This window comes from Streptomyces sp. NPDC003379 (assembly GCF_053589195.1).
On record NZ_JBSFRK010000002.1, the window covers coordinates 1 to 114,052 of the forward strand.

At 71.5% G+C, this 114,052-nt stretch carries 95 protein-coding genes, 4 tRNA genes and 4 pseudogenes (1 of these 103 cut by a window edge); 58 read left to right on the forward strand and 45 right to left on the reverse strand.

Features of this window, described 5'->3' with window-relative positions; genetic code table 11:
* The first annotated feature begins 108 nt into the window (after window positions 1-108).
* A complete protein-coding gene (locus ACWDVB_RS02510; RefSeq protein WP_451520009.1) occupies window positions 109-2,379 on the forward strand; it encodes a heavy metal translocating P-type ATPase in 2,271 nt (756 codons plus the stop codon).
* Window positions 2,380-2,787: 408 nt separating this feature from the next.
* Here ACWDVB_RS02510 and ACWDVB_RS02515 read toward each other — a convergent pair whose 3' ends face one another.
* From ACWDVB_RS02515 to ACWDVB_RS02535, 5 genes are all read right to left on the reverse strand, one after another.
* The gene (locus tag ACWDVB_RS02515; RefSeq protein WP_451515712.1) at window positions 2,788-4,077 is read right to left on the reverse strand and encodes a citrate synthase; all 1,290 of its coding nucleotides are present in this window, start codon (window positions 4,075-4,077) and stop codon (window positions 2,788-2,790) included.
* Window positions 4,078-4,210: 133 nt separating this feature from the next.
* Complete coding sequence (recD2, locus tag ACWDVB_RS02520; protein ID WP_451515723.1) at window positions 4,211-6,496, reverse strand: SF1B family DNA helicase RecD2; 2,286 nt, start codon at window positions 6,494-6,496, stop codon at window positions 4,211-4,213.
* 290 nt (window positions 6,497-6,786) lie between these two features.
* The gene (locus ACWDVB_RS02525) at window positions 6,787-7,623 is read right to left on the reverse strand and encodes a sugar phosphate isomerase/epimerase family protein (protein ID WP_451515711.1); all 837 of its coding nucleotides are present in this window, start codon (window positions 7,621-7,623) and stop codon (window positions 6,787-6,789) included.
* An 8-nt stretch (window positions 7,624-7,631) separates the two neighbouring features.
* Window positions 7,632-8,810 (reverse strand): dihydrodipicolinate synthase family protein, encoded by a 1,179-nt coding sequence (locus tag ACWDVB_RS02530; RefSeq protein ID WP_451515710.1) that lies wholly within the window; start codon window positions 8,808-8,810, stop codon window positions 7,632-7,634.
* The gene (locus tag ACWDVB_RS02535; protein WP_451515709.1) at window positions 8,807-9,958 is read right to left on the reverse strand and encodes a Gfo/Idh/MocA family protein; all 1,152 of its coding nucleotides are present in this window, start codon (window positions 9,956-9,958) and stop codon (window positions 8,807-8,809) included. The genes ACWDVB_RS02530 and ACWDVB_RS02535 overlap by 4 nt, the downstream gene beginning before the upstream one ends.
* Before the next feature lie 121 nt (window positions 9,959-10,079).
* On the opposite strand from ACWDVB_RS02535, the gene ACWDVB_RS02540 reads away from it, so the two are divergent.
* On the forward strand, window positions 10,080-11,123 hold the full coding sequence (locus ACWDVB_RS02540; protein ID WP_451515708.1) for a LacI family DNA-binding transcriptional regulator: 1,044 nt from the start codon (window positions 10,080-10,082) through the stop codon (window positions 11,121-11,123).
* 45 nt (window positions 11,124-11,168) lie between these two features.
* On the opposite strand, the pseudogene ACWDVB_RS02545 reads toward ACWDVB_RS02540, so the two are convergent.
* Window positions 11,169-11,405: pseudogene (locus tag ACWDVB_RS02545) on the reverse strand (PLP-dependent aminotransferase family protein); the annotation flags it as partial.
* A gap of 121 nt (window positions 11,406-11,526) precedes the next feature.
* Here ACWDVB_RS02545 and ACWDVB_RS02550 point away from each other — a divergent pair.
* Together ACWDVB_RS02550 and ACWDVB_RS02555 are read left to right on the forward strand one after the other, a co-directional pair.
* Window positions 11,527-12,099, forward strand: coding sequence for a Uma2 family endonuclease (locus ACWDVB_RS02550; RefSeq protein ID WP_451515707.1), 573 nt, complete (start codon window positions 11,527-11,529; stop codon window positions 12,097-12,099).
* A 47-nt stretch (window positions 12,100-12,146) separates the two neighbouring features.
* Window positions 12,147-12,824: pseudogene (locus ACWDVB_RS02555) on the forward strand (sugar phosphate isomerase/epimerase family protein); the annotation flags it as partial.
* On the opposite strand, the gene ACWDVB_RS02560 reads toward ACWDVB_RS02555, so the two are convergent.
* Complete coding sequence (locus tag ACWDVB_RS02560) at window positions 12,814-13,809, reverse strand: EamA family transporter (RefSeq protein WP_451515706.1); 996 nt, start codon at window positions 13,807-13,809, stop codon at window positions 12,814-12,816. The pseudogene ACWDVB_RS02555 and the gene ACWDVB_RS02560 overlap by 11 nt on opposite strands.
* Before the next feature lie 105 nt (window positions 13,810-13,914).
* On the opposite strand from ACWDVB_RS02560, the gene ACWDVB_RS02565 reads away from it, so the two are divergent.
* The 3 genes from ACWDVB_RS02565 (at window position 13,915) to ACWDVB_RS02575 (ending at window position 17,769) form a co-directional block, all read left to right on the forward strand.
* Window positions 13,915-14,811, forward strand: a complete 897-nt coding sequence (locus ACWDVB_RS02565; protein ID WP_451515705.1) for a LysR family transcriptional regulator — start codon at window positions 13,915-13,917, stop codon at window positions 14,809-14,811.
* A gap of 343 nt (window positions 14,812-15,154) precedes the next feature.
* Window positions 15,155-16,969, forward strand: coding sequence for a glycoside hydrolase family 3 protein (locus ACWDVB_RS02570; protein WP_451515722.1), 1,815 nt, complete (start codon window positions 15,155-15,157; stop codon window positions 16,967-16,969).
* Between the two features lie 113 nt (window positions 16,970-17,082).
* Window positions 17,083-17,769, forward strand: a complete 687-nt coding sequence (locus ACWDVB_RS02575) for a hypothetical protein (protein WP_451515704.1) — start codon at window positions 17,083-17,085, stop codon at window positions 17,767-17,769.
* 18 nt (window positions 17,770-17,787) lie between these two features.
* Here the strand turns inward: ACWDVB_RS02575 and ACWDVB_RS02580 are convergent, their stop codons facing one another.
* From ACWDVB_RS02580 to ACWDVB_RS02610, 7 genes are all read right to left on the reverse strand, one after another.
* Entirely contained in the window at window positions 17,788-18,195 is a 408-nt protein-coding gene (locus ACWDVB_RS02580; RefSeq protein ID WP_451515703.1) for a hypothetical protein, read from the reverse strand.
* A 142-nt stretch (window positions 18,196-18,337) separates the two neighbouring features.
* Window positions 18,338-22,075 carry an ABC transporter ATP-binding protein gene (locus ACWDVB_RS02585; RefSeq protein WP_451515702.1) on the reverse strand — a complete coding sequence of 1,246 codons (3,738 nt, stop codon included), beginning with the start codon at window positions 22,073-22,075 and terminating at the stop codon, window positions 18,338-18,340.
* Window positions 22,076-22,188: 113 nt separating this feature from the next.
* Window positions 22,189-23,127, reverse strand: coding sequence for a serine hydrolase (locus ACWDVB_RS02590; RefSeq protein WP_451515701.1), 939 nt, complete (start codon window positions 23,125-23,127; stop codon window positions 22,189-22,191).
* Between the two features lie 260 nt (window positions 23,128-23,387).
* A complete protein-coding gene (locus ACWDVB_RS02595; RefSeq protein WP_451515700.1) occupies window positions 23,388-24,236 on the reverse strand; it encodes an SDR family oxidoreductase in 849 nt (282 codons plus the stop codon).
* A gap of 82 nt (window positions 24,237-24,318) precedes the next feature.
* Window positions 24,319-26,013, reverse strand: coding sequence for a thiamine pyrophosphate-binding protein (locus ACWDVB_RS02600; RefSeq protein ID WP_451515699.1), 1,695 nt, complete (start codon window positions 26,011-26,013; stop codon window positions 24,319-24,321).
* A gap of 115 nt (window positions 26,014-26,128) precedes the next feature.
* Window positions 26,129-27,154 (reverse strand): agmatinase, encoded by a 1,026-nt coding sequence (gene speB / locus ACWDVB_RS02605; RefSeq protein ID WP_451515698.1) that lies wholly within the window; start codon window positions 27,152-27,154, stop codon window positions 26,129-26,131.
* A gap of 77 nt (window positions 27,155-27,231) precedes the next feature.
* Window positions 27,232-28,710 carry a sodium:solute symporter gene (locus ACWDVB_RS02610; RefSeq protein WP_451515697.1) on the reverse strand — a complete coding sequence of 493 codons (1,479 nt, stop codon included), beginning with the start codon at window positions 28,708-28,710 and terminating at the stop codon, window positions 27,232-27,234.
* A gap of 179 nt (window positions 28,711-28,889) precedes the next feature.
* Here ACWDVB_RS02610 and ACWDVB_RS02615 point away from each other — a divergent pair, with 179 nt between their 5' ends.
* Together ACWDVB_RS02615 and ACWDVB_RS02620 are read left to right on the forward strand one after the other, a co-directional pair.
* Complete coding sequence (locus ACWDVB_RS02615; RefSeq protein ID WP_451515696.1) at window positions 28,890-30,428, forward strand: PucR family transcriptional regulator; 1,539 nt, start codon at window positions 28,890-28,892, stop codon at window positions 30,426-30,428.
* A 112-nt stretch (window positions 30,429-30,540) separates the two neighbouring features.
* Window positions 30,541-31,347: a phosphatase gene (locus tag ACWDVB_RS02620; protein WP_451515695.1), complete on the forward strand. Its 807-nt coding sequence runs from the start codon at window positions 30,541-30,543 to the stop codon at window positions 31,345-31,347.
* On the opposite strand, the gene ACWDVB_RS02625 is transcribed toward ACWDVB_RS02620, so the two are convergent.
* From ACWDVB_RS02625 to ACWDVB_RS02640, 4 genes are all read right to left on the reverse strand, one after another.
* Window positions 31,290-32,279 carry a cation diffusion facilitator family transporter gene (locus ACWDVB_RS02625; protein ID WP_451515694.1) on the reverse strand — a complete coding sequence of 330 codons (990 nt, stop codon included), beginning with the start codon at window positions 32,277-32,279 and terminating at the stop codon, window positions 31,290-31,292. The genes ACWDVB_RS02620 and ACWDVB_RS02625 overlap by 58 nt on opposite strands.
* A gap of 80 nt (window positions 32,280-32,359) precedes the next feature.
* Complete coding sequence (locus ACWDVB_RS02630) at window positions 32,360-33,220, reverse strand: acyl-CoA thioesterase (protein ID WP_451515693.1); 861 nt, start codon at window positions 33,218-33,220, stop codon at window positions 32,360-32,362.
* 10 nt (window positions 33,221-33,230) lie between these two features.
* Entirely contained in the window at window positions 33,231-34,388 is a 1,158-nt protein-coding gene (locus ACWDVB_RS02635; protein ID WP_451515692.1) for an acyl-CoA dehydrogenase family protein, read from the reverse strand.
* Between the two features lie 93 nt (window positions 34,389-34,481).
* A complete protein-coding gene (locus ACWDVB_RS02640) occupies window positions 34,482-35,075 on the reverse strand; it encodes an SACE_7040 family transcriptional regulator (protein ID WP_451515691.1) in 594 nt (197 codons plus the stop codon).
* Between the two features lie 112 nt (window positions 35,076-35,187).
* Between ACWDVB_RS02640 and ACWDVB_RS02645 the strand changes: the two genes are divergently transcribed.
* The 9 genes from ACWDVB_RS02645 to ACWDVB_RS02685 all read left to right on the forward strand — a co-directional run bounded on the left by ACWDVB_RS02645 (window position 35,188) and on the right by ACWDVB_RS02685 (window position 47,356).
* Complete coding sequence (locus ACWDVB_RS02645) at window positions 35,188-36,807, forward strand: carboxyl transferase domain-containing protein (RefSeq protein ID WP_451515690.1); 1,620 nt, start codon at window positions 35,188-35,190, stop codon at window positions 36,805-36,807.
* Between the two features lie 46 nt (window positions 36,808-36,853).
* The gene (locus tag ACWDVB_RS02650; RefSeq protein WP_451515689.1) at window positions 36,854-38,824 is read left to right on the forward strand and encodes an acetyl/propionyl/methylcrotonyl-CoA carboxylase subunit alpha; all 1,971 of its coding nucleotides are present in this window, start codon (window positions 36,854-36,856) and stop codon (window positions 38,822-38,824) included.
* Window positions 38,821-39,777 carry a hydroxymethylglutaryl-CoA lyase gene (locus tag ACWDVB_RS02655; protein ID WP_451515688.1) on the forward strand — a complete coding sequence of 319 codons (957 nt, stop codon included), beginning with the start codon at window positions 38,821-38,823 and terminating at the stop codon, window positions 39,775-39,777. Before ACWDVB_RS02650 ends, ACWDVB_RS02655 begins: the two co-directional genes overlap by 4 nt.
* Before the next feature lie 6 nt (window positions 39,778-39,783).
* Complete coding sequence (locus ACWDVB_RS02660) at window positions 39,784-40,938, forward strand: acyl-CoA dehydrogenase family protein (protein WP_451515687.1); 1,155 nt, start codon at window positions 39,784-39,786, stop codon at window positions 40,936-40,938.
* 100 nt (window positions 40,939-41,038) lie between these two features.
* Window positions 41,039-42,088 (forward strand): ABC transporter substrate-binding protein, encoded by a 1,050-nt coding sequence (locus ACWDVB_RS02665; RefSeq protein WP_451515686.1) that lies wholly within the window; start codon window positions 41,039-41,041, stop codon window positions 42,086-42,088.
* A 220-nt stretch (window positions 42,089-42,308) separates the two neighbouring features.
* Window positions 42,309-43,751 carry a pyridoxal phosphate-dependent decarboxylase family protein gene (locus tag ACWDVB_RS02670; protein ID WP_451515685.1) on the forward strand — a complete coding sequence of 481 codons (1,443 nt, stop codon included), beginning with the start codon at window positions 42,309-42,311 and terminating at the stop codon, window positions 43,749-43,751.
* The gene (locus ACWDVB_RS02675; RefSeq protein ID WP_451515684.1) at window positions 43,735-45,045 is read left to right on the forward strand and encodes a lysine N(6)-hydroxylase/L-ornithine N(5)-oxygenase family protein; all 1,311 of its coding nucleotides are present in this window, start codon (window positions 43,735-43,737) and stop codon (window positions 45,043-45,045) included. The genes ACWDVB_RS02670 and ACWDVB_RS02675 overlap by 17 nt, the downstream gene beginning before the upstream one ends.
* A complete protein-coding gene (locus tag ACWDVB_RS02680) occupies window positions 45,042-45,587 on the forward strand; it encodes a GNAT family N-acetyltransferase (protein WP_451515683.1) in 546 nt (181 codons plus the stop codon). The genes ACWDVB_RS02675 and ACWDVB_RS02680 overlap by 4 nt, the downstream gene beginning before the upstream one ends.
* A complete protein-coding gene (locus tag ACWDVB_RS02685; protein WP_451515682.1) occupies window positions 45,584-47,356 on the forward strand; it encodes an IucA/IucC family protein in 1,773 nt (590 codons plus the stop codon). The genes ACWDVB_RS02680 and ACWDVB_RS02685 overlap by 4 nt, the downstream gene beginning before the upstream one ends.
* Window positions 47,357-47,406: 50 nt before the next feature.
* On the opposite strand, the gene ACWDVB_RS02690 is transcribed toward ACWDVB_RS02685, so the two are convergent.
* Window positions 47,407-49,026 carry a beta-N-acetylhexosaminidase gene (locus ACWDVB_RS02690; RefSeq protein WP_451515681.1) on the reverse strand — a complete coding sequence of 540 codons (1,620 nt, stop codon included), beginning with the start codon at window positions 49,024-49,026 and terminating at the stop codon, window positions 47,407-47,409.
* A gap of 141 nt (window positions 49,027-49,167) precedes the next feature.
* Between ACWDVB_RS02690 and ACWDVB_RS02695 the strand changes: the two genes are divergently transcribed.
* The 3 genes from ACWDVB_RS02695 to glmS all read left to right on the forward strand — a co-directional run bounded on the left by ACWDVB_RS02695 (window position 49,168) and on the right by glmS (window position 52,257).
* Window positions 49,168-50,067 (forward strand): DUF4429 domain-containing protein, encoded by a 900-nt coding sequence (locus tag ACWDVB_RS02695; RefSeq protein WP_451515680.1) that lies wholly within the window; start codon window positions 49,168-49,170, stop codon window positions 50,065-50,067.
* 104 nt (window positions 50,068-50,171) lie between these two features.
* Window positions 50,172-50,429, forward strand: a complete 258-nt coding sequence (locus ACWDVB_RS02700; protein ID WP_030790077.1) for a hypothetical protein — start codon at window positions 50,172-50,174, stop codon at window positions 50,427-50,429.
* A gap of 10 nt (window positions 50,430-50,439) precedes the next feature.
* Window positions 50,440-52,257, forward strand: a complete 1,818-nt coding sequence (glmS, locus tag ACWDVB_RS02705; RefSeq protein ID WP_451515679.1) for a glutamine--fructose-6-phosphate transaminase (isomerizing) — start codon at window positions 50,440-50,442, stop codon at window positions 52,255-52,257.
* A 246-nt stretch (window positions 52,258-52,503) separates the two neighbouring features.
* Here glmS and ACWDVB_RS02710 read toward each other — a convergent pair whose 3' ends face one another.
* Window positions 52,504-53,028 (reverse strand): universal stress protein, encoded by a 525-nt coding sequence (locus tag ACWDVB_RS02710; protein WP_451515678.1) that lies wholly within the window; start codon window positions 53,026-53,028, stop codon window positions 52,504-52,506.
* A gap of 353 nt (window positions 53,029-53,381) precedes the next feature.
* Between ACWDVB_RS02710 and ACWDVB_RS02715 the strand changes: the two genes are divergently transcribed.
* The 4 genes from ACWDVB_RS02715 (at window position 53,382) to ACWDVB_RS02730 (ending at window position 56,176) form a co-directional block, all read left to right on the forward strand.
* Window positions 53,382-53,753 (forward strand): hypothetical protein, encoded by a 372-nt coding sequence (locus ACWDVB_RS02715; protein ID WP_451515677.1) that lies wholly within the window; start codon window positions 53,382-53,384, stop codon window positions 53,751-53,753.
* A gap of 396 nt (window positions 53,754-54,149) precedes the next feature.
* Window positions 54,150-55,379, forward strand: coding sequence for a helix-turn-helix domain-containing protein (locus tag ACWDVB_RS02720; RefSeq protein ID WP_451515676.1), 1,230 nt, complete (start codon window positions 54,150-54,152; stop codon window positions 55,377-55,379).
* Window positions 55,380-55,389: 10 nt separating this feature from the next.
* Window positions 55,390-55,992 (forward strand): oligoribonuclease, encoded by a 603-nt coding sequence (gene orn, locus ACWDVB_RS02725; protein ID WP_451515675.1) that lies wholly within the window; start codon window positions 55,390-55,392, stop codon window positions 55,990-55,992.
* 111 nt (window positions 55,993-56,103) lie between these two features.
* Window positions 56,104-56,176 (forward strand) — tRNA-His (locus ACWDVB_RS02730).
* Window positions 56,177-56,262: 86 nt separating this feature from the next.
* Here the strand turns inward: ACWDVB_RS02730 and ACWDVB_RS02735 are convergent.
* The gene (locus ACWDVB_RS02735; protein WP_451515674.1) at window positions 56,263-57,318 is read right to left on the reverse strand and encodes a LacI family DNA-binding transcriptional regulator; all 1,056 of its coding nucleotides are present in this window, start codon (window positions 57,316-57,318) and stop codon (window positions 56,263-56,265) included.
* A 301-nt stretch (window positions 57,319-57,619) separates the two neighbouring features.
* Between ACWDVB_RS02735 and ACWDVB_RS02740 the strand changes: the two genes are divergently transcribed.
* The 4 genes from ACWDVB_RS02740 to ACWDVB_RS02755 all read left to right on the forward strand — a co-directional run bounded on the left by ACWDVB_RS02740 (window position 57,620) and on the right by ACWDVB_RS02755 (window position 62,300).
* Window positions 57,620-58,933, forward strand: coding sequence for an ABC transporter substrate-binding protein (locus tag ACWDVB_RS02740; protein WP_451515673.1), 1,314 nt, complete (start codon window positions 57,620-57,622; stop codon window positions 58,931-58,933).
* Between the two features lie 5 nt (window positions 58,934-58,938).
* Window positions 58,939-59,946 (forward strand): carbohydrate ABC transporter permease, encoded by a 1,008-nt coding sequence (locus ACWDVB_RS02745; protein ID WP_451515672.1) that lies wholly within the window; start codon window positions 58,939-58,941, stop codon window positions 59,944-59,946.
* The gene (locus ACWDVB_RS02750; RefSeq protein WP_451515671.1) at window positions 59,943-60,794 is read left to right on the forward strand and encodes a carbohydrate ABC transporter permease; all 852 of its coding nucleotides are present in this window, start codon (window positions 59,943-59,945) and stop codon (window positions 60,792-60,794) included. The genes ACWDVB_RS02745 and ACWDVB_RS02750 overlap by 4 nt, the downstream gene beginning before the upstream one ends.
* Before the next feature lie 84 nt (window positions 60,795-60,878).
* The gene (locus ACWDVB_RS02755; RefSeq protein WP_451515670.1) at window positions 60,879-62,300 is read left to right on the forward strand and encodes a GH1 family beta-glucosidase; all 1,422 of its coding nucleotides are present in this window, start codon (window positions 60,879-60,881) and stop codon (window positions 62,298-62,300) included.
* Window positions 62,301-62,361: 61 nt separating this feature from the next.
* Here ACWDVB_RS02755 and ACWDVB_RS02760 read toward each other — a convergent pair whose 3' ends face one another.
* Window positions 62,362-63,750, reverse strand: a complete 1,389-nt coding sequence (locus ACWDVB_RS02760; protein ID WP_451515669.1) for a sensor histidine kinase — start codon at window positions 63,748-63,750, stop codon at window positions 62,362-62,364.
* Complete coding sequence (locus ACWDVB_RS02765; RefSeq protein WP_451515668.1) at window positions 63,747-64,448, reverse strand: response regulator transcription factor; 702 nt, start codon at window positions 64,446-64,448, stop codon at window positions 63,747-63,749. The genes ACWDVB_RS02760 and ACWDVB_RS02765 overlap by 4 nt, the downstream gene beginning before the upstream one ends.
* 58 nt (window positions 64,449-64,506) lie before the next feature.
* Here ACWDVB_RS02765 and ACWDVB_RS02770 point away from each other — a divergent pair, with 58 nt between their 5' ends.
* Complete coding sequence (locus ACWDVB_RS02770) at window positions 64,507-65,034, forward strand: hypothetical protein (protein ID WP_451515667.1); 528 nt, start codon at window positions 64,507-64,509, stop codon at window positions 65,032-65,034.
* 9 nt (window positions 65,035-65,043) lie between these two features.
* On the opposite strand, the gene ACWDVB_RS02775 is transcribed toward ACWDVB_RS02770, so the two are convergent.
* Window positions 65,044-65,907, reverse strand: coding sequence for a spermidine synthase (locus ACWDVB_RS02775; RefSeq protein ID WP_451515666.1), 864 nt, complete (start codon window positions 65,905-65,907; stop codon window positions 65,044-65,046).
* A 56-nt stretch (window positions 65,908-65,963) separates the two neighbouring features.
* Window positions 65,964-66,458 (reverse strand): hypothetical protein, encoded by a 495-nt coding sequence (locus ACWDVB_RS02780; RefSeq protein ID WP_451515665.1) that lies wholly within the window; start codon window positions 66,456-66,458, stop codon window positions 65,964-65,966.
* A gap of 313 nt (window positions 66,459-66,771) precedes the next feature.
* Between ACWDVB_RS02780 and ACWDVB_RS02785 the strand changes: the two genes are divergently transcribed.
* A complete protein-coding gene (locus ACWDVB_RS02785; protein WP_451515664.1) occupies window positions 66,772-68,277 on the forward strand; it encodes a twin-arginine translocation signal domain-containing protein in 1,506 nt (501 codons plus the stop codon).
* Window positions 68,278-68,284: 7 nt separating this feature from the next.
* Here ACWDVB_RS02785 and ACWDVB_RS02790 read toward each other — a convergent pair whose 3' ends face one another.
* Entirely contained in the window at window positions 68,285-68,878 is a 594-nt protein-coding gene (locus tag ACWDVB_RS02790; RefSeq protein ID WP_451515663.1) for a histidine phosphatase family protein, read from the reverse strand.
* 238 nt (window positions 68,879-69,116) lie between these two features.
* On the opposite strand from ACWDVB_RS02790, the gene ACWDVB_RS02795 reads away from it, so the two are divergent.
* The 6 genes from ACWDVB_RS02795 to ACWDVB_RS02820 all read left to right on the forward strand — a co-directional run bounded on the left by ACWDVB_RS02795 (window position 69,117) and on the right by ACWDVB_RS02820 (window position 75,199).
* On the forward strand, window positions 69,117-70,070 hold the full coding sequence (locus tag ACWDVB_RS02795) for a phosphatase PAP2 family protein (protein WP_451515662.1): 954 nt from the start codon (window positions 69,117-69,119) through the stop codon (window positions 70,068-70,070).
* Window positions 70,051-71,172 (forward strand): hypothetical protein, encoded by a 1,122-nt coding sequence (locus ACWDVB_RS02800; protein WP_451515721.1) that lies wholly within the window; start codon window positions 70,051-70,053, stop codon window positions 71,170-71,172. Before ACWDVB_RS02795 ends, ACWDVB_RS02800 begins: the two co-directional genes overlap by 20 nt.
* A 217-nt stretch (window positions 71,173-71,389) precedes the next feature.
* Entirely contained in the window at window positions 71,390-72,976 is a 1,587-nt protein-coding gene (locus ACWDVB_RS02805) for a hypothetical protein (RefSeq protein WP_451515661.1), read from the forward strand.
* The gene (locus ACWDVB_RS02810) at window positions 72,976-74,337 is read left to right on the forward strand and encodes an AAA domain-containing protein (RefSeq protein ID WP_451515660.1); all 1,362 of its coding nucleotides are present in this window, start codon (window positions 72,976-72,978) and stop codon (window positions 74,335-74,337) included. Before ACWDVB_RS02805 ends, ACWDVB_RS02810 begins: the two co-directional genes overlap by 1 nt.
* 350 nt (window positions 74,338-74,687) lie before the next feature.
* Entirely contained in the window at window positions 74,688-75,041 is a 354-nt protein-coding gene (locus ACWDVB_RS02815; protein WP_451515659.1) for a hypothetical protein, read from the forward strand.
* Between the two features lie 84 nt (window positions 75,042-75,125).
* Window positions 75,126-75,199 (forward strand) — tRNA-Lys (locus tag ACWDVB_RS02820).
* Window positions 75,200-75,254: 55 nt separating this feature from the next.
* Here ACWDVB_RS02820 and ACWDVB_RS02825 read toward each other — a convergent pair.
* Entirely contained in the window at window positions 75,255-76,556 is a 1,302-nt protein-coding gene (locus ACWDVB_RS02825) for a M6 family metalloprotease domain-containing protein (RefSeq protein ID WP_451515658.1), read from the reverse strand.
* A 355-nt stretch (window positions 76,557-76,911) separates the two neighbouring features.
* Here ACWDVB_RS02825 and ACWDVB_RS02830 point away from each other — a divergent pair, with 355 nt between their 5' ends.
* Complete coding sequence (locus tag ACWDVB_RS02830; RefSeq protein ID WP_451515657.1) at window positions 76,912-79,176, forward strand: EAL domain-containing protein; 2,265 nt, start codon at window positions 76,912-76,914, stop codon at window positions 79,174-79,176.
* 179 nt (window positions 79,177-79,355) lie between these two features.
* On the opposite strand, the gene ACWDVB_RS02835 is transcribed toward ACWDVB_RS02830, so the two are convergent.
* Window positions 79,356-80,471: an LLM class flavin-dependent oxidoreductase gene (locus ACWDVB_RS02835; protein WP_451515656.1), complete on the reverse strand. Its 1,116-nt coding sequence runs from the start codon at window positions 80,469-80,471 to the stop codon at window positions 79,356-79,358.
* Window positions 80,472-80,670: 199 nt separating this feature from the next.
* On the opposite strand from ACWDVB_RS02835, the gene ACWDVB_RS02840 reads away from it, so the two are divergent.
* Complete coding sequence (locus ACWDVB_RS02840; RefSeq protein ID WP_451515655.1) at window positions 80,671-80,919, forward strand: hypothetical protein; 249 nt, start codon at window positions 80,671-80,673, stop codon at window positions 80,917-80,919.
* A complete protein-coding gene (locus ACWDVB_RS02845; protein ID WP_451515654.1) occupies window positions 80,916-81,176 on the forward strand; it encodes a hypothetical protein in 261 nt (86 codons plus the stop codon). The genes ACWDVB_RS02840 and ACWDVB_RS02845 overlap by 4 nt, the downstream gene beginning before the upstream one ends.
* Window positions 81,177-81,207: 31 nt before the next feature.
* Here the strand turns inward: ACWDVB_RS02845 and ACWDVB_RS02850 are convergent, their stop codons facing one another.
* A complete protein-coding gene (locus tag ACWDVB_RS02850) occupies window positions 81,208-81,945 on the reverse strand; it encodes a maleate cis-trans isomerase family protein (RefSeq protein WP_451515653.1) in 738 nt (245 codons plus the stop codon).
* Window positions 81,942-82,793, reverse strand: coding sequence for a maleate cis-trans isomerase family protein (locus tag ACWDVB_RS02855; RefSeq protein ID WP_451515652.1), 852 nt, complete (start codon window positions 82,791-82,793; stop codon window positions 81,942-81,944). Before ACWDVB_RS02855 ends, ACWDVB_RS02850 begins: the two co-directional genes overlap by 4 nt.
* 292 nt (window positions 82,794-83,085) lie before the next feature.
* Between ACWDVB_RS02855 and ACWDVB_RS02860 the strand changes: the two genes are divergently transcribed.
* A complete protein-coding gene (locus ACWDVB_RS02860; protein ID WP_451515651.1) occupies window positions 83,086-84,066 on the forward strand; it encodes a D-2-hydroxyacid dehydrogenase in 981 nt (326 codons plus the stop codon).
* 18 nt (window positions 84,067-84,084) lie between these two features.
* Window positions 84,085-85,488, forward strand: coding sequence for an amidase (locus tag ACWDVB_RS02865; RefSeq protein WP_451515650.1), 1,404 nt, complete (start codon window positions 84,085-84,087; stop codon window positions 85,486-85,488).
* Here the strand turns inward: ACWDVB_RS02865 and ACWDVB_RS02870 are convergent.
* A complete protein-coding gene (locus ACWDVB_RS02870; protein ID WP_451515649.1) occupies window positions 85,485-85,985 on the reverse strand; it encodes a DUF3830 family protein in 501 nt (166 codons plus the stop codon). The two genes, ACWDVB_RS02865 and ACWDVB_RS02870, sit on opposite strands and share 4 nt — an antisense overlap.
* 97 nt (window positions 85,986-86,082) lie before the next feature.
* Here ACWDVB_RS02870 and ehuB point away from each other — a divergent pair, with 97 nt between their 5' ends.
* The 9 genes from ehuB to ACWDVB_RS02915 all read left to right on the forward strand — a co-directional run bounded on the left by ehuB (window position 86,083) and on the right by ACWDVB_RS02915 (window position 92,941).
* Entirely contained in the window at window positions 86,083-87,015 is a 933-nt protein-coding gene (gene ehuB / locus ACWDVB_RS02875) for an ectoine/hydroxyectoine ABC transporter substrate-binding protein EhuB (RefSeq protein WP_451515648.1), read from the forward strand.
* The gene (gene ehuC, locus ACWDVB_RS02880; protein ID WP_451515720.1) at window positions 87,015-87,746 is read left to right on the forward strand and encodes an ectoine/hydroxyectoine ABC transporter permease subunit EhuC; all 732 of its coding nucleotides are present in this window, start codon (window positions 87,015-87,017) and stop codon (window positions 87,744-87,746) included. Before ehuB ends, ehuC begins: the two co-directional genes overlap by 1 nt.
* A complete protein-coding gene (gene ehuD, locus ACWDVB_RS02885) occupies window positions 87,743-88,390 on the forward strand; it encodes an ectoine/hydroxyectoine ABC transporter permease subunit EhuD (RefSeq protein WP_451515647.1) in 648 nt (215 codons plus the stop codon). Before ehuC ends, ehuD begins: the two co-directional genes overlap by 4 nt.
* Window positions 88,380-89,195 (forward strand): ectoine/hydroxyectoine ABC transporter ATP-binding protein EhuA, encoded by an 816-nt coding sequence (ehuA, locus tag ACWDVB_RS02890; protein ID WP_451515646.1) that lies wholly within the window; start codon window positions 88,380-88,382, stop codon window positions 89,193-89,195. The genes ehuD and ehuA overlap by 11 nt, the downstream gene beginning before the upstream one ends.
* A 198-nt stretch (window positions 89,196-89,393) precedes the next feature.
* Complete coding sequence (locus ACWDVB_RS02895; RefSeq protein ID WP_451515645.1) at window positions 89,394-90,152, forward strand: IclR family transcriptional regulator; 759 nt, start codon at window positions 89,394-89,396, stop codon at window positions 90,150-90,152.
* A gap of 81 nt (window positions 90,153-90,233) precedes the next feature.
* Window positions 90,234-90,307: transfer RNA gene (locus ACWDVB_RS02900), tRNA-Lys, on the forward strand.
* A 153-nt stretch (window positions 90,308-90,460) separates the two neighbouring features.
* On the forward strand, window positions 90,461-91,141 hold the full coding sequence (locus tag ACWDVB_RS02905) for a DedA family protein (protein ID WP_451515644.1): 681 nt from the start codon (window positions 90,461-90,463) through the stop codon (window positions 91,139-91,141).
* A 22-nt stretch (window positions 91,142-91,163) separates the two neighbouring features.
* Entirely contained in the window at window positions 91,164-92,306 is a 1,143-nt protein-coding gene (locus tag ACWDVB_RS02910; RefSeq protein ID WP_451515643.1) for a histidine kinase, read from the forward strand.
* A complete protein-coding gene (locus tag ACWDVB_RS02915; protein ID WP_451515642.1) occupies window positions 92,297-92,941 on the forward strand; it encodes a response regulator transcription factor in 645 nt (214 codons plus the stop codon). The genes ACWDVB_RS02910 and ACWDVB_RS02915 overlap by 10 nt, the downstream gene beginning before the upstream one ends.
* 41 nt (window positions 92,942-92,982) lie before the next feature.
* Here the strand turns inward: ACWDVB_RS02915 and ACWDVB_RS02920 are convergent, their stop codons facing one another.
* From ACWDVB_RS02920 to ACWDVB_RS02945, 6 genes are all read right to left on the reverse strand, one after another.
* The gene (locus tag ACWDVB_RS02920) at window positions 92,983-93,303 is read right to left on the reverse strand and encodes a hypothetical protein (RefSeq protein ID WP_451515641.1); all 321 of its coding nucleotides are present in this window, start codon (window positions 93,301-93,303) and stop codon (window positions 92,983-92,985) included.
* A 65-nt stretch (window positions 93,304-93,368) separates the two neighbouring features.
* Entirely contained in the window at window positions 93,369-93,977 is a 609-nt protein-coding gene (locus ACWDVB_RS02925) for a LuxR C-terminal-related transcriptional regulator (protein WP_451515640.1), read from the reverse strand.
* A gap of 29 nt (window positions 93,978-94,006) precedes the next feature.
* Window positions 94,007-95,332 (reverse strand): sensor histidine kinase, encoded by a 1,326-nt coding sequence (locus ACWDVB_RS02930; protein WP_451515639.1) that lies wholly within the window; start codon window positions 95,330-95,332, stop codon window positions 94,007-94,009.
* Window positions 95,333-95,525: 193 nt separating this feature from the next.
* Window positions 95,526-96,128, reverse strand: coding sequence for a lytic polysaccharide monooxygenase auxiliary activity family 9 protein (locus ACWDVB_RS02935; protein WP_451515638.1), 603 nt, complete (start codon window positions 96,126-96,128; stop codon window positions 95,526-95,528).
* Window positions 96,129-96,299: 171 nt separating this feature from the next.
* Complete coding sequence (locus ACWDVB_RS02940) at window positions 96,300-97,643, reverse strand: SPFH domain-containing protein (RefSeq protein WP_451515637.1); 1,344 nt, start codon at window positions 97,641-97,643, stop codon at window positions 96,300-96,302.
* A 139-nt stretch (window positions 97,644-97,782) separates the two neighbouring features.
* Window positions 97,783-99,219: a peptidoglycan-binding protein gene (locus tag ACWDVB_RS02945; RefSeq protein WP_451515636.1), complete on the reverse strand. Its 1,437-nt coding sequence runs from the start codon at window positions 99,217-99,219 to the stop codon at window positions 97,783-97,785.
* A gap of 209 nt (window positions 99,220-99,428) precedes the next feature.
* On the opposite strand from ACWDVB_RS02945, the gene ACWDVB_RS02950 reads away from it, so the two are divergent.
* The 4 genes from ACWDVB_RS02950 (at window position 99,429) to ACWDVB_RS02965 (ending at window position 104,427) form a co-directional block, all read left to right on the forward strand.
* Window positions 99,429-99,502: transfer RNA gene (locus ACWDVB_RS02950), tRNA-Lys, on the forward strand.
* 90 nt (window positions 99,503-99,592) lie between these two features.
* The gene (locus ACWDVB_RS02955; RefSeq protein ID WP_451515635.1) at window positions 99,593-100,306 is read left to right on the forward strand and encodes a FadR/GntR family transcriptional regulator; all 714 of its coding nucleotides are present in this window, start codon (window positions 99,593-99,595) and stop codon (window positions 100,304-100,306) included.
* 300 nt (window positions 100,307-100,606) lie between these two features.
* Window positions 100,607-102,493, forward strand: coding sequence for a glycosyltransferase family 2 protein (locus tag ACWDVB_RS02960; RefSeq protein ID WP_451515634.1), 1,887 nt, complete (start codon window positions 100,607-100,609; stop codon window positions 102,491-102,493).
* Entirely contained in the window at window positions 102,490-104,427 is a 1,938-nt protein-coding gene (locus ACWDVB_RS02965; protein WP_451515633.1) for a galactose oxidase-like domain-containing protein, read from the forward strand. Before ACWDVB_RS02960 ends, ACWDVB_RS02965 begins: the two co-directional genes overlap by 4 nt.
* A 52-nt stretch (window positions 104,428-104,479) precedes the next feature.
* On the opposite strand, the gene ACWDVB_RS02970 is transcribed toward ACWDVB_RS02965, so the two are convergent.
* On the reverse strand, window positions 104,480-105,511 hold the full coding sequence (locus tag ACWDVB_RS02970) for a glycoside hydrolase family 6 protein (RefSeq protein ID WP_451515632.1): 1,032 nt from the start codon (window positions 105,509-105,511) through the stop codon (window positions 104,480-104,482).
* Window positions 105,512-105,682: 171 nt separating this feature from the next.
* On the opposite strand from ACWDVB_RS02970, the gene ACWDVB_RS02975 reads away from it, so the two are divergent.
* Window positions 105,683-106,441: an ANTAR domain-containing protein gene (locus tag ACWDVB_RS02975; RefSeq protein ID WP_451515631.1), complete on the forward strand. Its 759-nt coding sequence runs from the start codon at window positions 105,683-105,685 to the stop codon at window positions 106,439-106,441.
* 294 nt (window positions 106,442-106,735) lie between these two features.
* On the opposite strand, the gene ACWDVB_RS02980 is transcribed toward ACWDVB_RS02975, so the two are convergent.
* The 7 genes and pseudogenes from ACWDVB_RS02980 to ACWDVB_RS03010 all read right to left on the reverse strand — a co-directional run bounded on the left by ACWDVB_RS02980 (window position 106,736) and on the right by ACWDVB_RS03010 (window position 112,396).
* The gene (locus ACWDVB_RS02980; protein ID WP_451515630.1) at window positions 106,736-107,344 is read right to left on the reverse strand and encodes a class F sortase; all 609 of its coding nucleotides are present in this window, start codon (window positions 107,342-107,344) and stop codon (window positions 106,736-106,738) included.
* Window positions 107,345-107,360: 16 nt separating this feature from the next.
* Window positions 107,361-107,912 (reverse strand): hypothetical protein, encoded by a 552-nt coding sequence (locus tag ACWDVB_RS02985; RefSeq protein ID WP_451515629.1) that lies wholly within the window; start codon window positions 107,910-107,912, stop codon window positions 107,361-107,363.
* Between the two features lie 144 nt (window positions 107,913-108,056).
* The gene (locus ACWDVB_RS02990; RefSeq protein WP_451515628.1) at window positions 108,057-108,836 is read right to left on the reverse strand and encodes an HAD-IIA family hydrolase; all 780 of its coding nucleotides are present in this window, start codon (window positions 108,834-108,836) and stop codon (window positions 108,057-108,059) included.
* 73 nt (window positions 108,837-108,909) lie between these two features.
* Window positions 108,910-109,609, reverse strand: a pseudogene (locus ACWDVB_RS02995) (2-aminoethylphosphonate ABC transporter substrate-binding protein); the annotation flags it as partial.
* A 38-nt stretch (window positions 109,610-109,647) separates the two neighbouring features.
* Window positions 109,648-110,191: pseudogene (locus ACWDVB_RS03000) on the reverse strand (GntR family transcriptional regulator).
* Between the two features lie 71 nt (window positions 110,192-110,262).
* Window positions 110,263-111,099: a hypothetical protein gene (locus ACWDVB_RS03005; RefSeq protein WP_451515627.1), complete on the reverse strand. Its 837-nt coding sequence runs from the start codon at window positions 111,097-111,099 to the stop codon at window positions 110,263-110,265.
* 160 nt (window positions 111,100-111,259) lie between these two features.
* Window positions 111,260-112,396 (reverse strand): ROK family transcriptional regulator, encoded by a 1,137-nt coding sequence (locus ACWDVB_RS03010; protein ID WP_451515626.1) that lies wholly within the window; start codon window positions 112,394-112,396, stop codon window positions 111,260-111,262.
* A 56-nt stretch (window positions 112,397-112,452) separates the two neighbouring features.
* Here ACWDVB_RS03010 and ACWDVB_RS03015 point away from each other — a divergent pair, with 56 nt between their 5' ends.
* Both ACWDVB_RS03015 and ACWDVB_RS03020 read left to right on the forward strand, forming a co-directional pair.
* Window positions 112,453-113,604, forward strand: coding sequence for a Gfo/Idh/MocA family oxidoreductase (locus ACWDVB_RS03015; protein WP_451515625.1), 1,152 nt, complete (start codon window positions 112,453-112,455; stop codon window positions 113,602-113,604).
* Window positions 113,605-113,705: 101 nt separating this feature from the next.
* On the forward strand, window positions 113,706-114,052 hold the 5' portion of the coding sequence (locus ACWDVB_RS03020; protein ID WP_451515719.1) for a heme-degrading domain-containing protein. 94 nt of this gene lie beyond the right edge of the window; 347 of the gene's 441 nt are visible here — the first part of the coding sequence; it begins with the start codon at window positions 113,706-113,708; its stop codon lies off the right edge, out of view.

Sequence of the window (114,052 nt, forward strand, 5' to 3'; positions counted from 1 at the left end):
GGGGGCGGTCTGGGGCCCCGGCCGGGCGGGGGGGGCGGGGCGCCCCCCCCCCCGCCCCCGCCGCCGTCCCACCAGCCACAGACGCGCCAGAAGTAGTACGAAAGAGCCATGACCGAAGTCTCCGAAGTCGAACTCGCCGTCGGCGGAATGACCTGCGCCTCCTGCTCGTCCCGCATCGAGAAGAAGCTGAACCGCCTGGAGGGCGTGACCGCCACGGTCAACCTCGCCACGGAGAAGGCCAAGGTCACATACGCCGACGGAGTCGAGGTCCCCCAGCTGATCGCCCTGGTCGAGAAGCTGGGCTACACCGCCGAGGAGATCGTCCCCCCGCCACCGGAGCCCGAGACCGGCCCCGGCCCCGGCCCCGCCCCCGTGCCGACCACCGCGGACATCACCGAGCCCGACATCCTGCGGCAGCGCCTGACCGTCTCCGCCCTCCTGTCCCTGCCCGTCGTGCTGCTCGCGATGGTTCCCGTCCTGCAGTTCGACAACTGGCAGTGGCTCTCGCTGACGCTCGCCGCGCCCGTCGTCGTCTGGGGCGGTCTGCCCTTCCACCGGGCGGCGTTCACCAATCTCCGGCACGGCGCCGCGACCATGGACACACTCGTCTCGGTCGGCACGCTCGCCGCGTTCGGCTGGTCGCTGTGGGCGCTGTTCTTCGGGGACGCGGGGATGCCCGGGATGCGGCACGGCTTCGACTTCACCGCCTCGCCCGGGGCGGGCGCCTCGACGATCTATCTCGAAGTGGCGTCGGGCGTCATCACGTTCATCCTGCTCGGGCGCTGGCTGGAGGCCCGCTCCAAGCGGCGGGCCGGCTCGGCCCTGCGCGCCCTGCTCGAACTGGGCGCCAAGGACGTCACCGTGGTCCGCGACGGCACGGAGGAACGGATTCCGGTCGGCCGGCTGGCCGTCGGCGACCGTTTCGTCGTACGGCCCGGCGAGACCGTCGCGACCGACGGCGCCGTCGTCGAGGGCGCGTCCGCCGTCGACGCCTCGATGCTGACCGGCGAGTCCGTGCCGGTGGACGTGGGCGTGGGCGACGCCGTCACCGGCGCCACGGTGAACGCCTCGGGCCGTCTCGTCGTACGGGCCACCCGCGTCGGCTCCGACACCCAACTGGCGCGCATGGCGCGGCTCGTCGAGGACGCGCAGACCGGCAAGGCGCGGGTGCAGCGCCTCGCCGACCGGATCGCCGGGGTCTTCGTGCCGGTGGTCCTGCTCATCGCCGTCGGCACGCTCGGCGGCTGGCTGGGCGTGACGGGCGATGCGACCGCCGCGTTCACCGCCGCCGTCGCCGTCCTGATCATCGCCTGCCCGTGCGCGCTCGGCCTGGCCACGCCCACGGCCCTGATGGTCGGCACGGGACGCGGCGCCCAGCTCGGCATCCTCATCAAGGGCCCCGAGGTCCTGGAGTCCACGCGCCGCGTCGACACGGTCGTCCTGGACAAGACGGGGACGGTGACCACGGGCCGCATGGAGCTGGCGGAGGTCCGCGCCGCCGGGGACACCGACGAGAAGCAGCTGCTGCGCCTCGCGGGCGCCCTGGAGCACGCCTCCGAGCACCCGGTCGCCCGGGCCGTCGCGGCGGGCGCCGCCGACCTGCTGGGCACCGCCATCGGGGAGCTGCCCGCGCCGGAGCGGTTCGAGAACGTCGCCGGGCTCGGGGTGCGCGGCACAGTGGACGGGCACGAGGTGCTCGCCGGGCGCGAGCGGCTCCTCGCGGACGCGGGCGTCACCGGCCTGGACGCGCTGACCGCACTGAAGGACGAGGCGGAGGCGTCGGGACGTACGGCCGTGCTGGTCGCCTGGGACGGCGCCGCGCGCGGCGTGCTGACGGTCGCCGACGCCCTCAAGGAGACCAGCGCCCAGGCGGTGCGCGAGCTGCGCGCGCTCGGCCTGACGCCGGTGCTGCTCACCGGCGACAACGAGGCCGTCGCCCGGGCGGTGGCGGACGCGGTGGGCATCCCGTCCGACGCCGTCCACGCGGAGGTCCTGCCGCAGGACAAGGTCGATGTCGTACGACGGTTGCGGGCAGAGGGCCGGGTCGTGGCGATGGTGGGGGACGGGGTGAACGACGCGGCGGCGCTCGCGACCGCCGATCTCGGCCTCGCGATGGGCACGGGCACGGACGCGGCGATCGAGGCGAGCGACCTGACGCTGGTGCGCGGGGACTTGCGGGTCGCGGCCGACGCCATCAGGCTCTCCCGCAAGACACTCGCCACCATCAAGGGCAATCTGTTCTGGGCCTTCGGCTACAACGTCGCCGCACTGCCGCTCGCCGCGGCGGGGCTTCTGAACCCGATGATCGCGGGCGCCGCGATGGCGTTCTCGTCGGTGTTCGTGGTCACGAACAGCCTGCGGCTGCGGACGTTCACATAACCCCTTCACATGTCCGTCTCAGCATCCTCACGGACCTCTCCGGATCCCCATTTCGGGGCCCTTGCGTATGTACAGGACATATGCAAGAGACGCAGATCACAGTGATCCGAACGTAACCATCTAGGGGGGTCGCGAGTCTAATGGGACGATGCCAGAAGACGTCTTGGGGGACGTCGTCTGACATCAGGGGACATCTTGGGGGATGTTTCCTGGAATTGCGTTGCCGGGGCACGTGCACCGGGGAGCTTTGAGCGGCCCTCCCGTGCGTACGCGTCCCGGCAGACCGCAGGGCAACCAAGACGCCCGGCCGGATCCCGTGGGGGGAATCCGCACCGGGAAAAAGGGAAGCGCCCCGACCGTCGACCCGTGGGGGGATCGGCGGCGGGGCGCTTTCCGCTTGAGTGGGGGTCAGCGACCCTCGACCGGGACGAAGTCCCGCAGAACCTCACCGGTGTAGATCTGCCGAGGACGACCGATACGGGACCCCGGCTCCTTGATCATCTCGTGCCACTGGGCGATCCAGCCCGGAAGACGCCCCAGCGCGAACAGCACGGTGAACATCTCCGTCGGGAAGCCCATGGCCCGGTAGATGAGACCCGTGTAGAAGTCCACGTTCGGGTAGAGCTTCCGCTCGACGAAGTAGTCGTCGGCCAGCGCGTGCTCTTCGAGCTTCAGCGCGATGTCGAGCAGCTCGTCGGACTTGCCGAGCGCCGAGAGGACGTCGTGCGCCGCCGCCTTGATGATCTTCGCCCGGGGGTCGAAGTTCTTGTAGACGCGGTGCCCGAAGCCCATGAGCTTCACGCCGTCTTCCTTGTTCTTCACCTTGCGGATGAAGGTGTCGACGTCGCCGCCGGAGGCCTGGATGCCTTCGAGCATCTCCAGGACCGACTGGTTGGCGCCGCCGTGCAGCGGGCCCCACAGGGCCGAGATGCCGGCCGAGATCGAGGCGAACATGTTCGCCTGCGAGGAGCCGACCAGACGCACGGTGGACGTCGAACAGTTCTGCTCGTGGTCCGCGTGCAGGATCAGGAGCTTGTCGAGCGCGGCGACGACGACCGGGTCCAGCTCGTACTCGGCGGCGGGCACCGAGAACGTCATGCGCAGGAAGTTCTCGACGTAGCCGAGGTCGTTGCGCGGGTAGACGACCGGGTGGCCCTGCGACTTCTTGTACGCGTAGGCGGCGATCGTCGGAAGCTTGGCGAGAAGGCGGATCGTCGACAGGTGACGCTGCTTCTCGTCGAACGGGTTGTGGCTGTCCTGGTAGAACGTGGACAGCGCGCTCACCACGGACGACAGCATGGCCATCGGGTGGGCGTCACGCGGGAAGCCGTCGTAGAACCGCTTGACGTCCTCGTGCAGCAGCGTGTGCTGCGTGATCTCGTTCTTGAAGGTCGCGAGCTCGTCGACCTTCGGCAGCTCGCCGTTGATCAGCAGGTACGCCACCTCGGTGAAGGTGGAGCGCTCGGCCAGCTGCTCGATCGGGTAGCCGCGGTACCGGAGAATGCCCTGCTCGCCGTCGAGATAGGTGATGGCGGATTTATAGGCGGCGGTATTGCCATAGCCGCTGTCCAGGGTCACCAGACCGGTCTGGGAGCGGAGCTTCCCGATGTCGAAGCCCTTGTCGCCGACGGTCGAATCGATCACCGGGTAGGTGTACTCGCCATCGCCGTACCGCAGTACTACAGAGTTGTCGCTCACGTCATCCCTCACCGACGTTGTGCCTCTTCTTCGAGGTGCCCTGACTGTCTCTACCATCCCCCATTTGGCCCTGGAGAGTGCACTCGGGGTCGACCATTGGGCCTATTGGCGGCACTCAGTGCCGCCAACCTGCTCATCCTGCCCCCTTCGCCCCGGTTCCGGAAGTGCTGTGTGACGTTTCCGACTCGTTTGATCGATCAAAACGTCGAGGACCCTCTCCGCGGCGCCCCGAGAGCCTGAAATCAAGCGCTGTGCAGCGCCTGCCCGCGGAGACCGTGCGTACAGCCTGGCCCAGAGCCTTGCGCGAACCGACGAGGACCACCAGCTTCTTGGCGCGTGTCACGGCGGTGTAGAGCAAGTTGCGCTGCAGCATCATCCAGGCGCCGGTGGTGACCGGGATCACCACGGCTGGATACTCGCTGCCCTGGGAGCGGTGGATCGTCACGGCGTACGCGTGGGCCAGCTCGTCCAGTTCGTCGAAGTCGTACGGAATCTCCTCGTCCTCGTCGGTCAGGACGGTGAGCCGCTGCTCGTCGAGGTCGAGGGCGGTGACGACACCGACCGTGCCGTTGAAGACGCCGTTCTCCCCCTTCTCGTAGTTGTTGCGGATCTGGGTGACCTTGTCGCCGACGCGGAAGACCCGCCCGCCGAACCGCTTCTCGGGCAGGTCGGGGCGGGCGGGCGTGATGGCCTGCTGGAGGAGTCCGTTGAGGTTTCCGGCGCCCGCGGGGCCGCGGTGCATGGGGGCGAGGACCTGCACGTCGCGGCGCGGGTCGAGGCCGAACTTGCGGGGAATGCGGTGGGCCGCGACGTCCACGGTGACGCGGCCCGCGTCCTCCGTCTCCTCCTCGACGAAGAGGAAGAAGTCCTTCATGCCCTGGGTGAGGGGCGGTACACCGGAGTTGATGCGGTGGGCGTTGGTGACCACGCCCGACTCCTGGGCCTGCCGGAAGATGCGGGTCAGGCGGACCGCGGGGATCGGGCTGTCGTCACTGAGCATGTCCCGGAGCACCTCGCCCGCGCCGACGCTGGGCAGCTGGTCGACGTCGCCGACGAAGAGCAGATGGGCGCCGGGCGGGACGGCCTTGACCAGTTTGTTGGCGAGGAGCAGGTCGAGCATCGAGGCCTCGTCGACCACGATAAGGTCGGCGTCGAGCGGCCGCTCCTTGTCGTACGCCGCGTCGCCCCCCGGCCGCAGTTCGAGCAGGCGGTGCACCGTGGAGGCCTCCGCGCCGGTCAGTTCGGCCAGGCGCTTGGCGGCGCGTCCGGTGGGGGCGGCGAGGACGACCTTGGCCTTCTTGGCGCGGGCCAGCTCGACGATGGAGCGGACCGTGAAGGACTTGCCGCAGCCGGGACCGCCGGTCAGGACGGCGACCTTCCGGGTCAGCGCGAGACGGACCGCCGCTTCCTGCTCGACGGCGAGCTGGGCGCCCGTGCGGTCCGCGAGCCAGGCGAGGGCCTTGTCCCAGGCGACGTCCCGGAAGCCGGGCATGCGGTCGTCCGGAGTCTTCAGAAGGCGCAACAGCTGGGCAGCCAGGGACAGTTCCGCCCGGTGGAAGGGCACGAGATAGACGGCGGTGATGTCGTCACCGCCGTCCGGGTCGGGGAGGGCTTCGCGGACGACTCCCTCCTCCTCCCCGGCCAGCTCGCCGAGGCAGTCGATGACCAGGCCCGTGTCGACCTGGAGCAGCTTCACCGCGTCGGTGATGAGGCGCTCCTCGGGCAGATAGCAGTTGCCCTGGTCGGTGGATTGCGAAAGGGCGTACTGAAGACCGGCCTTGACGCGCTCCGGGCTGTCGTGCGGGATGCCGACGGCCTGGGCGATGCGGTCGGCGGTGAGGAAGCCGATGCCCCAGACGTCGGCGGCGAGGCGATACGGCTCGTTCTTGACTATGGAGATCGACGCGTCGCCGTACTTCTTGTAGATGCGCACGGCGATGGAGGTGGAGACGCCGACGCCTTGGAGGAAGACCATGACTTCCTTGATGGCCTTCTGCTCCTCCCAGGCGGCGGCGATCATCTTGGTCCGCTTGGGGCCGAGGCCGGGCACTTCCACCAGTCGCTTCGGCTCGGTCTCGATGACGTCGAGGGTGTCGACGCCGAAGTGCGTGGTGATCCGGTCGGCCATCACGGGGCCGATGCCCTTGATGAGGCCGGAGCCGAGATAGCGGCGGATGCCCTGGATGGTGGCGGGGAGCACCGTCGTGTAGTTCTCGACGGTGAACTGCTTGCCGTACTGCGGGTGGGAGCCCCAGCGGCCCTGCATCCGCAGGCTCTCGCCGACCTGGGCGCCGAGCAGCGAGCCGACGACGGTGAGCAGGTCACCGGCGCCGCGGCCGGTGTCGACACGCGCGACCGTGTAACCGGTCTCTTCATTGGCGTACGTGATGCGCTCAAGGACGCCCTCAAGCACCGCCATCGCTGCAACTGGACTGGACATGATCCGACGCTACCGCCCGGCACCGACAGCGCGGGCGGCCTGTGGACAACTACGGGCCCTGTGGAAACTCGAAGAGGCCCGGTCCGTCGACCGGGCCCCTTCCATCCCTCCCCTTTTGTCAGTAACCCCGCGATTCCCCCCGGAATCCCCCCAGATTTCCCCCTCGGGAAGTCCTGACGTCAAGTACGACACGCATGGTGGCCGAAGGGTTGCACGGCGTGGCACACAAAATTAATCGGCTGCCCGTCAGCCGGAGCCACGCGTCACGCTCACGCGTGTGTGCGGAAGGCCTCCGCCGTCTCCCGCAGCAGCTCTCCCCCGTCCCGCGCCCACAGTGCCTCGTTGAAGATCTCGACCTCGATCGGACCGTCGTACCCGGCGGCCTCGACGAGCGCGCGGAAGGCCCTGAAGTCGACACTCCCGTCGCCCAGTTGCCCACGCCCCAGCAGCACACCCGCGGGCAGCGGAGTGATCCAGTCCGCCAGCTGGAAGGCGTGCAGACGGCCGCCCGCCCCCGCCCGCGCGATCTGCGCGGGCGCCTGGTCGTCCCACCAGATGTGGTACGTGTCCACCACCACGCCCACCTGGTCCGCGGGGAAGCGTTCCGCGAGGTCGAGTGCCTGGCTCAGCGTGGAGACCACGCAGCGGTCCGCGGCGAACATCGGGTGCAGCGGTTCGATGGCCAGGCGTACGCCCCACTCCTCGGCGTAGGGCCCGAGGACCGCGAGGGCCTCCGCGACGCGCTCCCGTGCCCCGGCGAGGTCACGGCTGCCGGGCGGCAGGCCGCCCGAGACCAGGACCAGCGTGTCCGTGCCGAGCGTCGCCGCCTCGTCGATCGCCGCGCGGTTGTCGTCCAGGGCACGCGCGCGTGCCGTCTCGTCGGGGTCCGTGAAGAAGCCGCCCCGGCACAGGCTCGTGACCGTGAGGCCGCTCTCGCGCATGAGGCGGGCGGCGCGCTCGACCCCGTACTCCTGGACCGGGGCGCGCCACAGGCCGACCGCGGTGATGCCCTCCTTGGCGCATCCTTCGGCGAGTTCGGGCAGCGAGAGCTGCTTGACGGTCTCCTGGTTGATGCTCAGCCGTGACAGCGGGAGTGGGGTGCTCATCGCGGTGCTCATTGCGGTACTCCATGGACGGTCAGCAGCGAGCGCATCCGGGACGCCGCCAGGGACGGGTCGGGGAACAGGCCGAGTGCGTCGGCCAGTTCGTAGGCGCGGGCCAGATGCGGGAGCGAGCGGGCCGACTGGAGGCCGCCCACCATCGTGAAGTGTGTCTGGTGCCCGGCCAGCCAGGCGAGGAGGACCACGCCGGTCTTGTAGTAGCGCGTGGGGTTCTGGAAGAGGTGGCGGGACAGCTCGACGGTGGGGTCGAGGAGGGCGCGGAAGGCCGTCACGTCACCGGTGTCCAGGATGCGCACCGCCTCGGCGGCGAGCGGTCCCAGCGGGTCGAAGACGCCGAGCAGCGCGTGGCTGAAGCCGTGGTCGTCGCCCGCGATCAGCTCGGGGTAGTTGAAGTCGTCGCCGGTGTAGCAGCGCACCCCGTGCGGGAGTCGGCGGCGCAGGGCGATCTCGCGGTCGGCGTCCAGGAGCGACACCTTGATGCCGTCGACCTTGTCGGGGTGGGCGGCGATGACTTCCAGGAAGGTGTCGGTCGCCGCGTCCAGGTCGGCCGAGCCCCAGTAGCCCTCCAGGGCGGGGTCGAACATGGGGCCGAGCCAGTGCAGGATCACCGGCTCGCTCGCCTGGCGCAGGAGGTGGCCGTACGTCTCCAGATAGTCGTCCGGTGAGCCGGCCGCGGCGGCGAGGGCGCGCGACGCCATCAGGATCGCCTGGGCGCCGACCGATTCGACGAGGGCGAGCTGCTCCTCGTAGCCCTCTCTGACCTGCGTCAGGCTCGCGGGCATGGCCAGTTGGTCGGTGCCGACGCCGCACGCGATCCGGCCGCCGGCCGTCCTCGCCTCGGCGGCCGAGCGGCGGATGAGTTCGGCGGCGCGGGTCCAGTCCAGGCCCATGCCGCGCTGGGCGGTGTCCATGGCCTCGGCGACACCCAGGCCGTGCGACCAGAGGTGGCGGCGGAAGGCGAGCGTGGCGTCCCAGTCGACGGCGGCGGGGCCGTCCGGGGAGACGTCCGCGGAGGGGTCGGCGACGACGTGGGCGGCGGAGAAGACGGTGCGCGAGGTGAACGGGGGGCCGTCGGCGGCGACACGGAGGGGCTCGTTCCGTGGGGTGTACGCGCGCGTGCCGCCTCCCTCGGCGGGGAGGAGGACGGTGTCCCCCGGTCGGGCGGCGCTCACAGTTCGATCTCCGGTACATCGAGGCGGCGGCCCTCGGCGGAGGACCTCAGGCCCAGTTCGGCGAGCTGCACACCGCGTGCGCCGGCCAGCAGGTCCCAGTGGTAGGGCGCGTCGGCGTACACGTGCTTGAGGAAAAGCTCCCACTGCGCCTTGAAGCCGTTGTCGAACTCGCCGTTGTCGGGCACCTGCTGCCACTGGTCGCGGAAGGAGTGGGTGGCGGGCAGATCGGGGTTCCACACCGGCTTGGGTGTCGCGCTGCGGTGCTGTACGCGGCAGTCGCGCAGCCCCGCGACCGCCGACCCCTCCGTGCCGTCGACCTGGAACTCCACCAGCTCGTCGCGGTTGACGCGCACCGCCCAGGAGGAGTTGATCTGCGCGATCACGCCGCTGTCCAGCTCGAAGACGCCGTACGCGGCGTCGTCGGCGGTGGCGTCGTAGGGCTTGTCGCGCTCGTCCCAGCGCTGCGGGACGTGGGTGGCGGTCAGGGCCTGGATGGTGCGTACGCGGCCGAACAGCTCGTGCAGGACGTACTCCCAGTGCGGGAACATGTCGACGACGATGCCGCCGCCGTCCTCGGCGCGGTAGTTCCAGGAGGGGCGCTGGGCGGGCTGCCAGTCGCCCTCGAAGACCCAGTAGCCGAACTCGCCGCGGACCGAGAGGATCCGGCCGAAGAAGCCGCCGTCGATGAGCCGCTTCAGCTTGAGCAGGCCCGGCAGAAACAGCTTGTCCTGGACGACGCCGTGCTTGACGCCGGCGTCCCTGGCCAGGCGGGCGAGGCCGAGGGCGGCGTCCAGGCCGGTGGCGGTCGGCTTCTCGGTGTAGATGTGCTTGCCCGCGGCGATGGCCTTCTTGAGGGCGTCCTCGCGGGCCGAGGTGACCTGCGCGTCGAAGTAGATGTCGACGGTGGGGTCGGCGAGGACCTCGTCGAGGTCGGTCGAGAAGTGCTCCAGGCCGTGCTGTTCGGCGAGCGCGCGCAGCGCGTGTTCCCTGCGGCCCACCAGGACCGGCTCGGGCCACAGCGCGGTGCCGTCGCCGAGGTCGAGGCCGCCCTGTTCGCGGAGGGCGAGGATCGAGCGGACGAGGTGCTGGCGGTGGCCCATGCGTCCGGTGACGCCGTTCATGGCGATGCGCACCGTCTTGCGTGTCACGAGAGTCCCTCCGTAAGAACGTAGCAAGCGCTTTCTATCGCTGAAGAAGCTAGCCTGCCGCACAAGGTTCGGACAAGGGCTTCGGACTTTCGGGCCAGCGCAGTGACCGGAGGACGACGAGATGACCGTGACCCTGGCGGATGTGGCGGCACGCGCGCGGGTCTCCCCCGCCACCGTCTCCCGCGTGCTGAACGGCAATTACCCGGTCGCGACCGCCACCCGCGAGCGGGTCCTGCGGGCCGTGGACGATCTCGACTACGTCCTGAACGGCCCCGCCAGCTCGCTCGCCGCGGCCACCTCCGACCTGGTCGGCATCCTCGTCAACGACATCGCCGACCCCTTCTTCGGGATCATGGCGGGCGCCGTGCAGTCCGAGATCGGCGGACCCGGCGGGCGCGCGGGCGGCGAGCGGATGGCGGTGGTGTGCAACACCGGCGGCTCTCCGGAGCGCGAACTCACCTACCTCACGCTCCTCCAGCGCCAGCGCGCCGCCGCGGTGGTCCTCACCGGCGGCGCGGTCGAGGACCCCGAGCACGCGGCCGCCATCGCCGGGAAGCTGCGGCGCCTCGCGGAAGCGGGCTCGCGGGTGGTGCTGTGCGGGCGGCCGCCGTCGCCGGAGACCGACGCGGTGGCGCTCACCTTCGACAACCGCGGGGGCGGCCGGCAGCTCACCGAGCACGTGCTCGGCCTCGGCCACCGGCGTGTCGGCTACATCGCGGGCCCGCAGGAGCGGACGACCACGCGGCACCGCCTGGAGGGCCACCGGGCGGCGCTGGCCGCGCACGGTGTCGCCGACGACCCGGCGCTCACCGTGCACGGTCCGTACGACCGCCGCTCCGGCTACGACGCCACGGCCGAACTCCTGCGCCGCGCCCCCGACCTGACGGCCGTCGTCGCCGCCAACGACACGGTGGCGCTCGGCGCCTGCGCGGCGCTGCGGGACAAGGGCCTGCGCATCCCGGACGACGTCTCGGTGGCGGGCTTCGACGACCTGCCGTTCAGCATCGACGCCGTCCCCGCGCTCACGACGGTCCGCCTGCCGCTGCACGAGGCGGGAGCGCGGGCGGGCCGCATCGCCATGGGCAAGGAGGAGCCGCCGCCGGGCGGTGTGGCGACGTTCCACGGGGAGCTGATGGTGCGGGGCTCCACCGGGGGGCCGAGGTAGAGGGCAGAGGCCACGCGCCCAGCCTGCCCAGCACCGCCACGCCCTCGGCGATCCGGGTCGGACAGGGGGGACCTTGACGCCGTGGGCGAGGGCGGCCGTGGCGAGGGCCGTGTCGGAGTCGGCGTACGTGCGCTCGTCGAGGGTGATCAGCAGGTGGAGGCCGGCTGCGGCGCCGTGCACCACCGCTCCCGGCAGGTGCGTACGGATCGCCTCGATCATCGCGTCCCTGCGTCTGCGGTGGTGCTTGCGGATGAGCCGCAGATGGCGTTCCAGGTCGCCGGAGTGGCGTTCGCGGCGCTGGGGGCGCGGTTGGCGTTCCTCTGAGGTCGGCAGCGTGCCGGTACGCGCCGCCGTGCCCGCGGCGTTCCGATGTCGTTGAGAGCAGCGGGAAAAGGAGGCTCATATGGCAGTCATGGTCATGGATGCGCCCAGCGCCTGGGACGTACTGGACGGCGTCACCCTTCCCCGCGGTTACCGCGTCGAGATCACCGAGGGGAAGATCATCATGACGCCGCAAGGCGAGTACCGGTGGAAAGTCGTCCTTGAGGCAGCCCCTCAGATCAAGCAGCAGCTCGCCCCCCACGGCGACATCCTCTCGGACGTCATGATCGACTTTCCGTCCAGCCAGTACGGGTACGCGCCCGACCTGGCGATCATCGCGCCGGGTGCCGAGCGCAACCGCCGCGGCCGCTTCGAGTGGCACAGCCTGGAGGCGGTGCTCGAGGTCGTATCGAAGAGCAGCCGCGACAACGACTTCGCCAAGAAGTTCCGCCTGTACGCGGAGTGCGGCATCCCCGTCTACACGGTGATCGATCCCGAGGCCGGGGCCTGCACGGTCCACCGCCGCCCCACCAGGACGGGGGTCTACGAGGACGAGACGGAGGTCCCGTTCGGCGAGGATCTGGTCCTGCCGCCGACCGGGCGGAAGATCACCGTCAGGACGGACGGTTTTCCCAAGGCCGGCGACCTCGGCTGAGCCACGGCGGGGTTGACCACATCCGCATGGCGCCTAGGGTCGGGGCCATGAAGTTTGCCTTCTCCACCCTTGGGGTGCCCGGTCTGCCCGTACCCGATGTGCTGCGGCTCGCCGTCCAGCACGGCTATCAGGGGGTCGAGCTTCGCGCGCACCCCGAGGAGCCGGTGCACCCGGGGCTCGGGCTGGTCGAGCGCGCCGACGTGGCGGCCGAGTTCAAGGCGGCCGGGGTCGAGATCCTCGGGATCGCGGGGTACGCGCGCGTGGCGGAGCCCGGGGAGGACGGGCCCGTCCTCGATGAGCTGGCCTCCCTTGTCGCGCTCGCGCGTGACCTCGGCGCGCCCTTCGTACGCGTCTTCCCGGGCGGCGGCACCGACCAGAGCGCGGACGAGGCCGACGCGACGGCCGCGAGGCGGCTCGGCACCGCCGCGCGGAGCGCCGCCGACGCCGGCGTACGCATCCTCCTGGAGACCCACGACTCGCACCGCACGGGCGCCGACGCCACCCGCGTCCTCGGCACCGTCGGACACCGCCAGGTCGGCGCCCTGTGGGACGTGATGCACACCTGGCTCGGCGGCGAGTCGCCCACCGACAGCTTCGCCGCGCTCTCCCCCTACCTCGGCTACGTCCAGGTGAAGGACATCGCCTCCGCCGACGACACGACACCACTGGCCCTCGGGACCGGCACGCTGCCGCTCGCCGAGTGCGTGGAGCTGCTCAGCGCGGAGAACTGGATGGGGTGGCTGTGCTGGGAGTACGAGAAGCGGTGGTACGAGGAGGCGGCGCCGCTGGCTCAGCTGCTGGGGCCGGGGCGGGAGTACCTGTCGCGGCTGCTGACCCGCTCCGGCTGACGCCGCCGCCCGCCTTCGGGAGTGAGGTCAGCGCGACGCCGCCCACCAGCAGGGCCGCCGCGCACCACCGCAGGCCGCTCACCGACTCGCCGAGGACCAGGGCGGCCGACGACATCCCGAAGACCGGTACGAGCAGCGAGAACGGGGCGACCGTGGACGCGGGGTGGCGGCGCAGCAGATAGCCCCAGGCGCCGAAGCCGAAGACCGTCGTGATCCAGGCGACGTAGACGATGATGCCCGCGCCCGACCAGTCGAGGGAGCGCAGCGCCGCCAGGTCCCGGGAGGGCCCTTCCCACAGGAGCGAGAGCCCGAGCAGCGGCAGCACCGGGACGGTGCTCACCCACACCATGAAGTTGAGGGAGTCGGACGGGGACGCCTTGCGGGTCAGGACGTTGGACACGCCCCAGCAGGCCGCGGCGCCGATCAGCAGCGCGAAGGCGGCCAGCGGTCCGGTCCCCCCTTCGTCGACGGCGGCGACCGCGATCCCCCCGAGGGCGATCACCATGCCGAGGACCCGTACGCGACCGGGTCGTTCACCGAGCGCCACGAAGGCGAAGAGGGCGGTGAAGACGGCCTGGACCTGGAGCACCAGGGACGACAGTCCGGCGGGCATCCCCGCGTCCATCCCGATGAACAGCAGCCCGAATTTGGCCACCCCGAGGACCAGCCCGACCCCCACGATCCACTTCCACGCCACCTTCGGCCGCCCCACGAAGAAGACGGCGGGCAGCGCGGCCACCAGGAAGCGCAGGGCGGAGAAGAGCAGCGGCGGGAAGTGGTCGAGCCCCACCTCGATCACCACGAAGTTGACGCCCCAGACGGCGGCGACGAGGACGGCCAGACAGACATGAGCAGGTCGCATGCGTCGAGGATCACCCGGCCCGACCGTGTAGGACCAGCGCGGATATCTGCATGGTTGGATGAAGCAACGCTACCGAAATTCCGTGGACCGAAAATGGGGTGGCCCGTGCTCGATCTCGCCCGGCTCCGCGCGCTGCACGCCGTCTCCGTGCACGGCACCGTGGGCGCCGCCGCCACCGCGCTCGGCTACACCCCCTCCGCGGTCTCCCAGCAGATCGCCAAGCTGGAGCGGGAGACCCGTACCACCCTCCTGGAGCGGCGCGGCCGGGGCGTCGCGCTCACCGCGGAGGCGCTCCATCTCGCGGAGACCGCCCAGCAGTTGATGGCCATCGTGGAACGTGCCGAGACGGAGCTGGAGGAGCGGCGAGGGGTGCCGGCGGGGCGGCTCACCATCGCCGCGTTCGCCTCGGCGGCGCGGGGGCTGCTGCCGGGGGCGCTGGCGGACCTCGCCCGTCTGCATCCGGCGCTGGACGCCCGTATGACGGAGATAGACCCGCATCTCTCCATCGACCTGGTCGCCAAGGGCGCGGTGGACGTGGCCGTCGTCCACGACTGGGACATCGCGCCGCTGCCGACGCCGCCGGGCGTCGAGCAGGCGGTCATCGGGGACGACCTCTGCGACCTCGTCGTCCCCGACGGCCACCGGCTGGCGGGGCGTACGTCGGTCCGGCGCGAGGAGCTGAAGGACGAACGCTGGATCACCCAGCCGCCGGGGCTCGTCTGCCACGAGTGGCTCGTCCGTACGCTGCGCGAGGCCGGGTGTGAGCCCGATATCGCTCACCAGGCGGAGGAGAACCCCACGTTGGTCGCGCTGGTCGCGGCGGGGCTCGGCATCGCGCTCATCCCTCGCCTCGGGCGCGGGCCCGTTCCGTGCGGTGCGGTCACCGTACGTCTGGATCCTGTGCCGGTGCGGCGGCTCTACGCCCTGTGGCGTACGGGGGCGGCGGGGCGGCCCGCCATCGCGGAGACGGTCCGCGTCCTGCAGTCGCGGTGGGTCGGTTGATCCCTGAGCGGAGACGAGCCCGTACCGAAGGAACGACAGAAACGGGAACCCTTCCAAGAGCGGCAGCGTCCAACCGGCACGCTGCCGCTGAGTCCCCGCATGGCGGTGTCGGCATCGCTGCTGGCTGCGACCGCTGACCACCCTCTCCGCCGCCTGCGGCCCGGCAGCCCGCCGTCACCGGCGTGCCCCCCTTCACACAGCGCCGGTGACGGCCCCTCTCGCGCTCCGCCCTTGACCGGCAGAAATCTTCGGGATATCCGTAGCCCCTGAAAGTTTCCTCCACCCCGCAGGAGCGCCCGTGCCCCAGCCCGACGACCGGAGGCTTCGCGGCCTCGTCTCCGCCATGTCCCTGGAGGAGAAGGTCGGCCAGCTCTTCGTGATGCACGTGTACGGGCACACGGCCACCGACCCCGACCCGGGCGACGCCGACATCAACCTCAGGGAACTCGGCGTCCGCGACGCCGCCGAGCTGATCGCCCGCTACCACCTCGGCGGCATCATCTACTTCGGCTGGGCCCACAACACCCGCGACCCGCACCAGATCGCCGCCCTCTCCCACGGCATCCAGCAAGCGGCGGCGGCGTCCCTGCCGTCGGGCGTCCCCGTACTGATCTCCGTGGACCAGGAGCACGGCGCCGTCGCCCGCATCGGCGCCCCCGCGACCCTGCTCCCCGGCGCGATGGCCCTCGGCGCCTCCGGTTCGCACGCGCACGCCCGCGAGGCGGCCCGCATCGCCGGCACCGAGCTGCACGCCCTCGGCATCCGCCAGGACCACGCCCCGGACGCCGACGTGAACGTCGATCCCGCCAACCCGGTCATCGGCGTACGTTCCTTCGGCGCCGACCCCGAAGCGGTCGCCGGTTTCGTGACCGCGCAGATCGAGGGCTACCAGAGCGCGGGCATCGCCACCGCGGCCAAGCACTTCCCGGGACACGGCGACACGACGGACGACAGCCACACCGAGCTGCCGCACATCCACCACACCCGCGAGGAGTGGGACCGCTTCGACGCCCCGCCCTTCCGGGCGGCGATCGCCGCGGGCGTCGACTCGGTGATGACCGCCCACATCGTGGTGCCCGCCCTGGATCCGTCGGGCGACCCCGCGACGCTCTCCCACCCGATCGTGACGGGCGTGCTCCGCGAGGAACTCGGCTTCGACGGCGTGATCGCCACGGACTCGCTGGCGATGCGCGGGGTCCGTACGAAGTACGGCGACGACCGTGTGGCCGTACTCGCGCTCAAGGCGGGCGTGGACCAGCTCCTCAACCCGCCGCAGCCGCGGGTCGCCCGGGACGCCGTGCTCCAGGCCGTCAGGGACGGCGAGTTGACGGAAGACCGCATCGACGAGTCGGTCCTGCGGGTCCTGCGCATGAAGGCGAAGGTGGGCCTTCTGCCCGACACCGGAACAGGGACCCAGGTCACCGGAACCGGCACTCCGGCCACCGGAACCGGCACCCCGATCACAGCCGTCGGCTCCCCTGACCACCTCGCCGCCGCCGACCGCATCGCTGACGCCACCACGACCCTGCTGCGGAACGACGACTCCCTGCTGCCGCTCTCCCCCCACACGCACCGCGACATCCTGGTGGTCGGCGCGGACCCCCGTTCGCCGTCCGGCACGACGGGCCCGCCGACCACCGTCCTCGCGGACGCCCTGACCGGCCTCGGGTTCACCGCGACCGCGCTGTCCACGGGCACGGCCCCGGACGCCACGGCGGTCGAGCAGGCCGTGGCGGAGTCCAAGGGCATGGACGCGGTGATCGTGGCGACGTACAACATCTCGACGCACACCGTCACGGCGAGGGACAACACCCAGGCGGCCAACGCCACCCTGGCCACGGCCCCGGCCACGGCCCCGGCCCCGGCCGCCCACAATGCGACGGCCGTCGAGGACGGCCAGACCGCCCTGGTCGCCGCCCTCAAGGCCACCGGCGTCCCCGTCGTCGCCCTCGCGATCCGCAATCCGTACGACGTGGCCCATCTGCCCCCCGTCGACGCCGCGCTCGCCTCGTACTCCTGGACGGACGTCGAACTGCGCGCCGCGGCACGGGTGATCGCGGGCCGCGCCGTGCCGCGAGGGCGGCTGCCGGTGCCGGTACGGCGGGCGGACGACCCGGCGCAGGTGCTGTACCCGATCGGGCACGGGCTGACGTACTGACGCGTACGACGCGCCCCCGGCGCACCACCGCCGACTGCCCCAAAGCCTCTCGCGCGGCTGGCGTGGCCCCGCTCCGACGGGCCACGCTGGGGGCACATGTCGGGGGGACAGTGATGCTTGCCTGCACCGGGGCGCGGCCTCGTACGGTCACGGAGACGATCGCCGCACTGGTGCTCGCCGCCGCGCCGCTGCTGGCTGCCGCGCTGCTGTTGACCGGCTGTCAGAAGTCCGGCGTCTCGAACGACGGCGACGACGGCGGCTCCGCCTCGGGACGCATCGACGACCAGACGCCCGTGATCTCGCGCCCCACCGGTTTCGGCTCGGTGTTCCTCGCCGTCGGCGAGTGCGGTTCTCGGGGGCACGAGACGTTCACGGAGGTGCCGTGCACCAGCGAGCGGGCGGCGGCCCGGGTCGTCGCCCGTCGCGACGGCAAGGCCGGACAGGGCCCGCCGTGCCCGGCCCGCACGGACTTCGTGCTGCACATCAGCGAGAGCAGGCCCGCGGTCGACGAGGACGGCGACGGGGCGGTACCGCGCGGCCACGCCTGCATGCGGAACCTGGAGCCGCCGCACCCCGGTGATCCGGGAGGCGGCGGTGGGCCGCGGACCATCGTCGGCGACTGCGTGTACGGCGCGGGGCGCGGCGAGGTGCGGGAGACGGCCTGCGACGGCTCCGGAGAGCGGCAGCCGGAGTACCGCGTGGCGTCGGTGGTGCGGAACCGGGCCGCGTGCGGGGCCTCGACCGCCCTGTACGTGGCTGTGGGCGGGGACCGTCCCGTCGGATGCGCCGTACGGCTGTGAGGCCACGGGGCTCCGCCGTCAGCAGAGGATCCACCCCGTGCTGACCCCGCGCCCCCCGACCTTCCCCGTCACGCGCACGCACCGGTGGCCCGCGTGGACCGTCACCGGGCCCGCACGGTGGGTGTAGCGCCCCTTGTCGCGCGCGGCGCGGCTGCCGCGGGCCTGCACGCTGACGGACATGGTCCTGCGGGGGCCGGGGCGCTTGGCGATGGTCATGGCGCAGACGTAGCCGCGGTTCTTGAAGACCTCGACCTTGCCCGTGCTGAAGGGGAGGGTGCGCACCTTGTGCCCGGCGCACGCTCCCGCGGCGGCGTGGGCCGTGCCGGCGCCGGGGCCCGCGAGGGCGAGCAGGACGGAGGCGGCGAGCCCGGCGGCGCCGAGCGCCAGCCGCCGTCGTATGCGACCACGGCCGCGACCACTGCTCACGGTTTCCCCTCCCGCCACTGCGGCATCAACGTACTGATGTACGGACGCGGACGGCCGCCCGCATGGTTGCGGGATCCCCTGATTTTCTGACCTGGCCGGCCCGATCGCCCCCGGCCGCGCCCCGGTCGCGCCCCGGCCGCGCTCAGGCGGCCTCCACCGGCTCCCCCACGAACGTCCGCCACAGCCGCGCGTACCGCCCGTCCCGGGCGAGGAGTTCCTCGTGCGTGCCGTCCTCGGCGACGCGGCCGTCGTCCATCACGACGACGCGGTCCGCGCGGGCGGCCGTGGTGAGGCGGTGGGCGACGACCAGCGTGGTGCGCTTGCCGGCGATGCGGTCGGTGGCCTGGTTGACCTGCGCCTCCGTGGCGAGGTCGAGGGCGGCGGTCGCCTCGTCGAGGAGCAGGATGTCGGGGTCGACCAGCTCGGCGCGGGCCAGCGCGATGAGCTGGCGCTGCCCGGCGGAGAGGTTGCGGCCGCGCTCGGTGACCTCGTGGAGGTAGCCGCCGTCCAGGGTGGCGATCATGTCGTGCGCGCCGACCGCGCGGGCGGCGGCCTCGACCTGGGCGTCGGTGGCGTCGGGCCGCCCGTAGGCGATGGCGTCCCTGACCGTGCCCGCGAAGAGGTAGGCCTCCTGCGGCACGACACCGAGGCGGTGGCGGTACGACGTGATGTCCAGGGACCGCAGGTCCGTGCCGTCCACCGTGACCCGGCCGCCCGTGGGGTCGTAGAAGCGGGCGACGAGCTTGACGAGCGTCGACTTGCCCGCGCCGGTCTCGCCGACGAAGGCGACGGTCTGCCCGGCGGGTATCCGCAGGCTCACGTCGCTGAGGGCCTCCTCCTCGCCGGTGTACGCGAAACTCACGTCCTCGAAGGCGATCTCGCCGCGCAGGGAGAGCACGTCGAGGGGTTCGTCGGCGTCCTTGGTCGACGTCGGCTCCTGGAGCAGCTCCTGGATGCGGCCGAGGGAGACGGTGGCCTGCTGGTAGCCGTCGAAGACCTGGGAGAGCTGCTGCACGGGCGCGAAGAACAGGTCGATGTAGAGCAGGTAGGCGACGAGCGCGCCGGTCGTCAGCGTGCCCGCCTCGACCCGGCCCGCGCCCACGATCAGCACGGCGACCACGGCGACGGACGACAGGAACTGGACGAACGGGAAGTACACCGAGATCAGCCACTGGCCCCGGATACGGGCCTGGCGGTAGCTGTCGCTGTTGCGCGCGAACCGCTCGGCGCCCGAGCGCTCGCGCCGGAAGGCCTGCACGATGCGCAGGCCGGCGACGGACTCCTGGAGGTCGGCGTTGACGACGGAGACCCGCTCGCGCGCCAGTTCGTACGCCGTCACGCTCGACTTGCGGAAGAAGTACGTGCCCACGATCAGCAGCGGCAGCGTCGCGAAGACGACCAGCGCCAGCTCCACGTCGATGACGAGCAGGGCGACCATGATGCCGAAGAAGGTGACGACGGAGACGAACGCGGTGACGAGTCCCGTCTGGAGGAACGTGGAGAGGGCGTCCACGTCCGTGGTCATCCGGGTCATGATGCGCCCGGTCAGCTCCCGCTCGTAGTAGTCGAGCCCGAGCCGCTGGAGCTGCGCGAAGATCTTCAGCCGCAGCGAGTACAGGACCCGCTCGCCGGTGCGTCCCGTCATCCGCGTCTCACCGGTCTGCGCCACCCACTGCACGGCGACGGCGGCGAGCGCGAGCCCGGAGGCCGCCCAGACGGCGCCGAGCGCCAGCTGGTTGACGCCCTCGTCGATGCCGTGCCGGATCAGGACGGGCAGGAGCAGGCCCATGCCCGCGTCCACGGCGACCAGCAGCAGGCTCAGGAGCAGCGGCAGCCCGAAGCCGGCGAGCAGCCTGCGCAGTCCGTACGACTCCTCGGGCGTGACGGCCCGCGCCTCGTCGATGTCCGGCTTGCCGTCCGCCGGGGGCAGCGCGTCGACCTGGGCCAGGAGTTCGGGCGTGGACGGCATTCCGGAGAGCGCGGTGTCCTTGGGCTCGCGGTCGCCGGTCCACAGGGCGGGCGTGATACCCCTCTCCGCGTCGAACTCGGCGTCGAGTTCCTCGCGTACGGAGGTGTCCTCGGGCAGGTCGGCGGGGAGCGCGTGGCCGGGCGAGACGCCGCCCAGCTCGTCGGGGTCGGTGAGCAGGCGCCGGTAGAGGGCCGAGCGCTCCTGGAGTTCGTCGTGGGTGCCGAGGTCGGCGAGGCGCCCGTCGTCGAGGACGGCGATGCGGTCGGCGAGGTTGAGGGTGGAGCGGCGGTGGGCGATGAGCAGCGTCGTACGGCCCGCCATGACACCGCGCAGCGCCTCGTGGATCTCGTGCTCCACGCGCGCGTCCACCGCCGAAGTCGCGTCGTCCAGGACGAGGAGGCGGGGGTCGGTGAGGATGGCGCGGGCGAGCGCGATGCGCTGGCGCTGGCCTCCGGAGAGGGTGAGTCCGTGCTCGCCGACCGTGGTGTCGTACCCCTGCGGCAGCTCGGAGATGAACCGGTCGGCCTGGGCGGCGCGCGCGGCGGCCTCGATCTGCTCCTGGGTGGCGTCGGGATACCCGTACGCGATGTTCGCGCCGACCGTGTCGGAGAAGAGGAAGGAGTCCTCGGGGACGAGCCCGATGGCGGACCGCAGCGAGTCGAGAGTCAGCTCGCGCACGTCGCGTCCGCCGATGAGGACGGCGCCGTGCGTCACGTCGTAGAAGCGGGGCAGCAGCAGCGAGACGGTCGACTTGCCGCTTCCGGAGGAGCCGACGACGGCGAGGGTCTCGCCGGGGGCTATCTGGAAGGAGAGCCCGTCGAGAACGGGCCGGTCGTCCTCGTACGCGAAGCCCACGTCGTCGAACTCGACGGTGGCGGGGGCGTCGGCGGGCAGCTCCTTGGTCCCGTCCCGCAGGCTCGGCTCGGTGTCGATGAGTTCGAGCACACGGTCGACGCCGGCGCGGGCCTGCTGGCCGACGGTGAGGACCATGGCGAGCATCCGCACGGGTCCGACGAGCTGCGCGAGATAGGTGGAGAAGGCGACGAACGTACCGAGCGTGATCTCGCCGCGCACGGCGAGCCAGCCGCCGAGGGCCAGCATGGCGACCTGGCCGAGCATGGGGACGGCCTGGAGCGCGGGCGTGTAGCGGGAGTTGAGCTTGACGGTCCGCAGCCGCCCCGCGAAGAGCTTGCGCCCGACCTCGCGGAGCTTGCCGGTCTCCTGGTCCTCCTGCCCGAAGCCCTTCACCACGCGTACGCCGCTGACGGCGCCGTCGACCACTCCGGCGACGGCGGCCGCCTGGGCCTGCGCGTACCAGGTGGCGGGGTGCAGCCGGGTGCGGGAGCGGCGGGCGATGAGCCACAGGGCGGGGGCGACGGCGAGGGCGACGAGGGTGAGCGGCAGCGAGAGCCAGGCCATGATCACGAGGGAGATCACGAAGAGCAGGATGTTGCCGATGGTCATCGGCAGCATGAAGAGCAGGCCCTGGATGAGCTGGAGGTCGCTGGTCGCGCGGCCGACGACCTGCCCGGTGGACAGCTCGTCCTGGCGCCGCCCGTCGAGCCTCGTGATCGTCCCGTACATCTCGGTGCGCAGGTCGTGCTGGACGTCGAGGGCGAGGCGGCCGCCGTAGTAGCGGCGGATGTAGGTGAAGACGTAGACGAGGACGGCGGCGCCGATCAGGGCGCCGGCCCACGGCCCCATGGACCTGACACCGCCCTGCCCGTCCTCCCCGATGACGTCATCGATGATCACTTTCGTGATCAGCGGCACGAGGGCCATGACGGCCATGCCGGCGAGCGAGGACCCGAGCGCGAGCACGACGTCCTTCGGATACCGCCACGCGTAGCCGGTGAGCCGCTTGGCCCAGCCCGCCTGTGCGCCTTCGGGCCCGCCCCGTTCGTCCGCCACCAGTTGCCTCCCGTAGACCTGACCTGCCGAGAGGCCCAACACGGCGGGACGCGGATTTCATCCCGCCGCAACAAATCGCCGCGACGGGGACGGGCCTGCGTCACGGAGCCCTGTCAGTTGCCGGGGACCGCCACGAACGCCTCGCGCGGCGTGACCGTCGGGGCGTAGCGCCCGGCCGCGGGGGCCCGGGGCGTCAGATCCTTGTGGATGGCCTTGGCCACGCCCTGGATGGTGGCGACGCCGTAGTTCATGGTGCTGTTGCCGTGGGTGAGCACGGAGATCGTGTAGTCGTGGCCGCCGCCCTTGAACGCGCCGATGCTGTGCACCCGCCAGCCGTGGGTCGACCGCTGCAGCCAGCCGTTCTTGACGTGGATCTTGACGGCGGACGGAGCGCCTGCCGGGGTGCCCCAGCGCTGCGAGGAGATGACCTTGCCCATCAGCTTGAGGACGTAGGCGCGGGAGGCGTCGGTCAGGACGGTGTTGCCGCCGGTGAACAGGGCGAGGAGCTTCTGCTCGTCGGTGGCGTTGATACGGGTGAGCCCCCAGTAACCACCGGAGCCGGGCACCGTCCGGGTCATCTTGGCGGCCCGGAGGAAGCCCTTCACCTTGGCCGCGCCGAGCTGGCGCCAGAGCGTGCTGGTGGCCGCGTTGTCCGACTTGGTGATCATGGCGGTGGCGAGGTTCTTCTCGCGGGACGACAGCGCCCGCCCGGTCTTCTGGGCGTCCCACAGCAGCGTCGCGAGGACGGTCGCCTTGACGACGCTGGCCGAGTCGTACGAGGTGGTCGCGCGCAGGGTGCAGGTGGTGCCCGTGGTGCGGTCGTGGAGTCCGACCGCGATCGTGCCCTTGCGGTTCTTCAGCGCCGCCGTGATGTCCTTCGTGAGCTTGGCGGCCAGGCCCGGCTGCGCGGAGGCGCAGGTGACCTTCGGCGCCGTCGCGGCGACGGCGGTCGGTGCGCCCGCGGCCGCACCGAGCGGCACGAGCACCCCGGCGGCGAGTCCCGCCGAGAGCACGCGGGCACGCCTGGATATCCCGGATACCGGGTGAGTCATGGAGTTTCCCCATCCCCTTGGGTCCGTACGTACAAGACCCTCGGGGCCCGTACAAGCGCGCCCCCGGCGCACTCGCCCCGTATGACTCACCGATACCGGCGGGGGTTGTACGGAAAACCGCTGATCAGTTCGGTCGGTCAGTGTAGACGGGTTCCTCCTCCCCGAAATCGCCGTCGTACGCGAGTACGGGGAGACGGGCCCCGCGGCTGCGGGCGATCCCGGTCACCTCTCGCGGGGACCCGGCCATGGGGGCGGTGCCGTCAGCCGAAGTCCGCCACGTGGTCCGCGACCCATTCGCGGTATGTGCGTGCGGGCCGGCCGGTGATCTCGGCCACCGCCGGCGACACCTGCTCCGGCTCCGCCTCCATCTGCCCGTGGGCCTCGACGATGGCGCGGGCGTATTCCGGGGGCAGGCCCTGCGCCTCGAACGCGGCGACCGCCGCGTCTTCGTCCAGCTCTTCGAAGACCACCCGGCGGCCGAGGACGTCGCCGATCGTCCGGACCTGCTCAGCCTGCGTCAGCGCCTGCGGGCCGGTCAGGTGCGGGGCCTCGCCCACCAGGTCGTCCGTCGTCAGCGCCCATACCGCCACCGCCGCGAGATCCGCCTCGTGGACCAGCGACCGCGTCGCTCCGGCATGCGAGCCGCGGACGACGTCCCCTTCCTTGATCTGCTCCGCCCACGCGAGGGTGTTGGCCGCGAAGCCGCCCGCGCGCAGGAACGTCCACTGCAAGGTCGAGGCGCGGATCGCACGCTCGATCGCGGTGTGGAAGGCGAGGATGCCGGGCTCCGGCTCCACGGTGTCGTCGTCCGGCACGCCCCACGCGGACAGGTAGACGATGCGGCGCGCGTGCTTCTCCGCGGCCGCGATCACCGCGGGCGCGGCGTCCGCCGTCAGCAGCGGCCAGACGAGGAAGACCGCGTCCACCCCCTCCATGGCCGCCTCCACGGAAGCCGCGTCGGTCAGGTCGCCGCGTACCACCTCGACCCGGTCGGGCAGCGAGGCCGCCGCCGGGTCACGGACCAGGGCGCGCACGTCCTCGCCCGCCGCCAGCAGTTGCGCCACTGTGCGGCGGCCTGTCTTTCCGGTCGCGCCGGTCACCAGAATCATCGAGATCTCCTCGGTACGCGCTGCGGGTGCAACACCCACATGGTGCGACCTGAAGGAAGGTTGAGGTCAAGGGAATGAATGATCAGTTCCCGGCAAGATGCGTCGGCGCGAACATCCGCAGGAGGGCCGGGAGCACGACCACCGAGGGTCCCGGTTCCGCCAGCGCCTTCGCGAGGTCGTCCCGGAGTGTCTCCGGAGACGTCCGTACGCCCGGTACCCCGAAGGACTCCGCGAGGGCCACGAAGTCCGGGCGGGCCAACTCCGTGGCGGTCGCCTCGCCGAAGGCGTCGGACATGTACTCGCGGAGGATGCCGTAGCCGCCGTCGTCGACGATCAGCCAGGTCACCGGCAGGTCGTACTGCCGGGCCGTCGCCAGTTCCGCGATCGAGTACATCGCGCCGCCGTCGCCGGAGACCGCGAGGACCGGGTGGGAGGGGTCCGCGACCGCCGCGCCCAGCGCCGCGGGGAAGCCGTAGCCCAGGCCGCCCGCGCCCTGCGCCGAGTGCATGGTGTTGGGGCGCCGGGCGTCGAAGGCCGACCAGGCCCAGTAGGCGAGGATCGTCATGTCCCAGAAGGACGGCGCCGCGTCCGGCAGCGCCTCGCGCACGGAGGCGAGGATCCGCTGCTCCAGGGTGAGGTCCTGGTCGGCGATCCGCTCGCGGACCTTCGCGAGGAGCGCCGCGACCCGCTCGGGGGCCGTGGGGTCCTCGCGGGGCGTCCCGATCGTTTCCAGGAGCGCCGAGAGGGCGAGGCGCGCGTCCGCGTGGATGCCGAGCCCGGGGTGGTTGGACTCCAGCTTCCCGGCGTCCGCCTCGATCTGGATCACCCGGCCACGCGGCTTGAACGTGTGGTAGTTCGAGGACAGCTCGCCGAGCCCCGAGCCGACCACCAGGAGGACGTCCGCGTCCTCCAGGAGGTCCGTGGTGTGGCGGTCCTCCAGCCACGACTGGAGCGAGAGCGGGTGCTCCCAGGGGAAGGCGCCCTTGCCTCCGAAGGTCGTGACGACCGGGGCGCTCAGCCGCTCGGCGAGCGCGAGCAGCTTCCCCGAGGCGTCGGAACGTACGACTCCACCGCCCGCGATGATCACCGGGCGCTCGGCGCGGACGAGCAGGTCGGCGGCGACGGCGGTCAGCTCGGGGCGCGGCACGATCTCGTCGGGTGTGGCGTCCATCGCCGTGACGACGGGCAGCGTCGTCCCGGCGAGGAGCACGTCCTGCGGGATCTCCACCCAGACCGGCCCGTGCGGCGCGGTCAGCGCGGACTCCCAGGCCGCGGCGATGGCCGACGGGATCTGGGAGGCCGTGCGGACCGTGTGGACGGACTTCACGATGTCGCGGAAGGATGCCTGCTGGTCGCGGAGCTCGTGCAGGTAGCCGTGGCGGCCGCCGCCGAGACCGGCGACCGGGACCTGGCTGCCGATCGCCAGGACCGGTGACGACCCGGCCGCCGCCTCCTGGAGCGCGGCGAGCGAGGTCAGCGCGCCTGGCCCGGTGGACAGGAACAGCGGGGCGACCTCGCCCGTGATCCGGCCGTACGCGTCCGCCGCGAACCCCGTGTTGTTCTCGACGCGCAGCCCCACGTACGTCAGCGAGGAGCGCCGCAACGCGTCGAACATGCCGAGCGCGTGCTGGCCCGGCAGGCCGAAGACGGTGGTCGCGCCGAGTCCGGACAGGGTCTCGACGACGAGGTCGCCGCCGGTGCGGCCGGGGGGCGGGTTGAGGGCGGCCTCCGTCTGCCGCGGCGTGGGGCGCAGCACCAGGTCGTGGTCGTGGGTCATGCGGCGTCTTCTCCTTCTGGCCCGGGCTACGGCCCGGCGTGCCTTCCGGCCGCCGGACCGCGCACGGCCCGGCGTGCCTGGCGTGCCTGGGCGTTCAACGGCCTCGCGGCCGTGGTCACTTCGCGTTCTGCTCCGCCCCGGAGGCGCGTCCGGCGGCGCGTCCGGCGGCGCGTCCGGCGGCGATCTGCCTGCTCATGATCGTCGTCAGTTCGTACGCCGTGTGGGAGGCCGCCACCGCCGTGATCTCCGCGTGGTCGTAGGCCGGGGCGACCTCGACGACGTCCGCCGAGACGAGGTTGCAGGAGGCGAGGCCGCGCAGGATCTCCAGGAGCTCGCGGGAGGTCATGCCGCCCGCCTCTGGGGTGCCGGTGCCGGGCGCGTGGGCCGGGTCGAGGCAGTCGATGTCGATGGAGATGTACAGCGGGCGGTCGCCGATGCGCTGGCGCAGCTGGTCGGCGACCTCGTCGGCGCCGCGGCGGTAGATGTCCGCCGAGGTGACGATGCCGAAGCCCATCTTCTCGTCGTCGGTGAGGTCCTGCTTGCCGTACAGCGGGCCGCGCGTGCCGACGTGGGAGAGCGCCTCGGTGTCGAGGATGCCCTCCTCGACGGCGCGGCGGAACGGCGTGCCGTGCGTGTACTCGGCGCCGAAGTAGGTGTCCCAGGTGTCCAGGTGGGCGTCGAAGTGCAGCAGGGCGACCGGGCCGTGCTTCTTGGCGACGGAGCGCAGGAGCGGCAGCGCGATGGTGTGGTCCCCGCCGAGGGTCATCATGCGGGCGCCCGAGCCGAGCAGGTCGTCGGCGGCGGCCTCGATGGTCTCCACGGCCTCGTTGATGTTGAACGGGTTCGCGGCGATGTCGCCGGCGTCCGCGACCTGGGCGAGCGCGAAGGGCGAGGCGTCCTGCGCCGGGTTGTAGGGGCGCAGGAGGCGGGAGGCCTCACGGATGGCGTTGCCGCCGAAGCGGGCGCCGGGGCGGTACGAGACGCCGGAGTCGAAGGGCACGCCGACCACGGCGATGTCCGTCTGGCCGCCGACCTCGTCGAGGCGGGGCAGCCGGGCGTACGTCGCCGGGCCCGCGTACCTCGGGATGCGGGAGGAGTCGACGGGGCCGCGGGGGGTCGTCGGGTTCTCTGCGCTGCTCATGGTCGGTTTCCTCCTGCTGGTGCGAGTACTGCGATTCAAGTGTCGCGCGGCCCACTGACAACGGGCCGCGCGGAGAGTCAGACAGCCACCGGAGTATCCGGTTCCGGCTCTTCGGCGCCCTGCCCGGCGAGGCGTTCGCGCCAGGCGGCGAGGACCGCCGCGTCGGTCGGCCTGGTGGCGAGGGAGACGACGACGTACACGGCCAGCGAGATCGACAGGCCGTAGTAGACGGGCTCGTTGGCGAGGATTCCGTACCCCCACATGAGCCCGATGACGGACAGACCGCCGGCGGTGACCGCCGCGAGCGCGCCGGGCGCGGTGCCGCGCCGCCACAGCAGCCCACCGAGGATTGGCACGAGCAGACCGCCGACGAGCAGGTTGTACGCGACGGTCAGCGCCTCGACGACGTCGTTGAGCACGATGGCGATGAGGATCACGCCGACGCCCATGACGAGGATGAAGACACGGTTGCCCTTGACCTCGTCGTGCGGCTCGTCGCCGTCGCCGTCACTGTCGCCGGTCTTCACAGCCCCGCGAAGACGCGCCCAGATGTCGTTGTTGGCGACGGTCGCGCACGCGATGAGCGCCCCGGAGGACGTCGACATCACGGCGGCGAGCGCGGCGGCGAGGACGAGGCCCCGTACGCCCATGGGGAGTTCGTCCTTGACGATGGTCGCGAAGGCCGCGTCGGCGCTCGGCAGCTTGGGGTACATGACTTTGGCGGCGGTGCCGATGACGGCGCCCGCGACCGCGTAGACGAGGCAGTACGTACCGGCGACGGTGCCTCCGTAGCGGGCCACCTTGTCGCTGCGCGCGGTGAAGACGCGCTGCCAGATGTCCTGCCCGATGAGCATGCCGAACGTGTAGACGAGCACGTATGTGAAGATCGTCTCGCCGCCGATGCCCAGCGGATCGAAGTACTCCGTGGGCAGCTTCGCCCTCATCTCACTGAAGCCACCGGCTTTGACGACCGCGATGGGCAGCAGGAGCAGCAGCACACCGATGGTCTTCACCACGAACTGCACCATGTCGGTGAGCGTGATGGACCACATGCCGCCGAGCGTCGAGTACGCGACGACGATCGAGCCGCCGAGGATGATCGCGAGCGTGCGGTTCATGTCGAAGATGACGTCAAAGATCGTGGCGTACGCGATGGTCGAGGTGACCGCGAGCATCAGCGTGTACGCCCACATGACCACTCCGGAGATGATGCCCGCGCGCCCTCCGTAGCGCAGGTCGAGCATCTCGGAGACGGTGTAGACCTTCAGGCGCGCGATGCGGGCGGAGAAGAAGACACTGAGCGCGAGGATTCCCAGGCCGATGGTGACGACCATCCAGGCGCCGGAGAGCCCGTACTGGTAGCCGAGACCGACACCGCCGATGGTGGAGGCGCCGCCGAGGACGATCGCCGCCATGGTGCCCGAGTACATCCACGGCCCGAGGCGGCGCCCGGCGACCAGGAACTCGCTCTTGGACTTGGCGCGGCGCATGCCCCACCAGCCCATGGCCAGCATCCCGGCGAGATAGACGACGATCACTGTGTAGTCGACGGCCATGAAGGGGGCCTCCTTCGCGCACCTCGGTGGCGTGTCGTGCAGATGGGGGTGAGGACCGCCGTGGGGACATCCGCCCGTACCCACGGCCTGCGGTCGGCACGACCTTAGATGGCCGGAAAGCAACGCTGAAGTGTACGTTTCATCTACTCCCACCCACTGATGCGGATGGAACGTCCACCATGGCCACCGACCCCTCCGATCCCACCGACCCCTCCGATCCCACTGGCCCCTACGGCCCCACCGGTCCCACGGGTCCCACCGGCCCCCTGGGGCGTCCAGCGGCACCCCCAACCCCGCCCGTCCCGCTCGCCGCACTGCTGGCCCGCGAGGACCTCGGACTGCGGCAGATCGCGGGCCCGGACGCGGCGGGGACGGCCGTGCAGTGGGTGCACACCTCGGAGATGACGGACCCCTACCCGTATCTCCTCGGGGGCGAGCTGCTCCTGACGGCGGGCGTGCACATCACCGATCCGGCGCACGCCGGCGGCTACCTCGACGCCTACGTGGCCCGCATCGTCGCGGCGGGCGGCGCGGCCCTCGGCTTCGGCGTCGCCCCCGTGCACGACACGGTGCCGCCCGCCCTGGCGGAGGCCTGCGACCGCCACGGCCTGCCGCTCCTTGAGGTGCCGCCGCGCACCACCTTCAGCGGCGTCGCCCGCGCGGTGTGGCGGCTGATGGCCGAGGCCAGGCACGCGGAGCTGCGCCGGGTGACGGAGGCGCAGCAGGGCCTCGCGACAGCTGCCGCACGGCCCGACCCGGTCCCGGCCGTCCTGCGCCAGCTGGCGGCGCGGCTCGGCGGGCTCGCGGTGCTGTACGGGCCGGACGGCACGGAGCTGCAGGCCGAGGGGCAGGCGCGGCAGGCGGCGCGGGAGGGCCTGCGGGAGCTGACCGGGGTCGTACGGCGCCCCACACCCGCCGCCCCGGCGTCCGCCGCCGACACGGCCGGGGCCACGCACCTCGCCGCGTACGCGCTCGGCGGCGGCCGCGGCTTCGCGCTCGGGACCGCCACGGAGCGCCGCGAACCGGGCGACCACACCATCACCGGCGCGGCGGTCGTACTGCTCTCCTTGCTCACGGGCGAGCATCAGGGCGCTTCGGAGGCCTCCCGCTCGGCGGCTCTCGTACGACTGCTGCTGGGAGCCGCTCCGAAGGACATCGGGCCTCTCCTGGGGAGCGATCTGTGGACCGTGGTGCACGCGCGCGGGGAGCGCACCCCGCTGGCCGCGTCCGCGCTCGCCGCGGCGCTCGGCAGCGGTCTGGTCGACCCGCGCGAGGACGTCGTGCGCCTGCTCCTCCCCGCCGACCGCGAGATCACTTCCACGCACGCGTGGACCCTGGGCGTCTCCGCCCCCGCCGCCCCGGGCGACCTCGCCGCCGCCGACGCCCAGGCGGCCCGCGCCCTGCGCCGCGCGGAGGCCACCCGTCGGCCTCTCGTACGCCACCACGCCAACGGCCTCGCCACCCTGATCGCCCCCGAGGAGGCCGCCACCCACGCGCGCGTACTGCTGGCTCCGCTCGCGGGCAACGACACCCTCGTGCAGACCCTGAGGACTTGGCTCTCCCTTCACGGCAGCTGGGACCGCACGGCGGTAGCCCTCACGGTCCACCGCAACACGGTGCGCCAACGCATCACGCGGTGTGCGGCGCTGCTCAACGCGGACCTGGACGACCCGGACGTACGAATGGAACTCTGGTTTGCGCTGCACGTAGACCGCTGAGGAGCGCCCCGTAGGGGCGCGGAGAACTGCGCGACAAGCCACAGCGGACCCGCAGACAGAGGCAGACCGTTCCCCGCCCGGCGCAGAGCACTCGTCCCGCACAATAGGAGCCATGCCGATACCCAGCCGTGCCGCGCTCGTAGACCACCTCGTCCGCACCCGCATCGCGGGCGATGTCGCCACCCCCCGCGAGAACAACCTCAGCCACTACAGGAAGCTCGCGAACGGCGACCGCCACTACTGGCTCGGCCTGGAGCTCGGCGACCGCTGGACCGACGAGCAGGACGTCCTCGCGGTGATGGCCGAGCGCTGCGGCGTCATCGACGACCCCGGGCACCGGCAGGGCCAGGACACCATCGACCCGGAGCTGACGGTCGACGCCCTGGAGCGCATGGCGGCCCGCCTGCGCAAGGCGGCCGCCGGCAAGGAGAGCGTCCTTTTCGCCACCGGCCACCCCGGAGGGCTCCTCGACGTGCACCGCGCGACGGCCGCCGCCCTGCGCGCGGCGGGCTGCGAGATCGTGGTGATCCCCGAGGGCCTGATGGCCGACGAGGGCATGGTCTTCCAGTTCGCGGACGTGGCGGTCCTTGAGCGCGGCGCGACGCTGTGGCACACGCACTCCCCCGAGCCGATGAACGCGATCCTGGACGGCCTGGAGCGCGAGGGCCGCCCCCAGCCCGGCCTGGTGGTCGCCGACCACGGCTGGGCGGGGCGCGCGGGCCAGCGCGGCCTGGACTCGATCGGGTACGCCGACTGCAATGACCCGGCGCTGTTCATCGGCGAGGCCGAGGGCACGGTGCAGGTGACGATTCCCCTGGACGACCACGTCACGAGCCCCCGCCACTACGACCCGATGACGGCCTACTTGTTGGACGCGGCGGGGCTGACCCCCGAGGCCCCCGGCGGCCCCGAGGCCTGACCCGTGCCCGGCGTCGGGTCCAGGTACACGCGCCTGATCGCGGGGAAGCGCTCCTGGATGCGGTGCGCCATGCGGTCGCAGGCCCGCTCGATGTCCCCGGCCGTGGACACGTCCCGGAAGTCGACCTTCGCGGCGACCAGGGCCTCCTTGGGCCCCTGGAGCAGCGTGGTGAGCTCCAGTACGTCCACGACGTGCGGGTCGGCGAGCAGTTCGGCCCGCACCGCGGCCCGCATCTCCTCGGGCAGCGGACGGCCGATCAGCAGCTCGGAGTTGGCGTGCCCGAGGACCCACGCGACGTACACGAGCAGCACGCCGATGCAGAGCGAGGCGATGCCGTCCCACACGCCGGACCCGGTGAGCTGCCCGCCGAGCAGCCCGGCCGCGGCGAGCAGGAGACCCACGAGCGCCGCCGAGTCCTCCATGACGACGGCCTTGACCGCCGTGTCGGGGGTGTGGCGCAGATAGCGCTTGAGGTGCACTCCGAAGCGGTCGGCCTCGCCGCGCGCCTGCTTGAGGCCGGTCCGCAGCGAGTAGCCCTCCAGGAGGAAGGCGACACCGAGCACGATGTACGAGATGAGCGGGTCGCCCGGCTCCTCGCTGTGCGTGAGGGTGTGGACGCCGTCGTAGACGGCGAAGACGCCACCGCCGACGAAGGTGGCGACGGAGGCGAGCAGCGCCCAGATGTAGCGGGCGCCTCCGTAGCCGAGCGGGTGCTCCTCGTCGGCGGGTCTGGCGCCGGCCTTCAGGGAGACGAGCAGCATCAGCTCGGTGACCGTGTCGGCGACGGAGTGCGCCGCTTCGGAGAGCATGGCGCTGGACCCGCTGATGACGCCCGCGACGGCCTTGGCGAGGGCGATCCCGAGGTTGGCGACGGCGGCGACGACGACCGTGAAGGTGCTCTCGCCGCCGCCCTCTGACGGTTGCTCACTCATGTACCGGACGGTATGTCCGATCAGCGCGGAACGCGAACCACGCGTGCGTGTCAGCGCGGAACGCGAACCACGCGTGCGTGTCAGCGCGGAACGCGCACCACGCCTTCTTGGATGACCGTCGCCGCGAGCCGTCCGTCCTGCGTCCAGATCCGTGCCTGGCCGAGGCCGCGGCCGCCCGAGGCCGACGGCGAGTCCTGGTCGTAGAGCAGCCACTCGTCCGCCCGGAAGGGCCGGTGGAACCACATGGCGTGGTCGAGCGAGGCGCCGACGACGTCGCCGACGGCCCAGCCGCCCCGGCCGTGCGCGAGCAGCACCGAGTCGAGCAGCGTCATGTCGGAGACGTACGTGGCGAGGCAGACGTGCAGCGGGGAGTCGTCGCCGAGCTTGCCGTTGGCCCGGAACCACACCTGGGAGCGCGGTTCGCGCGGGTCGCCGACGGTGGCCCATGGCGGTGCGTCGACATAGCGCAGATCGACGGCGGCCCGTGCCTCGACGAGCCGCTCGGCGACCGGCCCCGGCAGATGGCGGGGCAGCAACTCGGCGGCGGTGGGCAGCGTCTCGGGGTCGGGCGCGTCCGGCATGGCCGCCTGGTGCTCCAGCCCCTCCTCGTACGCCTGGAAGGACGCGGAGAGGTGGAAGATGGGCTGCCCGTGCTGGACGGCGACGACGCGGCGCGTGGTGAAGGAGCGGCCGTCCCGGATGCGGTCGACGGTGTACACGATGGGCGCGCCCGGGTCCCCGGGGCGCAGGAAGTACGCGTGCAGGGAGTGCGCGGGCCTCTCGCCGGGGACGGTGCGCCCGGCGGCGACCAGGGCCTGCGCGGCGACCTGGCCTCCGAAGACGCGGGGCACGAGCGCCGAACGGCTCATGCCCCGGAAGATGTCCTCCTCGATCTGCTCCAGGTCGAGCAGGTCGAGGAGGTCCTCAAGTGCCTGGTTCATGGAGGTAGTTCTACAGGCCCATGTTCTTCGCGATGATCATCTTCATGACCTCGCTGGTACCGCCGTAGATGCGGTTGACGCGGTTGTCCGCGTACAGGCGGGCGATGGGGTACTCGTTCATGAAGCCGTAGCCGCCGTGGAGCTGGAGGCACTTGTCGATCACGCGGTGCGCGACCTCGGTGGTGAACAGCTTCGCCGAGGCGGCCTCGGCGGCGGTCAGCTCGCCCGCGTCCAGCGCCTCGAGGGCGCGGTCGGCGACGGCCTCGGCGGCGTCCACCTCGGCCTGGCAGGCGGCCAGTTCGAACTTGGTGTTCTGGAAGGAGGCGACCGTCTTGCCGAAGACGGTGCGGTCCTGGACGTACTCCTTGGCGAACCGCACGGCGGCCTTGGCCTGCGCGTACGCGCCGTAGGCGATGCCCCAGCGCTCGGAGGGGAGGTTGCTGCCGAGGTAGTGGAAGCCCTTGTTCTCCTCGCCGAGGAGGTCCTCGACGGGCACCTTGACGTCGACGAAGGCCAGCTCGGCGGTGTCGGAGGTCCTCAGGCCGAGCTTGTCGAGCTTGCGGCCGATGGAGTAGCCCTCGGACTTGGTGTCGACGGCGAAGAGGGAGATGCCGTGGCGGCGGTCCTCGGCGGTCGGCGCGGAGGTGCGGGCGCAGACGATCACGCGGTCGGCGTGCACGCCACCGGTGATGAAGGTCTTGGAGCCGTTGAGGACGTAGTGCGTGCCGTCCTCGGAGAGCTTGGCGGTGGTCTTCATGCCCGCGAGGTCGGAGCCGGTGCCCGGCTCGGTCATCGCGAGGGCCCACATCTCCTCGGCGGAGACGAACTTCTCCAGGTAGCGCTTCTTCTGCTCGTCGGTGGCGAGCATCTTGATGTAGGGCAGGGCGAGCAGCACGTGGACGCCGGAGCCGCCGAAGCTGACGCCCGCGCGGGCCGTCTCCTCGTACTGGATGGCCTCGAACTTGTGCGTGTCCAGGCCGGCGCCGCCGAACTCCTCGGGGACGTTGATCCCGAAGAGGCCAAGATCGGCGAGCTTGTAGTAGAACTCGCGCGGCACCTGGCCGGCGGCGAACCACTCGTCGTGGACGGGGACGACCTCGGCCTCGATGAAGGCGCGCAGGGTCTCCCGGAACGCCTGGTGGTCCTCATTGAAAACGGTACGGCGCACGGAGAACTCCCTCTTGCCTGCATCGACTAAGCGCTTGCTCAGAGGCAGGTTACCCGGCGGTCATCAGAGCGTCCAGAGACGCACGTCACCACGTCACTCCTCCGCCGCCGCCGCGAACGCCCCGTGCGCGAGGCGGTGGAGCAGCTCCGCCATGGCCGCGCGACTGGGCAGCGCGTCGCGGCGGCTCAGGTGCGGCGTGGAGTTCAGCAGCCCGAAGACCGCGTGCACGGAGACGCGGGCCGCGTTCTCGGTGAGGTCCGGGTAGACCTTGCGGACCACCTCGACCCAGATCTCCACGTACTGCCGCTGGAGCTGGCGGACCAGCTTGCGGTCGCTGTCCCGCAGGCGGTCCAGCTCGCGGTCGTGCAGGGTGATCAGGGAGCGGTCGTCGAGGGCGAAGTCGATGTGGCCCTCGATGAGCGAGTCCAGGACCTTCAGCGGGGACCCGTCCGCGTCGGCCACGCAGCGTTTGCCGCCCGTCAGGAGCTGCCCGCTGATGCCGACGAGCAGCTCCGCGAGCATCGCGTCCTTGCCCGCGAAGTGGCGGTAGAGACCGGGTCCGCTGATGCCGACGGCGGCTCCTATCTCGTCCACTCCGACGCCGTGGAAGCCACGCTCGGCGAAGAGCCGGGCGGCCTCCCTGAGGATCTGCTCGCGGCGGGTGGGGGCGTCGGTTCTGGTGGCCATGGAATTAATTCTAGACAGGCCGGTTAGCGCTCGTTAACCTGAAGGGAGCGCGTTAACGCTCATTAACCGAATCCGGGCGTGGCCGGGTGGACGGAGCAAGGGGGCTCGACTGATGCGGCAGCAGGCACCAGTGCTGACGAGCGCGGCTGATCCCGCGTCCGAGGCATGGCGGGGGAACGAGGCGGCGCACACCGCCCTCGTCGAGGAGCTGCGGGCCAAGCTGGCGGCGGCCGCGCTCGGCGGCGGCGAGCGGGCGCGGGCCCGCCATGTAGCGCGCGGCAAGCTGCTGCCACGGGACCGCGTGGACACCCTCCTCGACCCGGGCTCGCCCTTCCTTGAGCTGGCACCCCTCGCGGCCGACGGGCTGTATGGCGGGGACGCCCCGGCGGCCGGTGTCATCGCCGGGATCGGCCGGGTCTCGGGCCGCGAGTGCGTGATCGTGGCCAATGACGCCACCGTCAAGGGCGGCACGTACTACCCCATGACGGTGAAGAAGCACCTGCGCGCCCAGGAGGTGGCCCTGGAGAACCGCCTCCCGTGTCTGTACCTCGTCGACTCGGGCGGCGCCTTCCTGCCGATGCAGGACGAGGTCTTCCCCGACCGCGAGCACTTCGGGCGGATCTTCTACAACCAGGCGCGGATGTCCGGCGCGGGCATCCCGCAGATCGCGGCCGTCCTCGGCTCCTGCACGGCGGGCGGAGCGTATGTCCCCGCGATGAGCGACGAGGCGGTCATCGTCCGGAAACAGGGCACGATCTTCCTCGGCGGCCCGCCCCTGGTGAAGGCGGCGACCGGCGAGGTCGTGACGGCCGAGGAGCTGGGCGGCGGCGAGGTCCACTCGCGGACCTCCGGAGTCACCGACCACCTCGCGGAGGACGACGCGCACGCACTGCGCATCGTGCGCACCATCGTCTCCACGCTCCCCGCGCGCGGCGAACTGCCGTGGCCGGTGCAGCCGGTCGAGGAGCCGAAGGTCGACCCCCTGGGGTTGTACGGCGCGGTGCCGACGGACTCCCGCACCCCCTATGACGTACGAGAAGTCATCGCGCGCGTGGTCGACGGCTCCCGCTTCGCCGAGTTCAAGGCGGAGTACGGCACGACGCTGGTGACGGGCTTCGCCCATATCCACGGCCACCCGGTCGGCATCATCGCGAACAACGGCATCCTGTTCTCCGAGTCCGCCCAGAAGGGCGCCCACTTCATCGAGCTGTGCGACCAGCGCGGCATCCCCCTGGTCTTCCTGCAGAACATCTCCGGCTTCATGGTCGGGCGGGACTACGAGGCGGGTGGCATCGCCAAGCACGGCGCCAAGATGGTCACCGCCGTCGCCTGCACGCGCGTGCCGAAGCTGACGGTCGTCGTCGGCGGTTCGTACGGCGCGGGCAACTACTCGATGTGCGGCCGGGCCTACAGCCCCCGCTTCCTGTGGATGTGGCCGAACGCCAAGATCTCGGTGATGGGCGGCGAGCAGGCCGCCTCCGTCCTCGCCACGGTCAAGCGCGACCAGCTGGAGGCGCGTGGCGAGCAGTGGGCGGCCGAGGACGAAGAGGCATTCAAGGACCCGATCCGCGCGCAGTACGAAGAGCAGGGCAGCGCCTACTACGCCACGGCCCGGCTCTGGGACGACGGCGTGATCGACCCCCTGGAGACCCGGCAGGTCCTCGGACTCGCCCTGACCGCGTGCGCCGGGGCACCGCTGGGCGAGCCCGGCTTCGGCGTCTTCCGGATGTGACGTGAGGAACTCACCGATGTTCAGCACTGTTCCGAGGGACTCAGCGATGTTCAGCACTGTTCTGGTCGCCAACCGCGGCGAGATCGCCGTCCGCGTCATCCGCACCCTGCGGGCGCTCGGCGTCCGATCGGTGGCCGTGTTCAGCGACGCGGACACGGACGCCCGCCATGTGCGCGAGGCGGACACGGCCGTACTAATCGGCCCGGCGCCGGCCGCCGAGAGCTATCTGTCCGTGGAGCGCATCCTTCGGGCGGCGGCCACGTCCGGCGCCCAGGCGGTCCATCCCGGCTATGGATTCCTCGCGGAGAACGCCGCGTTCGCACAGGCGTGCGCCGACGCGGGGCTCGCCTTCATCGGCCCGCCCGCCTCGGCGATCGACCTGATGGGCGACAAGATCCGCGCCAAGGAGACGGTGCGGGCGGCCGGCGTCCCGGTCGTCCCCGGCTCCTCAGGAAGCGGCCTGACCGACGCCGAACTGGCCGCGGCGGCCCGGGAGATCGGCACCCCGGTGCTGCTCAAGCCGAGCGCGGGCGGCGGCGGCAAGGGGATGCGCCTGGTGCGGGACGAGGCCGTGCTCGCCGAGGAGATCGCGGCGGCCCGCCGCGAGGCCCGCGCCTCCTTCGGCGACGACACGCTGCTCGTGGAGCGGTGGATCGACCGCCCCCGGCACATCGAGATCCAGGTCCTCGCGGACGGCCACGGGCACGTGATCCACCTCGGCGAGCGCGAATGCTCCCTCCAGCGCCGCCACCAGAAGATCATCGAGGAGGCGCCCAGCGTCCTCCTGGACGAGGCCACACGCGCCGCGATGGGCGAGGCGGCGGTCCAGGCGGCCCGCTCCTGCGGGTACGCGGGCGCGGGGACGGTGGAGTTCATCGTCCCGGGCAAGGACCCCTCCTCGTACTACTTCATGGAGATGAACACGCGCCTCCAGGTGGAACACCCGGTCACGGAGCTGATCACCGGGCTCGACCTGGTGGAGTGGCAGCTCCGGGTGGCCGCCGGGGAGCGCCTGCCGTTCACGCAGGAGGACATCACCCTGACCGGGCACGCGGTCGAGGCCCGGATCTGCGCCGAGACCGTGTCCGTCAAAGCGGGCGCCCGCGGCTTCCTGCCCTCGGGCGGCACGGTGCTGTCCCTGCGCGAGCCGCAGGGCGACGGTGTGCGCACCGACTCCGGCCTGAGCGAGGGCACGGAGGTCGGCAGCCTCTACGACCCGATGCTGTCGAAGGTCATCGCGTACGGCCCCGACCGCGCGACCGCCCTGCGCAAGTTGCGCGCCGCCCTCGCCGAGACGGTCACGCTGGGAGTGCCGACGAACGCGGGCTTCCTGCGCAGGCTGCTCGCCCACCCCGCGGTGGTGGCAGGCGAGTTGGACACGGGCCTCGTGGAGCGCGAGGCGGACGGCCTGGTCCCCGACGGCGTGCCGGACGAGGTGTACGAGGCGGCGGCCGCGGTGCGCGAGGCCGCGCTCGCCCCCGCGGAGGGCGGCTGGACGGATCCCTTCTCGGTGCCGAGCGGCTGGCGGCTGGGGGGCACCCCTGCGCCCTTGACCCATTGGCTGCGAGTCGCGGGACTTGAACCCGTCACCCACCAACTCCGCGACGGCATCCACACCGTCACCCCCGACCACGTCAGCGTCACCGTCGACGGCACCCGGCACACCTTCCACCGCGCGGGCGACTGGCTCGGCCGCGACGGCGACGCCTGGCACGTGCGGGACCACGACCCCGTCGAGGCGAGCCTCACCGGCGCCGCGCACGCCGGGGCCGACGCGCTCACCGCCCCCATGCCGGGCACCGTCACGGTCGTGAAGGTCTCCCCCGGCGACCGGGTGAGCGCGGGCCAGAGCCTGCTGGTGGTCGAGGCGATGAAGATGGAGCACGTCATCTCCGCCCCGCACGCGGGCACCGTCACCGAGCTCGACGTCACGCCGGGATCGACGGTCGCCATGGACCAGGTGCTCGCGGTCGTCGAGCCCGATGAGTCACCCGCGACCGAGGAGGACAAGGGATGACCACCACAGGCGCACCCGCCGGACTCCCCATGACCGTCCCCGCCCCGGACCTGCCGTCCCGCGTCCGTATCCACGAGGTCGGCGCGCGCGACGGCCTGCAGAACGAGCAGTCGGTGGTCCCCACCGAGATCAAGGCGGAGTTCATCCACCGCCTGGCCGACGCGGGCCTGACCACCGTCGAGGCGACCAGCTTCGTGCACCCCAAGTGGGTGCCCCAACTGGCCGACGCTGAGCACCTCTTCCCGCTCCTCGGCGACCTCCCGGGCGTGCACCTGCCGGTCCTCGTGCCGAACGAACGCGGTCTGGAGCGGGCGCTGGCCCTCGGCGCACGCCGCGTCGCCGTCTTCGCCAGCGCCACCGAGTCCTTCGCCAAGGCCAACCTCAACCGCACGGTCGACGAGGCCCTCGCCATGTTCGACCCGGTGGTCTCCCGCGCGCGGGAGCGGAAGCTGCACGTCCGCGGCTATCTGTCGATGTGCTTCGGCGACCCCTGGGAGGGCCCGGTGCCCGTCGCCCAGGTCGTCCGCGTCTGCCGCGCCCTGCTCGACATGGGGTGCGACGAGCTGAGCCTCGGCGACACCATCGGCGTGGCCACACCGGGCCATGTGCGCGCCCTGCTCACCGCGCTCGACGAAGCGGGGGTTCCGGTCGACCGCGTCGGCGTGCACTTCCACGACACGTACGGCCAGGCGCTCGCCAACACCCTGGCCGCCCTCCAGCACGGCGTGACGACGGTGGACGCCTCCGCGGGCGGCCTCGGCGGCTGCCCGTACGCGAAGAGCGCCACCGGCAATCTCGCCACCGAAGACCTCGTGTGGATGCTGCACGGCCTCGGCATCGACACCGGGGTCGACCTCGGCCGTCTCAGCGCCACCAGCGCCTGGATGGCCGGCCACCTGGGCCGACCCAGCCCTTCCCGCACCGTCCGCGCCCTGACCCACCAGGAGCAGTGAAGAACGATGGACCACCGTCTGAGCCCCGAGCACGAGGAACTCCGCCGCACGGTGGAGGCGTTCGCCCACGACGTCGTAGCCCCGAAGATCGGCGACTTCTACGAACGCCACGAGTTCCCCTACGAGATCGTCCGCGAGATGGGCCGCATGGGCCTGTTCGGCCTGCCCTTCCCCGAGGAGTACGGCGGGATGGGCGGTGACTACTTCGCGCTCGGCATCGCCCTCGAAGAGCTGGCCCGCGTCGACTCGTCCGTGGCGATCACCCTGGAGGCGGGCGTCTCGCTCGGCGCGATGCCGCTGCACCTGTTCGGCACCGAGGAGCAGAAGCGCCGGTGGCTGCCGCGCCTGTGCTCCGGCGAGGTGCTCGGCGCCTTCGGCCTGACCGAGCCGGACGGCGGCTCGGACGCGGGCGCCACCCGCACCACGGCGGTGCGCGACGGCGACGACTGGGTGATCAACGGCTCGAAGTGCTTCATCACCAACTCCGGTACGGACATCACCGGCCTGGTCACGGTCACCGCCGTCACCGGCCGCAAGGACGACGGCCGCCCCCAGATCTCCTCGATCATCGTGCCGTCCGGGACACCGGGCTTCACGGTCGCGGCGCCGTACTCGAAGGTGGGGTGGAACGCGTCGGACACCCGCGAGCTGTCCTTCTCCGACGTCCGCGTCCCCGCGGCCAACCTCCTGGGCGAGGAGGGCCGCGGCTACGCCCAGTTCCTGCGCATCCTCGACGAGGGCCGTGTCGCGATCTCCGCACTCGCCACCGGGCTCGCGCAGGGCTGCGTGGACGAGTCCGTGAAGTACGCCAGGGAGCGGCACGCCTTCGGGAAGCCGATCGGCGCGAATCAGGCCATCCAGTTCAAGCTCGCCGACATGGAGACGCGGGCCCACATGGCGCGCGTCGGCTGGCGGGACGCGGCGTCGCGGCTTGTCGCCGGGGAGCCGTTCAAGAAGGAGGCGGCGATCGCCAAGCTCTACTCGTCGACGGTCGCGGTGGACAACGCCCGCGAGGCCACGCAGATCCACGGCGGGTACGGCTTCATGAACGAGTACCCCGTGGCCCGGATGTGGCGGGACTCCAAGATCCTGGAGATCGGCGAGGGCACCAGCGAGGTGCAGCGGATGCTCATCGCCAGAGAGCTGGGCTTCGCGGGCTGACGGAGGGACCCCTGGACTTGAAGTGAGCTTAGGCTAGCCTAAGCTCTACTTCCGGCCAGTGGCTCCGGCCGCCGTACCGTCACGAAAGCAGAGAACCCACATGTCCCAGTCCCGTCCGACCCAGCTCTCCCGCCGCGGCATACTCACCGCCGGTGGCGCCCTCGGCCTCACCGCCGTCCTGGCGGCCTGCGGCAACGAGAAAAAGGACGGGGACAGCAAGGCCAAGGGCGGCGCGGCCAAGTCCGGCCCCTGGAGCTTCAAGGACGACCGCAGCAAGACCGCCGAGCGGGACGCGACGCCGAAGAACATCGTCGCCTTCACCGGCGTCGCCGCCGCCCTGTTCGACTACGGCATCGAGTGCAAGGGCGTATTCGGCCCGACGAAGACCAAGGACGGCAAGCCCGACGTCCAGGCCGGCGACATGGACATCAGCAAGCTGACGGTCATCGGCAACGAGTGGGGCCAGTTCAACATCGAGAAGTACGCGGGCCTCGCCCCCGACGTGCTCATCTCCACGATGTTCGACGACCAGGGCACCCTCTGGTACGTGCCGGAGGAGAGCAAGGACAAGATCCTCAAGCTCGCCCCGAGCGTCGGCATCAGCGTCTACGACCGCCAGATGACCCAGCCGCTGCAGCGCATCCTCGCGCTCGCCGAGTCGCTCGGCGCGGACGTGAAGTCGGACAAGGTCGTCAAGGCGAAGAAGCGCTTCGAGGACGCCTCCGAGCGGCTGCGCAAGGTCGCCAAGGCGCACAAGGACATCAAGGTCCTCGTCGGCTCCGCGAGCCAGGACCTGTTCTACGTCTCCGGCTCGGACCTCTCGGCCGACCTGGAGTACTTCAAGGCGCTCGGCGTGAACCTCATCGAGCCGCCGGCGAGCGCCAAGAAGGAGTCCGGCGGCTGGTTCGAGAACCTCAGCTGGGAGAACGTCGACAAGTACGGCGCGGACGTCATCATGATGGACAACCGCACCTCGGCCCTCCAGCCGGCCGACCTCGGCAAGTCCAAGCCGACCTGGAAGAAGCTGCCCGCGGTCAAGGCCGGACAGGTCATCCCGCGCGTCACCGAGCCGATCTTCTCGTACGACAAGTGCGCGCCGATCCTTGAGGACCTCGCGGACGCGATCGAGAAGGCGAAGAAGGTCGGCTGACCTCGACTGACCTCGACGTCGCCGTCCCGTCACGCACTTGAGCCGCCCTCTCCGCGCACCACGGAGGGGGCGGCTCCGTTTTTGTCACCCAGTGAGACCCCCGGGGTTCAATGAGGCAGGAACTTAGGTTAGGCTAACCTTAGTTCCACGCCACGCCCTTGCCTCCCCACACTCCTGTCCCCGAGGGCGCGGTCAAGTCCCCTCACCTGGAGGACAGTTCATGCGCTCGCACCTGCTCAATGACACCACCGCGGAGCGGTACCGCAGCTCCGTGACGGAAGGAGTCGAGCGGGTGGCGGCCCGACTCGCCACCACCTCCCGCCCGTTCACCGGCATCTCCGTCGACGAGCTCGCGCCCCGCATCGAGGCCGTCGACCTGGACGAGCCCCTGCACGACACCATCGCCGCGCTGGACGAACTCGACGAGCTCTACCTGCGCGACGCGGTGTACTTCCACCACCCCCGCTATCTCGCCCACCTCAACTGCCCGGTCGTCATCCCCGCCGTCCTGGGCGAAGCGGTGCTCTCCGCCGTCAACTCCTCGCTCGACACCTGGGACCAGTCCGCGGGCGGCACCCTCATCGAGCGCCGCCTCATCGACTGGACCACCGAGCGCATCGGCCTCGGCCCGGCCGCCGACGGCGTCTTCACCAGCGGCGGCACCCAGTCCAACCTCCAGGCGATGCTGCTGGCCCGCGAGGAGACCAAGGGCCAGGACCCCGCCCGGATGCGGATCTTCGCCTCCGAGGTCGGGCACTTCAGCGTCCAGAAGGCCGCCCGGCTGCTCGGCCTCGGCGAGGACGCCGTCGTCGTGATCCCCACCGACCAGAACAAGCGCATGCAGACCGTGGCCCTCGCCCGCGAGTTGGAGCGCTGCCACCGCGACGACCTCTCCCCCATGGCTGTCGTCGCCACCGCGGGCACCACCGACTTCGGCTCCATCGACCCGCTGCCCGAGATCGCCGAACTGTGCGCGCAGTACGGCACTTGGATGCACGTGGACGCGGCGTACGGCTGCGGCCTGCTCGCCTCCCGCAAGAACCGGCACCTCCTGGACGGCATCGAGCGCGCCGACTCCGTCACCGTGGACTACCACAAGTCCTTCTTCCAGCCGGTGAGTTCCTCGGCGGTGCTCGTGCGCGACGGGGCGACACTGTCCCACGTCACGTACCACGCCGAGTACCTCAACCCGCGCCGCATGGTGCAGGAGCGCATCCCCAACCAGGTCGACAAGTCCCTCCAGACGACCCGGCGCTTCGACGCCCTGAAGCTGTGGATGACGCTGCGCGTGATGGGCGCGGACGGCATCGGCGACCTCTTCGACGAGGTCTGCGACCTGGCCTCGGAGGGCTGGAAACTGCTCGCCGCCGACCCGCGCTACGACGTCGTGGTCGAGCCGCAGCTCTCCACGCTCGTCTTCCGCTACATCCCCGCCGCGATCTGCGACCCCTCCGCGATCGACCGCGCCAACCTCTACGCCCGCAAGGCCCTGTTCGCCTCCGGCGACGCGGTCGTGGCGGGCACCAAGGTGGGCGACCGCCAGTTCCTGAAGTTCACCCTGCTCAACCCCGAGACCACCACCGCCGACATCACGGCTGTCCTCGATCTGATCGCCGGCCACGCCGAGCAGTACCTGGGAGAGAACCTTGACCGCGCCTGCTGACCCCCACCAGCCGCCCGCGCCGGCGTACGACTTCATCGGCATCGGCCTCGGCCCGTTCAACCTCGGCCTCGCCTGCCTGACCGAGCCGCTGGACGAGCTGAACGGCCTCTTCCTGGAGTCCAAGCCGGACTTCGAGTGGCACTCCGGGATGTTCCTGGAGGGCGCCCACCTCCAGACGCCGTTCATGTCGGACCTGGTCACGCTCGCCGACCCGACGTCGCCGTACTCCTTCCTCAACTACCTGAAGGAATCGGGACGGCTGTACTCCTTCTACATCCGCGAGAACTTCTACCCCCTGCGGACCGAGTACAACGACTACTGCCGCTGGGCCGCCGCGCGGCTCTCCTCGGTCCGCTTCAGCACGACGGTCGAGGAGGTCACCTACGAAGACGACCTCTACGTCGTGCGCACCACGGCCGGTGACCTCTTCCGTGCCCGCCGCCTCGTCCTCGGCACCGGCACGCCACCGCACCTGCCCGAGGCCTGCGACGGCCTGGGCGGCGACGCGATCCACAACTCCCGTTACCTCCAGAGCAAGGCGGAGCTCCAGAAGAAGGAGTCGATCACACTCGTCGGCAGCGGCCAGTCGGCCGCCGAGATCTACTACGACCTCCTCGGCGAGATCGACGTGCACGGCTACCGGCTGAACTGGGTCACCCGCTCGCCCCGCTTCTTCCCCCTCGAATACACCAAGCTGACGCTGGAGATGACCTCCCCGGAGTACATCGACTACTTCCACGCGCTGCCCGAGGCGACCCGCTACCGCCTGGAGACGCAGCAGAAGGGCCTGTTCAAGGGCATCGACGGCGAGCTGATCGACGCGATCTTCGACCTGCTCTACCAGAAGAACCTCGCCGGGCCCGTCCAGACCCGGCTGCTCACCAACACCGCGCTGACCGAGGCGAGCTACGACAGCACGGACCGCACGTACACGCTGGGCCTGCGCCAGGAGGAGCAGGAGAAGGACTTCCAACTCCGCACCCAGGGCCTGATCCTCGCCACCGGCTACCGCTACCAGGTGCCCGAGTTCCTCGCCCCGGTCCACGACCGGATCCGCTGGGACGGCCGGGGCCGCTACGACGTGGCGCGCAACTACAGCATCGACACCACCGGGCACGGCATCTACCTCCAGAACGCCTCCGTCCACACCCACTCGATCACCAGCCCCGACCTCGGCATGGGCGCGTACCGCAACGCGTACATCGTCGGCGAGCTGCTCGGCCGCGAGGTCTACCCGGTCGAGAAGTCCATCGCCTTCCAGGAGTTCGCCGCGCCGGAAGGAGTGCTGATATGAGTACTGATTTCACGTTCCGCCCCCTCGACCCCCTCTCCGACGCCGAGCTGGTGCACGGCTGGGTCACCCACCCGAAAGCCGCGTTCTGGCTGATGCAGGACGCCTCGCTGCCCGACGTCGAGCGCGAGTACATGGCGATCGCGGCGGCCGAGCACCACGACGCGTTCCTCGGCCTGCACAAGGGCGTGCCGTCGTTCCTGATGGAGCGATACGACCCCGCGTACGTGGAACTCGTCGGCCTCTACGAGCCGCTGCCCGGCGACGTCGGCATGCACTTCCTCACCGCCCCCTCCGACGTCCGCATCCCCGGCTTCACCCGCGGCGTGATCACCGCGGTGATGCGGGAGCTGTTCGCCGACCCGGCGACCGAGCGGGTCGTCGTCGAGCCGGACGTACGCAACACGGCGGTGCACGCCCTCAACGAAACCGTCGGGTTCCGGCCCGAGACCGTCATCCAGAAGCCGGAGAAGGAAGCCCTGCTGAGCTTCTGCACCCGGGAACAGTTCGAGACAGCAGTACGCGAAAGGGAACTGGCGATATGACCCTGTCCGACGCCGTGGCACATCTGTCCCCGGAGCGCTGGGCCACAGCCAACCGCCTGCTCATCCGCAAGGCGCTCGCCGAGTTCGCCCACGAGCGGCTGCTCACCCCCGAGCCGCTGGGCGAGGGCGAGGGCACGTACGTGGTCCGCAGCGACGACGGCCTCACCCGCTACCGCTTCGCCGCCCGGGTCCTGCGCCTGGACCACTGGCAGATCGACGCCGACACGATCACCCGCCACCACGACGGCACCGAACTCCCGCTGAACGCCCTGGAGTTCTTCATCGAACTGCGCGGCGCGCTCGGCCTGAGCGACGCGATCCTGCCGGTCTACCTGGAGGAGATCTCCTCCACCCTCTCCGGCATCTGCTACAAGCTCACCAAGCCCGCGGTCCCCGCCGCCGAGCTGTCCCGCTCCGGCTTCCAGGAGATCGAGACGGGGATGACCGAGGGCCACCCGTGCTTCGTCGCCAACAACGGGCGGCTGGGCTTCGGCGTGCACGAGTACCTCTCGTACGCCCCCGAGACCGCGAGCCCCGTACGCCTGGTCTGGCTGGCGGCACGCAAGGACCGGGCCGCGTTCACGGCGGGCGCGGGCCTCGACTACGAATCGTTCTTCCGCGCCGAGCTGGGTGAGGAGACCCTGGCCCGCTTCGACCGCGTCCTGCGCGAGAAGGGCCTGGACCCGGCGGAGTACCTCCTCATCCCCGCCCACCCCTGGCAGTGGTGGAACAAGCTGTCGGTGACCTTCGCCGCCGAGATCGCCCAGGGCCACCTGGTCTGTCTCGGCGAGGGCGACGACGAGTACCTCGCACAGCAGTCGATCCGCACCTTCTTCAACTCCACCGCCCCCGCCAAGCACTATGTGAAGACGGCCCTGTCCGTCATCAACATGGGCTTCATGCGCGGCCTCTCGGCGGCGTACATGGAGGCGACCCCGGCGATCAACGACTGGCTGGCGAACCTCGTCGACACCGACGAGACGCTGCGCGGGACCGGCCTGACGATCATCCGCGAGCGCGCGGCCGTCGGCTACCGCCATTTGGAGTACGAGGCCGCCACCGACCGCTACTCCCCCTACCGCAAGATGCTCGCCGCCCTGTGGCGCGAGAGCCCCGTGGCGTCCCTCGCACAGGGCGAGCAGCTGGCCACGATGGCCTCGCTGCTGCACGTCGACCGTGACGGCGGGAGCTTCGCCGGGGCGCTCATCGAACGCTCGGGCCTCGCCCCCACCGAGTGGTTGCGCCGCTATCTGCACGCGTATCTGACGCCGCTGCTGCACAGCTTCTACGCCTATGACCTGGTCTTCATGCCGCACGGCGAGAACGTGATCCTGGTCCTGAAGGACGGCGCCGTCCAGCGCGCGATCTTCAAGGACATCGCCGAGGAGATCGCGGTGATGGACCCGGACGCGGTCCTGCCGCCGGTCGTCGAGCGCATCCGCGTGGAGGTCCCGGAGGACAAGAAGCTCCTGTCCATCTTCACGGACGTCTTCGACTGCTTCTTCCGCTTCCTGTCGGCGAACCTTGTCACCGAGGGCCTGATCGACGAGGACGCGTTCTGGGAAGCCGTCGCGGAGTGCGTCACCGCCTACCAGGAGGCGACGCCGCACCTGGCCGACAAGTTCAAGCAGTACGACATGTTCGCCCCGGAGTTCGCGCTGTCCTGCCTGAACCGGCTCCAGCTGCGCAACAACGAGCAGATGGTGGACCTGGCGGACCCCTCGGGGGCACTCCAGCTGATCGGGACGCTGAAGAACCCGATCGCGTAAGGCCGATGGGGCTCGGAAGACGGTCCTTCCGAGCCCCATCCTCGTACGCCCTACCTGGCGGGCCAGGGCACCTGCGGCGACTGGTAGTAGCCGATGCCCAGCGCGTCCCAGCGCGGCGCCTGCGCGGCGAGCCGCACCTTGTACTTCTCCCAGTCGTGCGTGGCCGCGGGCGACCAGCCGAGCTCGGCGATGCCCGGCAGGCGCGGGAACGCCATGTAGTCGAGGTGCGCGGAGGTGGAGAGGGTCTCCGTCCACAGCGGCGCCTCGACGCCCATGATCGAGTCCGCGGGCGCGCCCGGCAGATACGTGCCCGGGTCCCAGTCGTAGGACCTCTGCACCTCGACGAGTCCGGCCCAGGAGAGGCCGAGCGGGGTGTCCTTGGTGTACTTCATGTCGAGGTAGGAGCGGTCGGCCGGCGAGAGGACCAGCTTGGTGCCGTTCTTCGCGGCGTTCACGACCTGCTCGCGCTCGGCGGCGCCGGTCCTGTCGTAGCCCCAGTACTGCGCGACGGCGCCCTCCGCGGGCTCGGCGCCGGTCAGCTGGTGCCAGCCCATGACCGTCTTGCCGTACTTGGCGACCACCGGCTGCACCTTGTCCATGAAGGCGACGAAGTCCTCATGGCTGGTGGAGTGCGCCTCGTCGCCGCCGATGTGGAGGTACTTGCCGGGCGTCATCGCGGCGAGCTCACGGATCACATCGTCGACGAAGTCGTACGTGATGTCCTTCTTGACGCACAGCGAACTGAAGCCGACCGCGGTGCCGGTGTAGAGCGGCGGGGCGACGCCGTTGCAGTTCAGCTCGGCGTACGAGGCGAGCGCGGCGTTGGTGTGCCCCGGCATGTCGATCTCGGGGATCACCTCCAGATGGCGCGAGGCGGCGTAGGCGACGATCTCCTTGTACTGGGCCTTCGTGTAATAGCCGCCCTTGCCTCCGCCGACCTGTGTGGAGCCGCCGTACGTGGCCAGGCGCGGCCAGGAGTCGATGGCGATGCGCCAGCCCTGGTCGTCGCTGAGGTGCAGGTGCAGCTTGTTCATCTTGTACAGCGCCGCCTGGTCGATGTAGCGCTTGACCTGGTCGACGGTGAAGAAGTGCCGCGACACGTCGAGCATCGTGGAGCGGTAGGCGTAGCGCGGCATGTCCTTGATGGTGCCGCCCGCGATCCGCCACGGGCCGCGCTGCCTGGTCTGCTTCTCGACGGCGGCGGGCAGCTGCTGGCGCACCGTCTGCACACCGTGGAAGAGCCCGGCGTCCGACCAGGACGTGATGGTGAGGGAGCCGCGCTTGGAGATGACCCGGTAGCCCTCGTCGCCGAGGACCTTGTTCTCCGGCTCGGCGCTGATGCGCAGCCGGATGCCGTCGCTCCCCTCGCCGGTGACGACGGGCAGCCTGTAGCCGGTGGAGGGGCGCAGCACCTTGGCGAGGTACTCGCCGACGCGGCGCTCCTCGGGGCGGTCGCCGCCGACGCGGATCCGGGTCCTTGCGGTGATCTCGTACCCGGCGCCGCCCGCCTCGGCCTTCATGGGCGCGGGCACGATCTGGCCGAGCGGGGTGACCGTGGGTTTCGCGGCCGGTCCCGAACCGCCGGGAGCGGCGGCGAAGGAGGAGACCCCGGCGGCCGCCACGAGCAGCAGCGAGCCGAGCAGTCGTGTCGTTCGGTGGTGCGTTCTCACAAGCGGGTCCCTTCGACGGGGGCGCAACTGTGGTGCATCGCATACGAACGGTTCCCATTGGTAACCCGGCCCCCATGAGGGGTCAAGGGGTATAGACCAGGTGTCCATTTGCCCGCAGGGGAACGGTGCGAGAATCCCCGCATGGCGGAAATCATCCAGCGGGACGGGACCTGGACCTTCGACGGGGAGACGCTGAGGCTCGTGCCGGGCCATGACAAGAGTGTCTCCCTGCTGCGCAAGACGCTGGGCGAACTGACGGTGCCCCTCGGCGCGTTGGCGGGCATCGCCTTCGAACAGGGCAAGAAGGCGGGGCGCTTGAGGCTGCGCCTGCGGGACGGCGCCGACCCGCTGCTCCAGGCGACGGGCGGAAAGCTGACGGACACCTCCGACCCGTACCAACTCGTGGTGGAGCCGGACCGCTACGGAGTGGCGGAGTACGTCGTCGACGAGGTCCGCAACGCCCATCTGCTCGAACAGGTGCCGGCCGAGCCCTGTACGGCGTACCTCCTCGTCGGCCCGTCCGTACCGCTCTCCGTCTCCGCCGGGGACGCCACGGCGGGCTTCGACGGGGAGCAGGTCCGCCTGGAGTGGAACTGGAAGGCGGAGGAGGCGAAATCGGCGTCCGGCACACGGACGCTGGCGCTCACCGACGTCGCGGCGGTGGAGTGGCACCCGGCGGTCGGCCTGGAGAACGGCTACCTCCGCTTCACCGTCGGGCACGCCCCGACCAAGGCCCCGCCGAAGTACGACCCGAACTCGGTGGAGCTGTGGGGCTTCAAGAAGGACCCGCTGATGGCCCTGATCGCGGCCGCCGTCCAGGCCCGCCTGCCGCATCCCTCGGCGCCCGCGCCCCCGGAGGCCCCCAAGGGCGCGCCGCCCGCCACCACCAAGACCCTCGCCGCGCCACCGGCCGCGGCCCCGGCCGACGACCATGACGCCCTGCTGCGCCGCCTGCGCGAGCTGGGCGAACTCCACCAGGCCGGCATCCTCACGGACGAGGAGTTCACGACGGCCAAGCAGGCGGTCCTGCGCCGAATGTAGGCCCCACGCCCTACGCAGGCCGTCCCAGCCTCTTTCCGCCACGCTCCTGCCCGATTCCGGGCAGGATTCTTGCGAAAGCGGAGAAGATCCCCCAGGATCATCGAATGCACGACGACCTGGTGGACCACCTCACCCGCAGCACCCCGCTCCAGCGGGGCGAAGCGCTGCGGGTCATCCAGGACGTGCTGGCCTACTTCGACGAGACGACCGAAGAGTTCGTCCGTCGCCGCCACCGCGAACTGCAGGGTCAGGGCCTGCTGAACGCGGCGATCTTCGAACAGATCTCGGCGGACCTCGCATACCGCGCGGTCGCGCCGCCCGAGCTGAGCCTCCGGCAGCTGCGCCGCATCATCTACGGCTAGGACACCCTCTATGTGTGGAATCGTCGGTTATATCGGCAAGCGTGACGTCGCCCCGCTCCTCCTCGAAGGCCTCCAGCGCCTGGAGTACCGCGGCTACGACTCGGCGGGCATCGCCGTCACCGGTCCCAAGGCAGCGGGCCTGAAGACGGTCAAGGCCAAGGGCCGCGTCCGCGACCTGGAGGCCAAGGTCCCCGCCCGCTTCAAGGGCACCACCGGCATCGCCCACACCCGCTGGGCCACCCACGGCGCTCCCTCCGACGAGAACGCCCACCCGCACCTGTCCCAGGACGACAAGGTCGCCGTCGTCCACAACGGCATCATCGACAACGCCTCCGAGCTGCGCGCCAAGCTCACCGCGGACGGCGTCGAGTTCCTCTCCGAGACGGACACCGAGGTCCTCACCCACCTCATCGCCCGCTCCCAGGCGGACACCCTGGAGGAGAAGGTCCGCGAGGCGCTGCGCCACATCGAGGGCACGTACGGCATCGCCGTCCTGCACGCCGACTTCAACGACCGCATCGTCGTCGCCCGCAACGGCTCCCCGGTCGTCCTCGGCATCGGCGAGAAGGAGATGTTCGTCGCCTCGGACGTCGCCGCGCTCGTCTCGCACACCCGCCAGGTCGTCACCCTCGACGACGGCGAGATGGCCACGATCAAGGCCGACGACTACCGCACGTACACCACCGAGGGCTCGCGCACGACGGCCTCGCCGACCACCGTGGAGTGGGAGGCCGAGTCGTACGACATGGGCGGCCACGACACGTACATGCACAAGGAGATCTTCGAGCAGCCCGACGCGGTGGACCGCGTCCTGCGCGGCCGCATCGACGACCGCTTCTCCACCGTGCACCTCGGCGGCCTCAACCTCGACGCGCACGACGCCCGCAAGGTGCGCCGCGTCAAGATCCTCGGCTGCGGCACCTCGTACCACGCGGGCATGATCGGCGCCCAGATGATCGAGGAGCTGGCCCGCATCCCCGCCGACGCGGAGCCCGCGAGCGAGTTCCGCTACCGCAACGCGGTCGTGGACCCCGACACCCTCTACATCGCGGTCTCCCAGTCCGGCGAGACGTACGACGTCCTCGCCGCCGTCCAGGAGCTGAAGCGCAAGGGCGCCCGCGTCCTCGGCGTCGTGAACGTCGTCGGCTCGGCGATCGCCCGGGAGGCCGACGCGGGCGTGTACGTCCACGCGGGCCCGGAGGTCTGCGTCGTCTCCACCAAGTGCTTCACCAACACCACGGTCGCCTTCGGCCTGCTCGCCCTGCACCTGGGCCGCATCCGTGACCTGTCGGTCTCCGACGGCAAGCGGATCATCGAGGGCCTGCGGAAGCTGCCCGGCCAGATCTCGGAGATCCTCAAGCAGGAGGACGAGATCAAGAAGATCGCCAAGAGCTACGCGGACGCCCGTTCGATGCTCTTCATCGGCCGCGTACGGGGCTACCCCGTCGCCCGCGAGGCATCCCTCAAGCTCAAGGAGGTCTCGTACATCCACGCCGAGGCCTACCCCGCCTCCGAGCTGAAGCACGGCCCGCTCGCGCTCATCGAGCCCGCGCTGCCGACCGTCGCGATCGTCCCCGACGACGACCTCCTGGAGAAGAACCGCGCCGCCCTGGAGGAGATCAAGGCCCGCAGCGGCAAGATCCTCGCCGTCGCGCACCAGGAGCAGGAGAAGGCCGACCAGACGATCCTCGTCCCGAAGAACGAGAACGAGCTGGACCCGATCCTGATGGGCATCCCGCTCCAACTCCTCGCCTACCACACGGCGTTGGCGCTGGGCCGGGACATCGACAAGCCGCGCAACCTGGCGAAGTCCGTGACCGTCGAGTAAACCGGACTGCCGAACATGTGAACGGCTCCCCGTGCGTGCCACCAGCACACGGGGAGCCGTTCCCTCAAGGGCCGGGGTCGCCCATTACCCCGACCCGCGCCCGCATCGGCCGGCGGGCCGTCACACCCCGGCCGGCAGGGCGGTGTGCCGGTGACCTTTATGTACCCTTCGCAAGGGCATGAAGCACCTCTACGCGCGAGTAGATTTGCCCGCTCAAGAGGCGGCGCGCGGAAGGGAGTTGAGAGGTTACGGAATGACGATGACGGGACGCTGCGCCCGTCGCGCCAGCCGCCCCGCGACCGAGCCGAAGATGCGCCCGACGATGCCGTGCGTGGAGCCGACGACGATCGCGTCCGCGCTGTACTCACGGCCGACCTCCTCCAGCTCGTGGCAGATGTCGCCGCCGCGCTCGACGAGGATCCAGGGCACTTCGGACAGATAATCCGCACACGCCAGTTCGAGGCCGAGCACCTCGGTGCGGTGGTCCGGCACGTCGACGAAGACCGGCGGCTCGCAGCCCGCCCACACGGTGGTGGGCAGCCGGTTGGCGACATGGACGATGATCAGGCCCGATCCCGACCGGTGGGCCATGCCGATGGCGTAGGCGAGGGCCCGCTCACTGGAGGTCGAGCCGTCGAAGCCGACGACGACGCCGTGCCGGAACGCGGGATCGCAGGAGTGACGCGGTTCTTCCGCCGCTCGGGGGGTCGCCGTCGGATCGGCGACCTGCCGCTTGCGGTCCGCTGGTTCGGAGAATTCGTGACCGGCCATGGGTGTCTCGGCGAGGAGTCCTCTGTGGGAGGGTCTGCTTGTTCAGGTGATGCGGCGGTTCAGGACCTGCAAGGTAGTCCGGGAATCATCTTCCCAACCCCATACCCCCAAGGGTACGGCGACACTCCCCTCCTGCCCAGCGCCCGCGAAGAGCCCGCACCTGGCTTCCGCCGGGCCGCACAAGGGCCTCCCGGCGTTCACCGGAGCATGCATGAGCCTCGCCCGTATGGCAATGGTTGCTGCCCCGTACAGGCGGTTTGCGCACCCGGGTGCGCCCACCCGGCGGCATGCCAGTGACCGGCCGCCCGGCCGCGCGTTGAACCCCCGTACACCACCGCCACAGGGAGCACGCCGTGCCTGGACCGCCGACCGCGTCCCCACCCAGCCGCAAACACCGCCCGGCCCCCGGACCACGCGCCCGGGAGCGGCGGCAGGCGCCCGCTCAGGACTCGGTGAGCGACGTGGTGCGCTGGGCGGCGTTCAGCTGTGTCCTGGTTCCCGTCGTCCTCGTGGGGTACGGGATCTCCCTGGCCGGGGCCGGCGGCGCCGCGCTGGGTCTCGCGGCCGTCACCGGGGTCTGCCGGGTGCTGCTCCGGCAGTCCGAGCGGTGCGCCGCGCGGCTGCTCGCGGAACAGAACTGCGGGCACCGCGGGCGGCACAGCAGAACGGGCGCGGGAGCGCACAGGGGCCTGCGGCACAGCCCCGACAGCGCGCCGGTCGACTGACCGATTCGCACACACGCTCCCGTAGGTTTTCAGCCAACTTCCGGGGTGGCCGCTTTCCTTGGCCGAACAGGCCCTCAACCCTCGTCCGACCAGGGCTGAAAGGTGCCCCAAGGGCGTGCGCACCCTACGGGGACCGGCCATGGAGCCGAGGCGCACTTCCCTGCACGGCCCACGAGTGCAACGCTTCGTGATCGAATGCTTCACGCCAAGTTGCCATGTCGACAATCTGCCGGGTGCTGAACTGGTCACCCCGGCAGCACGGGACACAGTAGATTCGATCTTGACTGTATTACGGCGGGGGACTGGTGGAGGACCGAGGGGAAACGTGCAGGAGCGACAGGCCCAGCAAGCACGTCAAGAACAGGGAGCCGCTACGACCGAGGGGGGTTTAGCACCATGAGCCACGACTCCACTGCCGCGCCGGAGACCACGGCTCGGAAGCTCTCCGGGCGCCGCCGCCGGGAGATCGTAGCGGTGCTGCTGTTCAGCGGTGGTCCCATCTTCGAGAGCTCCATACCGCTCTCCGTGTTCGGCATCGACCGGCAGGACGCGGGGGTCCCCCGCTACCGGCTGCTCGTATGCGCCGGCGAAGACGGCCCGCTGCGGACCACCGGCGGACTCGAACTGACCGCGCCACACGGCCTGGAGGCCATCGGCCGCGCGGGCACGGTCGTCGTACCGGCCTGGCGGTCGATCACATCGCCGCCACCGCCGGAGGCACTCGACGCGCTGCGCCGCGCGCACGAGGAGGGCGCCCGCATCGTCGGGCTCTGCACCGGCGCGTTCGTGCTCGCCGCCGCCGGACTGCTGGACGGCCGGCCCGCGACCACCCACTGGATGTACGCGCCGACACTCGCGAAGCGCTATCCGTCCGTCCATGTGGACCCGCGCGAGCTGTTCGTCGACGACGGGGACGTCCTGACGAGCGCCGGCACGGCGGCCGGAATCGACCTCTGTCTGCACATCGTGCGCACGGACCACGGCAACGAAGCGGCGGGCGCGCTCGCCCGCAGGCTCGTGGTGCCGCCGCGCCGGGCCGGCGGCCAGGAGCGCTACCTCGACAGGTCTTTACCCGAGGAGATCGGCGCCGACCCGCTCGCCGAGGTCGTCGCCTGGGCCCTGGAACACCTCCACGAGCAGTTCGACGTGGAGACCCTGGCCGCGCGCGCGTACATGAGCAGGCGCACCTTCGACCGCAGGTTCCGCTCGCTCACCGGGAGCGCTCCCCTGCAGTGGCTGATCACCCAGCGGGTGCTCCAGGCGCAACGGCTCCTGGAGACCTCCGACTACTCCGTCGACGAGGTCGCGGGCCGCTGCGGCTTCCGCTCGCCGGTCGCGCTGCGGGGCCACTTCCGGCGCCAGCTCGGCTCCTCGCCCGCCGCGTACCGGGCCGCCTACCGCGCCCGCAGGCCGCAGGGCGAGCGGGTGCTGGAGGCCGCGTCGGTGACCTCGCAGGCCGTGCCCACCCTGGTGGAGGCGGGTCCGGTGCCGACCCAGACCCGGCGCACGGCCGCGGCCAGCGCGCTCGGGCCGACGGCCTCCGTGCCCGCCGAGCCCGGCAAGCCGAACTCGGACGTGTACGCGTCGGGACGTCCTCCCCTGCCCGGCCAGAGGAGTGCGCCGTAGGGTAAGACGCATGAACGATCGCATGGTGTGGATCGACTGCGAGATGACCGGGCTCTCGTTGACGGATGACGCACTTATCGAGGTGGCCGCACTGGTCACCGACTCGGAACTGAACGTGCTCGGCGAAGGTGTGGACATCGTGATCCGCCCGCCGGACGCGGCGCTGGAGACCATGCCCGAGGTGGTGCGCGCCATGCACACCACCTCGGGGCTCCTCGACGAGCTGGCCGGCGGAACCACGCTGGCCGACGCCGAGGAGCAGGTCATGGCGTACGTACGTGAGCACGTGAAGGAGCCTCGGAAGGCTCCGCTGTGCGGAAACTCGGTCGGCACCGACCGCGGCTTCCTGCTGCGCGACATGGCGGCCCTGGAGGAGTACCTCCACTACCGGATCGTCGACGTCTCCTCCATCAAGGAGCTGGCCCGGCGCTGGTACCCCCGGGCGTACTTCAACAGCCCGGACAAGAGCGGCAACCACCGCGCGCTCGCCGACATCCGCGAGTCCATCGCCGAGCTGCGCTACTACCGCGAGGCGATCTTCGTCCCGCAGCCCGGCCCGGACTCCGACACCGCGAAGTCGATCGCGGCCAAGCACGTACTGCCCGCGGAGTAGCCTCCGCGGGGTCCCCTTGTACGGGGTCCGGAAAAGGTGTGCGCGAGCACCCCTTCGGACCCTGTACACTTTTTCTCGGCCGGTCGGAAGAAAGACAAACGACCGGACATGGTGGGTGTAGCTCAGTTGGTAGAGCACCTGGTTGTGGTCCAGGTGGCCGCGGGTTCAAGTCCCGTCACTCACCCTGAGGAAAGGGCCCCGGTTCGAGAGAACCGGGGCCCTTTCCGTTTGCGCGTTCCTGCCTCAGGACCGCGACTCGCGAATCGTGCCTCAGGAAGAGGCCCGCTCCACCAGCTCCGTCGGGAGCACCAGCTGGCGCCGCTCCAGGCGCCGGGCGGCGGCCGGGCGGCTGTCCGCGATCTCGGCGAGCAGCAGAGCGATCATCGCCCGCCCCATCTCCTCGATCGGCTGGCGCACGCTGGTCAGCGGCGGGTCCATGTGCCGCGCGATCGCCGAGTCGTCGAAGCCGACCAGCGCCACGTCGTCGGGTATCCGGCGCCCCGCCTCGCGCAGCGCCTGCCGGGCGCCCGCCGCCATCACGTCGGAGCCCGCGAAGACCGCGTCCAGCTCGGGGCAGACATCGAGGAGCTGCCGCATCGCGCGATGGCCGCCCTCCTCCGTGAAGTCACCCGGCGCGATCAGCCGCTCGTCCACCGTGCGGCCCGCGTCCCGCAGCGTGGCGCGGTAGCCGTCCAGGCGGCGCTGGGCCCCGTACACGTCGAGGCGGCCCGTGATGGTGGCTATGGCCGTGCGGCCGCGCGCCAGGAGGTGCTCCACGGCCGAGCACGCCCCGGCGAAGTTGTCGGAGTCAACCGAGGGCAGCGCCTCGTCGGCGGAGCGGCGGCCGCTGATCACCGCGGGGATCTCCAGCTGCGTCAGCAGCTCCGGCAGCGGGTCGTCGGCGTGCACGGAGACCAGCAGCACGCCGTCGACGCGGTGGGCCGCCAGGTACTGGGCCAGGCGCTGGCGCCGCTGGTCGTTCCCCGCGAAGATCAGCAGCAGCTGCATCTCGGTCGCGCTCAGCTCGGCGCCCACACCGCGCAGCACGTCGGAGAAGTACGGCTCGGCGAAGAACCGGGTCTCGGGCTCGGGCACGACCAGGGCGATCGCGTCCGTGCGGTTGGCGGCGAGGGCGCGGGCCGCCGTGTTCGGGACGTAGCCCAGCTCGGCGACGGCGGCCTCGACGGCCGTCCGCGTCGCCGCGCTCACCCTCGGCGAGCCGTTGATCACGCGGGAGACCGTTCCCCGGCCCACTCCCGCCCGCGCCGCGACCTCCTCCAGCGTGGGTCGTCCGCCGCTGCGGCCGCGCGCTGCGTGAGCTGCCATTGTCCGCCTCCCGTCACACTGCCCCCGGCGAGGAATGTAACAGCCGGATCTTCGCCGGGCGGCTGGGCCGATGCGCGGGCGGCCCGTAACGGCCCGATAACCGAAGACATAACTCTCTGTCCGGTCCCTTGACACCCCCGCCCCCAGCCACGAGTCTTCAACCAATCACCCGTGGGAGCGCTCCCACACTACCTGACACGTACACAACCCGCACGTTCCCCGCCCGAGCCGCAGAGTGAACCTACGGGCCCAGCAGAGCAGTTGGCCGGGGGGTCGGCACGTCAGGCAACAGGAGGACGTCATGCACACGAGTACCCGCCGGACCCGCCGGCTGGTGACCTACGCGGCCGTGACCGCGCTGGCCACGAGCCTGCTGGCCGCTTGTTCCAGCGACGACGACAGCGGCTCAGCGGGCGGTGACGGCAAGACCACGCTCAATGTGGGCACGTTCGGCGTGCTGGGCCTCAAGCAGGCAGGCCTGTACGAGGAGTACGAGAAGGCGCACCCGGACATCGAGATCAAAGAGAACGTCATCGAGCGGAACGACGCCTACTACCCGAAGCTCCTCACCCAGCTGCAGTCCGGCGCCGGTGTCAACGACGTGGCGGCCATCGAGGTCAGCAACATCACGGAGATCGTGCAGACCCAGGGCGCCAAGTTCGAGGACCTCGGCAAGGCCGAGGGCGTGGACAAGTCCTCGTATCTCGACTGGAAGTGGAAGCAGGCCACCACCGAGGACGGCAAGACGGTCGGCCTCGGTCTCGACATCGGTCCGACGGCGCTCTGCTACCGCAAGGACCTCTTCGAGAAGGCGGGGCTGCCCACCGACCGCGAGGAGCTGGCCAAGGAGTGGGCGGGCGACTGGGACAAGTACGTCGCGCTGGGCGAGAAGTACATGAAGAAGGCGCCCAAGGACACCAAGTTCGTCGACTCCGCCTCCAGCGTCTACAACGCCGTCTTCGCCGGTGCCACCGAGCGGTACTACGACAAGAGCGGCGAGGAGATCTACGACAGGAGCCAGGGCCGCGAGGACGCCTGGGACGCGGCGATGAAGGTCGCGCGGGGCGACATGTCCGCCAAGCTCAAGCAGTTCGACCCGACGTGGGACCAGGGCTTCGCCAACGGCAAGTTCGCCTCGGTGGCCTGCCCCGCCTGGATGGCCGGTTACATCCAGGAGAAGACGGGCCCGGGCGGCAAGGGCAAGTGGGACATGGCCAAGGCGCCCACGGACGGCAACTGGGGCGGCGCGTTCCTCGGCGTGCCGAGCGCGGGCAAGCACAAGAAGGAGGCGACCGAGCTCGCCGTCTGGCTGTCGCAGCCCGAGCAGCTCGCGAAGATCTTCGCCAAGCAGGCCAGCTTCCCGTCCACCCCGCCGGTCTACGACAAGCTGAAGCCGTCGGCGCAGACCAAGGCGTACTTCAGCGACGCGCCCATCACCAAGATCTACGCCGACACCGCGAAGAACATCCCCACGGCGATCTACGGCATCAAGGACGCCCAGATCGGCCAGTCCATCACGGACATCGGCGTGCTCCAGGTGGAGCAGCAGGGCAAGTCTCCCGAGGAGGGCTGGGAGGCGGCCCAGAAGGAGATCAAGGATGTTCTGGGACAGTGACGGACATGTCCGATACCGCTGAGTACGCCGAGACCGCGTCCCCCGGCAAGGGGGACGCGGCCCCGGCCGCGTCGGGGGGCCGCGCGTCCTCCCCCACGACGTCCTCGTGGCGCAGCCGCCTGTACCGCTGGGACATCAAGGCGTCGCCGTACGTCTTCGTCGCGCCGTTCTTCCTCTTCTTCGGCGCCTTCGGCCTGTTCCCGCTGCTCTACACCGGCTGGGCGTCGCTGCACCGCCTGGAGCTGACCAACCTCGACGACAGCACCTGGCTGGGCCTGGAGAACTACACCAACCTGCTCCAGAGCGACTACTTCTGGAACGCGCTCGGCAACACCTTCACCATCGGTGTCATCTCCACCGTCCCCCAGCTCGCCATCGCGCTCGGCATCGCGCACCTGCTCAACTACAAGCTGCGCGGGTCCACGCTGTGGCGGGTCGCGATGCTCGCTCCGTACGCGACGTCGGTGGCGAGCGCCTCGCTGGTCTTCACGCTGCTGTTCGCCTGGGACGGCGGCATGGTCAACTGGATGATCGGCTCCGTCGGCTTCGACCCGGTCAACTGGCGCGAGTCGTCGTGGGGTTCGCAGGCGGCGGTGTCGACCATCGTCATCTGGCGGTGGACCGGCTACAACGCGCTGATCTATCTGGCGGCGATGCAGGCCGTGCCGCACGACCTGTACGAGTCGGCCTCGCTGGACGGCGCCTCGCGCTGGCAGCAGTTCCGGCACGTGACCATCCCGATGCTGCGTCCGACGATCCTGTTCACGGTGGTCGTCTCCACCATCGGGGCGACCCAGCTCTTCGGTGAGCCACTGCTGTTCGGCGGCACGGCCGGGTCCAAGGGCGGCGCCGACCACCAGTTCCAGACGCTCGGTCTCTACCTGTACGACCAGGGCTGGATCAACGGCCATCTGGGCCGGGCCTCGGCCGTCGCCTGGCTGATGCTCCTGGTCCTGCTGCTCATCGCCGCGGTCAACCTGCTGATCGCCCGACGCCTGAGGAAGGACCGATGAAGTCCCGCACGCTGGGCCAGAAGGCCGGCCGCACGATGCACGCGGGGCCGCTGACCTACCTCGTCCTCGCGCTGTTCACCGCCATCTCGCTGGCGCCGCTGATCTGGACGGCGATCGCGGCCTCGCGCACGAGCGGACGGCTCGCCCAGACGCCGCCGCCCCTGTGGTTCGGCGGGAACCTCTTCAAGAACCTCGAACGGGCGTGGAGGGAGGCGAGCCTCGGCGACGCGATGCTGAACACCACAATCGTGGCGGGCAGCATCACCATCGGCACCGTCCTCTTCTCCACGATCGCCGGGTTCGCCTTCGCCAAGCTGAAGTTCCGGTTCAGCGGGGCGCTGCTCATGCTGACCATCGGCACGATGATGGTGCCGCCGCAGCTGAGCGTCGTACCCCTGTATCTGTGGATCGCCGACCTGCAGTGGACCAACCAGCTCCAGTCGGTGATCCTGCCTACGTTCGTGAGCGCCTTCGGGGTCTTCTTCATGCGGCAGTACCTGCTCCAGGCGCTGCCCGGTGAGCTGATCGAGGCGGCGCGGATGGACGGGGCGAGCAGTGTGCGCATCATCTGGCACGTGGTGTTCCCGGCGGCGCGGCCCGCGATGGCCGTCCTCGGCCTGCTGACGTTCGTCATGGCCTGGAACGACTTCCTGTGGCCGATCATCGCCCTGAACCAGTCGAACCCCACCGTGCAGGTGGCGCTCAACTCCCTCGGCACGGGGTACATCCCCGACCGGGCGGTGATCATGGCGGGCGCGCTGCTCGGTACGTTGCCGCTCCTGCTGGCGTTCGTCCTGTTCGGCAAGCAGATCGTGAGCGGGATCATGCAGGGGGCGGTCAAGGGCTGACGCCCGCCCCCGCCTGCCGTGCCCCGCCCCCGCCCCCGCGTGTCCTCTCTCCTTGTCCTGACCTCCTCCCATGGGAGCGCTTCCATGCCTGAAACCCTTACCTTCCCGGCCGGTTTCCTCTGGGGTGCCGCCACCTCCGCGTACCAGATCGAGGGCGCCGTGCGCGAGGACGGCCGCACCCCCTCCATCTGGGACACCTTCAGCCACACGCCGGGCCGCACGGTCGACGGTGACACCGGCGATGTCGCCGTCGAGCACTACCACCGCTACCGCGACGACGTGCGGCTCATGGCCGACCTCGGTCTGAACGCCTACCGGTTCTCCGTGTCCTGGTCGCGGGTGCAGCCCACCGGGCGCGGCCCCGCCGTCCAGCGCGGTCTGGACTTCTACCGGCGCCTGGTCGACGAGCTGCTCGCCAAGGGCATCGCACCCGCCGTGACCCTCTACCACTGGGACCTGCCGCAGGAGCTGGAGGACGCGGGCGGCTGGCCGGTGCGCGAGACCGCTTACCGGTTCGCCGAGTACGCGGGCTTCGTCGCCGAGGCCCTGGGCGACCGCGTCGAGTCCTGGATCACGCTCAACGAGCCCTGGTGCAGCGCCTTCCTGGGCTACGGCTCCGGCGTGCACGCCCCCGGCCGTACCGACCCCGCGGCCGCCCTGCAGGCCGCGCACCACCTCAACCTCGCGCACGGCCTGGGCACCCAGGCGCTGCGCGCCGCCCTGCCGGCCCGCGCCCGCGTCGCGGTGAGCCTCAACTCGGCGGTGGTCAGGGCGGTCTCGGACGCGCCGCGGGACATGGACGCCCGGCGGCGCGTCGACAACCTCGCCAACGGCGTCTTCCACGGCCCGATGCTGCACGGCGCCTACCCGGCGGACCTCCTGGCGGACACCGCCCGGGTCACCGACTGGTCCTGCGTCCACGAGGGCGACCTGGCCGACATCCACCAGCCGCTGGACGCGCTGGGCCTCAACTACTACACGCCCGCGCTGGTCTCGGCCGCCCCGGACGACGCCGGGAGCGCGCGCGCCGACGGACACGGCGCCAGCGAGCACTCGCCCTGGCCCGCGTCCGAGGACATCGCCTTCCACCAGACGCCGGGCGAGCGCACCGCGATGGGCTGGACCATCGACCCGACGGGGCTGCACGAGCTGATCATGCGGTACGCCCGGGAGGCCCCGGGGCTTCCGGTGTACATCACGGAGAACGGCGCGGCCTGCGACGACAAGCCCGACCCGGACGGCCGCGTCCACGACCCGGAGCGGATCGCGTACCTCCACGGCCACCTGGCCGCCGTCCGCCGCGCCATCACCGACGGCGCCGACGTCCGCGGCTACTACCTCTGGTCGCTCCTGGACAACTTCGAATGGGCGTACGGCTACAGCAAGCGTTTCGGCGCGGTCTACGTCGACTACGAGACGCAGGCGCGCACTCCGAAGTCCAGCGCCCACTGGTACGCGACGGTCGCCGCCGCGGGCGAGCTGCCACGGGAGCCGGCGCTGGACTGAGGCGGCACCTCGGGGGGCGCGGGCAGCTGCGCGAGCAACCACGACGCGCCCGCGGGGAATCTCAGCCCCGGCCGCCCGCACGCTTCCGGCGGCGCACGGCGGGGCCCCGATGCCCCCGCCGCCCCACCGCCCCCCGGCGCCGCCCCCGCTGGAGCCGGAGCCGCACCTCCGTACCGCCCAGGACCGAGCTGCCGACACGGACGTCGCCGCCCGTCGACTCGGCGAGGCGGCGGACGATGTCCAGGCCCAGGCCCGTGGAGCCGTCCGCCCCGGACCCCGCTCCCCGGGCCATCGCGGCCTCGGGGTCGGCGATCCCGGGCCCCGCGTCGGAGACGAGGACGATCACCGCGTCCTCGCCGCTGTGCACGTCCACGGAGAAGGCCGTGCCCTCGCCCGTGTGCCGGAAGACGTTGCCGAGCAACGCGTCGAGCGCGGCGACAAGGTCGGGCCTGGCCACCGGTATGTGGACCGGCCGCTCCACCCCCGCCACCCGCACCTCCCGGCCCTCGTCCTCCGCGAGCGCCGACCAGAAGGCCATCCGCTCGCGGATCACCTCGGCGGCGTCGCAGCCCGCCCCGGGCCCGACCGCCGCCGTCCGCGGCTTGGCGTCCCGCGCGGTGCGGATGATCGTGTCGACCTCGCGCTCCAGCGTCTCGACGGCCGTACGGGTCTGCTCGGCCGCCGGCCCGTCGCCGAGCGAGGCGGCGTTCAGCCGCAGCACGGTCAGGGGCGTGCGCAGACGGTGGGAGAGATCCGCCGCCAGCTCCCGCTCGTTGGCGAGGAGCTGCACCACCTGGTCCGCCATCGCGTTGAACGCCACCGCCGCCAGGCGCAGCTCCGTCGGCCCCTCCTCCGGCACCCGCGCCCCCAGCTTCCCCTCCCCGAGGTCGTGCGCGGCGCCCACCAGCCGCTTGGCGGGCTGGACCATGCGTACGCCGAGCCGGTCCGCGACGGCCACGGAGCCGATGACGAGCGCGACGCCGACGCCCGCGAGCACCAGCCACGCCGTGGTCACGCCGTTGCTGACCTCGGCCTCGGGCACGTAGATCTCCACGACGGCCGTACCGGAGCTGAGCGCGGTGGGCTGCAGGACGACGAAGCCGCCGGGCACCTCGGTGGTCCTGGCGCGGCCCTCCTCGCGGGTGGCCTCCACGGCGCCCGCCCGCGCCCTCGGGTCGCCGACCTCGAAGGCGGGGGCGCCGTCGACGGCCGGTACGTACACCGCCATCCGCCCGTCGCCGCCCGCCTCGGACGTGGCGACGGCCCGGGTCAGCTCCTCGCGGTCGGTGGTGATGGAGAGCGTGGGGCCCATGCCCGCGCCGTGCCGCTCCGCGTTCGAGACGGCGCGGTCCCTCGCCATCTCCTTGACGACGAGTCCGAGCGGCACCGCGAAGGCCACCACGACCATCGTCGTGACGGCCAGGCACACCTTGACGAGCGCCCACCTCACCGGGGCGACTCCGCCGGCGGCTCCAGCTTCACGCCGACGCCGCGCAGCGTGTGCAGATAGCGCGGCTTGGCGGCGGTCTCGCCCAGCTTCCGCCGCAGCCACGACAGATGTACGTCGATGGTCTGGTCGTCCCCGTAGCTCTGCTGCCACACCTCGGCGAGCAGCTCCTTGCGCGGTACGACGACGCCGGGCCGCCCGGCCAGGAAGGCGAGCAGGTCGAACTCGCGGCGGGTCAGGTCCAGGCCCGCCCCGTCGAGATCGGCCCGGCGCCGCAGCGGGTCGATGCGGAGCCCGCCGACCCGCAGGACGTCGCTGGGCGGCGCCTCACCGGCCGTGCCGCGCGCGCGGCGCAGCACGGCGGCCATCCGCGCCGACAGGTGTTCGACGGAGAACGGCTTGGTGAGGTAGTCGTCGGCGCCGTCGTTGAGGAGCCGTACGATCTCCGCCTCGTCGTCCCGCGCGGTGGCGATGATCACGGGGACGTCCGTGATGCCGCGCAGCATCTTCAGCGCCTCCGACCCGTCGAGGTCGGGCAGGCCGAGGTCCAGGATCACCACGTCAAAGCGGAAATGGGCGACCTCGCGCAGCGCCTCCAGGGCCGTGCCGACGCTGCGCACGGTGTGCGACGCCTCGGTCAGATGCCGGATGAGGGCGGAGCGTACGAACTGGTCGTCCTCGACGACGAGCACACTTGCCATGGGCGGCACCGTACGCCATATGGAGGAACCATCGCCGCGTGGTGCAGTATGGCCCGCGATGCACAGAGGAGTCGTACACGCGATCGCATGGTCGCTCGCCACGGGCGCGGCGGTCACGCTGTCGTGGTGGGGCGTCCACACGGTGCTCGCGGGGACCGTCTACGACCCGCCGCGCGCCCTGCCGCTCGCGGCCGACGGCGGCGCGGACCGCGCGGAGCCGCTGGCGTCCTCGACGCACCGCCCCGCTCCGTCACCGGCCAAGAAGCCGCCGAAGAGCCCAGAGACCCCTAAGTCCTCGAAGATCTCCAAGTCCCCTGAGTCCACGGAGACCCCACGCCGACCGAAATCCCCCGAACCGCCCGAGACCCGCACCAAGAGCTACGGCACCAAGGGCGGCCGCGTCGTCCTCGACCTCGGGAAGGACTCCGCGGCGCTGGTCTCCGCGACCCCGGCGGCGGGCTGGTCGGTGCAGACGTGGAAGCAGGACACGTGGATCCGCGTGGAGTTCATGGCGGGCGCGGACAGGCTGTCGGTCTTCTGCACCTGGCACGACACCGCACCCCGGGTCGAGATCACCACGTACTGACGCGCGGGGTCAGCGGAACACCGACGGCGGGGGTGCCGGCGACGCGACCGCGCGGGCGTCCGTGACGGCGGCCGCTCCCCCGCTGAAGTCCCGCAGGCCCCGCCCGTGTTCGACCCTGCCGGGGTGCGGGTCGCTCGCGCTGCGCCGGGTCAGCTCGGCGACGGGCAGCGCGTGGTCGCAGCCGAGCAGCACGGCGTTGCCGAACCGCTTGCCGCGCAGCACGGTGGGGTCGGCGACGAGCGCGAGTTCGGGGAAGAGCGCGGCGGCGGTGGCGAGCTGGCCGCGCAGATGCGCGAGCGGCGGTCCGTCGGCGAGGTTGGCGGCGTAGTAGCCGCCGGGCGCGAGGACTCTGCGTACGTCGGTGAGGAATTCCGTGCTGGTGAGGTGCGCGGGGGTCCTTGCGCCGCTGAAGACGTCGGCGATGACGAGGTCCGCCCAGCCGTCGGCGATCTTCGCGAGCCCTTCGCGGGCGTCGGCGCCGCGCACCCGCACACGGGCCTGCGGGTCCAACGGCAGCTCGCGGCGGACCAGTTGTATGAGCGCGGTGTCGCGCTCGACTATCTGCTGGGTGGAGCGGGGGCGCGTCGCCGCTATGTAGCGGGCGAGGGTGAAGGCGCCGCCGCCGAGGTGCACGGCCCGTATCGGCTTGCCCGCGGGCGCGACGAGGTCGGCGATGTGGCCGAGCCTGCGCTGGTACTCGAAGTCGAGGTACGTGGGGTCGTCGAGGTCCACATGGGACTGCGGGGCGCCGTCCACGAGCAGCGTCCAGGCGCGCGGCCTGTCCCGGTCCGGCATCAGCTCGGCGAGCCCGCCGTCCACCTGCTCGACGACGGCCTCGGATGCCGCTTCCCGGGATCGCCTGTTCCTTGCCACCAGGCCATTATCGACGTACGAGGGCGCCGGCGGCCCGGCGGCGGTGCGGGGACCGCTCAGCGGCAGTTGTCGACGGCCTCGATCGTGCGGGCCGCCTGGCCGAGCGCGGCGCGCAGGACGGCCGGGTCCGTGACCGGGTCGGTCTCGCCGCCCGGCGGCAGGAGCCAGCCGGTGCCCGCGACCGGTGGCTCGGGGACGGTGGGGCCCGGTTCCGGCTCGGCGTACACCCGCATGCCGCGCCCGAAGGTCTGCGTACAGGCGCTGCCCGGCAGGTCCCAGCCGTCGGCGGTGCCGGGCGGCACCAGGAAGCCGAGGGTGTCGCAGCTTCCGTCGTGCAGGACGGGGCCGATGGTGTCGCCCGCGCAGCGGCGCAGGATGTCGACCGCCTCCAGTCCCTGCCTGGCCGGGACGGTGACCAGGTCGCAGCAGTCGTCGTCACAGGGGGCGGCGCCCGGCGGTGGGGCGCTGCCGTCCTCGGTGGGGAGGTGCCGCGCCGTCGTCAGTGAGGCCGGGGGCGCGCCGCCGTTCGTACGGGAGTCGCTGTTCTGCATGCCGATCTCCAACAAGGGGGACCCCCTCCTCGCGAGTGCGGGAGCTGTTCTGGTCTCCCACTCCACATGGTTCAACGCGGCCCGGCGTCAACAGGCACTGCGGCACGCCGCCGCAGAGAGTGGCAGTTCATGGCAGATCGTGGGGGAGATATCCGGTTTGTAGCCAAACTCCGTGTGTCGGCCCCGTCACAGCGGGTACGTTCGTGCTCCGCCGGAACAGGGGGCAACCCCGCGAGTATCCCGTGCGCGGGCGCGGCGTCCAGTGCGCCAGCGTGTGCGCGGACCGGCACGCTCCGCACGAGAGGGTCCGGCCATGGCGTCCTCACCGATGGCATCGTCAACTCAGTCCCCGCGACCGAACCTCGCCTTCCGGCAGCTGCGCGGACAGCGCTCCCCCGGAGAGTTCGCCGCGGCGGTCCGGCGGGCCGCGCGCGAGATCGGCGAGCGGGTCAGCTGCGACGCGCGCTACGTCGGGCGCGTGGAGGCGGGGGAGATCCGCTGCCCCAACTACGCCTACGAGCGTGTGTTCTTGCACATGTTCCCGGGCCGCACACTCGCCGACCTGGGGTTCGTCCCCCGCGCGCAGGTGCGCGGAAGGGCGGCGCGCACGGACTCTGAGGCGCCGCACCCGCCTAGCGTGCCCCGCCCCCGCGCGCCCCGGCAGCCCATCACCCAGCCCATCACCACGAACGAGCCGCACGACACGATCCAGTTGTACGAGTCCCATCCGTCCGGGTCCGACCCCCACGCCTGCGATCCGTACGCGGTCCAGACTCACGAGGAGAGCGATGTGCAACGTCGCGCATTCATGACCGGCTCCACCGCCGCCGTGGCCGCCGCGTCCCTGGGGCCCATCGGGCTCACCATGGGCGGACAGGCCGAGGCCACCGCCCTGCGCGGCCGCAGGATCGGCGAGGCCGAGGCCGGCGCGGTCGAGGACGCCGTACGCAAGATCAGGCTGCTCGACGACCGGCACGGCGCCGACGGCCTCTACCGGCGCGCCGCCGCCCCGCTGCGCACCGCCTACGCCCTGCTCGACGCGGGCACCACCCGGCAGTCCACCTCGGACCGGCTGCACGCGGGCGCCGGTGAACTGGCCATCTCCGTCGGCTGGTTGGCGCACGACTCGGGCCGCTTCGACGACGCCCGCTCGCACTACGCCGAGGCCCTCGCGACGGCCCGGGTCGCCGGGGACCTCGACGTGGAGGCGCACGCCTTCTGCAACACCGCCTTCCTGGCACGCGACGCCGGGCGCCCCCGTGAGGCGGTGCGGGCGGCGCAAGCGGCTGCCGGTGCGGCCCGGCACCGCGGCTCGCACCGGCTGCGCTCGCTCATCGCGTTGCGTGAGGCGGGGGGCTGGGCGGGGCTCGGCGACCGCGCGGGCTGCGAGCAGTCGCTGGCCCGCGCGCACGCCCTCTTCGACCGCGGGGACTCGGACGCCGACCCCGAGTGGATGAGCTTCTACGGCCCGGCCGAGCTGGAGGGCCTGGAGGCGCAGTGCTGGTCGGCGCTCGGCGACTGGGCGCGAGCGGCCCGGCACGCGCGGCGCGCGGCGGCCACGGCGTCCTCGCAGACCCCGCAGTTCACCCGGAACATCGCGCTCTACACCGCCGAGCTGGCCGACGACCTGGCCCGCGCGGGTCGCCCCGACGAGGCGGCGGCGGCGGGGCTGCGGGTCCTCTCGCTCCTCGACGAGGTGCAGTCGTCCCGCGTCCAGTCGATGCTCGCCACGACGGCGCGGGTGCTGCTGCCGCACCGCAGGGCCGCGGAGGTGAGCGTCTTCCTGGAGCGGCATGCCGCGCTGCCGCGCGCCGTGTAGTCGGGCGTCAGGCCAGGTGGCCCGTCTCGTTCCACGACTCGATGGCGGGCTCTCCGTAGGCCCAGCCGAGGACCGAGAGCGAGGTCGGGTTGAGGCGGATGCGGGCGGCGAAGTCGATGTCGAGGCCCAGCCAGCGCGCGCCGATGACCCGCAGGATGTGGCCGTGCGCGAAGACCAGCACATCGCGCTCCGCGCTCCTGGCCCACTCCACGACCTCGTCCGCGCGGGCGGCGACCCGCGCCAGCGTCTCGCCCCTCGGGACGCCGTCGCGCCAGATGAACCAGCCGGGGTGGACCGCCCGGATGTCGGCCGGTGTCATGCCTTCGTAGTCGCCGTAGTGGAACTCCATGAGCGCGTCCCACGTGCGGGCGCGGTCCCCGAAGCCGGCGATCTCACAGGTCTCCCGCGCGCGGGAGAGCGGGCTCGTGCGCACCTCCACGTCGGGCAGGCCGTCGTAGGGCGCGCGGTGCAGCCGCTCGCCCAGGAGCTTCGCGCCACGGCGGCCCTCGTCCAGGAGCGGGATGTCCGTCCTGCCGGTGTGCTTCCCGGACAGTGACCATTCCGTCTGTCCGTGCCGGGCCAGCAGGATGCGGGGTGCCATGCGGGGACCTCTCCACGTTTGTGCTTATTTGGCGCTTTCTACGGACAGGGAGTCCCCGCCCCCTCCATCATCACCCACCTCTGATCGAAGGCTCACCCGGCCTCGCAACCCGTCGGCGGATCTCTGCGTCCCCTACCTCCGGGGGGCGCCACAGGGGATGCCTCGGCACGCTCGCGTACGCCGTAAAGTGATCCGGCGGCCCGCGCCGAGTGAACAGAGATGATGGGGGATCGACCGGATGCCGAAGACCGCCGTACCAGGCATCGGCCGCACCATCGGGCACCGGCTCCGCTGGTGGACGGAGCTGCCGCTGATCGTGCTGGTGTACGCCGCGTACTCGGCTGGGCGGCTGCTCGCCCGGGGTGACGTCTCCAGCGCCGTCGACCACGGCGTCGGGATCCTGAAGGCCGAGCAGTTCCTGCGGCTCGACGCGGAGAGCCCGCTGAACCGTCTCTTCACCGCCCACGCCTGGATCGGCGTCCCCGCGGACTTCTGGTACGCCTCGCTGCACTATCTCGTCACGCCCGCCGTCCTGATCTGGCTCTTCCGGAGCCACGCGGTGCACTACCGCGCCGCACGCGCGTGGCTGATGATCTCCACGCTGATCGGCCTGGTCGGCTTCACGCTCCTGCCGACCTGCCCGCCGCGGCTGCTCAGCGCGGGCCACGGCTTCATCGACACCATGGCGCAGTACAGCGACTACGGCTGGTGGGGCACCGAGGCGAGCGCGCCGCGCGGGCTCGGCGGCATGACCAACCAGTACGCGGCGATGCCCAGCCTGCATGTGGGGTGGGCGCTGTGGTGCGGTGTGATGCTGTGGCGGCACGGGCGTTCGCCGCTGATGCGGGCCGCCGCGGTCGCGTACCCGCTCATCACCACGCTCGTCGTGATGGGCACCGCCAACCACTACTTCCTCGACGCGGTCGCGGGCGGCGTCGTGATGGGCGTCGGGCTGCTGCTCGTACGGCCCTTGCGGCGCCTCACGGACCCGGTCATGGCACGGCTGCGGGCGCGCTTCACGCCCGGTGCGGGGGCATCGTCCGCCGCAGAGACCTCAATTGTCAGTGGCGGGTGCCAGACTTCGACGGGTGAGCGACTTCCCCGACAGCGCAAGCAGAGTCCCGGCCCGGAAGCCGAGCCGAGCGCCCACCCCGTCGACGCGGGGGACGGCGCTGCGGCACCGGCTCGCTGAGCTGCGCGGCGCCGACGTTCCCGCGCAGCCGCTGGACGCCCGCGCGCTCGCCGCGCTCGCGGCCAACCCCGGGTGCAGACGGCGGGCGCTGCTCGACGGCGCGGGCGTGGACAAGACGGCGCTCGCCCGGTCGCTGGGCTCGCCCTCCGGCTTCGGGCAGTCGCAGTTCGCGTTCATGCGGGGCAACGCGTTCGAGGCGCGGGTCAAGGCCGACGGCGGCGCCGAGCTGCTGCGTCTGACGCATGGGCGCCTGGGCGGCGGGCCCGAGCCGGTCCCCGGGGAATCCGCTCTCCCCGACCTGGCGGCGGTGGGCCCCGAGGGCCGGGCGGCGCGCACGGCGCTCGCGCTGCGCGAGGCGACGGAGTCCGGCGGCTGGACGCTCCTCGACCACCCCATGCTGGCGCTGGACGTGGCGGGGACGCTCGCCTTCCTCGAGCCGGACGCGGTGGTCGTCCATCCGGACGGCGGGTGGACGGTCGTCGAGATCAAGTCCTTCCCGATGATCGACGGTTCGGCGGACGCGGCGAAGGTGGGGGCGGCGGCGCGCCAGGCCGCGGTGTACGCACTGGCGCTGGAGCGGGTGGCCGCGCGCCTGGATCCCGCCCCGCGGATCCGGCACCACGTCCTCCTCGTCTGTCCCAAGGACTTCTCCAACCTCCCCACGGCTTCGGCGATCGACGTTCGCAAGCAGCTTTCCGTGACCCGGCGCCAGCTGGCCCGCCTCACTCGGGTCGAGGACATCGCGGCGGAGCTCCCCGAGGGCGCGACCTTCGATGTACGCCGCCCCGCCGCCGAGCTGACGGCGGCCGTCGAGGCGGTCCCCGCGACGTACGCCCCCGAGTGCCTGTCCGCCTGCGAACTGGCCTTCCACTGCCGGGCCCGCGCCCGCGAGGAGGGCGAGGTGACGTCCCTGGGCCGCGCGATCCGCGGCGACCTCGGCGGCCTGACGACGATCGGCGAGGTCCTCGCGGCGGCAGCGGGTTCGTCGGCGGACGTGGACGACCCGGCGGTGAGGACACTGCGGAGGGCGGCGGCGCTGAGGGGGGAGGCGTTGTCGGGTGTGGGCGCGTCTGCTGGCGTGGGCGCCTTGGGGGGGTCGTGATGCCGGCGCCGCTTCGTGTGCGGTTCGAGGGTGCTTGCATGCCGCCCTGGCGCAGAGCCACCAGCGGGCCTCCCTCATGCTGTCGCCGCCCTTCGGTGACTGCTCGACGCGGGGTGAACGGGTGGGTGGGTGGGAAACATCCGCCGCGGAGCGGCGGGCAAAGGCCCGGCAGCCCGCAGACGAAGACGCACCGCCCGCAGACGAAGAAGGGCCGCACGTGTCGCTGATCGAGAGCCTCGCCCGGCTGGAAGCCGCGAGCACCGGACGCGCACAGCCAAGAGCAACGGCACGGCACAGGCACATCTCCCAGCGCCCCCTCGTCCTCGTCCCCCTCACCACCGCCGGCGAGGCGGGCGCACCGCTGGGCGCCCTCGTGGGGACGGAGCGGACCTCGCCCCGCCTCCTCGTCGTGCCGCAGCCCCGCGACCGCGACCTCCGCTTCGCGTTCCTCGCACAGCTGGCCGAGATCGTCCTGCCGTACGTCGACGCGTACGCGGGCGACGTCGAGGTGGCCGAGCGCAGCGAGACGGACCCCGAGACCGGGAAGCGCGTCAAGGTGGAGGTCGAGCTGTGCGCGGACGCCCCGCAGCTGATCGTGCCCAGTCGCGCCGGCGTCGAGTTCGTACGGCTCCTCGGCCGCTCCATGCGTTTTCGCCGCACCGCCGAGCAGGACCCCGAGACGCCCTGTCCCGCCCCGCCCCGCGTCCCGCTTCTCGGCCGCTGGCTGACGCACTTCGGGGAGCGGGCCCGCGTCCCCGGCTCGTCGCTGCTCGTCGCCATGACCGAGCTGCTCTCCCGGCACTGGGCCACCGGCCAGTCCAGCCTGGAGGACCAGCATCTGGGCGCCCTCCTCGCCTGGATCGAGGCCCCGGAGGGCACATCGGGCGCCGAGGCCGCGCTCCGTGCCGAGCTGGACCGGGACAAGGACGGGCAGCTGCTGTGCCCGCCGGCAGGTCCGGCCACGGACCCGGCGTTCGACAACGACCTGCTCGCCCCGGCCATCGAGCGCTACGACCGCGCGCGCACCGCGCTGGCCGCCGCCGAGGACGGCGTCGAGGCGGACGAGCGGCTTGCCGTTCTGACGGCCGCCGAGCGGGAGATCCAGGCGCTGATCGAGAGCAGGACCCGCCCCACCTGGGACGCCGTGTGGCGCGGCCTGGACGCCCTGTGCACCCTGCCCGTGGCCGCGCACGACGCCGACCGGTGGACCCGCGACCGCTGGTCGTTCACCGGGCACCGCGACCGCGTGACGGCGGGCGAACCCCCGCAGCCCCGCGTCGACGACGCGATCACCGCGGCGAACAAACTGGCCACGCGCGAGCGTGAGCAGGCCCGCCTGGAAGCCCAGGAGGCACTCGACGACCCCCTGGTGATGGCGGGCCGCCGCCTCGCGGGCGAGGCCTTCGCCGGTGAGGTGACGGAGGTCGTCATGGCGTACAGCGAGGCGAGGAGTCCCCGGCCGCGCCCACTGGTCACCGTCCGCACGGACGACCGTCCCCACCTCGGCGCGCGCACGAAGGTGTACCGCTCCCTCCACGGCAAGCCGCAGACGGCGGAGTTCGTGGCGTACGAGGGTGAGGGCGTCGTCGTGCTGCGCCTCACCGACAAGATGGGCCGCGGCAAGGAGCCCGACGCGGGGTCGGTCCCCGACAAGGGCGACCGGATCTGCTGGACGCTCTTCGAGCACGAGCAGCGCGGCGGCCCCAAGCTCCCGGACCCGGAGGACACGCCGTGGACGCACGGCGGGCCGCCCTCCGACAGCGCGGAGAGCCCCGATCCCGTGACCGCGGAGGACACCCTGTGATGCAGCTCGCCCCGCCCGCGGGCGGCACCTTCGACCCCGGCGCCGAGGCCGCGCGCGCCACGGAGGCGATCCTCCACGACACGCTGCACGGCACGGACCGCGGTGTCGTCGTCGACTCGCCTCCCGGCGCCGGCAAGTCGACCCTGGTGGTCCGCGCGGCGCGTGAACTGGCCGCGGCGGGCCGCCCCTTGATGGTGATCGCGCAGACGAACGCGCAGGTGGACGACCTCGTCCTACGGCTCGCCGAGAAGGACCCCGAGCTCCCGGTGGGCCGTCTGCACAGCAGCGACCCCGACCCGTACGACAAGGCGCTGGACGACCTGGCGAACGTACGCAAGTCGACCAAGGCGGGGGACCTCGCCGGTCTGGACGTCGTCATCTCGACGGCCGCGAAGTGGGCGCACGTCAAGGCCGACCAGCTGGACGCGCCGTGGGGGCACGCGATCGTCGACGAGGCGTACCAGATGCGTTCGGACGCGCTGCTCGCCGTGGCGGGCCTGTTCGAGCGGGCGCTGTTCGTGGGCGACCCGGGCCAGCTGGACCCGTTCTCGATCGTCGGCGCGGAGCAGTGGGCGGGCCTTTCGTACGACCCCTCGGCCTCGGCCGTCACGACGCTGCTCGCCCACAACCCCGAGCTGCCGCAGCACCGTCTGCCGGTGTCCTGGCGGCTGCCCGCGTCGGCGGCCCCGCTGGTCTCGGGCGCCTTCTACCCGTACACGCCCTTCCGTAGCGGTACGGGCCACGGGGATCGTGTGCTGCGCTTCGCGGTGGAGTCGGACGGTTCGGTCCCGGACCGGGTGATCGACGAGGCGGCCGAGGCGGGCTGGGGCCTGCTTGAGCTGCCCGCGCGGAACACGCCGCGCACGGACCCGGAGGCCGTCCGCGCGCTGGCGCAGGTGGTGCGCCGCCTCCTGGACCGGGGCGGTGCGGCCACCTCGGAGCGGGACCCCGATCCGGTCCCGCTCACGGCCGACCGCGTCGCCGTCGGCACGGCCCACCGCGACCAGGCGGCGGCGGTCCGCGCGGCCCTCGCGGAGCTGGGCGTCACGGACGTCACGGTGGACACGGCGAACCGTCTGCAGGGCCGTGAGTACGACGTGACGGTCGTCCTGCACCCGCTCTCCGGCCGCCCCGACGCCACGGCCTTCCACCTGGAGACGGGCCGCCTCTGCGTCCTGGCCTCCCGCCACCGCCACGCCTGCATCGTGGTCTGCCGCGCGGGCGTCGACACCCTCCTCGACGACCACCCCTCCACGGAGCCGGTCCAGCTGGGCGTCACGGTGAAGTTTCCGGACGGCTGGGAGGCAATGATGTCCACCTGGGATCACTGGTCCGAACACCGGGTGGCCTGGCGCCCCTGACCGTCCCTCCGGCACCTGTCCGGCGGACGGTCAGCGCGGCGCCGCCCGAGCCGCCGGACGGAGCCCGGCACGCCGCCGGAGGCGGCCAACGGATACAGCCCCGGACGGCTGGGAGGCAATGATGTCCACCTGGGATCACTGGTCCGAGCACCGGGTGATCTGGCGCCCCTGACCGTCCCTCCGGCACCTGTCCGGCGGACGGTCATCGCGGTGCTGGCGCGGCTGTCCGAGCACTGGGTGCTCCGGCAGGCACCGTAAGGGGGGACCGGCCGCCCCCTTGTGCGGCAAGGGAGAATGGAAGACGGCCGGACGCCGCACGGACGGCGCGCACCGTACGAGGAGGAACCACCATGGCGGAGCCCGAGCGGCCCCGGACCGAGCAGCGCATGCGCCCCGCGCCCCTGCTCTTCGAGCCGGCGGAGGCCGCGGCCGATCCCGAGCACTTCTTCGACCTGGAGTCGATCGAGGACCCCCGCGAGCTGCTGGACCGCGCGACGGAGCTGACGCACGCGTTCCGTGCCGCGACGGACCGGTCCATCGAGTTCCAGGCCATGGCAGCCGCCCAGCTCGCCGACCCGCGCCGCTTCGACCGGCTGACGCCCGCGCTGATCGCGGAGCGCGCGGAGTGGACCGAGGACTACGCGAAGAAGATGGTGGAGTTCGGCAGGGATCTGCTGCGCGGGGGCGCCGAGAGGCACGGCTGAGGGCCTCGGGCGGTCCGGTCCGGCCGAGGGGATATCGATTTTTCCTGGCGGCGATCAGGGTGCTAAGGTCTACGACGTCAGCAGGCGCCGCTAGCTCAGTTGGTTAGAGCAGCTGACTCTTAATCAGCGGGTCCGGGGTTCGAGTCCCTGGCGGCGCACAGACAGTGAGAAGCCCCTCGTGCGAGCGAGGGGCTTTTCGCATGCCCGTCGGCGCTATCGGCCCACCGCCACCTTCACCGTCCACGCCCCCGACGCCGTCCGCGTCTCCACCTCGACGCGTACGTTCTCGCCGGGCACCGTGAAGCTCTCGCCCGCCCGCACCGGAGCGTCCGCCAGCTGCGGATACACCGAGTCGCCCCAGCAGGACTCCGACTCCGGATGGGCGTCGACGACCTCGATGGGGCCGCCGCCCGACGCCGTCCCGTTGCGCACCTGGTAGACGAGGACGCCCTCCGTGCAGGTCGCGTGGTCGTTGCCCAGCGCGCCCCGCGCCTCCAGGGCGATCGCCGTGTCCCGGCCCGTGCGGACCACCGCCAGCCTGGTGCCGCCGACGGCCCCCCGCACGGCGGGCGCCGACAGCGGCTCCAGGGTGAGCCGCTCGGCGCCCGCCGCCACGCAGTGCACCTGGCGGGGCTCCAGCCAGCCGAGCTTCCACTTGTGCCACCCGAAGAGGTCGGGGGCGAGACCGAACTGGCTGCCCATGACGTCCCAGTCCCCGACGTGGGTGTCCCAGTCGCCGTTGCCGTCGGTCGGCCGGTGGTAGAGGTCGGGCAGGTCGAAGACGTGGCCCGTCTCGTGGGCGAGGACGTTGCGGTCCGGCGGGTGCCGCTCGAAGACCGTGACGACGCGCCGGATGTCCATGCCGTCGGCCCGCATGGGCCGGTCGAAGTTCACGACCTTCGTGGCGTCCGAGTCGACGCCGGGCGCGTCCGGGTCGGCGACGAAGTAGACGACGTCGTACCGGGAGAAGTCCACGTGCGGATCGGCGGCGGCGAGCGCGTCGCGCAGATAGGCGGCGCGGCGCTGGGCGTTCCAGTCGCGCTTTATCGCGTACGCCACCGAGGCGCGCGGCATCTGGACCCACTCGCGCCGCGGATGCGGGCTCAGGCGGAACTTTCCGTAGGAGGCCTGTTCGAAGAAGCGGCTGGTGTCGGGGAAGTGGTCGGCGGCCAGCTCTTCCGGGGTGGCAAGCGGCGGGGAGTCCGGGAAGGACAGGAAGATCATGACCGCGTCCAGGGTCCTGGCCGGGCGCGGATAGGCGGTGTTCCAGGTGTCGAGCCCCTCCGAGTGGTGCGCGGCGGTGCGGCGCAGGGCGCAGGGTCCCGCGGTGGACTCGGCGACGGCGGGGCCCGCGACGAGCGAGGTGGCGGCCAGGGCGGTCAGCGAGGTGAGCAGCGCCGTGGTGCTGCGCACCCGGGGGTCCCTCCATGGCCTGCGGTTCCTCCCTCCACGGGTGAGTCCCCAAGGGGGGAGCTGACGCGGCACGTCGACCTCCGGGAGCGGAATGCGGGACACCCCACCCACCTTGTGACGCTTTGTCGCGCTCCGCCCTGTTTGCCTGGGCCTTCCGGGTGAGCGCGGGACCGACGCGCGACACCCCGACCGCTCACGGAACGTCACAAGCGATCGGGGCGTGAAGGAACCAGTGCAGCGCCGAGCAGAAACGATCTGCCATCGGGGGCGGGTCCCACCCGGTGCGGCGCCATGGCTGGATACGGCATCTGGCGGACCTCTATGATCGGCACACTTTCCTGCGCGGGCCCGGCCCCACACCGCCGCCCGCCACCTGCCCGCCGCCCGACGAGACCTGTTCGAGAACGACTGACTGCGGGAGCAAGCGGTGAACCGAACGTCCCAAGGGCCCCCCTCCATGGTGGCCACAAAACCCGGCCGGGCCCGCCCGGTCGTCACAGAGCGTGGCGATCCGGAGCGGGAGCGTCGCGATCCGGACCGCGAGCGCCACGCCCCCGAGCGCGAGCGCCGCGCCTCGGAGCGAGAGCGTCGCCACGCGGAGCAGGGGGCTCGCGCCACGCAGCCGGGGCCACGCAACCCCGAGCGAGGGGCTCGCGCCACCGAGCCGGGGGCTCGTGCTCCGGAGCGGGGGCGCCGCGGCGCGGAGGCGGGGCCTCGCGGCGTCGAGGCGGGACCACGCGGCGTCGAGGCCGGGCCACGCGGCGTCGAGGCGGGACCACGCGGCGCCGAGACCGGGCCTCACGGCGTCGAGGCGGGGCCACGCGGCACCGAGACCGGGCCTCACGGCGTCGAGGCGGGGCCACGCGGCACCGAGACCGGGCCTCACGGCGTCGAGGCGGGACCACGCGGCACCGAGGCGGGACCACGCGGCACCGGGACCGGGCCTCACGGCGTCGAGGCCGGGTCACGCGGCGTCGAGGGGGACGACTATCGGGGCGCGTTTGTCCATGCCCCGCTGCCCCTGGCCGTCGTCGACGGTGAGGGACTGGTCCTCAGTGCCAATGACGCCCTCGCCGCCCTCCTCGGCGCGAGCCCCGAGGCGCTCCGTGGAGGCATCGCCGCGGACCTGGTCGACCTGACCTCCGACGCCCGGACCTGGCACGCCTACCGCGAGGTACTCCGCGGCCGGCAGGCCAAGCTGCGCTGCACGCGGCGCCTGAAGCACCCAGACGGGCACTCGCTGTGGGTACGGATCACGGTCTCGCCGATGCCGACGCCGATGCCGGAGTCGGCCGAGCGGGGCGCGGGCAGGACCGTCCTGCTCTCCGTCGCCGACATCAGCGCGCGCCGCGAGCTGCAGGCCCGGCTGCGCCACGTACAGATGCACGACCCGGTGACCCGGCTGCCCAACCGGAACCTCTTCTTCGAGCGGCTCTCCTCCGCGCTCGAAGCGGGCGCCTACGACGAGACGAGCACCGGCCGGGTCGGCCTCTGCTATCTGGACCTCGACGGGTTCAAGGCGGTCAACGACACCCTCGGCCACCGGGTCGGCGACCGGCTGCTCGCCGCCGTCGCGGAGCGGCTCACGCGCTGCGCCGACCAGGCCGGTTACGGCACGGTGACGGCGCCGCTGGTGGCACGCCTGGGAGGTGACGAGTTCGCGCTGCTCGTGGAGGACTCGACCGGGACGGACCAGCTGACGGACCTCGCCGAGGCGGCGCTACGGGCTCTCCAGGAGCCGTTCGACCTGGCCGGCCAGCGGCTCTCCGTCTCCGCATCCATCGGCGTGGTGGAGCGGCGCGCCGCGGGCACCACCACGACCGGGCTCATGCAGGCCGCCGACACCACGCTGTACTGGGCGAAGACGGACGGCAAGGCCCGCTGGACGCTCTTCGACCCCGAGCGCAACGCCCACCGCATGACCCGCCAGGCGCTCTCCAGCTCACTGCGGCCCGCCGTGGAGCGCGGCGAATTCGTCCTGGAGTACCAGCCGTTGGTGGGCCTCGGCGACGAGGGTGTGCAGGGCGTCGAGGCGCTGGTGCGCTGGCGGCATCCGCAGTTCGGACTGCTGACGCCGAATCGGTTCATCGGACTGGCGGAGGAGGACGGGTCGATCGTGCAGCTCGGCCGCTGGGTGCTGCGCACCGCCTGCCGGCAGGCGCGGCGCTGGCAGCTGGCGCATCCGGAGCGGGAACCGGTGTTCGTGAGCGTGAACGTGGCGGTGCGGCAGGTGTGGGACTCCGACCTGGTCGCGGACGTGGCGGAGATCCTCGCCGAGACGGGGCTCCCGGCCCGGCTGCTGCAACTGGAGCTGACCGAGTCGGCCGTCATGGGTTCGGCGGGACGGCCCCTTCAGGCGCTGCAGGAGCTCAGCGACATGGGGGTGCGGATCGCCATCGACGACTTCGGCACGGGCTACTCGAACCTGGCGTATCTGAGCCGGCTGCCGGTGTCCGTCCTGAAGCTGGACGGGTCCTTCGTACGGGGATTCCAGTACGAGGAGGGCGAGGAGCACCTCAACCCCGCCGACGAGGTCATCGTCGAGGCGCTGGTGCAGCTCGCCCACCGGCTGGGGATCACGGTGACCGCGGAGTGCGTGGAGACGGCGGCGCAGGCCGCGCGGCTGCGGCGTATCGGCTGCGATACCGGTCAGGGGTGGCTGTACTCCCGGGCGGTTCCGGCGGATCGTATCTCCGTACTACTGCGCGGGGCGGGGGCCTGAGCCACGGCCCCGCCAGGGGGCGCGGGGAGCTGCGCGAGCAACCCCGTGCGACCCGCACCCGCGGGCGTGCCGCGGCAGGCAGACGCGTCTGCGTGGCCCTGTGGACCGGCCGGTGCGACGCGTATGGGGCTGAGCGCGCAGTTCCCCGCGCCCCTGACGGGCGCCACCCCCAGGGCCGGCTAAGCCCGGGGCAACCCGTACGCGTCGGCGATGAGTTCGTACGAGCGCAGGCGGATGTCCCCACTATGCGCGTTGCCCGTGATCATCAGCTCGTCCGCACCGGTGCGCTTCGCGAGGTCGTCGAGGCCGGTGCGGACCTGGTCGGGGGTGCCGTGGATGACGTTGGTGTTCCAGCTGTCGACGAACTCCCGCTCCATCTCGCTGAACGCGTACGCCTCCGCCTCCTCCGGCGTGGGGACCAGGCCGGGGCGGCCCGTGCGCAGGCGGACCATGTTCAGGGCCGCGGCCATGACTTGGCGGCGCGCCTCGTTCTCGTCGTCGGTCGCGAGCGCCGAGACGCCGATGAGGGCGTAGGGGGCGTCGAGGACCGCGGAGGGCTTGAACGACTCGCGGTAGAGGTCGAGGGCCGGGATGGTGTTCTGCGCGGAGAAGTGGTGCGCGAAGGCGAACGGCAGACCGAGGACACCGGCGAGGCGGGCGCTGAACCCGGAGGAGCCGAGCAGCCACAGCGGCGGGCGGTGCCGGGACTGGACGCCGCCGGGCGAGGTCGCCTGGACGGGGCCGGGGACGGCGTGGATGCGGCCGTAGGGGTGGCCGTCGGGGAAGTCGTCGTCCAGGAAGCGCGTCAGCTCGACGAGCTGCTGCGGGAAGTCGTCGGCGCCTTCGCCCGGCCGGTCCGTGCGGCGCAGGGCCGCGGCGGTCGCGCCGTCCGTGCCGGGTGCGCGGCCGAGGCCCAGGTCGACGCGGCCGGGGGCCATCGCCTCCAGGGTGCCGAACTGCTCGGCGATGACGAGCGGGGCGTGGTTGGGCAGCATGACGCCGCCCGAGCCCAGCCGGATGCGGCCGGTGTGGGCGGCGAGGTGGGCGAGGATCACCGCAGGGGACGAGGAGGCGACGCCCGGCATGGAGTGGTGCTCGGCCACCCAGTAGCGGTGGTAGCCGCGGGCCTCGGCGAGCTTGGCGATCTCGACGCTGGTGCGCAGCGCGTCGGTGGCGGTGCGCCCGGCGCCGACCGTGACGAGGTCGAGCACGGAGAGGGGGACGGGCGCGCTCCCGTGCCGCTCGCCGCGGATGCCGTCGTCGCGGTTGCCGTCACCGGTCGGGTCCACTGTCACTGGGGGTGCCTCCTGCACTGCGTACGTACGTCACGTGGGTACGGAAGAGCCAACAGGAGGCACACTCCGCTTATTCCCCGCACGTACGCGTTTGTTCCCCGCCCGTACGCGTCTGTTCCCCGCCCGTACGCGTCTGTTCCCCGCCCGTACGCGTCTGTTCCCCGCACGTACGCGCGGGGACGCGGCTACCGTGCCGACCATGGCTGATCCCCTGAAGACCCTCGTCGACGGAGTCGAGGTCGAGGTGCCCAACACCATTCCGGACATCCGCGCCGCCCTGCCCGAGGAGCGGCGCGCGGATTTCGACCGGGCCATCAACGGAGCCGGGGTCGACGAGATCCACGCCGTGATGCGGCACTGGATGCTGGAGGCCGTGCCCGACCCGGACGCCGAGGCGCGCCTCGCGCGGCTGGCCTCCGACGAGGCGGAGCGGCGGGGCACGTCATGAGCGCTCGCCACCGCCGGGGCCACCGCGTCACCTACGCGCCGCCCGCCGACGACACCCTCGCCAAGATGGGCGACGCCGACGCCTTCCGCGCCGCCCTCGCGCGCACCGTGGGCCGCGACCCGTACGGCCACGGATCGACGCCCGTACGGGACGACCCCGACCGCAGGGAGGCGACGGTCAACGGCGCCATCGTCCTGTACTACGTCTCCGGGTCGGTCCAGACGTTAACGGTGGTCAGGCTGATCCTCAGCCCCTGAGGGCCTGTCCCTGCCTGGCCCTGCCTGTCCCTCAGTCCTTGACCTGGACCAGCGGCTCCTTCGTGAACAGGGAGCCCAGCCCCGGGGCGTTCACCCGGCGCTCGGCGAGCCGCAGGGCCTCCCAGACCGTGACCTGGTTGGCCGTCAGGACCGGCTTGCCGAGGGCCGCCTCCAGGTCGCGGACGTACGCCGCCGTGTGCAGCGCCGTGTCCGGCAGGAGCAGCGCCTGGGCGTCCGGGTGGTCGCCTGCGCGGGCCAGCGCGAAGACCTCCTCGCGGCCCCAGGTGCCGACCTCCGCCGCCGTGATGATGCCGCTCCCCCGCACCGAGGCGACCTCCGCGCCCGCCACCTCCAGGAACTCCGCGAAGTGCGCGACCACGTCCTCCGGATACGTCGCCGCGATCGCGACGCGGACCGCGTCCACCTCGCGCAGGGCGTGGGCGAACGCGAAGGAGGTCGACGAGGCGGGCAGACCCGCCGTGCGGGCGAGGTCGCGGACCTGCTCGTGCGCGCCCTGCCAGCCGAGGACGAAGCTGCCGCTGGTGCACGCCCAGACCACCGCCTCCGCGCCGGAGAGCCGCAGCTCCTCGACGCCGGCGGCGAGCCGCGCGGCCGAGCCCATCTCCAGGAGCGCGTCGACCCGGTGCGCGTCCTCGCCGATGTCCGTGTGGACGACCTGCAGCCGGACGTCGCTGCCGAGCATCTGCTCCATGCGGGGGTAGTCGTCCTCGGCCGAGTGCCCCGGGTAGAGAAATCCGAGTGCCGTCACGTCCAGCCTCCTCCTTCTGCGGGTGGTCCTTCGGGCAGGCCCTGTGGGGGCGGCGGGCTCAGCGGGCTCGCGCCCGGCCGCGCCCCCGGGTCGATCAGTGCCTGATAAGGCCCTACCGCACGCGTACCCAGCCGACGCAGGGCCGACCACATCGTCACCTGGTTCGCCGAGATCACCGGCATGCGCAGTTCCGCTTCCAGTTGCGGGATCACGTCGTACGTGGAGAGGTTCGTGCAGCTGATGAAGAGGGCGTCCACCCTGCCCTGGACCGCGCGGCGCGCCATGTCGGTCACGGCCCGGTAGGGCACCTTCCAGATGTGCCGGGTCAGGCCGAGGTAGGCGCGGGCGGTGACCGAGACGCCCGCCTCGGCCAGATACTCCTCCAGGGCCTGCGTCACCGACCAGGTGTAGGGCGTGATGAGCGCGATGCGCGTGGCGCCGAGTTCGTCCAGGGCTTCGAGGAGCGCGCCCGACGTGGTCACGGAGGCGACCGCGCCCTCGCGCGTCATGGCCTCGCACATCGCGCGTTCGCCCGCGGTGCCCCCGACGAAGCTGCCCGACGTACAGGCGTACGCGAGCACTTCGGGCTCGGCGACGGTCAGCGCGCGCACCGCTTCCGCGAGCGTCTCGTGCTCGCTGACCAGGCGTGCCAGGTCCAGGCTGACCTCGACGGGCACGTACGGCGTGCGGGTCAGATGGAGGGAGACCTCGTCCGGGACCCAGCGCCAGAGTTCCCGGTCGAGGGCGAAGTCGAAAGGGGCGACGACACCTACGCCGCGCTGTGGGTGGGGGTAGAGCCCACGCCGTTCGGGCAGTGGGGGCGGTCCGCCGAGAAAGGAGACGTCCATGAGCAGGCCCCAAGTTCGTGCGTGATGATCAGGGACCGGCCGGGGGCCGGGGACGAGCGAAGCCGGCGACGCGCCGGGACGTCGGGACGGGGACGGCCGCGCGGGCGGACCGCGCGGACTCACCGTGCGGGCGAGAGCACGGAGAGTACTCGGTTGACGCAATGCCGCTGCGGCAGTGCCTCTGTTGACGAAGGTAGGTTCGGGTGCGAGCGTGGTCAATCCGCACATCTCAGACGACTGAGCGGTACCACTTCAGAGAAGCGGAACCTCATTGCGAAACGGTTTCCCCTCGATGTCCGGGTCGACGCACGGACCGACGCCCGGAACAACCGTTCTCATCCTGGACGCCGAGCCGCCGACCCCGCCGCCGCGCCTCGGCGGCCTGACCGGCCGCGCCCGGATCCTGCACGCCGACGCGGCCTCCCTGGCCGGCCGACTGCCGCTCGCCGACGTGCTGTTGGTGTGGGACTTCACCTCGGACGCGGTGCGCCGCGCCTGGCCGGGAGAGGGGCCGCGGCCGCGCTGGGTGCACACCGCGAGCGCGGGCGTCGACCATCTGATGTGCCCCGAACTCGTCACGTCCGACACGGTGGTGACGAACGCGCGCGGCGTCTTCGACCAGCCGATCGCGGAGTACGTCGCCGCGCTCGTCCTCGCCCTGGCCAAGGACCTGCCGCGCACCCTCCAGCTCCAGCGCGAACGCTCCTGGCGCCACCGCGAGACCCGGCGGATCGCGGGCACCCGCGCGTGCGTGGTCGGTTCGGGGCCGATCGGGCGGGCCGTCAGGCGGACCCTCGACGGGCTCGGAATCATCACCGCCCTGGTGGGGCGCGCGCCGCGCCCCGGCGTGCACGGCGCGAAGGACCTCGACCGGCTGCTGGCACGCGCCGACTGGGTGGTGTGCGCGGCGCCGCTCACCGACAGCACCCGCGGCATGTTCGACACGCGGCGCTTCGGCGTCATGCAGCCGTCGGCGCACTTCATCAACATCGGGCGCGGGCCCCTGGTCGTCGAGGACGACCTGGTGGCCGCCCTGACGAAGCGGTGGATCGCGGGCGCGGCCCTCGACGTCTTCGAGCACGAGCCGCTGCCCGCGGACAGCCCCCTGTGGACGGCTCCGGGACTGCTCGTCTCCCCGCACATGAGCGGCGACACGGTCGGCTGGCGCGATGAACTGGGCGCCCAGTTCGTGGAGTTGTACGGGGCGTGGGAGGCGGGCCGGCCGCTGAGGAACGTGGTCGACAAGGAACGTGGGTATGTCCCGGGGCACTGATCACGACTAGGAGGCTGGATGTCCGAGCTCACGGATCTCACCGCCGTACAACTCGTCGACGGCTACCGCAAGGGCGAATTCAGCCCGGTGGACGCGGTCCGTGCGGTGCTGCGGCGGGCCGAGGAGGTGCAGCCCGCGGTGAACGCCTTCGTACGGATGGAGGCGGAGACCGCCCTGGAGCAGGCCGGGGCGAGCGCCGACCGGTGGCGGCGGGGCGAGCCGCAGGGCCTGGTGGACGGCGTGCCGGTGTCGGTGAAGGACCTGCTTCTGCTGCGCGGCGGCCCGACCCTGCGCGGCTCCCGGACCATCAGTCCGGAGGGCGCGTGGGACGAGGACGCTCCTTCGGTGGCGCGGCTGCGGGAGCACGGCGCGGTGTTCATCGGCCGCACGACGACCCCGGAGTTCGGCTGGAAGGGCGTCACGGACAGCCCGCAGAGCGGTATCACCCGCAATCCGTACGACACCTCGCGCACCTCGGGCGGCTCCAGCGGGGGCAGCGCGGTGGCCGTGGCGGCCGGTGCGGGGCCGCTGTCGCTGGGCACGGACGGCGGCGGCTCGGTGCGGATCCCGGCGGCGTTCTGCGGGATCTTCGCGCTGAAGCCGACGTACGGCCGGGTGCCGCTGTATCCCGCGAGCCCCTTCGGGACGCTGGCCCATGTGGGGCCGATGACGCGCGACGCGGCGGACGCGGCGCTGATGATGGAGGTGATCACCGGCCCGGACGCCCGGGACTGGTCGCAGCTGGGGCCGGTGGCCGGCAGTTTCCGCTCGGGCCTCGGCGGGGGCGTGCGCGGGCTGCGCGTCGCCTACTCCCCCTCGCTGGGCGGGCAGGTCGCGGTGCGGCCCGCCGTCGCGGCGGCCGTGCGGCGCGCGGTGGAGTCCCTCGCCGCGCAGGGGGCGTACGTCGAGGAGGCCGACCCCGACTTCTCGGAGCCGGTGGAGGCCTTCCACACCCTGTGGTTCAGCGGGGCGGCGCGCGTCGTGCAGCACATGTCACCGGCCCAGCGCGAGCTGCTCGACCCAGGGCTGCGGGAGGTGTGCCGGCAGGGCGCGCGGTACAGCGCGCTCGACTACCTCTCGGCGGTCGACGTACGCATGGACCTCGGGCGCCGCATGGGCCGCTTCCACTCGACGTACGACCTGCTGGTCACGCCGACGCTGCCGATCACCGCGTTCGAGGCGGGCGCCGAGGTACCGAAGGGTTCCGGCCATCGGCGGTGGTCGGGGTGGACGCCGTTCACGTACCCCTTCAACCTCACGCAGCAGCCCGCGGCGACGGTTCCCTGCGGGGCTGACGGGGATGGCCTGCCGATCGGGGTGCAGATCGTGGGCGCGCGCCACGCGGACACGGTGGTCCTTCGCGCGGCGCATGCCCTGTACGAGGCGGGGGCCGGGGGGATCGCACCGCCCCGCCTGCATTAGACGCGCTTGAAGTTCAGCGTCTCGCCCTGCGCCCCCGCGCGCCACAGGTCGTTGCAGGCCTCGGCCATCCGGTCGAGGCCCTCGACGATCCGGCCCCAGACGATGCCGGGCACCCAGCCGACGTCGCCGTTCAGGAGCAGGTTGTTCCGTTCGTAGAAGAGTGCGAGGTCGACGACGGTGGTGCCCGCCTTGACGTCGGCCTCCGGTTCGTAGCCGTACGCCTGCGTCCCCAGTTCCGTACCGGAGAAGGAGAAAAAGCAGAGATCTCCCGGGATGGGGGTGACTGTCGGGTTCTCCAGGGGCGGCTCGCGGTCCGCGAAAGCCGGGAAAAGGGCGTAGATCTCATTGCGCGCGTACTTCGCGTGATAGACGTCCGAGCCGAGCGGAAGCGCCTCCCACACCGCCGCGCAGGTCACCGGCGCCCGGTCGTCGAGCAGCTTCGCCGTGCACTGAACTCCCCGCTTGGCGAGGGAGACTTCGATGAATCGGTCTGCCATGTGTCCCATGCTCCTCCCTGGGTCAAGAGGACAACGATCGCATCAGGGGCCGGAATTCACCGGCATATCTCGCGTCGAGTCGGGTAGCCGCGCGCCCATGGCTCCACCACTGGGAAACAACGAGGGATTCATAGGCAGAGCGATCCGCCGCCGCGCCCTGCTCACCGGAGCGGGCGGGGCGGCGCTGGGTGTGTTCGGCGCCTCGGCATGCAGCCGGGTGCCCGAGGAAGGGAAGGTCGAGGGGGGCGATCTGCTGGACCGGCTGCGCGACAGCGGCACGGTCAGGATCGGTGTCGCGGGTGAGGTCCCGTTCGGATATATCGACGAGAATGGCGAGGTCACCGGGGAGGCGGCGGAGATCGCCAAGGTCATCTTCCCGCGCCTCGGCGTACCGAAGGTGAAGGCGGTACCGACCAAGTTCGGCGCCCTGATCCCCGGCCTGACGCAGGCACGGCAGTTCGACGTGGTCTCGGCGGGCATGTACATCAACCCGACCCGCTGCGAGCAGGTCCTCTTCTCCGACCCCGACTATCTGATGCTCGACTCCTTCATCGTGAAGAAGGGCAACCCGCACGGCATCAAGACATACGACGACATCGCCAAGAAGGGCCTGAAACTGGCGAGCGGGACCGCCTACGCGCAGATCGACTACGCCAAGGCCGCGGGCGTGGAGTCCGTCCTCGTCCTGCCCGACCAGGTGGCGGGGGCCGACGCGGTGGCCCAGGGGCGGGTGGACGCCTTCGCGGGCACCAACGTCACCGTACGTACGGTCATCAAGAAGAACGCGCGGGTCGAGGCGGCGGAGCCGTTCCAGCCCGAGGTCGACGGCAAACCGGCGTACGGCGCGGGCGGCTTCGCCTTCCGGCTGTCCGAGAAGAACCTGCGCGACGCCTTCAACAAGGAGCTGCACAAGCTCAAGGAGAGCGGCGAACTGCTGCGGATCGTCAAGCCGTTCGGCTTCACCGCGGACGAGATGACCGATCTGACTGTGCGGAAGCTCTGCCCCCCGGCGAAGGGCGCCTCCTCATGATGTCGTCGGAGTTCTTCCAGAACTGGTTCCTGCCCGGTATCTGGATCACCGTCCAGGTCACCTTCCTCAGCGCGGCCCTCGCCTTCGTGATCGCCTTCCCGATCGGCGTGCTGCGCACGAACCGGCTCTGGATCGTGCGGTTCCTCGCCGGGGCCTACTTCGAGATCTTCCGCAGCACGTCGTCGCTGGTCTTCATGTTCTGGATCGCGTTCACCGTGCCGCCGGTCTTCAACATCAGCTTCCAGCCGATGTTCGCGGGCGTGCTCGCGCTCGGCATCACCTACGGGGCGTACGCGTCCGAGATCGTGCGCGGCGCGCTCGCCGCGGTGCCGCCCGCGCAGCGCGAGGCGGGCATCGCCCTGAACTTCACGCCGACGCAGCGGCTGCGCCGCATCGAACTGCCGCAGGCCTGGCCGGAGATGATCCCGCCGTTCAACAACCTGCTCATCGAGCTGCTCAAGGGCACCTCGCTGGTGTCGCTCATCGCGGTGGCCGACATGACCTTCGCCGGTGACCTGCTGCGGCTCGTCAAGAACGAGAGCGCGCCGATCTACACGCTGCTGCTCGCCCTGTACTTCGTCCTCGCGTTCATCCTCACGCGCGGCATGCGGCTCCTGGAGCGGCACGCCAAGAAGCGGGTCGGCCAGGCACCCGAGAAGACGGGCCTGCTCAGCGGGATGCGCGCCAAGTCGTCGATCGACGTCGTCGCCGGTACGGGGGGTGCCAAGTGAACTGGAACTGGTCGCACGTCGACGACTTCATGCCGCTCTTCTGGGACGGTGTGGAGCTCACCCTCAAGGCGCTGCTCTTCGGCACCCTGATCGCCTTCTCGCTGGGCCTGGTGTGGGCGATCGCCCAGCGCTCGGAGAAGAAGTGGATCCGCTGGCCGGTCACGGTGGTCACCGAGTTCATCCGCAACACCCCGCTCCTGGTGCAGCTGTTCTTCCTGTTCTACGTGGTGCCGGAGTGGGGCCCCTCGATGTCCCCCCTCACCACGGGCATCGTCGGGCTCGGGCTGCACTACTCGACGTACACCTCGGAGGTCTACCGGGCCGGTATCGAGGGTGTGCCGGCCGGTCAGTGGGAGGCGGCGACCGCGCTCAGCCTCTCCAAGCGCCGCACCTGGACGTCCGTGATCCTGCCGCAGGCGGTGCGCCGGGTGATCCCCGCACTCGGCAACTACGTGATCGTCATGCTGAAGGAGTCGCCGCAGATGGCCGCCATCGGCGCGCTCGACATGCTGGGCCAGGCCCAGGGATACAGCCAGGCGACCTTCACCTACGAGGCGATCAGCGTCGTCGGTGTCGCCTTCATCGTCATCGCCTACCCGGCCTCTCTTCTTCTGCGAGTTTTGGAGCGTCGTCTTGTCCGCTGACAGCAGCACTTCCCAGGAAACCCCCAACCCGGCCGTCGACGGCAGCGAGCTGATCCGCTTCGACAAGGTCGTCAAGCGCTACGGCTCGAACGTCGTCCTCGACGAGCTGGACTTCTCCGTCGCCTCCGGCAAGCACGTGACACTGATCGGCCCTTCCGGCTCCGGGAAGACGACGATCCTGCGGCTCCTCATGACGCTGGTGAGACCCGAGGAGGGCACGATCAAGGTGGGCGGCGAGTACCTCACCCACGAGGAGAGGAACGGCAAGCTCGTCCCGGCCGGCGAGAAGCACGTCCGCGAGGTCCGCAAGAACATCGGGATGGTCTTCCAGCAGTTCAACCTCTTCCCGAACATGAAGGTGCTCAGGAACATCACCGAGGCGCCGGTGAGCGTCCTTGGCATGTCCAAGGACGAGGCGGACGTGCGCGCCCGCGAGCTGCTCGACCTGGTCGGCCTCGGCGACCGCTGCGACGCCTACCCGACGCAGCTCTCCGGCGGCCAGCAGCAGCGCGTCGCCATCGCGCGCGCCCTGGCGATGCGCCCGCAGGTGCTGCTGCTCGACGAGGTGACGTCCGCGCTCGACCCGGAGCTGGTGGCGGGCGTCCTGGACGTGCTCCGCGACATCGCGCACACCACGGACATCACGATGCTCTGCGTGACCCACGAGATGAACTTCGCCCGGGACATCTCGGACCAGGTGCTCATGTTCGATTCGGGCCGGGTCATCGAGTCGGGGACGCCGGAGAAGATCTTCACCGAGCCCGAGCAGGAGCGGACCCGCGAGTTCCTCAGCGCGGTGCTGTGATCGGCGGCCGGGACTGACCGGCGGCGGCCGAGGCCCCCTGCCCGGGGCTTGACGTCGGCATATGCCAGGGTGGCGCGTTCCTGCGTACGGGACGGGAGCGCGCCGCCAATCTCGGCAACATCCGCTCCTTATGCGTCACTTGGCGGCTATCGTGGGACGAGCCCGACTGTCCGGATCCGTTCCACGCAGGGGGAAGCAGTGGCGTTGAAGCACAAGGCGACCGCGCCGCACGACTCCGTCCAGAGCGCCCTGCGGGTGCTCGAAACCGTCGCCCGGCACGGCTCGGGGGTCACCACGGTCGTGCTCGCCCGCGAGACCCGCCTGCCCGCCACGCGACTGGCGCCCCTGCTCCGCATGCTGCTCCGTGAGGGATACGTCGACCAGACGGCCGACGGGGCCTACGTCACCGGGGAGACCCTCAGCCGCCTCGGCTCGGCCGACCGCCACGCCGAGGCGCTGCGTGAGAAGCTCCAGCGCACCCTGGACGGCCTGCGCGACTCGATCGGCGCCGCGGTCTACTTCAGCCGCTACGTCGACGGCGAGGTCCGCGTCACCGACTTCGCCGCCGGGCCCGACGCCCCCGCGGTCAACGAGTGGGTGGACTTCCGCTCCTCCGCCCACGCCAGCGCGATCGGCAAGAGCCTGCTCACCCAGCTCGACGTGAACGGCCGCCGCGACCATCTCTCCCGCCACCGGATGGCCCGCCTCACCTCGCGGACGATCACCAATGAGCGCGTCCTGCTCAACCGCCTGGCCGCCCAGCCCGCCACGGTCCCGGTCCTCGACCTCCAGGAGTACGCGGTCGGCACGGTCTGCGCCGCCGTCCCCATCACCGCGGGCTCCTCGGTCGGCTGCCTCGCCCTGTCCCTGCCGGTCGAGCACGCGCACCGCTTGCGCGAGGCCGCGGACACCCTGAACCGCGGAGCCGCGCCGGTGCTGCTGTCCTTGGCGATCTAGCGCACCCGCGCGCCTTCGGGGCGCTACCTCGCCGTGGTCGGGAGCACCCTTCCGGGCCATGTAATATTTACGTGTCAGCAGGCGCCGCTAGCTCAGTTGGTTAGAGCAGCTGACTCTTAATCAGCGGGTCCGGGGTTCGAGTCCCTGGCGGCGCACTTGCGAATGCCGAAAGGGCGTTCCCGGTCTCCGGGGACGCCCTTTCGCGTACGCCCCGGCCGCCCCGCTGTCCCAAGGGTGCGGAAAACCGCACCCCAGCTCAACGGCAACCCTCATACCGCACCTGACCTGCACTTTCTAGCGTTACGCCTATGGACCTCATGACTCTCGCCCTCCCTCAGGAACCCGCGGGCGGCATCGCGGGCTGGGCCGCCGACCTCGTGGACACCCTGGGTGGCCCCGGTGCCGGGCTCGCCATCGCCCTGGAGAACCTCTTCCCGCCGCTGCCCAGCGAGGTGATCCTGCCGCTGACCGGTTTCGCCGCCGGGCAGGGCGTGATCAGCCTCTTCTCCGCGCTGTTCTGGACCACCCTCGGCTCGGTGGTCGGCGCGGCCGTCCTCTACTGGATCGGCGTCCTGTTCGGACGCGAGCGCATGCACGCCCTGTGGGGGAAGCTGCCGCTGGTCAAGGCGTCCGACCTGGAACGCACCGAGGCGTGGTTCGCCAAGCACGGCACCAAGGCCGTCTTCCTGGGCCGGATGGTGCCGATCTTCCGGAGCCTGATCTCCGTACCGGCCGGTGTGGAGCGCATGCGGCTGCCGGTCTTCCTCGCCCTGACCACCCTGGGCAGCCTGGTCTGGAACTCCGTGCTCGTCATGGCCGGCTACTGGCTCGGCGACCAGTGGGACGCGGTCGAGACGTACGTGGGGTTCCTCTCCAAGGCCGTCCTTGTCCTGGTCGTCGTGGCCGTCGCCGTCTACGTGGTGGTGCGGGTGAGGTCCCGCAACCGGCCCCGGGCCGACGCCGAGGCCCGCCACCGCCGCGCCGGATAGGGGTCGGCTAGTGTCGGCCGACGTGAAGGAGCCCGTCGCCGCACCGTTCTTGCTCAGGGTCACCGGCGTGCTCATCGGCTGCCTCACCGCCCTGCTCGGCCTGGTCTACTTCGTCGTCGCCGGGGCCGCACTCGGCGCCTTCCTGCTCTCGCCGCCCACCCGCGGCCGCGCCCACGCGCTGCTCGCCTCGGGCGCGCGCAGGCTCACCGGCCTGGAGCGGCGGCGCCGGTCCGTCTTCTTCCACGACGCGTTCCCCGAGCACCGCGCCTGTGACCAGCAGATCCTGCGCTACCTCGCGGCCCGTACGTACTCCGGGCTGCTCTGCGCGGTCGTCGTCGGCCTGGTCGACTTCGGCGCGGTCCTCGCGGGGATCTTCGCGGTGTCGCTCACCCAGTCCTCGATGGGCTGGGTCGATCTGGTCAGCCAGGTCGTCCTCGGCGGCACCCTGCTCTTCCTCGCCGTGCAGGGGCTGCGCGCGCTCACCGAGCAGGACGCCCGGCTGGCCCGCGAGTGCTTCGGCCCCTCCGAGCGGGAGCTGCTGCAACGGCGCATCGACGAGCTGGCCACCAGCCGCGCCGCCGTGGTCCAGGCGGTCGACGTCGAGCGGCGCCGGGTGGAACGCGATCTGCACGACGGCGTCCAGCAGCGGCTCGTCGCCCTCGCCATGCTGCTCGGCCGGGCCCGCCGCGGCCGCACACCCGAGCGGGCCGACGCGCTCCTGAAGCAGGCCCACAAGGAAGCGCGGGAAGTCCTCACCGAACTGCGCGAGGTGGCGTGGCGGGTCTACCCCACCGCCCTCGACAGCCTGGGCCTGCACGAGGCGCTCGGCGGGGTGTCGGAGCGGTGCGCGCTTCCCGTACGCATGGAGTACGACGTCCCCGAACCGCTGCCGTCCGCCGTCGAGACCGCCGCGTACTTCGTCGTGTCGGAGGCCGTGACCAACGCCGCGAAGCACTCGTCGGCCGACGAGATCTCCGTACGCGTACGACAGCGGGGAACCGTGCTTTCCGTCCTCGTCCGGGACAGTGGGGTCGGCGGCGCCGACCCCTCGGGCAGCGGGCTGACCGGGCTGCGCAGCCGGGTCGCCGCGCTGGACGGCACCCTGCACGTCGAAAGCCCCCTCGGGGGACCCACCACCATCACCGCGGAGCTGCCGTGCGCGTAATCCTCGCCGAGGACTCGACCCTGCTGCGGGAGGGCCTCGTCCGGCTGCTCGCCGAGGAGGGCCACGAGGTCCTCGCCGCCGTGGGCGACGCCGAAGCGCTCCTCGCGGCGGTCGACGCCGGCACGCCGGACGTCGTCGTCACCGACATCCGCATGCCGCCGGACCACACCGACGAGGGGCTGCGCGCCGCGGTACGGATCCGCGAGCGGCGCCCCGAGATCGGTGTGCTCGTCCTCTCCCAGTACGTGGAGCGCAACTACGCGACGCAGCTGCTCACTTCGAGCGCCGAACGGGTCGGCTACCTCCTGAAGGACCGGGTGGCGCAGGTCGAGGAGTTCCTCGACGCGCTGGAGCGGGTGCACGCGGGGGGCGCTGCCATCGACCCCGAAGTCGTACGGCAGTTGCTCATCCGCACCACGCACAGCGACCCGCTGACCCGCCTCACCCCCCGGGAGCGGACCGTCCTGGAGGCGCTCGCCGAGGGGCACACCAACGCGGCCATCGGGCAGAAGCTGCACATCTCGCTGAGCGCGGTCGAGAAGAACCTCAACGCGATCTTCGACAAGCTCGGCCTGTCCCGCACGGACGGCTACAGCCGCAGGGTGCTCGCGGTGCTGCGGTACCTGGAGTCCTGACCGGCGGCTCCACGTAAGGGAGTTCGCGCCTGTGCCGGCGGCTACGACAGGACGACCCCGTCCATGACCAGCGCCGCCGCCAGCCCCGCGGCCAGGAGCCAGCTGCCGAGCCGGGTCCGGCCGCGGCGGCTCAGCTCGATCACGCCGCCGCAGAGGATGAGCAGCAGTCCGTAGACCCCGACGACCAGCACGGACGACCGGCTCGCCAGGCGCAGGGCGAGCACCACCGCGGCCGCGGCCATCAGCAGCGCGGCCGCGGCGATGCGGGCGCGGCGGGCGCGGGCGGCGGGGGTGGGGGTGAGGGCGGGCTGTGCCGTGGTTTCGAGGGGGGCCGTGGCTTCGGGCTGGTCGGGCGTGCTCATGGTTGTGGATCGTAATCGCTCAGGCGGGCGGGGCCGGGGGCTTGTGTTCGTTCACCACGGATCCCTCACCCCCGCAGATACGCGAGGACCGCCAGCACCCTGCGGTGCGTGCCGTCCGCCGGCGGCAGGTCCAGTTTCCCGAGGATGTTGCCGATGTGCTTGCCCACCGCCGCCTCGGAGACGACCAGTCCGGCGGCGATCGCCGCGTTCGACTTCCCCTCGGCGACCAGCGCGAGCACCTCGCGCTCGCGCGGCGTCAGCTGCTCCAGCGGATCGCGGCGCCGCCGCAGCAACTGCCGTACGACTTCGGGGTCGACGACCGTCCCGCCCTCCGCGACCCGCGTGAGCCCCTCGATGAACTGCTCGACCTGGCCCACGCGGTCCTTGAGCAGATAACCGACGCCGGTGCCGTCCCCGGTGTCCAGGAGGTCGGCCGCGTACGAGCGTTGCACGTACTGGCTGAGCACGAGCACCGGCAGCGTCGGCCGGTCCGCCCTGAGCGCGACCGCCGCCCGCAGCCCCTCGTCCTGGAAGCCGGGCGGCATCCGCACATCGGTGACCACGATGTCCGGTTCGTACGCGGACACGGCGTCCCGCAGCGCGTCCGCGTCGCCGACCGCGGCGACCGTCTCGTGCCCGAAGCGGCCGAGGACGCCGATCAGGCCCTCGCGCAACAGGACGCTGTCCTCGGCGAGAACAACTCTCAGGCTTCGGCGGTGACTCGGGCTGTGGCTTGGGCTTGGGCTCTGGCTTCGCACGGGATCTCCACGGACAGGGTGGTCGGGCCGCCCGGGGGGCTGGTGACCGTCAGTGTGCCATCGAGGACGGCGAGCCGGTCGGCGAGGCCCGTGAGGCCCGTCCCGCGGGCCGGGTCGGCGCCGCCGCGGCCGTCGTCGCGCACGTCGACGCGGAGGGCCCCGTCCGTGTGGGCGGCGGTGACGCGGACCCTGGTCGCACCGCTGTGCCTGCCGACGTTGGCGAGCGCCTCGCGGACCGCGAAGTACCCTGCCGACTCGACCGGTTCGGGCAGCCGGGGCAGCTCGGCGCCCGCCGTCTCCACCGGGACGGCGCAGCGGTCCGCCACGTCCTCGATGGCCGCGGCCAGGCCGTAGTCGGCGAGGACCTGCGGATGGATGCCGTGGATCAGCTCGCGCAGCTCGCTCAGGACGCGGCCCGCCTCGTCGTGGGCGGTGGCCAGTCGGCCGGCGAGGGCGCTGCCGGGGGCGGCGTCGAGCCGGGCGAGACCGAGGCTCATGGTGAGCGCGACCAGCCGCTGCTGCGCCCCGTCGTGCAAATCCCGCTCAATGCGGCGCCGTTCGGCCTCGAAGGCGTCGACGAGGCGGGCCCTTGAGCGGGTCACCTCGGCGAGGCCGGCGGCCAGTTCGGAATCGCGCGGGGCGAGCAGGAGGCGGGCGAACGCGGCACGGGCGGCGGCGTACGCGCCGAGCGGGTGCGCCAGTACGAGGAGCAGCACCAGGCCGAGGAGCGCGGTGCCGCCGGCCGCCGGGTAGCCGCTGACGAGCCAGAGCTTGGCGGGGCGGATGTCGTTGCCGGGGCCGCCGACGAGGGCGAGGTGGGCGGGAGCGGCGAGGAGGAGTGCGGGGAAGGCAACGGTGCAGGCCAGGACGAGGAGGTCCAGGGGCCACAGGACGACGGCGAGCAGGGCGGCGTAGGCGAGCTCGCGCCAGGTGGCCTGCTCTTTCAGGCGGAGCCTGAACCAGGCGGAGATGCCGGGGGCTTCCGGCGTGCGGTGGGGGGACGGGGCCGGGTCGGGGTCGACGATCAGCAGGCGGCGCCGCTCCAGGGCGGCGAGGGGGACGCCGGTGAAGGCGAGGGCGCCGAGCAGGGGGATGCCGATGAGTATGAGGACGAGGACGGCTCCTACGGTGGTCAGGGCGAGGCCCACTACGAGGGTGGCGGCGCCCAGGGCGGCGCCGCTGCCCAGATAGACGCCGCTTCGCCAGGGGGCGCTGCCGGCGAGATAGCGTCGGGGGCTTCGCAGGCTGGTCCATACGCTTTGCTGCGGCATGCCTCTACGGTAGGTGGGGTTTGCGCCCGGCATCGCTCCGTAGGGGGCCGGCCCGCCGCTCCGCGGCACCATCGCCCCGTAGGGGCCGGAGCTCAGGGATGAGCGAGCGGTTCCGCGTACGCCGTGAGGTCGTGCACGGCGTACGCGGAACCCGCCCGTGGGGTGAGGGGAAGTCCTCAGGCGGTGCCGGGGATCAGAACTTGACGTCCGAACAGGCGTAGAACGCGTTGGCCGTGTCCGCGACCGTCCAGACCGCGACGACCACGTGGTGCCCGCTGCGTCCGCCGGGGATGGTGCCGCTGTGCGAGAGCGTCGCGGGCGGCTGCTGGCTGTTGTACGGGACGCTGAGGAACGGCGTGGTGTCCAGGGCGGCCCTGGTCACGGGCTTGCTGTCGTCCCAGCCCTGCTTGGTGATGTAGTACTTGAAGTCCGTGGTGCGGTGGCGCGCGGTGAACTGCCAGCGGAACGTGTAGTTCTGACCGCCGCTCACCGCCGTCGTGGGCCAGGCTCCGCCCCCTGGTGTTTTTGGCGAGTTGAGCTGGTTGAAGCCCGCTATGCCCGCCGAACAGATCTTGCCGTCGGCGGGGCCGCCGGCGGGGAAGCCCTTGGGGCCCTCGACGCTCTGCGGTTCGTACTGGATGGAGCCGCAGTTGGTCACCACGCCCTTGGCGCAGTTGATCTGCCGGCTGGCCGGCAGGTCCGTGTAGCCGTGGCTGCTGGCGCCACCGGCGGAGAGCGCGAACGCGCCGACCGTGGTGAGGCCGACCATGGCCGCGTACATTTTCTTGTTTCGCATGTGCCGCTCCTGACCGAACGTGGGGAGTTCCGTGGGACGTGCGCGCACTGCGGTCTAGACCAAGTCTCAGATTATTGCCGTTAGTTGAACATGTCCATACCAATCATGGAGAGGATCCGTCCGCATCGCCCAGCGGCCGTCTCCACGTGTTCACCGTGGGGCGTGGCCGGCCTAGCGGTGCTCCCCGTGGCCCGTGCAGAACGCCACCGTCAGGTCCTTCACCAACGCCTTGCGCTCGTAGTCGTCCAGCTCCACCAGGCCACGCGTGGTCAGCCGCGTCACGGTGTCCTCCACCGAGTCGACCACCGAGGTCAGTACGGTGTCGCGGTGCCGTGCGTCGAGCGCGGCGACCCGGCGGCGCTGCATCGCGGCGGCGACCTCGGGGGCGTACTCGATCCGGGTCGGCTGGGCCGAGAAGACCTCGACGCCGACCGCCTCGGCGTCGGCGGCGAGCGCCTGGGTCAGCGCCGCGCTGACGGCGTCGGCGTCACGGAGGGTGGGGGTGTCGCGCAGGGCCGGGGCGTCGTCGTGGAACGCGTCGGCGGGCAGCCGCGAGAGCACCCGGGCCGTCGTCGCCTCCACGCACTGCCGCAGGTACTCCTGGTGGTCCTCGACCGCGAGCGTCGCCCGCGCGGGGTCCTTGACCCGCCATACGACGAGGACGACGACCCGCAGCGCGACCCCGCCCCGGTCCACGGCGGCCATCGGCTCGCTCCTCCAGTGCCGCAGGCGTACGTCGACGCGGCGGCGCAGCAGCAGGGGGTTCACCCACAGCAGTCCGGTGCGGCGGACGGTGCCCCGGTAGCGGCCGAAGAGGCTGAGCACCCACGCCCTGCCGACCCGGCCCCGCGCCAGCCCGCCGAACCCGAAGAGACCGAGCGTCCCCGATCCGGCGAGTGAGATCCACTGGGCGGCTCCGAGCCCGGCACCCTTGTATCCAGGCAGACCCGTAACACCCGGCATACCCGTCACACCGGTCACCCCCGACACCCCCGTAATACCCGTCCCGCCCGTCACACCCATCACCCGAAGCGCGGGCTCGGGCAGCACCCCCGCCCACCACAGCGACAGCGCGCAGCCGGCGGCGCCCACGCAGCCGCCGAGTACGCCGACGAGGCCGGGCAGGACGCGCGCCCGGCGTTCCGCGAGGGCGGGGTCGACGTCGGGCACGGGGCGCGCCACGGAGTCGACGGGGGCGGCGGCCACGGACCCGACCGCAGCCCCGCCTCCGGGACCGACACCGGCCCCGGCCCCGGCTCCGGCCCCGGTCCCGGTATCGAGCGCGGGCCGCCGCGCCGTCGCCCGGGGCTGCTCCCCCGTCCCCTGCCTTCGCCGCACCACGGCGGGTGGCAGGGGGACGCCCGTCGCGTCGTCCGGGTCGTCGCGGAAGAGGAGGTGGACGGGAATCTCGGTGGTGGCCTCGCTCTGGATCACCCGCGGCGGCCGTGCGGCGGCCTGCTCGGGCGCCCCGCCGGACTGCGGGGACTGTGGCTGTGAAGCTGCCGTCGCACTCATCCGTGCCTCCGCCTCATTCGTACCTCCGCCTCACTCGTACCTCGGCCTCATTCGTGCCCCGGCCTCACTCGTGCCTCGGCCACATCCATGCCCCGGCCTCACTCGTGCCTCGGCCACATTCCTGCCCGAGTCACACCCCTCACCGGAACAACCGCCGCCACGTCTCCGGCCCCGGATAGCCGTCCGCCGCCGCGCCCCGCCAGCCCTGTGCGCGCTGGAACGCCTCTACGTTGCGGCGGTCCGTCTCCGTCCAGGTGCGGCCCGGGCCCCGTGCGTAGTGTCTGCCGAAGCCCTTCTTCACCAGCTGCCTGCCGAGCTGTTCGATCGCCGTGTGCGACTGGCCGGGGCGGAAGACGCCCCTGCCGGGGTAGGCGGGCGCCCCCTGCCTGCCGTCGGTGATCGGGCCCGCGCCCGCCCGGGGGATGTTCCGCCCCTGCCCCTTCATCAGGTACGACCACGTCGTCGGGCCCGGCAGCCCGTCCGCGTTCCCGCCCCACCAGCCCTGCGCCAGCTGGAACGCCTGCGTCGCCCGGCGGTCCGCGTCGGTCCAGCGTGGGCCGGGGCCCGACCGGTAGAAGCGCTGGGCGCCCCGGGCGATCAGTGCCTTGCCGAGCTGCGTCACGTACTTGTTGCTGGCCCCGGGGCCGAAGGACCCCGCCCCCGGGTACGTCGCCTCCGTGGAGCCGGAGCCGCCCACCTTGCCCTCATCCGCCTTGCCCTCGCCCGTCTTTCCCTCAGTCGTCTTGCCCTCAGTCGCCGCACCCTCAACCGCTGCGCCCTCGTCCGTCGGGTCGTCATCCGTCGGGTCGTCGTCGTCCTCCTCCACGCCCTTGAAGCGATAGGCCAGATAGCGGTCCGCGTTCGACCAATAGGCATAGGGAGTGGCCTGTCTGCGGGCGTGCGGGCGGGTCTGTTCGTACGCGATGTAATGCGTCTGTTTGGAGTCCGTCCAGCCGCCGAAAATCGTCACGTGCGAACCGTTGGTGGGGTTCTCCGGATTGTGGAAGAGGAGAATGTCGCCGGACTTGAGCTGCTCCTTGGTAATGGGCACCCCGTACTTGTCGAGGGTGCCCGTCCATTCGTTTCCGCTCAGGTTCCACGCCATCGAGACAAAGCCCGAGCAGTCCTGCCGGTAGCCGTCGGTCCAGTACTTCTCCATGCTGTACGGCACCTTCGCGGTGACCCACGTCATGGCCCGCTCGATGATCACCTCCCGGGTGATAGCGCCGTACACCGACGCCGCCGGAGTCCCCGAGCCGCCGTGCAGCGGGCTCGTGCGGCCCTGCGGCGTATCCGGTACGTCGTCCCCCGGGCGGGGGTCGGGCCGGGCCGCCGAATGGCCCCCCACCTCGGTGGCGGCCACCTCGGCGGCGGCCACCGTCGGCAGCGTCTGGCCGCCGAGCACCGTGCCGGCCGCCGCCGCGAGGACGAGGGCGCGGCGCGCGCCGTGCGCCGCCGGGTGACCCCCGAGGCGCACCGGAAGCGCGTGCGCCATGGAGCGCCGCCAATGAACACAACCGGGACAGTCGCAGTCGCTCTCGGGAACGAATTCCTCGAATACCGGAGCGTCCTCCATGCGATTCCCCTCACACCCCTGAAAAGAATGTCCGCGCATCTGCACATCCGTCAGTTTCTCAACTGTCCCGCGATACCGCATGTTGACGGTCCGAATGATGTAGCGGGCCTCCGGGCGGGCCTCCGGGCGCGGCCCACCGGAACCCGCACGGGCGGCCCGGGCGGTCCGGAGCACCCCCGGACATCCGGTAGAGTTCTCCAGGTCAGCAGGCGCCGCTAGCTCAGTTGGTTAGAGCAGCTGACTCTTAATCAGCGGGTCCGGGGTTCGAGTCCCTGGCGGCGCACAGACAGCGAAGGCCCTCCGTTCACGCGGAGGGCCTTCGTCGTGTTCAGGACCGGGCCTGCGCTCCCGCCCCTACCGCTACGGTTGCGCCATGGCGCGCGACATCCAGGAGCGGATCAAGAAGCTCATCATCGATTCCCGGCTGCCCTCGGGGGCCTCGCTCCCCACCGAGCCCGAGCTGATGGAGCGCCTCGGCGTCAGCAGGAACTCCGTACGGGAGGCGCTCAAGGCGCTCCAGGCGATGGGGATCGTGGAGATCCGGCATGGTTTCGGTACGTATGTCGGTCCGATGTCGGTCGCGCCGATGATCGAGGGCCTCGCCTTCCGCACGGTCGCGGGCCACTACCGCGGCGAGGACAGCCTGCTCCAGCTCCTCGAACTGCGCGAGGCCGTGGAGACGGGGCTGATCGCGCGCCTCGCGGGCCGCGTCCCGGAGGCCGACCTCGCCGAGCTCGACGCCCTGGTGGACCGGATGGACGCCGAGGCGGCCTCCGCGGAGGGCGCCGTGCGCGCGGAGACCGACCGCGCCTTCCATGCGGCGCTCTACCGCGGCCTGGGCAACAGCCTCCTGGGCGAGGTCCTTGAGGCGTTCTGGGACGCCTTCCACAAGGTCCGCACGGATCTGGTGGACGTACCGCAGGACCCGAAGATCACCTGCCGCCAGCACCGGGAGATCCTGGCGGCGGTGCGCTCGGGGGACGCCCTCCGCGCCGAGCGGGCCATACGGGAACACTTCGGCAACATTCGAACGCGTCTGACCTCACCTGTCTCCATAGACGCCAAAAATCGCTCGTATGACCGGTAAACACCTTGTATCGCCCTTGCGATCACGCTGCAGGGCGTAGAACCCTGTTCTGGAGCCATTGGCTCACATGAGGCGGACGATGCCGGGCAATTGGGGGCTCGTGCGGTCCGCGGCGGGGCAGGGATGGGGGTCCCCGTTCATGAGGCGATGCCGAGGGGGGCATCATGCAACCGGAAGGTTGTCGTTCCATGTCTAAGGGGACGGTGGCCTGCCACTGATGCGTCCGCGGGGTCGAGGGGGATCCGGGCGGACGGAAGGACCAACGAACACGCGGGGTGACCGCGTGCGGGGGGATGACTCATGACGTCGACGCCGACGGGCGCGCGGCAGAACGACCCGTCACAGACGACCCAGCTACGGGTGCCGTCGCACAGGACGGGCGGTTTCCGCAGAATCAAGAAGACCCTGCCGCGGTACGACTACGAGCACTACAGCCGGCTCGCCGGCCCGCTGACCCAGCCGGACCCGAGCAAGCCGTACCGGGTGAAGTATCGCTCGCTCCTCTCGCAGGAGCCGCACAAGATCCGGGCCGCGCTGATGCTGGGCGCGGCCCCACTGCTCTCTCTCGTCCTGCTCGGCTGGCTGCTGCAGCCCGAGCACTGGACGGAGCGGGACTACGTCGCCAACGACTGGCTGCCGGTCCTCGACGTCGTCATGCTCGTCTCGATCGGCCTGATCGAGTTCTTCCGCTGCATGAACGTGCTCTCCAACGCGCACGCGACCCTGGTGGCCCGCGATCCGATACCCGTGGTGCCCGAGACGGGCACCAGAGTCGCCTTCCTCACCTCGTTCGTGCCCGGCAAGGAGCCGATCGAGATGGTGACGAAGACACTGGAGGCCGCGGTCAGGATCCGTCACCGCGGTCCGATGCACGTATGGCTCCTCGACGAGGGTGACGACCCGGAGGTCAAGGAGGTCTGCCGGCGGCTCGGCGTGCACCACTTCTCGCGCAAGGGCGTCGCGAAGTGGAACATGACGAAGGGCCCGCACCGCGCCAAGACGAAGCACGGCAACTACAACGCCTGGCTGGACGCGCACGGCGACGACTACGAGTACTTCGCTTCCGTGGACACCGACCACGTCCCGATGCCGAACTACCTGGAGCGGATGCTCGGCTTCTTCCGCGACGAGAACGTCGGCTTCGTCATCGGCCCGCAGGTCTACGGCAACTACGACAACTTCGTCACCAAGGCCGCCGAGTCGCAGCAGTTCCTCTTCCACGCGCTGATCCAGCGGGCGGGCAACGCCTACGGCGCGCCGATGTTCGTCGGCACGAGCAACGCCGTACGCATCAGGGCCCTGAAGCAGATCGGTGGCCTGTACGACTCGATCACCGAGGACATGGCCACGGGCTTCGAGATCCACCGGGCCACGAACCCGGCGACCGGCAAGAAGTGGAAGTCCGTGTACACGCCGGACGTGCTCGCGGTCGGCGAGGGGCCCAACGCCTGGACGGACTTCTTCACGCAGCAGCTGCGGTGGTCGCGCGGGACGTACGAGACGATCCTCAAGCAGTTCTGGAAGGCGCCGTTCTCGCTGCCCCCGGGCCGCCTCTTCAACTACACGATGATGGTCATCTTCTACCCGATGTCCGCCATGAACTGGATCCTGGCCGCGCTGAGCTGCGCGCTGTTCCTGGGCCTCGGCGCGTCCGGCGTGAACATCGACCCGACCATCTGGCTGATGCTGTACGGCAACGCCTCCGCGCTCCAGATCGGCCTCTACATCTGGAACCGCAGGCACAACGTCTCCCCGCACGAGCCCGAGGGCTCCGGCGGTGTGGCGGGCATGGTGATGTCGGCCCTCTCCGCGCCGATCTACGCCCGCTCGCTCCTCGACGCGGCCCTGCGCCGCAAGAGCAAGTTCGTGGTGACCCCCAAGGGCGACTCGGCGAGCCCGGACACGCTGTTCGGGACCTTCCGGATCCACCTGTTCTTCATCCTGGTCTTCGGTGGCTCGATGGCCGCCTCCTTCGTGTACGGGCACTCCCACCCCGCGATGATCATCTGGGCCACGTTCGCCCTGCTGATCACGGCGGCGCCGATCTTCGCGTGGCGCTGGGGCATGCGGAAGGACAAGAAGAAGCCCGGGCCGCCCGCGCCGGACGTGATCGTTCCGCAGCAGAAGCCCAGCTGGGCGGCGCCCGACCAGACCATGCAGATTTCCCTTGGGGGACATAACCAATGAAAGACCGTTCCAGCCGCCGCCGCGCCCGCCGCATCGCGATAGGCGCGGCGGTCGTCCTTGCGCTGGCAGGGATGAACGGCCCCTGGCTGTGGCGCGTGGGCTCCGAGAAGTACCACGACTACAAGATCAACAAGCCGGAGTACAAGGCCGACAACGGCCACTGGGACGTCGTGGACTTCCCCGAGGAGTACCGGCAGAACACGATCCACGCGGCCCTGCTGCACACCGGCAAGGTGCTCCTGGTCGCCGGTTCCGGCAACAACCAGAAGAACTTCGACAAGAAGAAGTTCGACACCCGCCTGTGGGACCCGGTCAAGGGCACCATCAAGAAGATCCCGACGCCCACCGACCTGTTCTGCACGGGCCACACCCAGCTGGGCAACGGCAATCTGCTGATCGCGGGCGGCACACAGCGCTACGAGAAGCTGAAGGGCGACATCACCAAGGCCGGCGGCCTGATGATCGTCCACAACGAGGACCCGGACGAGCCGAAGACGATCCCCGCGGGGACGAAGTTCACGGGCAAGAAGAACGGCAAGACGTTCGTCTCCCAGGACAACATCCTGGTGGAGAAGGCGAAGAAGGTCTTCGACAAGCAGACCGGCAGGTTCCTGGGCACCGAGCCGGGCCTCGGCCGCGTCTACGTCGAGGCGGCGAAGAGCGGCGCCAAGCACGAGACGGGCACCCAGGACAACTACCGCATCCAGGGTCTGAAGGGCTCCGACACCCGCAACGTCTACGGCATGGCGCAGAAGCTCGCCCTGGACAAGAAAGACTTCCAGGGCATCAAGGACGCCTTCGAGTTCGACCCGGTCGCCGAGCGGTACATCAAGGTCGACCCGATGAACGAGGCGCGCTGGTACCCCACGCTGACCACGCTCACCGACGGCAAAATCCTCTCCACCTCGGGGCTCGACGAAATCGGCCAGCTGGTGCCGGGCAAGAACGAGGTGTACGACCCGAAGACCAAGAAGTGGACGTACACCAAGGGCATCCGGCAGTTCCCGACGTACCCGGCGATCTTCCAGATGACCGACGGCAAGCTGTTCTACTCCGGTTCGAACGCGGGTTACGGCCCCGACGACGTCGGCCGCAAGCCCGGCATCTGGGACCTGAAGACCAACAAGTGGCGGGGCATCCCGGGCCTGAGCGACCAGAAGCTCCTGGAGACCTCCGGCACGGTCGAGCTGCCGCCCGCGCAGGACCAGAAGTACATGGTGGTCGGCGGCGGCGGTGTCGGCGAGTCCAAGGAGTCCAGCGAGAAGACCCGCGTCGTCGACCTGAAAGCGGACGAGCCGCGGTTCGTCGACGGCCCCTCCCTGGAGAAGGGCACGCGTTATCCGCAGATATCGACGCTGCCGGACGACACGGTGCTGATCTCCGGCGGCTCCGAGGACTACCGCGGGCGCAGCGACTCCAACATCCACCAGGCGCGGATCTACGACGCCAGGACGGGTGACATGCGGCGGGTCGCCGACCCGGAGGTGGGCCGCAACTACCACTCCGGTTCGATCCTGCTGCCCGACGGCCGCGTGATGTTCTTCGGCTCCGACTCGCTCTACGCCGACAAGGCCAACACCAAGCCCGGCGTCTTCGAACAGCGCATCGAGATCTACACGCCGCCTTACCTGTACCACGGCTCGCAGCCGAGCCTCGGCAAGGGGCCGAAGACGATCGAGCGGGGGGAGTCGGGGACCTTCCCGACCAAGCACTCCTCCGCCATCAAGACGGCCCGTCTCATCAGGCCGAGCGCCTCCACGCACGTCACGGACATCGACCAGACGTCGATCGCGCTCGACCTGAAGAAGTCGAAGGGCAAGGTCACCGTGACGGTCCCGAAGAACCGCAGCCTGGTCGAATCGGGCTGGTACATGCTCTTCGTGACGGACGATCAGGGCACCCCGAGCAAGGCCCGGTGGGTCCACGTGCCGTGAGCGGCGCCCCGTCAGCGGCACCCCGTGATGGGCGCCGCTGACGGGGCTCTCCTCAACCGGCGTTCTTCGCGAGGCCCAGCGCGTACTCGGGCCACCACTCCCCCGCCTTGGGGCCGCCCCGGCACGTCCCGTCGGACTCACCGGGCCGCTTGACCCACAGATACGCGTCGACGAGCGGATCGTCGGTCTTCGTGGTGGGCGCCTCGCCGAGCGCGCGGCCCGGCGGGTTGCACCAGGAGTCCTTGCCCTTGTCGTACGGTCCGTTGCCGTTGCGCCCCGTGTCGATGACGAACGGCTTGTCGCCGATCTTCGCCGAGAGCTTCCTGCCGAACTCCGTACTGGCCTCGGTGGTCTGGAAGTTGGAGACGTTCACCGAGAAGCCGTCGGCCTGCTCGACGCCGGACCGCTTCAGGGGCTCCCAGAGCGAGTCGGGGTTCTGCCAGCCCGCGTTGCCCGCGTCGAGGTAGACCTTCGTGTTCTTCAGGGACTTGAGCTTGCCGATGGCGCCCTTGAGAAGGTCGTACCGCTCCTCGTGGAACTGCTCGGGCGTGCAGTTGTCGACCATGTGGAGCACGGCGTCCGGTTCCAGGATCACCGTGGCGCGGCGGTCGCCGATGCCCTCGGCGACCTGGTCGACGAACGTCCGGTACGCGTTGCCGTCGGCCGCGCCGCCGCCCGAGTACTGGCCGCAGTCGCGGTGCGGGATGTTGTAGAGGACGAGCAGGGCGTCCCGGTCGGCCTTGTCGGCGGCCTCGGTGAAGCCGCGCGCCTGGTCCTCCGCGTTCTCCGGGACGATCCACTCGGCGACGGGCTGCTCGGCGATCTTGCGGATGAGCGCGCCGTCGTCCTTCTTGCCGTCCTTCTCGTACGCGGCGACCTGCTTGGCCGCGTTCCCCTGCGGGTTGACCCAGTACGGGTCCTTCCCCTTGGGCTGCTGCTTCACCGGCGGACCCGACGTCTCCCCCTCCGGGTCACCGCTGGAGGAGCACCCGGAAAGGAGCAGCGCGGCCCCCGCGAGCGCCACTCCCGTCCTCACCCCCCGGGCCGCGAAAACGTGTCCGCGGCCGGTGCCTTTGTGGTACATCCACTCCCCCTTGGGTGCACTGTCCGTATCTCAATCCTGACATACGCACCCTCCTCCCACGAGGCCCGCCCGTCCTGCGGGTAGACCTGTAGGAGAGCTGTTACCCGGAGGTGTTACCGCACGCCGTGGGAGGGTAGGCGCAGTCCGCGGGGAGTTGGAGGAGAGAGGGCCATGGCGCACCGCCCATGCGTACTGCGGCTCGCGGAAGTGCTGGTGGAGACCGCGAACACGCTGACCGACGACTTCGACCCCGAACGGTATCTGCGACGGGTCTCGGACCAGTCGGTGGAACTGCTCGACGTGCAGGGTGCCGGCGTGCTGTACGCCGACGGGAACGACGGGATCCACCTTGTCCCCGGCAGTCGCCGACAGGAGGTGGTGCACGCCCTTTTGGCGGCGCAGCACCAGGGAGGCCCGTGTATCGACAGCTTCGGCACAGGCAAGTCCGTGCCACCGGTCCGTGTCGATTCCGGTGACGCGAAGGCCCGTTGGCCCGCGTTCGCCGAGCGGGCCGGCGAGCACGGCGTCGCGGAGACCTTCGCGGTGCCGCTGCGGCACAGCGGTTCGACACTCGGCGTACTGAATGTCTTCGTAACGCACGCACATGAATCGGCGGCTCTGGAAGGCGCGTTGGGGATCGCGCAGGCGCTGGCCGACGCCGCGGCGGTGGGCCTGCGCAATCATCGCGCTCTCACGCGCTACCGAACGCTCACGGAACAGCTCCAGACGGCGCTGGACAGCCGTATTCGCATCGAACAGGCCAAAGGCGTCCTCGCCGAGCGCTGGAACACCGGCATGGACGAGGCATTTGAGGCGCTGCGGCGTTATGCGCGCAGAGAACGCCAGGTCATCGACCTGGTCGCCGCCCAGGTGATCAAGGGGACGATCGACGGTGAAGCGCTTCGGCGCGGGCTGTCCCCGCCTTCTTGAGAAACCGGTTCCACCTGCGTCGATCACGGTGGGAAAGGGGATCGCGACTTGGCGTTATTCGACCTCTGACGCCCTCTAGGCCGACGCGCTCATTCGTCCTAGAGTTTGTTGGACGGCCCCAGCCCCCGGCCATGTGTGCCATTCCGCGATTCGGGATGGTCTGTGAACCTCCCGCGCCGGCGCCGGGTTTCTCCCGCAGCTCGTGCGCGCGCGGTCGAGGACCAGCCCGGTCGGCGGCTCCGGGGGGAGCGGGCCGCCGATCGGGTCAGGTGGGCGCGACCGGGACCCGAGGGGTCAGCGCCTCACTCCCGTGAGATACGCCGAGACGATCACGTTGGCCGTGTAGCTGCGGGTGGCCCTGTCGAAGGTGCCGCCGCAGGTGATGAGGCGCAGTTCGGCACGGCCCTCCTCGTGGGGGCCGTACGCCTTCTTCGCGTCGAAGCGTTCACGGGTGACGACCTCGACGTCGTCGACCGTGAACTCCGCGACCGTGCCGTCGTCCCGGGCCACCGTCACCTTCTCGCCGGGGCGCACCGCGCTGAGGTCGTAGAAGACCGCGGGCTTCGTCTCCGTGTCGACGTGGCCTACGAAGAGGGCGGCGCCCGGGGCTCCGGGGTGGGTGCCGCCGCCGTACCAGCCGACGGTCTCCGGCCGGTCGTACGGCGGTGGGTCGATCGCGCCCTCGGTGTCCAGGCCGCGGGCGGTCACCGGGGCCCTCACCTCCAGGAACGGCACGTCGAGCCGCTGCGGTCGGGCGGGCGCCAGCGGCTCGTGGGCGGGCGGGCCGCCCGGCTGGTCCATGAGGTCGCTGCCCCACAGCCACAGGCCGCCGGCCAGGAGGACCGCCCAGGCGACGCCGGTGAGCGTGCGTCCGGACCCGGGCGGGCGTTCACCGCCGGACACGGTCTCGCCCCGCCCGTCAGTCGGAGCGGCGCCGGCGGGCGCTGCGGAACGCCACGGCGACCGCCGCGACCCCCGCGAGGACGAGGCCGACCACGGCGTGCCGGGTGCCGGGGCCGGCCTCGTCCGCGTCGCCCGCCTCGGCGGACGCGACGGAGGTGAACTTCGCGGTGCCGCCGCCACCGGCCCGCACCGGGGAGGTCGGCTCAGCGGTCTGCGACGGGGAGGTCGACTTCTCCGGCTTCCGCGGGTTCACCCGGACGGTGCCGACGCCCTGGTGGGGGTGGCCGTCGCAGATGACGGTGAGTTCGTACGAACCGGTGACGCCGTTCCTGATCCTGGCGCTGCCGTTGAGCGAGTCGGTGCCGCCGCCGTCGCGCCGGGTGAGCTCGGCTTCCCCTTCGAAGGCCCCTGCCCCGGCCGATCCGGTGGTGCTCTCGCAGCCCGAGACGCTCACCTGCACGGTGGCGCCGGGCGCGGCGCTCGCGGGGACGACGGTGGCCCGCACGGAGCCGACGTCATGGGCCTGGGCCGCTCCGGCAGGCAGGGCGGCCCCCACAAGGACGGCCACCCCGCTCACACGAAGAGCAAGGGAACATATACGCATCGCGAACCTCCTGTACTACGAGATTCACGCAGCCAACCGCCCTCTTAGCAACTCAATGCGGGGCAAACGGGTGGGTGAGTGGGATGGATCCGCCGCGAAGCGGCGGCCTCAGACCCGCTCAACAAGATCAGCAATGGAGTCAACAACAGTAGACGGCCGGAACGGATACTGCCCGATGTCCCCCCGGGCGGTAAGCCCGGTGAGCACCAGGAACGTCTCCATCCCCGCCTCCAGTCCGGCAAGGACATCCGTGTCCATACGGTCACCGATCATCGCGCTGGTCTCCGAATGCGCCCCGATCGCGTTCAGCCCCGTCCGCATCATCAACGGATTCGGCTTCCCCGCGAAGTACGGGTTCTTGCCGGTCGCCTTGGTGATCAGCGCGGCGACGGCCCCGGTGGCGGGCAGCGGGCCCTCGGTGGAGGGACCGGTCTCGTCGGGGTTGGTGCAGATGAAGCGGGCGCCGCCGTTGATGAGACGTACGGCCTTGGTCATGGCCTCGAAGGAGTACGTACGGGTCTCGCCGAGCACCACGTAGTCCGGGTCGTGGTCGGTGAGGACGTACCCGATGTCGTGCAGGGCCGTGGTCAGCCCCGCCTCACCGATGACGTAGGCCGTGCCGCCGGGCCGCTGGTCGTCGAGGAACTTGGCGGTGGCGAGCGCGGAGGTCCAGATGTTCTCGACGGGCACTTCGAGGCCCATGCGGGTCAGCCGGGCCTGGAGGTCGCGCGCGGTGTAGATGGAGTTGTTCGTCAGCACCAGGAAGGGCTTGCCGGACTCGCGCAGCTTCTTGATGAACGCGTCGGCGCCGGGGATCGGGACGCCCTCGTGGATGAGCACGCCGTCCATGTCGGTGAGCCACGATTCGATGGGCTTGCGCTCTGCCATGGGGTGCACTCCTGCGGTGAACGGGTTGGCTGGGGCGCCGGGACAGCGCTGTGCCGACGCCCCCACCCTACGTTCAGCTGCCTGTCGCCGACTTCCAGTCCTCCACGTACGTACGGAGGTTCTCGGAGATGTCCGTCCAGTCCGGCTCGAAGATCTCGACACCGTCCATGATCTTGTCGAGGGCGACCGCGTCGGCGTCGGTGGCCTTGACGTCCTTGCGGGCCGCGAAGCCGCCGCCGACCTCGCTGACCTGCTGCTGCGCCGACTGGCTGAGCAAGTGGTCGAGGAGCTTCCGCGCGTTGGCGTTGTGCGGCGCCTTGCTGACGAGCCCGGCGGCGTACGGGAGGGCGAAGGTGGTCGGCCTGGAACCCCGCCTGGCGGGGAACCAGATGCCGAGGTTCGGCATGTCCTTGGACTGCGCGTAGTTCATCTGGACGTCGCCGTTGGCGGCGAGCAGTTCGCCCTTGTCGACCTTGGGCGCCAGCTTGCCGGTGGGCGCGGACGGGCCGACGTTGTTGGTCTGGAGCCTCTTCAGATACGCCATCGCCGGCTCCTTGCCGCCGAAGTCGTGCATGGCCTTGATGAGCACGGATGAAGCCGAAGTAGTTGTTGACGACGGAGGTCCACTTGCCGTCGGCGTCCTTGTCGGCGCCGTCGACCTCCTCGGAGCCCTTGGGCCTGTAGGTCTGGAGCAGCCCGTTCTCGTCGGCCTGTTGGATGAAGGGCGGCAGGGTGATGATGACGTCGGCCTGGGTGTTGGACCGGGACATGACGTCGTGTACTCCTTGCAGAGCCTGGGAGGGCGGACGGTTCAGCGGTAGGAGGCCCGGGTGCGGATACGGGAGACGGCGAGGAGCACGAGCAGCGTCGCCGCCATCAGGACCACCGCGAGGGCGGCGCCGGTGAAGGTGGAGCCGCGGTCGGTGGCCGCGTGGATCCGCACGGGGAGCGGCATCCGGTCCGGCGGGTAGAGCATCATCGTGGCGCTCAACTCGCCCATGGAGAGCGCGAAGCAGAGCTCGGCGGCCGGGCACGGGAAGCGGTCGAGGGAGATGAGGTGACGGCCGGGCGTCCGCCCCTGCCTGCGCAGCCGCCCCCCCCAGGAGGAGTTCGCGCAGCGCCTGGCGCACGGTCTCGCGCGCCACCTCGTACCGCACGGCGAGGTCCCGCTCGGTGGGCAGGGGCTGCCCGTCCCCCAACTCGTCGGTGAGGGCGGCGATCCTGGCCTTCACGGCGTAGTACTTCGGGATGCGCCCGTGCTCGGGGATGCCGGAGCGGATGGGGGCGCCGGGTGCCTGGTCGAGCAGGTGGGCGGGAGGGGATGCGGGGGCGGTTACGGGGTTCGGGTTGTCCACGCGGGGATGTTCGCAGACGTACGTGAACCGGAAGGTGAACGGAGGGCCGGCCGGCGAAGTGACCGTCGGCGTCAGCGGCCGCCCGCCCGAAGGCGCCGGTAGCGCGTCAGCAGGGCGGCGCCGCCGAGGACGAGGGCGCCGGCGGCGGCCCCCACGCCGAGCAGGACGGCGGGGCCGGTCTGTGCCAGCTGCTCGACCGGTTCGGGCCGCGGCCGCGGCGCGGTGCCGGACGGGTCGTCGGGGGCGTCGTCCGCGATGGCGAACGTGTAGTCGTTGGAATCGCCGACCCAGTCGCCGTCGTCGTCCCTGCGCTGGACGAGCGCGGCGGACGCCACGACGCGGGTGGGCCGGGTGTCGGCGGTGAAGCCCAGCCGGACCTTGACGGTGACGGTGCTGCCGGGGCCGACCGTGAAACCCGGGAAGCCGTCGTCGAAGACGCCGACGTGCTCGTCCTGGTCGGTCCGCTCGAACCGCACGGGCCGCCAGCGCGTCCCGTCGTGGAACTCCAGCCGGATCTGGTCCGACCGCATCGGCTGCCGCTGGTCGACGAGGACCAGGATCGGGTGGATACCGGCGCAGGGCTCTCCGGTGGCGTTGGTGAGGTCGATCGTCCAGCCCTGCCGGTCGCCGCCCGGACGGTAGGCGGCGGGGCCCTCCTGGATGCGGGTGTCGACGGGGAAGGCGGCGCTGTCGGCGGGGGCGCAGGTGGGCGGGTCCACGTCGGCGTTCCGCTGCTGCCGCACCTGGGGGGAGGCCGCCGCGAGACCCGGTTGCGCCACCGCGAGACCCGGTTGCGCCACCGCGAGACCGGGCTGCGCCACCGCGGCGGACGTCCCGGCCGTGGCGGACGTGAGGGCGGCGGCGACGGTGGTGGCGACGCCGAAGGTGACGGAACTGCGGAATCGCATGGCAGACCTTTGCTGAGCTGAACACCGATCGGCAAAGCGGGGGGGGTGACGGGGAGTCCCTGCCACGGACCCTGCCACGCGGGCCGGGCAGCACCGTGGCGCCACCCCCCGGTAGGCCCGATCGGCCGCCCCAGAACCGCACGATCAGTCGAGATCCCCGTCAATCGCGATTGGCGGGGAAGGCCACGTTCGCGCGGCCGAAGAGGGGCGCGAGGACGAGCTGGGCCGCGCCCTCCGCGACCCCGCGCTCCCCTCCCGGGGCGAGCGCGACGGACACCTCCGCCTCCCCGCCGCCACGCCGGACGCGCTCGGCGACGACGGTGCCCACACCTCGTACGAACAGCTCCTCGGCGGCGAACACGGTCCGCCCGCCGAGCAGGACGCGGTCGATGTCGAGCAGCCCGACCAGATTCCCCGCGGCCGTGCCGAGCACCCGCGCGGCCTCGTCGAGCTCGCCCCGGGCGACGGCCGCGAGGCAGAGAGCCTCGACGCAGCCGCGGTCCCCGCACTCGCAGGGCGGGCCGTCCAACTGGAGCACCTGGTGGCCGAATTCGCCCGCGCCGGTACGCGCGCCCCGGTGGACGGAGCCGCCGAGCACGAGCCCGGCGCCGAGTCCGGTGCCCAGATGCAGATACGCGAAGGAGTCGACGGCGCCCGCGAGGGCCAGGCCGAGAGCGGCGGCGTTGGTGTCCTTGTCGACGACGACCGGCATCCCGAGCCGCTCCGCCAGCGCGTCCCGCAGCGGAAACCCTTCCCACCCGGGGAACCCGGTCACGCGCCGCAGCACCCCGCCCACATGATCGAGCGGCCCGGGCAACGCGACCCCGACCCCGGAAAGGGCCCCGTCGGCCGCGCCGTCGCCCGACTCCGCCAGAAGCCCCCGCACCTCCCCCGCCGCCGCCTCCACGACCGCCTCCGCCCCCACGCCGAAGGCGAGCGGCGCGTGGCGTTCCGCGACCACCGTGCCGGTCAGGTCGACGAGGACCGCCGTCAGCGCGTCGCGGTCCAGGTGGAGGCCGACCGCGTGGCCCGCGTCGGGCACCAGGCGCAGCACGGTGCGGGGCTTGCCGCCCGTCGAGGCGCGGCGGCCCGCCTCCGCGGCAAGACCCTCGGCCCGCAGCCGGGCGGTGATCTTGCTGACGGCCTGCGGGGTGAGCCCGGTGCGCTCGGCAAGCTCAAGGCGGCTTATGCCCGCCTCGCCCGCCGTGCGCAGCAGATCGAGCACGAGCGCGGCGTTGTGCCCGCGCAGCGCCGGCAGGTTCACTCCGGAGTTCGCCCTGTTCACGTACGACTTCACGGAGCCATTGTCCCTTCCGCTTGCACTTTGGCAACACCGTTGCTTAAGTGGAGGGCATGACTGGTACAGGCCCCTCGGGCTCCCGCTCCCCCCTCCGCGTCGGCCTCGTCGGATACGGTCTCGCGGGCTCCGTCTTCCACGCCCCGCTGATCGCCGCCACCGAGGGCCTCGTCCTCGACACGGTCGTGACGTCGAACCCCGAGCGGCAGGCACAGGCCCGCGCCGAGTTCGGCGACGGCCTGCGCTGCGCCGCCTCCGCCGACGAGCTGTGGGAGCGGGCGGACGAGCTGGACCTGATCGTCGTCGCGTCCCCGAACAAGACGCACGTATCGCTCGCCACGGCCGCCCTCAAGGCGGGCCTGCCGGTCGTCGTCGACAAGCCGATCGCGGGCACGTCCGCCGAGGCGCGCGAGCTGGCGGCCCTCGCCGACGAGCGCGGGCTGCTCCTCTCCGTCTTCCAGAACCGCCGCTGGGACAACGACTTCCGTACGCTGCGCCAGCTCCTCGCGGACGGCGAGCTGGGCGACGTATGGCGCTTCGAGTCCCGCTTCGAGCGGTGGCGGCCGAAGCCCAAGGGCGGCTGGCGCGAGTCCGGGAACCCGGAAGAGATCGGAGGTCTCCTCTACGACCTGGGCAGCCACGTCGTCGACCAGGCCCTGGTCCTCTTCGGCCCGGCCGTGAGCGTGTACGCCGAATCGGACGTCCGCCGCCCCGGCGCGGAGGCCGACGACGACACGTTCATCGCGATCACCCACGCGAACGGCGTCCGCTCGCACCTGTACGTGAGCGCCACCACCGCCCAGCTGGGCCCGCGCTTCCGCGCCCTCGGGTCGAAGGCCGGGTATGTGAAGTACGGCCTCGACCCGCAGGAGGCGGCCCTGCGCGACGGCAGGCGCCCCGCCACGCAGAACACGCGGGACGCGCGGGACGCGCAGAACACGCGGGACGCGCAGAGCACGCAGGACCCCTGGGGCGTGGAGCCCGAGACGATGTGGGGCCGGATCGGCTCCGGGGAGTCCCCGGCGACCGGCGGCGGCCGCCCCGTGCCGACGCTGCCCGGCGACTACCCCGCGTACTACGCGGCGATCGCCGACGCCCTGCGCGGCACCGGCGACAACCCCGTCACCGCGCACCAGGCCGCCGCCGCCCTGGACGTCCTGCAGGCGGCCCGCCGCTCGGCCCGCGACGGTGTGACGGTGACGCTGTGACCGGCGCACGCGACGCCGCCGCACGCGAAGCCGCCGCACGCGAAGCCGCCGCGCCCACGCCCGCCAAGCCCACCCGGCCCGCCGCGCCGGCCATCGACGAACTGGAGGCCCAGGAGCGCCGCCTGGTCCTGTCCCGCTTCACCTACGACGACGCGTGGGCGCTCGGCACCCTCCTCGTGGAGCTGGCCCGCGAGCGCCGCGCCCCGGTGGCGATCGACATCACCCGGGGCGGCCAGCAGCTCTTCCACGCGGCGCTGCCCGGCTCCACCCCGGACAACGACGCCTGGATCGCCCGCAAGCGCCGCGTCGTCGAGCGCTACGGCTGCTCGTCCTACCTGGTCGGCTCCCGCTTCCGCGCCAAGGGCACGACGTTCGAGGACTCCTCCCGTCTGGACCCCGACATGTACGCGGCGCACGGCGGCGCGTTCCCGCTCGCGGTCGAGGGCGC

Bases quoted from the DNA above. Each gene is read 5' to 3' on its own strand.
- ACWDVB_RS02510 (WP_451520009.1), top strand. From the start codon at position 109: ATGACCGAAGTCTCCGAAGTCGAACTCGCCGTCGGCGGAATGACCTGC.
- recD2 (WP_451515723.1), bottom strand. From the start codon at position 6,496: ATGGCGGTGCTTGAGGGCGTCCTTGAGCGCATCACGTACGCCAATGAA.
- ACWDVB_RS02525 (WP_451515711.1), bottom strand. From the start codon at position 7,623: ATGAGCACCCCACTCCCGCTGTCACGGCTGAGCATCAACCAGGAGACC.
- ACWDVB_RS02540 (WP_451515708.1), top strand. From the start codon at position 10,080: ATGACCGTGACCCTGGCGGATGTGGCGGCACGCGCGCGGGTCTCCCCC.
- ACWDVB_RS02550 (WP_451515707.1), top strand. From the start codon at position 11,527: ATGGCAGTCATGGTCATGGATGCGCCCAGCGCCTGGGACGTACTGGAC.
- ACWDVB_RS02560 (WP_451515706.1), bottom strand. From the start codon at position 13,809: ATGCGACCTGCTCATGTCTGTCTGGCCGTCCTCGTCGCCGCCGTCTGG.
- ACWDVB_RS02570 (WP_451515722.1), top strand. From the start codon at position 15,155: ATGTCCCTGGAGGAGAAGGTCGGCCAGCTCTTCGTGATGCACGTGTAC.
- ACWDVB_RS02575 (WP_451515704.1), top strand. From the start codon at position 17,083: ATGCTTGCCTGCACCGGGGCGCGGCCTCGTACGGTCACGGAGACGATC.
- ACWDVB_RS02590 (WP_451515701.1), bottom strand. From the start codon at position 23,127: ATGACTCACCCGGTATCCGGGATATCCAGGCGTGCCCGCGTGCTCTCG.
- ACWDVB_RS02595 (WP_451515700.1), bottom strand. From the start codon at position 24,236: ATGATTCTGGTGACCGGCGCGACCGGAAAGACAGGCCGCCGCACAGTG.
- ACWDVB_RS02600 (WP_451515699.1), bottom strand. From the start codon at position 26,013: ATGACCCACGACCACGACCTGGTGCTGCGCCCCACGCCGCGGCAGACG.
- speB (WP_451515698.1), bottom strand. From the start codon at position 27,154: ATGAGCAGCGCAGAGAACCCGACGACCCCCCGCGGCCCCGTCGACTCC.
- ACWDVB_RS02610 (WP_451515697.1), bottom strand. From the start codon at position 28,710: ATGGCCGTCGACTACACAGTGATCGTCGTCTATCTCGCCGGGATGCTG.
- ACWDVB_RS02615 (WP_451515696.1), top strand. From the start codon at position 28,890: ATGGCCACCGACCCCTCCGATCCCACCGACCCCTCCGATCCCACTGGC.
- ACWDVB_RS02620 (WP_451515695.1), top strand. From the start codon at position 30,541: ATGCCGATACCCAGCCGTGCCGCGCTCGTAGACCACCTCGTCCGCACC.
- ACWDVB_RS02625 (WP_451515694.1), bottom strand. From the start codon at position 32,279: ATGAGTGAGCAACCGTCAGAGGGCGGCGGCGAGAGCACCTTCACGGTC.
- ACWDVB_RS02630 (WP_451515693.1), bottom strand. From the start codon at position 33,220: ATGAACCAGGCACTTGAGGACCTCCTCGACCTGCTCGACCTGGAGCAG.
- ACWDVB_RS02640 (WP_451515691.1), bottom strand. From the start codon at position 35,075: ATGGCCACCAGAACCGACGCCCCCACCCGCCGCGAGCAGATCCTCAGG.
- ACWDVB_RS02645 (WP_451515690.1), top strand. From the start codon at position 35,188: ATGCGGCAGCAGGCACCAGTGCTGACGAGCGCGGCTGATCCCGCGTCC.
- ACWDVB_RS02650 (WP_451515689.1), top strand. From the start codon at position 36,854: ATGTTCAGCACTGTTCTGGTCGCCAACCGCGGCGAGATCGCCGTCCGC.
- ACWDVB_RS02655 (WP_451515688.1), top strand. From the start codon at position 38,821: ATGACCACCACAGGCGCACCCGCCGGACTCCCCATGACCGTCCCCGCC.
- ACWDVB_RS02660 (WP_451515687.1), top strand. From the start codon at position 39,784: ATGGACCACCGTCTGAGCCCCGAGCACGAGGAACTCCGCCGCACGGTG.
- ACWDVB_RS02665 (WP_451515686.1), top strand. From the start codon at position 41,039: ATGTCCCAGTCCCGTCCGACCCAGCTCTCCCGCCGCGGCATACTCACC.
- ACWDVB_RS02670 (WP_451515685.1), top strand. From the start codon at position 42,309: ATGCGCTCGCACCTGCTCAATGACACCACCGCGGAGCGGTACCGCAGC.
- ACWDVB_RS02680 (WP_451515683.1), top strand. From the start codon at position 45,042: ATGAGTACTGATTTCACGTTCCGCCCCCTCGACCCCCTCTCCGACGCC.
- ACWDVB_RS02685 (WP_451515682.1), top strand. From the start codon at position 45,584: ATGACCCTGTCCGACGCCGTGGCACATCTGTCCCCGGAGCGCTGGGCC.
- ACWDVB_RS02695 (WP_451515680.1), top strand. From the start codon at position 49,168: ATGGCGGAAATCATCCAGCGGGACGGGACCTGGACCTTCGACGGGGAG.
- ACWDVB_RS02700 (WP_030790077.1), top strand. From the start codon at position 50,172: ATGCACGACGACCTGGTGGACCACCTCACCCGCAGCACCCCGCTCCAG.
- glmS (WP_451515679.1), top strand. From the start codon at position 50,440: ATGTGTGGAATCGTCGGTTATATCGGCAAGCGTGACGTCGCCCCGCTC.
- ACWDVB_RS02710 (WP_451515678.1), bottom strand. From the start codon at position 53,028: ATGGCCGGTCACGAATTCTCCGAACCAGCGGACCGCAAGCGGCAGGTC.
- ACWDVB_RS02720 (WP_451515676.1), top strand. From the start codon at position 54,150: ATGAGCCACGACTCCACTGCCGCGCCGGAGACCACGGCTCGGAAGCTC.
- orn (WP_451515675.1), top strand. From the start codon at position 55,390: ATGAACGATCGCATGGTGTGGATCGACTGCGAGATGACCGGGCTCTCG.
- ACWDVB_RS02735 (WP_451515674.1), bottom strand. From the start codon at position 57,318: ATGGCAGCTCACGCAGCGCGCGGCCGCAGCGGCGGACGACCCACGCTG.
- ACWDVB_RS02740 (WP_451515673.1), top strand. From the start codon at position 57,620: ATGCACACGAGTACCCGCCGGACCCGCCGGCTGGTGACCTACGCGGCC.
- ACWDVB_RS02745 (WP_451515672.1), top strand. From the start codon at position 58,939: ATGTCCGATACCGCTGAGTACGCCGAGACCGCGTCCCCCGGCAAGGGG.
- ACWDVB_RS02750 (WP_451515671.1), top strand. From the start codon at position 59,943: ATGAAGTCCCGCACGCTGGGCCAGAAGGCCGGCCGCACGATGCACGCG.
- ACWDVB_RS02755 (WP_451515670.1), top strand. From the start codon at position 60,879: ATGCCTGAAACCCTTACCTTCCCGGCCGGTTTCCTCTGGGGTGCCGCC.
- ACWDVB_RS02765 (WP_451515668.1), bottom strand. From the start codon at position 64,448: ATGGCAAGTGTGCTCGTCGTCGAGGACGACCAGTTCGTACGCTCCGCC.
- ACWDVB_RS02770 (WP_451515667.1), top strand. From the start codon at position 64,507: ATGCACAGAGGAGTCGTACACGCGATCGCATGGTCGCTCGCCACGGGC.
- ACWDVB_RS02780 (WP_451515665.1), bottom strand. From the start codon at position 66,458: ATGCAGAACAGCGACTCCCGTACGAACGGCGGCGCGCCCCCGGCCTCA.
- ACWDVB_RS02785 (WP_451515664.1), top strand. From the start codon at position 66,772: ATGGCGTCCTCACCGATGGCATCGTCAACTCAGTCCCCGCGACCGAAC.
- ACWDVB_RS02790 (WP_451515663.1), bottom strand. From the start codon at position 68,878: ATGGCACCCCGCATCCTGCTGGCCCGGCACGGACAGACGGAATGGTCA.
- ACWDVB_RS02795 (WP_451515662.1), top strand. From the start codon at position 69,117: ATGCCGAAGACCGCCGTACCAGGCATCGGCCGCACCATCGGGCACCGG.
- ACWDVB_RS02810 (WP_451515660.1), top strand. From the start codon at position 72,976: ATGCAGCTCGCCCCGCCCGCGGGCGGCACCTTCGACCCCGGCGCCGAG.
- ACWDVB_RS02815 (WP_451515659.1), top strand. From the start codon at position 74,688: ATGGCGGAGCCCGAGCGGCCCCGGACCGAGCAGCGCATGCGCCCCGCG.
- ACWDVB_RS02830 (WP_451515657.1), top strand. From the start codon at position 76,912: ATGGTGGCCACAAAACCCGGCCGGGCCCGCCCGGTCGTCACAGAGCGT.
- ACWDVB_RS02840 (WP_451515655.1), top strand. From the start codon at position 80,671: ATGGCTGATCCCCTGAAGACCCTCGTCGACGGAGTCGAGGTCGAGGTG.
- ACWDVB_RS02845 (WP_451515654.1), top strand. From the start codon at position 80,916: ATGAGCGCTCGCCACCGCCGGGGCCACCGCGTCACCTACGCGCCGCCC.
- ACWDVB_RS02855 (WP_451515652.1), bottom strand. From the start codon at position 82,793: ATGGACGTCTCCTTTCTCGGCGGACCGCCCCCACTGCCCGAACGGCGT.
- ACWDVB_RS02860 (WP_451515651.1), top strand. From the start codon at position 83,086: ATGTCCGGGTCGACGCACGGACCGACGCCCGGAACAACCGTTCTCATC.
- ACWDVB_RS02865 (WP_451515650.1), top strand. From the start codon at position 84,085: ATGTCCGAGCTCACGGATCTCACCGCCGTACAACTCGTCGACGGCTAC.
- ACWDVB_RS02870 (WP_451515649.1), bottom strand. From the start codon at position 85,985: ATGGCAGACCGATTCATCGAAGTCTCCCTCGCCAAGCGGGGAGTTCAG.
- ehuB (WP_451515648.1), top strand. From the start codon at position 86,083: ATGGCTCCACCACTGGGAAACAACGAGGGATTCATAGGCAGAGCGATC.
- ehuC (WP_451515720.1), top strand. From the start codon at position 87,015: ATGTCGTCGGAGTTCTTCCAGAACTGGTTCCTGCCCGGTATCTGGATC.
- ACWDVB_RS02905 (WP_451515644.1), top strand. From the start codon at position 90,461: ATGGACCTCATGACTCTCGCCCTCCCTCAGGAACCCGCGGGCGGCATC.
- ACWDVB_RS02920 (WP_451515641.1), bottom strand. From the start codon at position 93,303: ATGAGCACGCCCGACCAGCCCGAAGCCACGGCCCCCCTCGAAACCACG.
- ACWDVB_RS02930 (WP_451515639.1), bottom strand. From the start codon at position 95,332: ATGCCGCAGCAAAGCGTATGGACCAGCCTGCGAAGCCCCCGACGCTAT.
- ACWDVB_RS02935 (WP_451515638.1), bottom strand. From the start codon at position 96,128: ATGCGAAACAAGAAAATGTACGCGGCCATGGTCGGCCTCACCACGGTC.
- ACWDVB_RS02940 (WP_451515637.1), bottom strand. From the start codon at position 97,643: ATGAGTGCGACGGCAGCTTCACAGCCACAGTCCCCGCAGTCCGGCGGG.
- ACWDVB_RS02945 (WP_451515636.1), bottom strand. From the start codon at position 99,219: ATGGAGGACGCTCCGGTATTCGAGGAATTCGTTCCCGAGAGCGACTGC.
- ACWDVB_RS02955 (WP_451515635.1), top strand. From the start codon at position 99,593: ATGGCGCGCGACATCCAGGAGCGGATCAAGAAGCTCATCATCGATTCC.
- ACWDVB_RS02960 (WP_451515634.1), top strand. From the start codon at position 100,607: ATGACGTCGACGCCGACGGGCGCGCGGCAGAACGACCCGTCACAGACG.
- ACWDVB_RS02965 (WP_451515633.1), top strand. From the start codon at position 102,490: ATGAAAGACCGTTCCAGCCGCCGCCGCGCCCGCCGCATCGCGATAGGC.
- ACWDVB_RS02970 (WP_451515632.1), bottom strand. From the start codon at position 105,511: ATGTACCACAAAGGCACCGGCCGCGGACACGTTTTCGCGGCCCGGGGG.
- ACWDVB_RS02975 (WP_451515631.1), top strand. From the start codon at position 105,683: ATGGCGCACCGCCCATGCGTACTGCGGCTCGCGGAAGTGCTGGTGGAG.
- ACWDVB_RS02990 (WP_451515628.1), bottom strand. From the start codon at position 108,836: ATGGCAGAGCGCAAGCCCATCGAATCGTGGCTCACCGACATGGACGGC.
- ACWDVB_RS03005 (WP_451515627.1), bottom strand. From the start codon at position 111,099: ATGCGATTCCGCAGTTCCGTCACCTTCGGCGTCGCCACCACCGTCGCC.
- ACWDVB_RS03015 (WP_451515625.1), top strand. From the start codon at position 112,453: ATGACTGGTACAGGCCCCTCGGGCTCCCGCTCCCCCCTCCGCGTCGGC.